Here is a 114,859-nt window from a genome sequence, read left to right as displayed (position 1 = left end):
GGGCGTGGCGGTGGTGCACGGCGCGGCGTTCGAAGGATCGCCCGCGTTCCGCATCTCGTATGCGACTTCGACCGAGGCGCTGACCGAAGCCTGCACACGCATCCAGCGCTTCTGCGGGAATCTGAAGTAGTCATTCTCGCTCACTCTCTCCCCGTCGGTCTCGATGGGGAGAGAGATCAAAGCGCGAGGCGGCCGCCTGCGGCGAGAATACCGCCGAGCACGATGACGGCGGCGGCGATCAAGCAGACGAGCGCGCGTAAGATGGGGTGGGATACGATCTCGGCCTCGCGCGCGTCCGCGTAGGGTTCATCCGGTTTTTTGCCGGTGATCATGGCCCGGATCAGAGGCTCCTTCTTCGCGAGCGCGTAGCCGACGTTGACGGCGACGTGAAGCGCGATCAGCGGCAGCAGGACAAAGTCGAAAATGAGCGCGTGCAAACGTGCAGCCCGGGTGTTCTGGCTTTCCTCGACCAACCGATAGAGCGGGCCGCCGACGAGGTCGTTGTCGTCGGTCGCAAATAGGCCGAAGCCGGCGATGACGGCGATCGCTGCGAGCAACGCGACGACCATCAGAGCGCCGAGAGGGTTGTGGCCGAGGTAGCGCGCGCCGCGGCCTTTCAGCAGCGACGCGGCATAGGCTGCGATCGTGCGGGGCGCGCGCAGAAACCGGCTGAAACGTGCGGTGGACGAGCCGACAAAACCCCACAGCAGTCGCCAGACGATCAAGGTCAGGATGGCGAGGCCGTTGGCGCGATGCCAAACCAGCGTTTCGTCGCCTATCTGCTCAGCAAACTCGTAGCTGATCCAGGCGGACGCGATCAGAGCGAGCAGCGTCCAGTGGAACAGGCGCGTCGGCAGGTCCCAGGCGCGGACGTAGGGCATCGGCGTCGCTCGTGCAGTGTCAGGATTTCGGCTTACGGAATTCCTTGTGGCATCCGCTGCAGTTGCCCATCAGGGTTTTCCAGGCGTCGGGGAAGGTGTCCTCATCCTTGATCGCGGCTTCTGCGGCGAGTGCGGCTTCGCCGAGCTTTTTGAAGCGCGCTTCGAAGTCAGCCTTCTTGTCCCAGATCACGGGCAGCGCCTCGGTATCGTCGCCGGTCTTGGCGTCGTCGGGGAACAAGGTCGGAAGAATGGGCGCTTTCTCTTTGATAACGCCGATTGCGGCTTGGACCTTGGCGAGATCGAAGTCCTCTTCGCCCTTGTACATGGCGCTGACGGGCTTCACCGCTTTGCCCATCGCCTTGAAGTGCTCCTTGCGGTCCTTGATCACGGTGGTGTTCTGGGCGGCTACGGCGGTGGCGCCGAGGGCGAACGCAGCGAAGACGACAAGGGCCCGGTGCATCGGCAAGATCTCCTCGCGGTTGATTAGGACGCAAACCAAACGGTTTGCTCGCATCCATTCCGTCGAAAAAAGCTTGCATCGCGCTCGAGGGGTGTCAACCGAGCCAGGCAGTCGGCATTTCCATGGGCCGAATGCGAAAGTGCCTCCACGGGGGAACGTGGAGGCACCTGTTTGCAGGGTGGTGTTTGTTTCGCTGCGAACTCAGCGCCGGCTGTGTCGCTTAGCGGCTTGGTAGCAGGGCACGGGGGGCGTGTGCCCGAATCTCAGAGAATGACAGCATGTGCGTGACCCAATGCTCGAAACGAGCGAACGGCAACGACATCCTCTTGGCTGCGCTCGCGGCGGACGCGTGACCGTTGCGGAGCGCGACTTCCGGCTGAAGCAGCGTCCAGTCGGTCAAGTCTTCCTCTCGCGAGGCCATTGCATATCCGGCAGCATCGGCCGCCTTCACCAGTGATCTATTCAGTGTTTCTCTACTCATTTGAGGCACATCCTTCCTTGAAGGGTAAGCGTCGCACGAGGCCGTTTGGTTCCAACAACCTTGGTCCCGTTTCCTCTTCGCCTAGCCTTTGCCTCTCCCGGGCATTTTTTATGGGCCTGCTTCAACGTATCGAACCGTTCACCTACAGCACTTACGCGCCTTAGCTGACACTTTCATGATGCGGCCAGCCCTCCCTTTATTCAAGTAATTTTTGGAAACATTCTTCACGGAATCGCATAACGCATCTGCGAATACTTATTGCGACGCAATAACTTGCTACTCCGGCGTGTTTCCAAGCCTCACGACTCATCGCCTTGAGTTTGACGACCAATGATTAGAGCAAGATTAAGCAGGAACCCTCTTGCGTCTTTCTCTACGCAGCGCGACCATCAGCTTGTCGCGCTCCTTCGAGAGGCGCGGGGCTGCGCGACAAGCGTATCCCTCTGCGCCTCGTAGCGCTCAACCCGGAAGCAATCCGGGAAGCGGGAAGGAGGACACCATGGGGCATTCCGACAGCCCAAGAGGCACCACAGGCACGGGTGCAGGCTCAGGACAATCATCCGGCCGCAGCACCCGCTGCATCGCACTGATCGGCCCTTTTCTCTCCGGTAAAACCACCCTGCTCGAAGCCATTCTCGCCCGCACGGGTGGTGTTCTGCGTGCGGGGTCGGTTGCGGAAAAGACATCAGTGGGCGATGCCTCCCCCGAGGCGCGGGCTCACGAAATGAGTGTTGCTCTCAATATTGCGGACGTGAACTTTCTTGAAGACACCTTCACTTTCATCGATTGCCCGGGGTCCATCGAATTCCAGTACGAGAGCGCGGCGGCGTTGACTGCCTGTGATGCGGCCGTGGTTGTCTCGGAGCCGGATCCGAAGCGGGTGCCCTCGCTGCAAGTGATCCTGAAACAGCTCGAAGACCGCGGCATCCCCCACCTCCTGTTCCTGAACAAGATCGACACCTGCACGACTCCGATCCGCGACATCATCCCGGCGTTGCAGCCGGCTTCCTCCAAACCGCTGGTGCTGCGGCAGATCCCGATCTGGGAGAACGGCGCGGCGACCGGCTTCATCGATCTCGCGCTCGAGCGCGCGTTCCTGTTTCGCAAGAACGCGCCATCCGAGATGGTCGAGATCAAGGCGTCCGACATCGAGCAGGAGAAGGAAGCGCGCTTCCACATGCTCGAACAGCTGGCCGACTATGACGATGCGTTGATGGAGAAGCTGCTTTCCGATCTGCCGCCCGAAAAGGATCTCGTGTTCGGCGATCTCTCGCGCGAATTCGAGGATGGGCTGATCTGCCCGGTTCTGCTCGGAAGCGCGGAGAACGGCAACGGCATTCTGCGTCTCCTGAAGGCGATCCGTCACGAGGTGCCGTTCGTCTCGACGACGGCCAAGCGGCTCAAGATCGAGAACGCCAAGAGTGCGGCCTATGTCATGAAGTCGCTTTACACCGGGCATGGCGGCAAGCTTTCGATCGCGCGCGTGCTGACCGGAGAGTTGCCGGATGGTGCGACGGTGTCCGGTGGGCAGGCCGTCGAGGAGCGCATCGCGGGGCTGTTCTCGCTCAAGGGCGAGGATACCCAGAAGCGCACGCTCGCCCGTGCCGGCGATACGGTCGCGCTCGGCCGGCTCGATCACGTGCGGACGGGCGATACGCTTACGGCGGAAAAGTCTGGCATCGTCCAGATCGCGGGTGCCGAGATTCCGGAGCCGGTGCTGGCTTCCGGCATCGGCCTCAAGGATCGCAAGGACGAGGTGAAGCTGTCGTCGGCGCTGGCGAAGCTGATCGAGGAAGATCCTTCGCTGGTGCTGGAGCATAACGCAGAGACGCATCAGGTTCTGCTCAAAGGGCAGGGCGAGATGCATCTCAGGGTGTCGTTCGAGCGGCTGCAGCGCAAGTACGGCGTCGTGGTCGAGCGGCAGAAGCGGCAGGTGCCCTACAAGGAGACGATCCGCCAATCGACGGAGATCCGCGGGCGGCACAAAAAGCAGTCCGGTGGGCATGGGCAGTTCGGCGATGTGGTGCTGTCGATCTCGCCGCAACCGCGCGGGACGGGCTTCACCTTCAACGAGACCATCACCGGCGGCGTGGTTCCGCGGCAGTTCATTCCGTCGGTCGAAATCGGCGTGGCGGACTACATGAAAACGGGGCCGCTCGGTTTTCCGGTCGTGGATGTGTCGGTGACGCTGACGGACGGCTCGTTTCATACCGTCGACAGCTCGGACATGGCGTTCCGGCAGGCGGGTCGTCTCGCGATGAGTGAAGGGATGCCCAAGTGCCAGCCGGTTCTGCTGGAGCCGATCATGGCCGTCGATATCGCGGTTCCCTCGGAGGCGACCGCGCGCGTCAACGGCATGATCTCACAACGACGCGGGCAAATCCTGGGGTTCGATACCCGCGCCGGCTGGCCGGGATGGGATGTCGTCTCGGCCCACATTCCGGAAGCCGATATCGGGGATCTGATCGTTGAGCTTCGCTCGGCGACCTCCGGGGTCGGAACCTACAAGGCGAAGTTCCATCACCTCGCCGAGTTGACCGGGCGGCTGGCCGACCAGGTGCTCGTAAGTCATCGGGATGCGGCTGAATAGCGAGCGCGACCGAGGAAAAAGGAAAAGGCGCAAGGCGTGTCACTACACCTTGCGCCTTTATCCTGAAAGCGGCCCAGTTAGAGCGGGATTGCTTTTGTTCGAAACGCAATCCCGCTCTTGGTTTTTTGATCAGACCGATGATTCACGCTTCAGGCTGATAGGGCCTGAAGCGATCATGGTCTAGCGCTGGCCGCGATCGTTGAAGCGATCGGGCGGTCCGCGGCGGTCATCGCGTCGATCGTCTCGTCTGTCTCGACGGTCGTCGCGCCTGTCGTCCCGGCGATCATCGCGCCTGAATTGTGCGCGATCCCACCGCTCGGACGGCGGCTTCATGCCGGCGTAGGGCTGATAACCCTGGCGCCACCAGCCGGCCTTGCGCGGTCCCGGGGGCGGGGCGTGCCAGTGTGGGCGCTGCCGCGGCTTGTAGGCGTACCAGCGATTGCGATCGTTGTACCAAGGCCGCCCGACATAAAAGCGTCCCCAGTAGTCGTTGGCGACGAAGCGGATGGCGGGGACACGGATGGCGGCAATGCCAATATCGGGAAGCGGCCTGTACTCGCCGCGATAGTCGAACGCGAGATACTCGCTGATGACCCAACCGCGGCTGCCGCCCCAGATCACGTCGCACCAGGACTCATCGTTGAGGCAGCCCTTGATCTCGATCAGTGATCCTTCGGGTATCAAATCAACTCTAGGAAAATCGATGTCGGGGCCAGCACGCATGTTCACGTTGGCCGTGGAGTAACCAGGGGCAGCGTGAGCTGCAGCAGCTCCAAAAATGGTGGCGCCGAGAATGCCGCCGATCAGTTTAAGTTTTTTCATCAGACCCTCAGTGCAGTTGGCGTGCCTTTGGGGGGTACAGCACCTTGCCCAACAGATGCACAACGCACCAATGCGCGAAAACCGTCGCTGGTTCGAATTACAAATGCTGCAATGTTTGTGGCTCAAACCGGACCCTTTTGCCACAAAGGCGGCCACAATCGCGGCCGCTTTTGCGGAGCTGGGTCAATGCTCCTTGTGGTGGTGCTTCTTCCAATGCTCGAGCGGGATTTCGAGTCCAATCTCGGGCGCGCGATAACCGTCGCGCCACCAGCCAGCGACGCGGACGCCTGGAGCCGGCGCGCGCCATCCCGCACGCGGACGCGGCGCGAACGCGATCCATTTTTCGCGGTCGGCATACCAGGGGCGCCCGACGTAATAGTGGGCCCAGTAGTCTCGCGCGGCGAAGGTCACGGCCGGGATTTTGTAAGTCTCGATGCCGACATCCGGTAGCGCGACGTAGTCGCCGTTTCGCTCGAAGGCGATGTACTCCGAATACATCCAGCCCCGGTTGGGGCCGACAATCACGTCGCACCAGGATTCGTCCTTGAGACAGCCGGCAACCTCGATCGGGGTTCCGTCGGCGACGACTTCGACGCTCGGAAAGTCGAGATCGGGGCCGGTTCTGAGATTGACGTTTGCGGTCGAATAGCCGGGCGCGGCGTTGGCCGCGGCTATGCCAAGCCACGTCATGCCGATCGCGGCGGCGATTACTTTCAGCTTGCTCATTGGTTCACCTCATTGCGCCGCTCCAAAGGGCGCAATGAGGGAGATGAGGCGTTGCCCTTTCGCGTGCCAGGGCCGACGCAGCTTAAATAACCGTATGGTCAGGGCGTGGGCGCGGGCAGGAATTTCAACGCGACGCCGTTGATGCAGTAGCGTTTGCCGGTGGGGGCGGGGCCGTCGTCGAAGACGTGGCCCAGATGCCCGCCGCAACGGCGGCAGTGGACCTCGGTGCGCACGGAGATGAGCTTGCGGTCGCTCGATGTGCCGAGGGCATTTTCAAGCGGCGCGTAGAAGCTCGGCCAGCCGGTTCCGGAATTAAATTTCGTCGCCGAAGAGAAAAGCGCCTGACTGCAACCGGCGCAGCGGTACTCGCCGGCGAGATAGGTTTTGTCGAGCGGGCTCGAGCCGGGACGCTCGGTGCCGTGATTGCGCAACACGTCGTATTGCTCGGGCGTGAGTTCGCCCCGCCATTCGGCGTCGCTCTTCTGGATCTCGAAGCCCTTCGCGGCGGTATCGGCGAGGCCGCGGCGCGCGGCGATGGACGAGAGCGCGAGCCCGATTGTCGAGAACGCGAGGTTTCTTCTATTCAACATGACGCCCTTGCGCCCGATATCGAGCGCTGCCCTTGATTCTGCGTTTCCATCCGGCGGCGGTTTGCTCCGTCCGCTTCTCGTTGCTCTCTTTTTTTTTGGGTTCCGCTGCTTCGGGAGAGCACCGAGGCCGCGTGCGAGACCCCCACTATGCCTGGGTTCAGGCCTCGAAGGGAACAGGGTTCGTGATGACGATTTCCTCGGGCGTCAACCGGCAGGCGTAGGCGATGGCCTCGACGCCCGCTTCGCGTGCGCGGGCGAAGGCTTCGGCGTAGCGCGGGTCGATATCGCCTGCGAGCGTGAAGTGCTCGGCGTCGGCGCGCTGGATCAGATACAGCATGACGGCACGATGTCCGGCGGCGACCATCGCGCTCAATTCGGCGAGGTGCTTGGCGCCGCGCTCGGTGACGGAATCGGGGAATTCCGCGAGGCCTGTCCGCCGCGACAGGTGGACGTTCTTGATCTCGACATAGGCCAGCCCCTTGGCCGGATCCTCGAGCAGGATGTCGATGCGGCTCGAAAGTCCGTACTTCACCTCGCGGCGGAGGCTCGCATAGCCGGCAACCTCGGTGATGTGGCCCGCGGCGATGGCTTCCGAGACGAGGCGGTTGGGATGATTGGTGTTAATGCCGACGAGCACCGGACCCTGGCCGAGGTCGGCCTCGACCATCTCCCAGGTGTGCGGATACTTGCGGGTGGGGCTCGCGCTTTCCGACAGCCAGACCACGGCGCCGGGCGTCGCGAGGCCCATCATGGAGCCGGTGTTCGGGCACGTCGCGGTGACCTCTTCGCCGCTGTCGAGGATGACATCGGCGAGGAAGCGCTTGTAGCGTTTGACGAGGCGGCCGCGCAGGAGAGGGGTCGGGAATTTCATGGCCGGGCAGCTTTAGGGAGGTTGGTCGCCGCCCGCAAGTCAAACTGGCGCGGGGCGGCCGGCTGGCTGCTATGATGGGGAGGCAAACGACAATCAAGATGAACAGGGAGCGGGCCTTGAGCGGCAGCGACATCATTACCGCCGCGGTGCTTGTGATCGGCGACGAGATCCTTTCGGGCCGGACCAAGGACCAGAATATCGGCACGATTGCAGAGCACCTGACGGACATCGGCATCGCGCTCCGGGAAGTGCGCGTGGTCGGCGACGTGGAGGCCGACATCGTGGCGGCGGTCAACGCGCTGCGGGCCCGCTACACCTATTTGTTCACGACGGGCGGCATCGGCCCGACCCACGACGACATCACGGCCGACAGCATTGGCGCGGCGTTCGGCGTGCCGGTGGAGGTGGACGACCGCGCGGTGGCGCTGATGAAGCCGGCCTACGAAGCGCGCGGCATCGCGCTGACGCCGGCGCGACTTCGCATGGCGCGCGTTCCGGCGGGCGCGGAGCTGATCGTGAATAGTGTCTCAGCGGCTCCGGGGTTCAAAATCGACAACGTGATGGTGCTGGCGGGGGTGCCGGACATTATGAAAGCGATGCTTTTTGCTGCGACACAGCAACTCAGGACCGGGCCGCGCGTGAACTCGGTTTCGATCGTCGTCCGCAGCGCGGAAGGCGAAATCGCCGACCTGTTCGCGGCCCATCAGAAGCGCTTCCCGGACGTGGCGATGGGGAGCTATCCTACTTTTTCGGAAGGTAATTATCGGACCGAGCTGGTGCTGCGCTGCTCCGATTCAGAGCGCCTCGAGGAGGCGCGTGCAGGTCTCTCGCGCCTACTCGCCGAGCGCGAGCTGCTCTAGCGATCTGGTTAACCAATCAGCGTCCAAAATTAACTATGCGGCGACTTTGCCGCTCGCTTGCCATTGTTGCAGCTGCTCTGTTCGCGCCGCGGGAGAGTTAACGGCGGGGGGATGCCCGTCTTTCGCCTCTCCCGAATAGCAACAGCAACGGAGCGAATGAATGCGAACCCTTCTGAGCAAATCTTCGACGTGGGGTGCTCAAAGGGCCAAGCGAGTGGGTTTCAGATCTCTGACACCGGCGATTAGCGCCGGACTTCTCACCGCCGGCCTCTTCACCCTTGGCTTTCCCGGAAACCAGGCCGAAGCCAAGACACCCGGCAAGTCCTACTGTTTCTATGGCAAATGCCATCGCGTGAAGACGATCGCCGAGACCGAAGCGTTGATCGGCAAGGACGAGGCGCTTTCCGCCTCTCACTACGACTCCTGCAAGCGCGACCGCTACAACCCGTGTGGCCTGACCTCCTCGGGGGAAGTGTTCGATTCCGAATCTCCCAACAATGCCGCCAGCCCGATCTATCCGGACGGCACGACACTTCTGGTCTGGGCGCCGGCGACGCGTGCGTCGCTCGTGATCCGCGTCAACAACGCGGGCCCCTACTGGGGTGACAGGAAGCTCGACGTTTCGCGCAAGGCTGCCGAGGTCCTCGGATTTGCCGGCCAGGGCGTCGCCAAGCTGATGGTGCGCGTAATCGATGCGCCGACCTCCGCAGAGGCGACCTACAAGCGGAACCGCAAGTACGATCCGGTGCCCGGCTATATCGGTCAGTTCGCGAGCCTCGACGAGGCGCAGAGCGGGGCGGCAACCGCCTATATGATGGCCGGTCTCACGTCGCCGTTCCCGGCGGATGCGGTGCTCGGCGCCGGAAATCCGACCCAGGTGGCGGGTTCCACCGGCACGCAGAGCGGCGCTGCGCCTGAGGCGCCTGTGGTGCTCGCTGCCGCTACGGCTCGTCCGGCCGAGTTGACGGCCACGGTCGCGTCTCCGGTCGCGGCCAAGCCGGTTCAGGTCGCGGCCGTAGTGCTTGCGAAGGACGAGACTTCGGATGCGCCGAAGCCTCAGCACGCCGCTCCGGTCAAGGTGGCGGCTGCGGAGACGGTTCGCGCGCGTAGCCGTGCCGAACGGTCGGCGCCTGCCAACTCGCGCTCGTATCGGCAGGCCGCCCGCAAGACGCGGGAAAAGGCTCATAGCGCTCCGGTCGCCGTTGCGGCGGTCGCTGATCGCGAGCCCAAGGGCAAGCGTATCGTGACCCAGGACGGCACCAACGACATGTCGGTTTTCGCGCGCCAGACGCATGCGGGAATCGATCGGATCGCATCCGCGGAGCCGATGCGCCGGCGGGCCTATTCGAGCCTTGCGCGTCCTGTGCGTGACGGCAACGACGGCTGATCGCCGCTCGTGAGCCACTAGATGAGAACGATGATCCACGTTTCGGACTGATAAGGTCCGAAACGATCACGGTCTAGAATAGAAAAGGGCCGCTCCTTGATATGGGAGCGGCCCTTTTCTTTCGTGCTTTTCGTGACGTCTCGATCAGACGACCGCGCCGGTGGTGACAGCGTGGGGTGCTGCCGGCTTGCTCCGTTGCGGATGATCGTAGAGCTCGTAGTGGGTTTCGAGCGTGTCGAGGAACATGGCGACGAGATCGAGCAATGCGCCGAGGTTCATGCGGCCCGCGACGAGAAACTGCTCGGTTACGGTCAGGCTCGCGGCTTCGAGCGGGGCGGCTGCGTCCTCGGCGAGAAGCCCGCGCGAGCGCAGGTAAGCCGTGATGCCGTCGCCGGTGTCGAAGGCAACCGCGGTTTCGTCGGTCAGCTCGTTGGCCGCTTCGGCGACAGGCGCGGTGCCGCTCGTGTAGAGGCGCGAGACGAGCTTGAACTCGCTCTCGGTCTTGACCAGTTCCTGCGCGGTTTCGCGCGATTTCAGGATGCGGGCGAGCAGCACCATTTCGAGCGAGCGCGCGGTGTCGACGGCTTCGCGCTCGTCGCGGCGCTGCTGCGTCAGCCCGTCGGCCGAGCGCGCGTCTCCCGCGTTCCAGCTCAGCGTAGATTTCAGAAGATCCTCACCTGCGGCGAGTGCGGAATCGAGGTGATCGGCGAGCAGATAGACGAGGGCGGGGGCCGCGAGGCCGGCGGACGACATGCAGAAACTCCGTATCGCTTACGGCGGCCTTCGCTTTGTTGAAGCTCGGGTGTGCCGGTATCGTGTTGTGATGCCCAGGAAGAGCGGCTGCTACAGCCGATCCAGAAACATCCGGTCAGGTTGGCCTCTGGGGCCCGTGTTCAACGCGATACTTGCGATACGCAACGCAGTCGTAAGCTGTGGTTCGGTACAGGGACCACGGGTTGGCGCTTAGCGCCTTTCCGTAGTTGAATTCACAGACTTGCTAGACCGCCTCCGATAATGCCGTGATTCGGGGGTGGTTACTCAAAGTGTTAACATTTCCTTTAGATCAATCGTTGTGACGCTGATCTCGATCAGGGTTTCGGCAGCAGCGAAAGGAGCCTCACCAAGGTGCGGTGCATGTCCGGCTCGCTGCTCGCGAGATACTGGCCAAGGGTGGAAGTTTCCGCCGCGTGCCACCGGGCCTCGTGTGAGGAATGGCGTGCGATGGCTAGGAGGCTTGCCAGCAGCGCGTCGTCCGAGAACTGGCGCTTGATGGCGAGACGTTGGCGGATGCGGGGAGCGAGACGGGTGAGCGTGTGGATGAGGATGGTCTCGTCCGACTGCTCGTGAGGGATTGTGGCGCGCTTCTTTCCTGCGTCTCTGCCGGACGTGATCCGTGCGAGCTTCGGAATGTAGCTGCTCACGCTCTCCCTCGTTCGTTTCTCGCCTTTTGTGCTTCTGCGGCTTCTCCTTCGAAGTCTACACCAGGAACAATCGCGTGCGTTGCGTTTCAGCAAACCGGTTACCGGAGACGGTGCGACGGTGTGCTGCAAAGCATTGGCGGTCGCGCGGCCTCGAGAGGGGCTTGAACAGGCCGTCTCCCTTGGCGTCTCGCGCACGCCGTTGGCCATATTGCGCTTTTCCGAACCGATGTCTGTTGCACGCTTGCCCGATCCACACCTCCGGCGTGCGGCGGGTTGTGAATTGTGTGGGGAAGCAGGTGGGCTTTGTGCTGCCAAATTTGAACCGGGCGCATCGCGATGGGGCGATTAAGCGGATGTTTATCTGTCAACCGCAACGTTCTGAGTTCTTATTGGTATGAGACATTCTATGCCGGTTTTGCTCGCTGCCCTCGCCTTTCCATTGGCATTCGTTATTTTGTGCATGGGGCAGGGGGCGAACCCGTCTTTAGCCCTTGGGTTGGCAGTGCCGTACTCGTTCACCTTTGGGCTTGGAGTTATTGCGTTACTGCTCGTGGCTCATCGTCTTGCTGTGCCAGACAGGCCGCTCACGCCTCGTAAACTTGCTCGGTTTGGCCTGTGGTTCATGGGCCTTTCTGCGCTTGCCGTGGCTTCGCTCTTCGTTGTTTCGTTTGTGATGTCGGATGATCTGGCACGCGCTTCGGAAGCACTCGGTGGGGCGTTTCTGCTAGTTGGGCTGCCCGCGCTAGCGACGTGGTGCGCTTACGCAGCCGGTTTGTACCTGCTGGGACGTCAGCGCTAGCCGGCCTTAGCCTTGCCGTAGCCATTGGGCGAAGGGGGCGAGGGGTGTGCGCGGCGAGGGAGATGCCCGCATGATCGCGATCTCGGCTTCGTCGCGGCTCGCATAGAAGCCCACGGGATCGTATCCGATCTTGTCGCCGCTCACCGTCGCGAGGCGGGCGACACACCAGGTGCCGTTGGGCAGTTCAAGAAGCTCGAAGGGGTCTGCGTGCATCAAAAGCGTGCCTCTCAGCTTGCTGTTGTGATCTCCGTTTCGCTCCCGGTGACGCGACGCCGTTTCTTGTTGTCGAACTCTCAGACGAAAAAGGGTGGGCAAACGAAAAAGGGCGGGACCTTTCGGACCCGCCCTCGAACTTCTTAGCTGCATCCGCTCGTCGAGCCGCAGGTGTCGCACTTCAGGCAGGTTCCGTTTCGAACCATCGTGAAGTTCTGGCACTCGGAGCACGAGACGCCCTCGTATCCGCGGAGGCGGGCTTCGGCGACGCGATCTTTCGATCGGCTCTTGGTCGCCACGACCTGCGTTTCCGAAACCGTCGTGCGGCGGAACATGACTTCCGTGTCGGTCTTGAGCGCGGTTGCGCCCTCGCTGGCGTAGAGTGCGGTCGCACCCTCGGCGACCGGATAAGCGGCCGTGAGGTCGCGCCGCAGCGACGACAGGCTGTGCGAGGGATCGCTGTCGGGGTGATGGCCGCGCCCACCTGAAGCAAGCCGCAGGTTGCCGCGCATGAAGCCCTTCGACACCACCTTCGTCACGCTCTCCGGCAGATCGAGATCGAGCTGCTCGTCGGTCTCCTCGTCGGACGAGCCGAGGCCGGTTTCGCCGACGATTTCGCGCGGATCGACGTGAGCGAGGTCGTTGCGGCCGAGGTAGGAGACCGCAAGCTCGCGGAAGATGTAGTCGAGGATCGAGGTCGCGTTCTTGATGGTCTCGTTGCCCTGCACGAGGCCCGCCGGCTCGAAGCGCGTGAAGGTGAAGGCCTCCACGTACTCTTCCAGCGGCACGCCGTACTGAAGGCCGAGCGAGATGGCGATGGCGAAGTTGTTCATCAACGAGCGGAAGGCGGCGCCTTCCTTGTGCATGTCGATGAAGATCTCGCCCAGTGCGCCGTCGTCGTACTCGCCGGTGCGCAGGTACACCTTATGGCCGCCGACGGAGGCCTTCTGGGTGTAGCCCTTGCGCCGGCCCGGCATCTTGGCGCGCTCACGGATGTCGCTGCGCTCGGAGGCGATCTTTAGCTCGCGCTCGAGCTCGGCAACGCGGGTCGCGAGCTTTTCAGCCGCAGCCAGGACGCGCTGCACCTGCGGCCTGTCGGCCGTCAGCTGCTCGACTGCTTCGTCCTGGTCGTCGACGTCGTCACCCAAAACCTGCGCGTTGAGCGGCTGCGAGAGCTTGGAGCCGTCGCGGTAGAGCGCGTTGGCCTTGAGGGCCAGGCGCCACGACAGCTTGTAGCTTTCCTTGCAGTCGTCGACCGTCGCCTCGTTCGGCATGTTAATGGTCTTGGAGATCGCACCCGAGATGAAGGGCTGCGCCGCCGCCATCATGTAGATGTGGCTGTCGACCGAGAGGTAACGCTTGCCCTTGCGGCCGCACGGGGAGGCGCAATCGAACACCGAAAGGTGCTCGGCCTTCATGTGGGGCGCGCCTTCGAGCGTCATGGCTCCGCAGACGTGCTCGTTGGCCGCTTCGATATCCTTCTTCGAGAAGCCGAGGTGGGCGAGCAGATCGAAGCCCGCTTCGTCGAGCTTCTCGGCCGGAACCTTGAGAGTGCCGGTCAGGAAGTCGTCGCCGAGCGTCCAGCGGTTGAAGACGAACTTGATATCGAACGCGGTGCCGAGGCCCGCTTCGATCTTCTGGATCGCTTCAGGCGTGAAGCCGCGTGCGGCGAGCGAGCCGTGGTTGACGGCCGGTGCCTGGGCGAGCGTGCCGTGACCGACGGCATAGGCCGTGATCTCGGCGATCTCGCTTTCGCGATAGCCGAGGGTGCGGAGCGCTTCCGGAACCGCGCGGTTGATGATCTTGAAGTAGCCGCCACCGGCCAGCTTCTTGAACTTCACGAGCGCGAAGTCCGGCTCGATGCCCGTCGTGTCGCAGTCCATGACGAGGCCGATCGTGCCGGTCGGCGCGATGACGGTCGACTGGGCGTTACGATAGCCGTGGCGCTGACCGAGCTGGAGCGCCTGGTCCCAAGCGTTCTGGGCCGCGGTGATCAGGCGCTCGTCCGGGCAGTTCGCGGCATCGAGCGGTACGGGGTCGATCGAGAGCTTCTCGTAGCCTTCGCTGTGGCCGTAGGCAGCGCGACGATGGTTGCGCATGACGCGCAACATATCGGCGCGGTTCGGCTCATAGCCCGGGAACGGGCCAAGCTCGCCCGCCATCTCCGCCGAGGTGGCGTAGGAGATGCCGGTCATCAGCGCGGAGATGGCGCCGCAAAGCGCGCGGCCCTTCGCCGAGTCGTAGGAGATGCCGGAGGCCATCAGCAGGCCGCCGATGTTGGCGAAGCCGAGGCCGAGCGTGCGGTAGCGATAGGAGAGCTCTGCAATCTGGCGCGACGGGAACTGAGCCATCAGCACCGAGATTTCAAGCACGATGGTCCAGAGACGGCAGGCGTGCTCGTAGGAATCGGTGTCGAAGCTCTTGTCGGCCCGGCGGAACGTCAGCAGGTTCAGCGAGGCGAGGTTGCAGGCCGTGTCGTCGAGGAACATGTACTCCGAGCACGGGTTCGACGCGCGGATCGGTCCCGACTGCGGGCAGGTGTGCCAGTCGTTGATGGTGGTGTGGAACTGGATGCCCGGATCGGCGGAGGCCCAAGCGGCATGGCCGATCTGCTCCCAGAGATCGCGGGCGCCGACGGTCTTGACCGTCTTGCCGTTGAGGCGCGAGGTCAGGTTCCAGGTGCCGTCGTTCTCGACAGCGCGCAGGAAGTCGTCGGTGACGCGCACCGAGTTGTTCGAGTTCTGGCCCGAGACGGTGAGGTAAGCCTCGCTGTCCCAGTCGGTGTTGTAAGTGTCGAACTCGATGTCCTTATAGCCCTGGCGCGCGAACTGGATGATGCGCATCACGTAGTTCATCGGCACGTCGTCGCGACGCGCTTCCTTGATGGCGCGCTTCAAGGCCGGGTTCTTGGCGGCATCGAAGCAGGCGTCGCCGTCGGCGTCGCAGTTGACGCAAGCCTTCATCACGGCCTTCAGCCGCTTCTGGCAGATGCGCGAGCCGGTGACGAGCGCCGCGACCTTCTGCTCTTCGCGCACCTTCCAGCCGATGTACTCCTCGATATCCGGATGATCGACATCGACGACGACCATCTTGGCGGCGCGGCGGGTGGTGCCGCCCGACTTGATGGCGCCGGCTGCGCGATCGCCGATCTTGAGGAAGCTCATGAGGCCGGACGAGCGTCCGCCGCCGGAAAGCTTCTCGTTGACGCCGCGCAGGCTCGAGAAGTTGGAGCCGGTGCCGGAGCCATACTTGAATAGGCGCGCTTCACGAACCCAGAGGTCCATGATGCCGTTCTCGTTGACGAGATCGTCGTTGACCGACTGGATGAAGCAGGCGTGCGGCTGGGGATGCTCGTAGGAGGAGGCCGAGACCGTGAGCTCGCCGGTCTGGTAGTCGACATAGAAGTGGCCCTGGCCGGGGCCGTCGATGCCGTAGGCCCAGTGCAGGCCGGTGTTGAACCACTGCGGGGAATTCGGAGCGCCCATCTGCTTTGCGAGCATGTAGCGGTGCTCGTCGTAGAATGCGCGGGCGTCGTCCTCGGTCGTGAAGTAGCCGCCCTTCCAGCCCCAATAGGTCCAGGTGCCGGCGAGGCGATCGAAAACCTGGCGGGCGTCGCTTTCACCGCCGAAGCGCTCCTTCTCGGGAAGCGCGGAAAGGGCCCGATCGTCGGCGACGGAGCGCCACAGCCACGAGGGAACCTGCGTTTCCTCGGCCTTTTTCAGGCGGCGCGGCACGCCGGCCTTGCGGAAATACTTCTGGGCGAGAATGTCGGCTGCGACCTGGCTCCAGTCCTCCGGAACCTCGAAGCCTTCGAGCCGGAACACGACGGAGCCGTCGGGGTTCTTGATCTCGGAAGTTGCGCGGCGGAATTCGATCGTCTCGTACGGAGACTTGCCAGCAGTCGTGAAGCGCCGCGTAATCTTCATCTTTCCCTCGTGCAGTTTCGATGTTCGGACGTGCGGCGCAACGAGGTACAGGATGGCGACGCGATTGTTGTAGTCTGGACACACCTCATCTGTGGACCGCCAAGGTTTTTGACGTTCCCGGACAGCTCTCGGCGCTGTCGTAGACGCAGGCGCTACTATGTTTGGTGAGCACTTCTGAAGCTCGCCACCAGCTTCCTCAGCATTCCCCCTCAGGCAGGGCGGCGATGGGTCAAAGCTAGCGTGATTCGAGTCAGGGCGAAATAGTGGCGCCCTAGATTTCGTGGGTCGCAGAGGCAACTGACGCTAGATCTAGTGGTGTTGGTAAGTTGGGGGTATTGCCGAGTGAAACGCCCGTGAAACCGGGCCTGGACGCGAGTGCCGCAAAATGAGGCGTGTGCATAAGCCCGAAAAACGGGCACTCGCCGAGACTGGTCAAACGATAATCCGATTCCGTTTCGGTCGGTACGGCGCTGGCTGTTGCAATTTCGTCTCACAATAAATGAACGGGCGATACTTGCGCGGAGGCAAGCGACAAGCTTCGGGCGAATGCACACTGGCGCTCGGACTGGCGACGCGTTAATCCGAAGATGAAGCGGTGCGGAGGCGATTTGGTATGGGGATTTTCAGCGAGATCTTCAGCTGGTGGGGCGGAAATACCTGGGGCACGCGACTGACGATAGCCCGGCAGGGCCGGTTCGTCGGCAGCGACTCGTTCGGCAACCGCTACTATGAGCAGCTCAAGGGCGTAGGCCCCGAAGGGCCGCTCGGTCGTCTGCGGCGCTGGGTGACCTACACCAAGCTCGCCGATCCCTCGAAGGTGCCGCCCGAGTGGCACGGCTGGTTGCACTATACCGTCGATACGCCGCCGACCGAGGAGCGGTATGTTGCGAAGCCGTGGCAAAAGCCGCACGTGCCCAACATGACCGGGACGCCGCAGGCCTACCGGCCGGCCGGCTCGATTCTCGCTGCCGGGCAGCGGCCCAAGGCGACCGGTGACTACAAGCCCTGGCGCCCGGACTGACGCAGGCGCGTGGTTGGAGCGGCGATCGGCGGCCTTTTCGGCGCCATCGTTGCCGCGCAGAAGGGAGCCCGATGGGCCGGTCGTGCTTTCCGACACGCTCGCCGGTGTGCGCCCGCTCTAGAGCGAGGCGAGTTCAAGAGCAACGTTGCAGGATTTTCGCGTGTCCATGAGCGGGTTTCGGCCAGACCAGAGCGTGAGCAAGACCCGGGTTGTCCGTGCGTCGCTGACGGCGATCGCGTTGACCGGGGCTGTGCTGGCGGGCGGCCTGATGCTCGGGCCGGCGAACGGTCTTGCCGACACCAAGCTCGACAACCGAGTCGCGGTGTTTTCCGCGCTCGACAAGGTGACGGCGACGATCAAGACACTCGAAGTGCCGATCGGTGAAACGGTGGAGTTCGGCGCGCTCAAGGTGACGCCACGCGTCTGTTTCTCGCGTCCGCCGACCGAGCAGCCGAAAACGACCTCGTTCGTCGAGGTCGACGAAGTGCAGCTCGACGGCAATCAGAAGCGGATCTTCACCGGGTGGATGTTCGCGCAAAGCCCGGGGCTCAATGCCGTCGAACATCCGGTGTTCGACGTTTGGCTGACGGATTGCCAGAAGCCGCGCAACGCCGTCGCGCAGCAGGCGCCTCCTACGGCGGGTGATCCGGATGCTGCCGCGGCCGCGGAAGGCGGATGGTCCACAGAGCCGTCGTACGATGGCGAAGAGCCCGCCGAGCAGCAGCGCCGCCGCGTAAGGCGCTGACGACATCCCAAGCATGATCCTGCCGCGCCTTGGGAGGTCGTGAGCTGAAGAGGTTCACGGACCTTGGTCGCTTTCCAGAGGCCCACGATTTCACGCTTTAGCTGATAAGATCTGCAGCGACAGCCGTGTGAACTGCGCGTTTGATAATCATCGTGTGTCGATGATGACTCACACGTCGTGTGAAGTGCGCCCGCCGCGCGCCCCGGCGTTGGTTTGGGCTATCGCGAATCTCTGTCCTTCGTCATCATTTGTGCAACTGAATTCGCATCGAGCGTGAGGCGATCGGCCTGTTGTTCCTGATGGAACGGCGGTTCGTCGCGTGAGGCGTTAGCCTTTCTCGACACGGCTCGCTCGTATTGGCACTTGGTATTGTCGTGCTTCAGAACGGATGTGGTTCGTTCCGGATGCGCGCTGGTCATTGGAGCACCCCCATGACGGATACTCGCTCGATCGCTTTCGACGCGACGTTCATGATCCTCTACATCGGCTTTGCAGCGGCGATGGCCGTGCTTTCGCTGGTGCTGCTCGTGCTGTTTGCTCTCGATATCGAGTTCGCGCCCCACCAAGCCTGGGCCGCGCTGTTCAATCTCGCCGGTTGGGCGGCGCTGCCGTTCGCGCCGCGCCTCTACCGCCGCCTGCTGGGGCAGCCGTTCTCCTGGCGCGCCAATCGCGCCCTGGGCGGCGACTTCTGAGGGGCTTATCCCGCGGCGAGACACGTTGCTAAGCAGTTCTTTACTCTGACGTTTAACTCTGAAAGCTGGGCGTGCGCCGGAAAAGGCCTCGTTCAGCAATTCATGGAAAGGGTTGTCCTTCCGAGGGAGGGGCCGCCCGTGACCACTGCATCTCAGCAGCAAAAGCCGATCGATGCCTTGGCGCGCGCCGAGGCGGAGCTGGATCGGTTTTGGTCCAAGCTTCGGTTCGATCCGGCTCTCGAGCAGCGCTACGAGGCCTATTCATCGGAGCGCAGAAATCGGACGCTTCGGTTCTGGCTCGTGTTCGGGCTGTTGCTCCGTCTGCTCGGTCTTTCGACCGAGTTCGCCATCGGCGGAGACATGACGGCCTACGGTCTCGCGTTTCGGGTTGGCGTGCTGGTGCCCGTCGTTCTCGTCTCGCTCTGGTTTCTCTCGCCGCGGTATTCTCTTGCGACCCAAGGCGTCGCGGCGACCGCAGCGCCGTTCCTGTGCGTGGTCGGGCTTTGTTTTCTCGGCTCGGTCGCTCCCGCTCCGGACGAGGTTCGCTATTTCTTTCTCGCCGGCGTGAATCTGATCGCGATCAATCTCGTGATGCCGCTCCGGTTCCAGCATGCTGCCGCTTACACGGTCGTATCGGTCGCTGCCTATCTGTTCATGGCTTTCTCGGGCTATGCGGGTGTCGATCCTTTGCAGGTCATCGACATCGTGTTCCTGTATTCGGCCGCGTCCGTCGCCAGCTTGATCGTTTCCTATCGAAGCGGCATCGTCGATCGCCGCGCGTTTCTCGCTAGCGAAAAGATCAACGCGCAAGCGGCCGCCCTTGCTCATGCCAACGAGGAGCTGCAACGATTGCTCGAACTCGATGCTCTGACCGGGGTCTACAATCGCCGCTATCTCGATCAATCCTTGAAGACGCACGGTGAGGCCGTGGCCTCGGATCGCGTGCGTCTCGGCGTGATCATGGTCGATGTCGACCATTTCAAAATCTACAACGATAGGCTCGGGCACCGGGCGGGCGACAACTGCTTGCGCGATGTCGCTCGCGCTATCGTCGCGAACGTGCGTGCGGGAGTCGATGTCGTGACGCGATATGGCGGCGAGGAATTCGCAGTGCTCGTTCCGGGGCTTTCGCTCGACGACACCCAAGCGCTCGGCGAGAGAATCCGGGCGGCAATCGAGACGATGGAAATCCCCCATCCGCACGCGGGGCATGCCATTGTCACGGTCAGCGTCGGTGTTGCGGCGGGTATGCCCGAGACCGCTGAGATGATGGACGGGCTTCTCAACGAGGCCGACGTTGCGCTTTACCGCTCGAAACGTCTGGGCCGCAACCGCGTCACGCGCGCCAACGCGCCCGAGAGCGTGGGCGCGGAAGGGGATGAGCTGCCGCATGCCGCCAAAACCGCGGCCTGAGCCAAACTTGCGAAGGCGGCGGCAACCGCTCCCGGTCAGCCGAGCAGCTTGGCGACGCGCGGGGCGAAGTAGGTGAAGACGCCGGATGCGCCGGCGCGCTTGAAGGCCATTAAGCTTTCAAGGATGGCCTTTTCCTCATCGAGGTAGCCTTTCTCGGCGGCGGCCATGATCATCGCGTATTCGCCCGAGACCTGGTAGGCGAAGGTCGGCACCTTGAAGGTTTCCGAAACGCACCGGACGATGTCGAGATAGGGCATCCCCGGCTTCACCATCACGAGGTCGGCTCCTTCGGCGAGATCGAGCGCAACCTCTCGGATCGCCTCTTCGCTGTTCGCTGCATCCATCTGATAGGTGCGCTTGTCACCTTTGAGGAGCCCGCCGGAGCCCACGGCGTCGCGGAAGGGGCCGTAAAACGCGCTCGCGTATTTGGCGGCATACGACATGATCAGCGTGTTGGTGCGGCCGTTGTGTTCGAGCGCATGGCGGATGGCGCCGATGCGTCCGTCCATCATGTCGGAGGGCGCAAGCACGTCGGCGCCGGCTTCCGCCTGCACCAGGGATTGGCGCACCAGCATGGCGACGGTTTCGTCGTTGACGATTTCGCCCTCGACCAGGAGGCCGTCGTGGCCGTGGCTGGTGTAGGGGTCGAGCGCGACGTCGAGGATGATGCCGATATCGACCCCGGCCTTCTTCACGGCGCGGGTGGCGCGGCAGACGAGATTGTCGGGGTTCACCGCTTCGCGCGCGTCGTCGGTGCGCAGTTTCTTGTCGGTGTTCGGGAAGAGCGCGATGGCGGGAATGCCGAGCTTCTCGGCTTCGCGCGCGGCTTCGACGATGAGGTCGACTGAAAGGCGTTCGACGCCCGGCATCGAGGCGACGGCCTCGCGGGTGTTGGTGCCTTCGATGACGAACAGGGGCCAGACGAGATCGGCCGGCGTCAGCGTGTTTTCGGCAACGAGGCGGCGCGACCAGGAGGTGGCGCGCGTGCGGCGCATGCGGACATTCGGGAAGCTTCCGGCTGCCGAAGGCGCGGTGTCTCCGGAGAGGCGGGTGTCGGCGAGCTTGGGCGAGATCTTCGGCGCGGTCACGGGGGAGCCTCGGGTATTCGTTCAGCCGGCGGAGGCCGGTTTTTCAAGCGATTGGCGGGACAATCCCGCCTCCAGCGCTCGCGCGCAAGTGCTATGAGGGCAGCGGGCAGCCGGCAACGGGCAGGTGGTAAACGAAGCCGCACACATGCGATCGGCGCAGGCGGTTGCGGCGGGCTGGTCCGAGCGAGCTCAATCGCAGATTTTGCGAACCTTCCGTTCGGCCATATCAACGTGGAAGTGGTTGCGGTGGGCCTCGTTGGCCTCGGGGCCGAGGGTGGTTCCGAAGATCTGACAGGCGGCCGCGTGAGCCTCGTGCAGGAACCGGCTGGTCGGCGTTTTGGGCGCTGGTGCAACGGCGGGCTGATCCGCGGTCGGCGGCGGCAGCGCCGCGACGGTTTCGGGGTCCGTCTTGCCCTTCTTGGAGGTGTCTTTCTTGGCGGCTTGCTTCTTACTGCTGTCCTTCTTGCCGTCGTCGCTCTTTAGCTCGACCTTGCTCGCGGGGGCGTCCTTGTCTTTCGGGCCGCCGAGGCGGGTTGGCGCCAAGCCAAAGCCGTCCTTCTGCATGTAGGCCGGCAACGCGAGATCGTTCTGCTCTTTCGGTAGGCCTTCGGCGAGCGTTCTTCTCGGCAGCTTGTCGACGGTGGCCGGCGGATTGGCGGCGGCAGCGGCCGCCTGGGCGCGTTCGGCATTGGCTTTTTCGGCGGCAACCTTCACGGCTTCCGCCTTCGCCGCTGCGGCCTTGGCGGCGGCGATCTGCTTTACGACATCGCGCTTGGTCTCGCCCCAGCCGCTCAGCACGACGGCTTGTGCGCCTTTGCGCGTGGTGAAACCGCGGATGTCGAGGGCGTTGGCCTTGCCATGCTCGGAGAGCTTGTTGCCGACGCGGCCGTAGGCCATGCGGCAGGAATAGTCGCTCATCGATTCCATCTGGATGACTTCCGAGCCTAGATGGCGGCGGGCGAGGGGCTGAACGTCCTGCTTCACCCACTTGGTGAGCGCGACGACGAGGTCGCAGGTCACGACCGCCGGCGGCGACAGCGAGACTTCCGGATTTTTGCCGATGGAGATCAAACGAACCGGCGCCAGAGTTCCGCAATCTCCCTTGCGAAACGGAGCTTCCGGGACGGTGACGGCTTCCACGCCCTTCAGGAGCTGGGTGCAACGGGCGCGAGCCAGCTCGACATCGACTGCCGGCCACTCGTCGGCGATTGCGGGCTTTTTGGGATCGGCCAGCTTGCCGTCGGCGGCCTTAGCGGCCGGATCATCCTTGCCGTCCGGCTGTTTCGCTTCGGCTTTGTCCTTGGCTGCATCCTTTCCTGTGGTCGCCGTGCTCGGAGGCGCAGCGGGCTGGGCAGACTGCTTGGACTTAGTGTCCTTGGAGGGCTTTTCGGGAGCGGCTGCGTTTTTCTCGCCTGCGCCGGTCGCGCCGGCCTGGGTGGCGCTTTTCGCGTCTGCGTCCGGCTTCGATTTTTTGGTGCTTTTGGTTTTGCCGTCTGAGGCGAGGGCCTTCTTGGCGGCGGCGGTTGCTTTGTCGGTCGCCGTTTTCGCGTCGATGACGACGGTCTCGAAGGCGTTCGTCACGGTTTCGGAAATCGAGCGATCTGCGGCGCGGACGTCAGCTGCCTCCAGGAGCGACACCGATGCGAGGGTCGCGACGCCGAGGCCGGCCATTCCGAAAATCGCAACGGCGGATTGAAACCGCTTCATGGGCGCGTCCTTACGGCTCTCGGATTGCCTGCCGGGCAGCAAACACCCGCGGGCCATTCAGGAAACTTGTGAGGAAACTTGCCAGACTTCGCGTCGTACAGCGGCGTCCCGCTGCGAATCAGACGTTCAGTTTCCTCTCAACAGGATGGCCTGTATAGCCAAGAATTGTGGCCCCACAAGGCGCCTATCCCCGCTTATCACATTGGCAGAGCAGGGGCGATTTGCTAGAGCGCGGTGGCTTTTTTGAAATCGTGATCGCGCTCTAGGCTTTGTATGAGACCGATGATTCACGCTTCAGGCATTTCCTGCGCTGCCGATTCACGCCGCGCCCGATAGGGGCTGCAAAGATCGGAGCGCTTGGGCCAGAAGCTCTCATGGTCTAGAGCGTGATCGCATTTGTGCGTGCGATGCGATACGGGCTCTGGAATGACCGAGACTTCTGACGAAACGTTGAAGGCCGAGATCCGTGGATCGCTGGGGCAGCTGACGCTTGCGCGGCCGAAAGCGCTCAACGCGTTGACCGAGCACATGCGGTCGAGAATTTCCGAGCGGCTGTGGGCTTTTGCTCGTGATCCGCAGGTCTATGCGGTGGTCCTTCAATCGGAGAGCCCGCGCGCGTTTTCGGTCGGGTCCGATGTGCGTGAGGTGATCGGGCTCGCACGCGCCGACCTCGCGGCCGGCCGCAAGACGTTCGCCGACGAATACGCGCTCAACTGGCAGTGCGAATGCTTCTCCAAGCCAACGGTGCCGCTGATCAACGGCATGGTGATGGGGGGCGGCGTCGGCATTACGCAGTTCGGCACGCACCGGGTCGCGGGCGAACTTTATTCGTTCTCGATGCCGGAAACGCTGATCGGGCTGTTTCCGGACGTGGGTGTGTGCCACGTGCTTGCGCGGCTTCCGGACCAAGTCGGGATGTATCTCGGGCTTACCGGGCGAAGCATCGGTCGGGCCGAAGCCTATGCGCTGGGGCTCGTCACCCATTGCATCGACTCCCAGCATTTCGAAGCCATCAAGGCGGATCTCGCGGACACGTGGCCGGTCGATACCATTCTGGACGACCGCAACCAGGATTGCGGCGCGGGCGAGCTTCATCCCTATCGCGCGCTGATCGCGCGCTGCTTTTCGGCCGAGCGGGTGGAGGAGATCATTGCGCGGCTCGATGGGGAAGCCGGTGCGCAGAAGGAATGGGCAAGCGCGGTTGCGGCCGATCTCCGGCGCCGGTCGCCGCTCGCGCTCAAGATCACGCACCGGCATATTCGCGAGGCGCGGACACGCGATCTCCGGGAGACGCTCGTGGTCGATTACCGGATTGCCGCGCGCATTCTCGAAGCGAACGGCGATTTCTACGAGGGCGTACGGGCGGCGCTCGTCGACAAGGATGGCGCGCCCCGCTGGGCGCCTTCGCGTCTCGAAGACGTGACGGAGCAGATGGTGGATGCCTATTTCGCGCCGCTGGGCGAGGGGGGCGATCTGGTTTTGCCGTCGCGTGAGGAGATGCAGAAGGCGCGGGCCTGAGATGGGCTATTGCGTGCGCGAACGGAACGCAATTTTACCCGGAATTTACCGCGATAATTGAGCTAATTTTTATCGGTCTCGCTTAGCCTGTGATCAGAACCGGAAAACGGTCGCGTCAAACAGGTTAGTCAGCGAGGCAGGGTATGAGTACCGCTATGAATGCGGCGCGCAGGAGCGCGCCCGAAACGCAGGATCCCAATCTACGTTCCGAGTATGTCCAAAGCCTTCACATGATCGAGCGCCTGCATCGGCTGCTGCTCGATGTGATCAAGGACGAGTTCGATCGCACCGGTAGTTCGGACCTCAACGCCGTCCAGGCATTGCTCCTCTACAACATGGGCGACAACGAGCTGACCGCCGGCGAACTCAAGAGCCGCGGCTACTACATGGGCTCGAACGTGTCGTACAATCTCAAGAAGCTCGTCGAGATGGGCTACATCGACTACGAGCGCAGCGAGAGCGACAAGCGCAGCGTGCGCGTTTCGCTTTCCGCCAAGGGCCGTCAGGCTTCCGAGGTCGTGCATCGCCTCTATCAGCGCCAGCTCGGCTCGGTCGAGACCGTCGCGCAGGTTTCCGGCGACGAGCTCAAGGGACTCAACAAGGCACTTGGCCGTCTCGAGCGGTTCTGGACCGACCAGATCCGGTTCCGCCTCTAGGGAAAGACACGGACGTCTCCGGGTGGGGTAGCGGAGGCGACATCGAAGAAACTGTGCAAAGGGGCGTGCCGGGGGCGCGTCCCTTTGCTGTTTTGGGCCCAATTCGTGGCCAGCCGGCACCACCAAGGCGGTGGCTTGCGGAGCGGGCCTTTTGGGCGAATGCGGATTATGCGATTGTCCGCGCAAATCCGCGTTCTCCTCGTTTCGAGAATTGGGGGCGGCTGTTTGCGGTTTCCCTTTCGTCGGTGCGAGGGCGCGCGAGACAAGCGTGCTTGCGTGCGGCGCAATCAAAAAGCTGGCGGGCAAAAGCTCGCGGGGGGACTTCATGACGACACCGTTCAAACTCGGCACGTGCCACCTGGCGATCGGGGCTCTGGCGCTTTTGATGGTCGGCGCAGTTGTTTCCCCTCGTGACGCGCGCGCAAACGACAACTGGCTCACGTTCGGCCCGGTTGGTGGATCCGGCGGCGGAGCGAGCGACCCTGCGTCGGAGCGCGAGCAGCTCAAGGAACTCGAGCGCAACCCACCGCCCGGCTTCCCGACGCTGGCCGCCGCCAACATCGAGGCCACGCAGACTGCGATCACGCGCTACACGGAGATCGTCGCAGCCGGGGGCTGGAAAAGCGTTCCCGACGCTGTCGTGAAGCCCGGCGAGCAGCATTTCGCGATCGTCGAATTGCGCGATCGGCTGATCGCATCGGGTGAACTCGACGCGGGCTCGGCAGGCGGGGATACGCTCGACGACAGGCTGGTCGAAGCCCTCAAGGCCTATCAGTCGACCAACGGCCTGACGCCGAACGGACGTCTCGACAAGCCGACGATCGCGGCCCTCAACGTGACCGCCGAGGATCGGCTGAAGCAGCTCAAGACCAATCTCAAGCGGCTCGGCGAGCTGGCGCCGATCGTGAAGGCGCAGCGCAAGTATGTGATGGTGAACATTCCGGCTGCCCAGGTCGAGGCGGTCGCGCTCAACAAGGTGATCTCGCGCCATACGGGTGTGGTCGGCAAAGTGGACCGGCCCACGCCGCTCCTGCGTTCGACGATTACGGAGCTGAATTTCAACCCGACCTGGCGCCTGCCGCCGACGGTGATCCAGAAAGACCTCATTCCCCAGGGTCGCGAGATGCAGGCCAAGGGCGAGAACGTCCTGATCAAGACCGGCATCGAGGCCTACAGCAACGGCAAGAAAGTCGACCCGGCGACGATCGATTGGAGTTCCTCGGCGCCCAAGTCCTATTCGTACCGGCAGCCGCCGGGGAAGGACAATCCGCTCGGCTTCGTCAAGATCAACTTCGCCTCGGGTGAGTCCGTTTACATGCACGACAGTCCCTCGGAAGGGCTTTTTGGCCGGAACTTCCGGGCCGCGAGCTCGGGCTGCATCCGCGTCTTCAACATCGAGCGTCTGGCGTATTGGCTCGTTGCCCAGAATGACGGCTGGGAGCAGGACCGGGTCGCCGATATGAAAAAGACCGGCGAACGCAAGGACGTCCGGCTCGCAACCCCGGTGGCGCTGCATTTTGTTTACATCACCGCCTGGGCCACTCAGGACGGCACCATCCAGTTCCGCCGCGATCTTTATAATCGGGACGGCGTAGCGGAAATCGCGACCTCCTATTGAGGTGCGCGCCTCTCGCTGGATAGTCACAACTTTGACTGTGTCCGCCCCTAAGCGTTGACCTAGGTCAATGCGCTTCTTCTTGCTGTGCTGCACCATAACGGAACGTCGACGGGCGACTTGCTTCGCTTGGGAGAGACGGGGGCGGACTTGTTAGTTCGTTGTTTCCGAATCTGCCCAATAAGCTCGTCCGGGCGCGACATTTACGCTGTTGCACTGTTACATTCTGCAAGGGATGCTAGCCTCAAAACCAGACTGCCGCTTTTGATCTTGCTTCCTGTCTGAAAAACTGTTTCACAGTTTCTAGAAGCGTTCTAAAAGAGCGGCGGACTGAAGAACAAAGGGTTCGGGGAAACGTCGATGGTTGACTACGCGAAGCACTTCAAGGCTTCCCTTGATGCGATCCGGCGGGAAGGTCGTTATCGCGTGTTCGCCGACGTGAAGCGCCGCCGCGGTGCTTTCCCAGATGCCGAGCACATGACCGAGCACGGCGCTAAGCCGATCGTCGTCTGGTGCTCGAACGACTATCTCGGCATGGGCCAGCATCCCAAAGTGGTCGCCGCCATGCACGAGGCGATCGATACCGTCGGCGCCGGCTCTGGCGGCACGCGCAATATCTCCGGCACTACCCACTATCATGTCGAGCTTGAGCAGGAGCTTGCGGATCTGCACGGCAAGGAGCAGGCGCTCCTTTTCACGTCGGCCTATGTCGCCAACGATGCGACGCTCTCGACGCTCGCCAAGCTGCTGCCGGGCTGCATCATCTTTTCCGACGAGAAGAACCACGCCTCGATGATCGAGGGTATCCGCCATGGCAATTGCGAGAAGCGGATTTTCCGTCACAACGACGTTTCCGATCTTGAAGCGAAGCTGAAGCAGGCGCCCGAAGGCGCGCCGAAAATCATCGCGTTCGAGAGCGTCTACTCGATGGACGGGCATATCGCGCCGATCTCGGCGATCTGCGATCTCGCCGAGAAGTATGGCGCGCTGACCTATCTCGACGAAGTGCACGCGGTCGGCATGTACGGTCCGCGCGGCGGCGGCATTGCCGAGCGTGACGGCGTGATGCATCGCGTCGATATCATCAACGGGACGCTGGCCAAGGGCTTCGGCGTGATGGGTGGCTACATCGCCGGCACGCGCGACCTCTGCGACGCGATCCGCTCGTTTGCTCCCGGCTTCATCTTCACGACTTCGCTCGCCCCGGCCATCGCGGCCGGTGCGGTTGCCAGTATCCGTCACCTCAAGATCAGCTCGCTCGAGCGTGCGCGCCACCAGGAGCGTGCGCGCGCCCTCAAGACGCGGCTGATGGCGGCTGGCCTGCCGGTGTTCCAGAACCAGAGCCACATCGTGCCGGTTCTGATCGGCGATCCGGTTCACTGCAAAGAGGTCACCGATCGTCTCCTCGACAAGCACGGCATCTACGTGCAGCCGATCAACTATCCGACCGTGCCGCGCGGTACCGAGCGCATCCGGCTGACGCCGGGTCCGCACCACACGGACGCCCAGATGGACGAGCTGACCGAAGCGCTGCGTGCGCTGTGGGCGGCTTGCCCGGCAGCCATCGGACGGACCGGCAAGCTCGCCGCCGAATAGTCTTCCTTTCTCAGCCGCGTGGGCTCCGGGCAGGTTTTGCCCGGGGCGAACGCTCACGCGTTTATGTTGCGCCGCACAGAAGACTGGGTGCGACGGCGACTGACTTGTTGCTTTCGCTAGGCGCGTGGTAAGGGGCTTTCGCGCGCGTTGGCTGTGGCACGATTAGACTTTCGTCGATATAAGGAACACGCCTTAGGGCGGATCCGATTTCGCCAATAATTTCAGTGTTATTGCCCCCGCCCCATTCAGAATCTCAGCCGACACACGAGGAAACGTCATGTCGAATACAGCCCGCTTCTTCAAATCTCCGCTTGCCGAGACCGATCCGGAGGTCGCGTCGGCGATCGACAAGGAGCTCGGGCGCCAGCAGTACGAGATCGAGCTCATCGCGTCGGAAAACATCGTCTCGCGGGCGGTTCTCGATGCGGCCGGCAGTGTGCTGACCAACAAGTACGCCGAGGGCTATCCGGGCAAGCGCTATTACGGCGGCTGCCAGTATGTCGACATCGTCGAAGACCTCGCGATCGAGCGCGCCAAGAAGATTTTCGGCTGCGGCTTCGCCAACGTGCAGCCCAACTCGGGCTCGCAGGCCAACCAGGGCGTGTTCAATGCGCTCGCCAAGCCCGGCGACACGATCCTCGGTCTCAACCTCGCCCACGGCGGCCATCTCACGCACGGTGCGACGGTCAACCAGTCGGGCAAGTGGTTCAAGGCTGTTCACTATCAGGTCGAGCCCGATACGCACCGGATCGACATGAACAAGGTGCGCGAGATCGCCAAGGCCGAGAAGCCGCGCATCATCATCGCCGGTGGTTCCGCCTATCCGCGTCAGTTCGATTTCGCTGCGTTCCGCGCGATCGCGGACGAGGTCGGCGCGCATCTGATGGTCGACATGGCGCACTTCGCTGGTCTCGTGGCCGCTGGTGAGCATCCCTCGCCGTTCCCGCATGCGCATGTCGTGACCACCACGACGCACAAAACGCTGCGCGGTCCGCGTGGCGGCATGATCCTCACCAACGACGAGGACATCGCGAAGAAGATCAACTCGGCGATCTTCCCGGGCATCCAGGGCGGTCCGCTGATGCATGTCATCGCCGGCAAGGCCGTGGCGTTCGGCGAGATCCTGACGCCGGAATTCAAGACCTACGCCAAGCAGGTCATCGTCAACGCGAAGGCCATGGGCGAAGTGCTGGTCAACGCCGGCTTCGCGCTGGTTTCGGGCGGCACCGACACGCACCTCATCCTCGTCGACCTGCGTCCGAAGAAGCTCACCGGCAACATCTCCGAGAAGTCGATGGGTCGTGCGCACATCACCTGCAACAAGAACGGCGTTCCGTTCGATCCGGAGAAGCCGATGGTGACCTCGGGCATCCGTCTCGGCGCACCGGCCGGCACGACGCGCGGTTTCGGCGAAGCCGAGTTCCGCGACATCGGCCGCATGATCGCCGAAGTGCTGGAAGGCCTCGCCAAGAACGGCGAAGCGGGCAACGCGGCGGTTGAAGCCAAGATCAAGGAAGAGGCGACTGCGCTTTGCAAGCGCTTCCCGATCTACTCGTGATCTGAGGCGAATGGCCCTGCCGGCAGCCGCCGAACAGAGCCGTTCGACCCCAATTTTTTGGGGGGACACCTTCTTCTTGGGGACGGGGTGCCGCGTGGCGGACGATCCGTTCTGACATGAGACGGGTCCTGGTTTAAGAAAAGGGCGCCGGAGCGTATCGCTCCGGCGCCTTTCATTTCGGGAGACCGCATCGATGCGTTGTCCGTATTGCTCCTGCGAGGAGACGCAGGTGAAGGACAGCCGGCCGACAGAAGAGAACGCCGCGATCCGGCGGCGGCGCGTATGCCCCGATTGCGGCGGACGTTTCACGACGTTCGAGCGCGTGCAGCTGCGCGAGTTGATCGTCGTCAAGCGCTCGGGCCGCAAGGTGCCTTTCGATCGCGACAAGCTGCAGAAGTCGGTCGAGGTGGCGCTCCGGAAGCGTCCGATCGAGATGGAGCGGGTCGACCGCATGGTATCGGGCATCGTGCGCCAGCTCGAAAGCGCGGGCGAGACGGAGATCGCATCGTCCACGATCGGTGCCTATGTGATGGAAGGGCTGCGCGCTCTCGATCCCGTTGCCTATGTGCGATTTGCGTCCGTCTATCGCGATTTTCGCGAAGCCGCCGATTTCCAGGAAGTGCTCGGCGAGATTGCGCGCGACGACGGCGGCGACGAGGTTCAGCGGATTTCGAAGAAGCTTTGAGGGACAGCTGCCGGGCAGCAGGCTGCCGGCAAGAGTAGGTGGTCGTGAGTTTTTCTCCGTTCGATCAGCACATGATGGGCATTGCGCTGATGCTGGCGCGGCGAGGGCTTGGCACGACCGCCCCCAACCCGTCGGTGGGTGCGGTGATCGCCGACGAAGCGACCGGCGAATTGATCGCACGCGGCGTGACGCAGCCTGGCGGCCGGCCACATGCCGAAACGGAAGCGCTGAAGCGAGCAGGTGCACTGGCGCGCGGTGCGACCCTCTATGTCACGCTCGAGCCGTGCGCGCATCACGGCAAGACACCTCCCTGTGCGGATGCCGTCGTTGCGGCCGGGATCGGGCGCGTCGTGATCGGCGTTGACGATCCGGATCCGCGCGTGAAGGGAGACGGGATCGCGCGCCTTCGGGCGGCTGGCCTCACGGTCGAGACCGGCCTTCTCGGCGAAGAGGCGCGCTGGGCGACACTCGGACATATCCTGCGCGTGACCGAACGCCGGCCGTTCGTGCAGCTCAAGATGGCGCTGGACGCCGCCGGAGCGGTGCCGCGCGGAAAGGCTGGCACGCCTCTGTTCGTGACCGGGTCCGAGGCGCGGGCGCAGGGACATCTGCTGCGGGCCAAGTGCGACGCCATCGTGGTCGGCAGCGGTACGGTGCGGGACGACGATCCCGATCTGACCTGCCGGTTGCCGGGACTGGCGGCGCGCTCGCCGGTGCGGGTCGTGATTTCGGGGTCACTCGCGCTTTCTCGCAAAAGCAAGCTCGTGCAGACGGCGCGGACGGTTCCGACCTGGGTGTTTACCGGGGAGGCGGCCGACGCCGCTCAAGTTGGAGAGCTTGAATCCCAGGGCGTGAAGGTTTTTCGCGTACTTCCGAGTGCGGACGGTGTCTTGCTCGGCGCCGTGCTGACGGTGCTCGCCGCCGAGGGCGTGACGCGGGTGCTGGTCGAAGGAGGGGCTTCCCTTTGGCGCGCCTTTGCGGCAGAGGGGCTCGTGGACGAGGTGGCTCTGTTCCAGGCCGGTCCTATGTCGGCAGGCGCGGCGGGCGAGGGCGCATCTGCTGCGGCCCTTGCCGCGGGTCTTGCTCCGGGGCTAGATCTCGCGCTCGCCTCGCGTCGGCGGGTCGGAGCCGATACCCTGTCGCTGCTCCGGGTCCGGGCGAGACATTCATAGGCGGGAGCGTTAGCGTGTTTACAGGCATCATCACGGACGTCGGCGAGCTGATCGGCCGCGAGGACGGGCGGTTCGCGATCCGGTCGCGCTATCCGGCGGACGGCATCGCGCACGGGGCCTCGATTGCTTGCGACGGCTGCTGCCTGTCGGTCGTGACGGTGCGCGCCGACGGGGCTGGCTCCGCGTTCACGGTGGATGTTTCGAACGAGACGCTTTCGAAGACCACGCTCGCGACTTGGCAAGTGGGTAAGCGGATCAATCTCGAGCGGGCGTTGAAGGCGGGCGACGAGCTTGGCGGCCACATCGTGTCTGGGCATGTTGACGGCGTCGGGCGGATTGTCGATCTCAAGCCCGATGGTGAGAGCCTGCGGGTTCTGCTCGAGCTGCCGCATCATCTGGCGCCCTATGCCGCACCCAAGGGCTCGATTGCGCTCGACGGGACGTCTCTCACCGTTAACGAGGTGGCCGGTCACCGTTTCGGGGTCAATCTTATCCCCGTGACCTTGACCGAGACGACCTGGGGGCGCAAAAAGCCCGGCGACGAGGTCAACGTGGAAATCGACCTCTTTGCGCGCTATGTGGCGCGGATCATGGAGTTTCGGACGTGACCACCGGTCTCGGAAAAGTCGTACATTCGGATATCGCCGGCTTCCTGTCGTCGACAGCCGAGATCGTCGATGACATGCTCAATGGGCGCATGGTCATTCTCGTCGATGCGGAGCATCGCGAGAACGAGGGCGATCTCGTAATCCCGGCGCAGATGGCGACGCCGGATGCCGTCAACTTCATGGCCAAGCATGGCCGTGGACTGATCTGCCTCACGCTTCTGCAATCGCGCGCGCAGGAGCTGGGACTCGAGTTCATGGTGCGGACCAAGGCTGCTCGTGAGCGGACCGCGTTCACGCAATCGATCGAGGCGCGCGAAGGCGTCTCGACGGGAATTTCGGCGCATGACCGCGCCCGCACCATCGCGACCGCCATCGACCCCACCAAAGGGGCGAGCGATATCGTTTCTCCGGGCCATGTGTTCCCGCTCGTCGCGCGCGAGGGCGGCGTTCTTATCCGTGCCGGCCATACGGAAGCCTCCGTCGATCTCGCGCGTCTCGCCGGGCTTTATCCCGCCGCCGTCATCTGCGAGATCATGAACGAAGACGGCACCATGGCGCGGATGCCGGATCTCATTCCGTTTGCGCAACGCCATAACCTCAAGATCGGCACCATCGAGGATCTGATCGCCTATCGCCTCAAGCACGACCGGCTGGTGAAGCAGGTGGCGGAGACGAAGGTCGATAGCGCGATCGCAGGCTCGTTCGATCTGCGCGTGTTCACGACGACGGTTGAGCCGGTCGAGCATCTGGCGCTCATCAAGGGCGATATTTCGAACCGCAGCGGACCGGTGCTGGTGCGCGTGCATGCGGTCAACGTGCTCGGCGATCTGCTCGGCATCGGAGGCGAAGCGGGCGACAGCGCACTGGTCGCCAAGGCCATGCGCGCCATCGAGCGCGAAGGGCGTGGTGTCATCGTGCTGATCCGCGATCTCGGTCCGAAGAGTGTTTCCGAATGGGTCGGCCGACGTTCGAAAGCCGAGGCCGGCGAAAAAGCCGCGCGCGGCCGCAGGCAGGTGGAAATCGGCGTCGGATCGCAGATCCTGCGGGAGCTAGGGGTGAGCGACATGGTGCTGCTCACCAACGCGCCCGCCGACGTCTACGTCGGACTCGAAGCCTACGGGCTTCGCATCGTCGGCACACGGGCAATCGAGTAGTCGAGATGGTCAGCCAGGAAAATCGCGCCCGCGTCGATATGGAGCTCTACGCTGGTGGATCAGCGCGTGTGCTTCTCATCGAGTCCCCCTATTATCAGGAAATCACGAGCGAGCTCATCACTGGCGCGCGGGCCGTGCTCGATGCAGCGGGCGTCGGCTACGATCGCGTGGCGGTGCCGGGTGCGCTCGAAATTCCGCAAGCGCTGAAGCAGGCTGTCGCCGCTGGGCTTTTCACCGGCGGAAGCAAGGCTGTCTATGCCGGCGCCATCATTCTTGGCTGCGTTGTCCGGGGCGAGACGTCCCACTACGACATCGTGTGCAACAACACCAATCACTGGGTCATGGAAACAGCAATCCTTCACAACATTCCCGTCGGTAACGCTGTTCTCACCGTGGATACGGAAGCGCAGGCTTTGGCGCGCGCGCGCGGCGGGGCTGACGGCAAAGGCGGCGATGCCGCGCGCGCCTGTCTGAGGCTCATGCATCTCGCGCAGGCGTTCGGGCGGCACACGTCATGAGCGTGCCCAAGAAAAGGAAATCCGGTGGCGATGCTCCCAAGCCGCGCACCGTCTCGCGCATGGCAGCCGTGCAGGCGCTCTACCAGATGGATCTGGCTGGCACCGACGCGGGCGACGTGATCGAGCAGTTCATGGCGGCGCGGGTTCAACCCAGCGACGGGGCGGACGAAGCGGATGCGAAGCCGGACCCGCTGACGAGCCTCGAAGGAGCGGACACCACGTTCTTCGCCGATGTGGTGAAGGGCGTCGTGCGCCGGCAGCGCGAGATCGATCCTCTGGTCGATCAGCAGCTTCGTACCGGCTGGCGGCTGGTACGCGTCGATTCCATTCTGCGCGCGATCATGCGTGCGGGTGTGTTCGAGCTGATGGAGCGCAGCGACGTTCCTGCGCGCGTCACCATCAACGAGTACATCAACATCGCGAAGGCGTTCTTCGAGGCCGACGAGCCGAAGGTCGTCAATGGCGTGCTCGACAGGATCGCACACAAGATCCGCGCGAAAGAGTTCGAGGCGCCTCCCGGCGAGGGGGATTAGCGCGTGGCCGGCACCGGGACGGAGGGGGAGGACGAGCTGATCGAGACCACCTTCGCGCCGCTTGCAGCCGGATTTCAAGGCGCGCTGGGGCTCAAGGATGATTGCGCGCTGCTCGCGCCGCCTCCCGGCGAAGATCTCGTACTCACGACCGATGCGGTTGCCGCAGGCGTGCATTTCTTTCCGGACGATGCGGCGGCCGACATCGCGTGGAAAGCGCTCGCAGTCAATGTCTCGGATCTCGCGGCAAAGGGTGCGCGGCCGATCGCCTATCTCATGTCTCTCGCTTTTCCCGAGCGGCCGGAACGCGGTTGGCTCGACGCGTTTGCAGGAGGCTTGGCCGATGCGCAGGCGGCATTCGGAATCGGGTTGGCCGGTGGCGACACCGACCGGAGGCCGGGGCCGTTCTCGGCGACGATAACGGCCATCGGCAGCGTGCCGACCGGGCGAATGGTGCGCCGGGCGACGGCGCGCCCCGGAGATGTGCTTTTCGTTTCCGGCACGCTCGGCGATAGCGCGCTCGGCCTGTTGTTGCGGCAGGATCGAGAGCTTGGCGGCGTGTTGGGCCTCGACGAAGCGGAGACACGTCATCTGATCGGGCGTTATCTGCGGCCGGAGCCGCGATTGGCGCTTGCGCCCGCCCTCAGAGGCTTTGCGTCGGCGGCCATGGATATCTCGGACGGGCTGGTCAAGGATTGTGGGCGTCTGGCGCGCGCTTCAGGTGTCTCGGCAACACTCGATTCGGCGCGCGTGCCGCTTTCCGGAGCCGCGCAGCGTGCGCTTCTCCAGCGGCCGGCGTTACTCGAACGCGTGCTGACCGGGGGGGACGATTACGAGGTGCTGGCCGCCGTCCCACCGGATCGCGCGGAGGCGTTTCGTGCTGCTGCGGCGGCGGGCGGCGTTGCCGTCTCGGAGATCGGCCATGTTGCAACCGGAAGCGGTATTACCGTCACCGGGCCAGACGGTCGTGCGCTCGAAATCGGGGCGGCCGGGTGGGATCATTTCCCGCATTGACGGCGCCTGGGGTTGGCTTACCGGTGCTGCGTCGAGACCTGTTGAATTTTCAGGGATTTGTTGGTGTGCTGGTTGATTGTGGGTCTTTGTTTGGCCATATCGATTGCGTCTAAGACTTTTTGACGTGCGCGGCTTTCGCCAGAACCCCCGTTTTCGGACATTTTAGGGATTGGATTTCCGGTGACTCCTCTCATGCTGTTTCGCCAGCGCCGCGATGCTCGCAGCCTCGGCCTGGTGGTTTTTGCGCTCGCCGCGATCTGGTCCGGCTCGTCGGCTGCCGCGCAGGATGGCGCGTGGTGGGAGGGGATCACCTCGTTCGGATCGCCCGACTATTCCGGTAAGCGCTCGCAAGCCGAGCGCACGCCGCCGCGCCAGGATACGCTCAACGATCTCAGGCCGAACGAAGTGCCGTGGCGCAGCGACGAGATGCTCGTCGCCATGGAAAAGGCCATCGACCTCTATCAAGGCATCGTCAGCAAGGGCGGCTGGCCCGCGATTCCCGGCAACCGCATGATGCGTCCCGGTGACGACGACGAGCGCGTAAGTGCGCTTCGGCGCCGCTTGATGGCGACGGGCGAGCTGGCTCGCTCTTCGAGCTACAACGACTACTCGTTCGATTCCGATGTCGAGCAGGCGGTCGTGCGCTTCCAGGAGCGTAACGGCCTGCGTGCGAACGGCCGCGTCGATCAGCCGACGCTTGCCGCGCTCAACATCACCGCCGAGGAGCGGCTGTCGCAGCTCAAGCTCAATCATGGGCGCATTCTCGAACTCGTGCAGACGCCGCCGGAGGAGCGGTATGTGCTGGTCAACGTGCCGGCCTTCCAGCTCGAAGCGGTGGAACGATATCAGACGGTGCTCCGCCATCGCGTGATCGTCGGGCGCAACGGGCGCGAGACGCCGACGCTCAAGGCGACGATCCGCAACTTGAACTTCTTCCCGTACTGGCGCGTGCCGGACAGCGTGGCACAGCTCGACGTGTTCCCGCGGCTCGTCAAGGAGCCCGACTATCTGGCGAAGGAGCACATCCGCGTCATCTCCGGCGATTTCAACGGGCCAGAGCTCGATCCGACCTCGATCGACTGGTCGCAGGCGGATGCCAAGCGGATCAAGCTCAAGCAGGATCCAGGGCCGCAAAACGCGCTCGGGCTCGTGCGCATCGACATGGCGAACGAGCACGGCGTCTATATGCATGACACGCCGATGAAGCCGTTGTTCCAGCAGCGTGCGCGCGCCTTCAGCGCGGGATGCGTGCGCGTGCAGGACGTGTTCGAGCTGGTCGAGTGGCTGGCCCGCTTCGAGCCCGGTTGGGAGCAGCCGGGCCGCGCGCAGGCGGTGCTCGATCAGGGCATGGCGCTCGACGTGCCGCTGTCGCGTCCGATCCCGGTGTATTTCGCCTACATCACGGCTTGGGCAGAGCCCGACGGGCGCATCGAGTTCCGCCCGGACATCTATCGCCGCGATGGCGCGGTCGCGATGGCGGACGTGTTCGATCCGGACGCCCCGCCGCCTCCGTCGCAAGGGCTTGCGCCCTAGAGGTACGCTGCCCGGATCTGGAGCGATTTAGCATGACCGCGCGGAGAGGCTTGCCTTGGCTGCGCGGTGGTGGGATTTTCCCGCCCGTCATGATGGCTACTCTCACCCATACCCTGGCGCAGATGCGCGATACCGTCCGCCGCCGGTGGCCGGCCCTGTTGGCGCTTGCGCTGGCCACGGGATGGATCTCGTTTGCCATCATGCTGTCGGACGAGCAGGGGCGCTTTGCGCTACCGCGGGCCTATTCTGTGAAAATGACGTGCGAGGACGATCCCGAAGCGGCGCTGTGGCATGGCGGTTGCGAGCGGGTTGCCGCCGACATCGCCAAGACCGGGCGACCGGGCTTTTTCGATCTCTACACCGCATTCGTCGATGCGCATCACGTTGCGAGCCCGCGTGAGGCGGCCGCCGCCCGCGTCGCGGGCGAGCCTGCCGACCCTGCGTTCGACGTGCGCGCGCTGCTGGTCGGCCAGCGCTACGGCCTCGCGCTCGTTGCGCACGAATTTGAAGGCGCGCAGAGCCGCCCGCAAGCGGAAGCCGTCATGGACGAGATCGACAAGCGCGATCGGGCGCTGCTGACGATCGGGCGCGCGGGGCTCGGTTACGACGCGTTGATCGCGGGGACGCTTGCAAATCTCGCGCATCCCGGCGCGATGATCGAAGGCGCGTCTCAGTACGTCGCCATTCTGATGGGCACGGCCAAGCGCAGCGACCTCGCGACAGGTACACCGGCGAAGCGGTAACGCGGCCTTTTCAGGCGTCCTACATTTGTTGCGCTGGGTCCCGGCTCTGCGCTCCGGCTCAGGCCGGAGCTTGGCCGGGATGACGCGGGTTCCAAAATGGGCTTCTTATTGCAGCACGTGATCGTAAGCGGCGCTGGAGATTTGAGAGGGTCATGTCCGCCGGGTCTCCGTATTTTGTCTACATTCTTGCCAGCAAGCGAAACGGAACGCTCCATGTCGGCGTCACAAACGATCTTGTCCGCCGGGTTCAGGAGCACAGGGACGGCTTGGTTCCCGGGTTCACGAAGCGATACGCGGTCAAGCTGCTCGTCTATTTCGAGCCACACATGGATATCAACGTAGCCATCCTTCGCGAGAAACGCGTTAAGCGTTGGCTGCGGACTTGGAAGCTCCAACTCATCGAGCAGCAGAACCCGCAATGGCGCGATCTTTGGCAGGACATCACGACGTGAGATCAGCTTGCTGCGTGTCATCCCGGCCAAGTGAAGCGTCATGCGGAGTTTGACCTCCGCATGCGTGAAACGCTGAGCCGGGACCCAGAGGCGTGTCGGCGAAGCGGTAACGCGATCATGGTCATTTTAGTGAGACCGATGATTCACGCTTCAGGCATTTCCTGCGCTGCCGATTCACGTCGCGCCCGATAGGGGGCGCGACGATCGGAGCGCGTGGGCCCGAAGCGATCATGGGCTAGGCCTTGATGCGGTAGCCGGTTCTGAAGATCCACCAGATCACGACGAGGCAGAGCGTCAGGAATGACAGCGTCATCGCGAGGCTGATGCCGACGTTGACGTCGGAGATCTCGTAGAAGCTCCAGCGGAAGCCGCTGATCAGATAGACGATCGGGTTGAACAGCGTCACCGTGTGCCAGGGTTCGGGCAGCATGTTGATCGAGTAGAACGTGCCGCCGAGGAACGTCAGCGGCGTCAGGATCAGCATCGGCACGACCTGCAGTTTCTCGAAGCCGTCGGCCCAGATGCCGATGATGAAGCCGAACAGGCTGAAGGTGACGGCCGTCAGCAGCAAGAACGCAATCATCCAGACCGGATGGGCGATGCGGAGCGGCACGAACAGGCTCGCGGTCGCCAGGATGATGAGCCCCAGGATTACGGATTTGGTTGCGGCCGCGCCGACGTAGCCGAGCGCGATCTCGAACGGAGAGATAGGAGCCGAGAGCAATTCATAGATCGTGCCGGTGAAGCGGGGAAAATAGATACCGAAAGCGGCATTCGACGTGCTCTCGGTCAGCAGCATCAGCATCACGAGGCCCGGAACGATGAACGCGCCATAAGGTACGCCGTCGATTTGGGAGATGCGCGAGCCGATGGCGGCGCCGAACACGATAAAATAGAGCGATGTCGACAGCACGGGCGACACGATGCTCTGCAGCAACGTGCGTCCCCAACGGTGCATCTCGAACGCGTAGATCGCGCGAACCGCTGTCAGGTTCATTGGGATTGCCTCACAAGATCCACGAAGATGTCCTCGAGCGAGCTCTGGTGCGTCGCCAGGTCCTTGAAGCCGATACCGGCTTCGCGCATGTCGTTCAGCAGCGCGGTGATGCCGGTGCGGTCTGCCTGAGTGTCGTAGGTGAAGGTCAGCGCGCCGCCGCCGGGCGCAAGCTCGAGGGCATAGGACGCGAGCGCGGCGGGAATGGCCGAAATCGGCTTCTGGAGGTCGAGCACGAGCTGCTTCTTGCCGAGCTTCCGCATCAGCTCGACCTTGTCCTGCACCAGGATCAGCTCGCCGTTGGTGATGACGCCGACGCGGTCGGCCATCTCCTCGGCCTCCTCGATGTAGTGGGTCGTCAGGATGACGGTGACGCCGGAGTTTCTCAGCCCGCGCACGATCTCCCACATGTCCTTCCTCAGCTCGACGTCGACGCCGGCGGTCGGCTCGTCCAGAAACAGAATGCGCGGCTCGTGGGCAAGCGCCTTGGCGATGAGAACGCGCCGTTTCATGCCGCCCGACAGTGTCATAATGCGGCTGTCGCGCTTGTCCCACAGCGAAAGATCGCGCAGCACTTTCTCGACATAGGCAGGATTGGATGGCTTTCCAAACAGGCCGCGGCTGAAGCTCACGGTCGCCCATACGGTCTCGAACATGTCGGTCGAGAGTTCCTGTGGCACGAGGCCGATCATTGCGCGCACGGTGCGGTAGTCGCGGGCGATGTCGCGGCCGTCGACGGTGATGTTGCCGCTGGTCGGGTTGACGATGCCGCAGATGATGCTGATCAGCGTCGTCTTGCCGGCGCCGTTGGGGCCGAGGAGGGCGAAAATTTCGCGTTCCTCGATGTCGAGATTGACGGTCTTCAAGGCGACGTGGCCCGACGCGTAGGTCTTGCTCACGTCCTTGATCGATATGATCGCATTCATATGCACCGCCGGGCAGAGACAACGAGGACGACTATCGCGGAGGACCACATAGGCACATTGGAGGTTTGCCGCAAGCCAAGCTGGTCGAAGGGAGCCAACTCGCGGTTGGCGGCCCTGCTAGGCTGTGAACTCACTATGGCTGGTGCAGTGATGAGTCAAAGCGAGCCAAGGGCTAGGAAAAACGCGCAGGTCGATGCCGTCGCATCGGACAAGCGGTTTGACGACGCCATTGGCTCGCTTTGACTCACCCCGCAGGGGCGCGGTCCTTTTCCGCCGCCGGTTCGTCGCGAGACCTTGCAAACCATGGGGTTTGCGGCGGCATCGCTCCTGCCAGCGACGTAAAAGTCCTCGCGTCAATGCGCCAGCGATAGTGAGTTCACAGCCTAGTGCTGGGGCCGGCCCAGCGGCAACGGCCTGATCCAGCATCCGACCATGCCTGCGCTCCTGAGGCTGCTGCAGACTGCCTTCGCATCATCACGCGATTGAGGCGGAATGAGCGACAGGCGGTACCAGTTCTGGCGATCCTGCCCCTGGACGCGGTCGACGCGCGCTTTGGCGGTGCCCAGGATGTCGGGGTAGCTGCCTTTGAGCGACCGGAAATCCTGATGCAACTCCTCTGTGGTCTGGCGGGTCGCGAGCACGACCAGATAGGGCTGCTCCATGAGCGGGTCTGTCACGGGGCCAAGCGCCGCGGTGGCGGGGGCCGCTTCCGCGCTCATGCTGCCGCCGGAGGGAGCGAGGCTGCCGGTTTCGGGAGCGGCGTCATCGAGCCTGCCGTCGAGCTTTTGTCCGGGCTCGAGCGCTGCATGCTTGGCGTCGCCGCCTCCGATGAAGCTCAACACCGAGACGGCAAGCCCGGCGACCACGGTCATCACCGCGAATGCGGCGGTCACCTTGCGATCGGTCAGGAGGGCGCGAACCTCGGATAGCGTGGGCAGCTTGGGTGCGTTGCCTGCTCGCCGCTTCTTTGTCAGCGGGGGTTCGGGCCGACGTCCGAACCCATGAGCCGGGGGTGGCGGCTGCTGTGCAGGCGGGCGCTGCGCACCTTGGCGCTGAGGCGCGCCCGGTTGCGGCGGATAGGGCCCCGGCATGTTGGCCGGACCGGTAAGCGCCAGCGGGGCTCTCGCTCCTCCCGGAGACGGCAACGGGTAGCTCTGAGGATAGCTTTCGGGATAGCTCTGGGCGTAGCGCTGGGCATCGCGTTCGATCTCGCGCGATGTTGCCAGTAGAGCCGAATGCGCGCGTGCGGCGTCTGATCTGGTTTCGTCAGGGCCGACGGCCTGTGTCAGGCGCGCCTCCAGCACCTCCAGCATATCGAGCGCGCGGCGATGGCTGCCGAGAATATGGGTGAGAACGGCTATGTCGAGCGGTCCATGGGCGGGGAGCGAGGCCATCAATTGCTCGATCTCGCGCTGGACATCGGAGATGACCCGGGCGCCCGACCCGATATCGGCCGCGACGTGGGGCGGCGTATTGCGGCTGCGCTCCAGGAGCCTCAGCAGCCGACGGGCAACGTTGATCGAGATCTCATGGATCTGCTGGCGCTCAAGCGCGGAGTCGCGATCGAAGGCAGCCATGATTGAGACTTAGTCCCACCTCGGGTGAAGGGCTTCAAGTTCCGGACAGCAAACAGCTTTGCAGCCGGGCCGTCCATGTGACGCGACGCTATCTTTACGCTGTATCAGGCTTTTTTTCGGAAGTGCCCCGACGTTTTATCAGCCGGAATGGCATTCGGGAAACATGCCCCGCAAGACCTCCAGAGAGCAACCGGGCGATCCTTCGATGCACTGATAATTAATGTGGGGCACGGCGCGATCGCTGGCGATCGAGATCTGGCTTCTGATTTTCTTGGTGAAACAGCGGGCGATGGAGACGTCTTCGGCCAGTTCGATGGAGGCCAGTACGCTCGACTGAGGGCAGTTGGCGTTGGCGATCATGTAGGTGGACGAGGAGGATTGGCTAATTGTCAGGCAGTCCGGCTCGTCCGCACTTGGCTGTGGAGATTGGGCTTTTGCGACCGAGGACATGCCCAAAAACAGGGCGATGCCGCAGGCGAGCCGACCGATACCGGCCGGGCGGCCGCCAAAATGTGGGTGGAACGAGTGACTATACACTTTGAACTCCGGCGGCCAGGATTCGCCTGACCGAGATTGCACGTGGCGAGCCCGCATGTGGCCGGCGGCGCTCTCCGCCCGGCATCTCCCACATCGGCTCGGTTTCCGTCGTGTACGGTACGGAAATGGCTGATGTGAGGCTGGGTATTGGGCGCGGGCAGCAGGCAACTGGTAGGGGGAGAGGTCCCCCTACCCCGGCTAACGGGTTTCGCCTGCGGCGCGATTGTAGATGTCGTCGGTGCGGATGATGTCGTCCTCGCCGAGGTAAGTGCCGATCTGCACCTCGATCAGCTCCAGCGGCACCTTGCCGGGGTTTTCCAGGCGGTGCCACTGGGTGGCGACGATGTACACGCTCTCGTTCTCGCGGACGAGCTTCTCCTGGCCGTCGACGGTCACGCGGGCGGTACCCTGAACCACGATCCAGTGCTCGGATCGATGGTGGTGCATCTGCATGGAGAGGATGCCGCCCGGCTTGACGTGCAGCAGCTTGACCTGGAAGCGAGTGCCGATGTTGAGGGTTTCGAAGAAGCCCCACGGCCGGTAGTTCCGCAGGTTCTGCTCGTGCTCCGTGCGGTTGGCAGCTTTGAGCCGCTTGACGAAGCGGGAGACGTCCTGCGAGCGCGATCGGTCGGCGACCAGGACCGTGTCGGGCGTCTCGACGATGACGAGGTCCTTCACGCCGATGGTCGAGATGAGGGCGTTCTCACTGCGGATGTAGCAGTTGGCCGTGTCCTCGAGCAGGGCATCGCCCTGGACGAAGTTTCCGTCGGCATCGCGCGGGGCCGCATCCCAGAGCGAGGCCCACGAGCCGAGGTCGCTCCATCCGATCGAGATCGGCAGCACGGCGGCCTTGTCGGTTTTTTCCAGGATCGCGTAGTCGATCGAGAGGCTCGGCGATTTGGCAAAGGCCTCGGCGTCGAGGCGAAGGAAACCGAGATCCTCGGCAGCGAGTTCGAGCGCGCGGCGCGCGGCGACGAGCATGGCCTCATCGTGGCGGGTGAGCTCGTTGATCAGGGTGTCGGCGCGGAACACGAAAATTCCGCTGTTCCAGAGGTAGCGGCCGTCCTCGAGATACGCGGCTGCGGTTTCCGCGTCCGGCTTCTCGAAGAACTTGTCGACCTCGAAGGCCGCGCCCGCGCCGTCCGAGAGGCCGCCGCCCTTGCGGATGTAGCCATAGCCGGTGTGCGGCTCGGTGGGCGCAATTCCGAACAGCACGATGCGGCCCTGGCTCGCCACTTCGGCTGCGCGCCGGACCGCGTCCGAAAAGCCAGCCGGGTCGTCGATCACGTGATCGGACGGCATGACGGCCAGGATGGCCGCGGGATTGCGCTTGGCGGCGAGAAGGGCCGCGACCGCGATGGCGGGGCCGGTGTTACGGGCTTCTGGCTCGAGCACGATGGTCTCGGGCTCGACACCCGCTGTGCCGGCCTGATCGCGTACCAGGAAGCGGTGGGCGTTGTTGCTGACGACAATCGGCGCGGCGAAGCCGTCCTGGGGCTTCAAGCGCGTGAGGGTGGCCGCGAGCAGGCTTGCCGGCTGCCCGTTCAATCCGCTGATGAACTGTTTCGGGTACATGGCCCGCGAGAGGGGCCAGAGCCGAGTTCCCGAGCCGCCCGACAGGATGACCGGGACAATATCGTGCATAGGCGATCCCCCCTCTGGGTGTGCGAAAAACGCTGCCGTCCAAATTTGGACTTACAAGGGAATGGGTCGCTCAAACAATATAGATTTTGTCAGGGTTACTACAGGTTGAATGTCAGGCAATCTTGTTTTCTGCCCAGACATTCGCGGGTGGACCGATCCGTTCCGAGGTTAATCCTCGTCGTAGAGATCCGGCACATACAGCTCGTCCGGGACCGGGGTGCGGGAATAGTCCGGGTTATGGACGCGCTCGGGAAGGACGATGTCGGTGCGGTCGACCTCCTGGTAAGGGATCTGGGTCAGCAGGTGGCTGATGCAGTTGAGGCGCGCGCGCTTCTTGTCGTCGGCTTCCACAACCCACCAGCGGGCTTCCGGGATGTGGGTCCGCTCGAGCATCGCCTCCTTGGCTTTCGTATAGGCCTCCCAACGGCGGCGGGATTCGAGGTCCATCGGCGATAGTTTCCACTGCTTCAGCGGATCGTGGATGCGCATGCCGAAGCGGAAGTTCTGTTCGTCGTCGGTTATCGAGAACCAGTACTTCACCAGAATGATGCCGGAGCGGACCAGCATGCGCTCGAACTCGGGCACGGATCGGAAGAACTCTTCCACGTCGGCTTCACTGCAAAAGCCCATCACGCGCTCGACGCCGGCGCGATTGTACCAGCTGCGGTCGAACAGGACGATCTCGCCCGCCGCGGGAAGGTGGCTGACGTAGCGCTGGAAATACCATTGCGTGCGTTCGCGTTCGTTGGGCGCGGGAAGCGCGGCGACGCGACAGACGCGGGGATTGAGCCGCTGGGTGATGCGCTTGATCACACCGCCTTTTCCGGCCGCGTCGCGGCCTTCGAAGATGACGACGACCTTGAGCTTCTCCTTGACGACCCAGTCTTGCAGCTTGACCAGTTCGCGCTGCAGACGGAACAGCTCCTTGAAGTAGGTGCGCCGCTTGATGCTGTCGGCTTCGGTGCCGTTGTCCGCGATGGTTTGAGGGCCGGACAGGCGCTCATCGTCGAGTTCCAGCTCAAGCTCCTCGTCGATGCTGTCGAGCAGCTCGGCCTTCATTCTCTCGGAAAGTTCGTCTTGCTGGGTCATGGGGCGCCTGTGGAGCTTGCCGGCTCGCTTGTGAAAAGCGCGCTCGGATTGGAATTGGTTCCGCCTATTTCGGGGAGCCGTGTGACGGGTGAATGACAATCATGCCGGGCTTCAACGGCCGGCCGGCGCAGCGGAGCCTGAAAGAGGATCGAGTTCCTTCTTTTCCTTGCGAATGAAGAACAGGTTGCGCGCATAGATCAGCACGCCGAACTGGCCAAGAATGATGACCGGATCCAGGCGGTGAAGGCCGTAGGCGAACACCATCAGGCCGCCCAGCAGGCTCAGGTACCAGAAGGTTTCCGGCATCGTGGAGCGCCGGGATTTCTCTGTTACGAACCATTGAATGAGCCAGCGCGCCGAGAACATCACCTGGCCGATGAGGCCAATCGTCAGCCACATCAGCTCCGCCGGAGAGAGCGCGTTCCACCACGCAATCAGTTTTGCAACCACAGGCGTTCCTCATTCTGTGTGTGAGCGGTGAGACCTTCGGGGGCCGGACGGCGGACCGAGGTGCCGGTGTTCGGAAGCGCTGTACGCTTGATCAGCCATCGCACGCCGATCAGGTCGTAGATGCCGATCAGGGCGCGCCCGAAGTTGGTGTACTTCGAGGTCCCGGCGCGGCGCGGCCGGTCGTTGACGGGGTGGTAGACAGCGCCGTGCCCATACGCCTGGAACAGCGCGGGTAGATAGCGGTGCATCCCCGAGAAATACGGAAGATCGATGAAGACGTCGCGGCGGAACACCTTGATGCCGCAGCCGGTGTCGGGGCACTCATCGCGGAGGATCGCGTCGCGCAGCCAGTTCGCGAACTTCGAGGCGATGCGCTTCGAGGATTCGGCGCGACGCGTGGTGCGCACACCGCCGGCCAAGGCTACATCCGCGGGGGCGAGGCGGTGAAGAAGCGCGACGAGAGCGGGGATGTCGTGCGGGTCGTTCTGCCCGTCGCCGTCCATGGTGGCGATCAGCGGCGCCGACGCAGCGCGCACTCCCGTTCGAACGGCGGCGCTTTGTCCGGCGCGGCGGGCATGGCGGAGATAGCGAAGCTTCGGGACCGTTGCTAGCAGCGCCTGGATCTCGGCGGCTGTCGCGTCGTCGCTGCCGTCATCGACGACGACGATTTCGCGCAACGCATAAGCCGGTATGCAGGCGATGGTTTCGCGGATCAAACCGCCGATGTTTCCCGCTTCGTTCAAGGCCGGAATGACGACGGCGATTGCGTCGGCCGGGAGTGTGCCTTCGCTCGGGCGCGCGTGTTTGTCGTGGTCGTGGATGGGGTTTGCCGTCATCCGCGGCCTCGCGCGAGGTTGCCGGCCCGCATAAGCGGCAGGAATGTTGCGGCGATTGCGCTTCGGATGCGTTCGGGATCGCGCCAAAGACCGATGCAGGCGATGTGAAGCAGGCCGACCGTGATGGCCATGAAGACGCCCGCAAACAGCACGTCACTCAGAAAATGCGCGCCCTGTATGATGCGCACGATGCCCGCCAACGTTCCCGCCGCGACGCCGCTTATCAGCAATGCGATCCGGTATTGGGGGATCAGCAGCGCGAGCGCGAAGAAGGCTGCGTAGATCGATGAGGCCTCGCCGCTGATGAACGAGCAGTTGCGCGGACATTCGCGAGACGGGATGAGCGGAGGCGTAAAGGCCTTGCTGCCGCCGAACTCAACGATGTCGCGCGGCCGTGCGCGGCCCATGTTGTCCTTGAACACGAGATTGGCGACGACGCCGGGTCCCATGACGAGCACGGCGATCATGAACAGGCAGCGCGCCTGATCGAGCCCGAACCAACGGCGTTTCTCGATCAACACTCGGGCGGTGGCGATGAGCGTCGCGAATGCGACGACGGCGAAGAGCCCCATGAAAATCTCGCGCGCCGTGGTGATGGTCTCGGTCGCGCACCAGGGGCGTCCGGCGGATGACCCCGGGCACATTTCCCAAAATGCGGTCGAGAGCGCGAGGTCGATGTCGGGATTGAAGACGAGGATGACGCCGAGCGGGATCGTCAGGGCAGCCGCGCCGATCAGAAACTCGCGCCGGAATTTGGTTTCCTCGGGGGCATAGGGGTTTGAGGCCAACATGGCTCACCTTTCCTGGAAGCGATCGAGCATTACGAGGTAAAGCGTGCGGGTGCTGTGCCGTCCGGCGGAAACTTCGCGGGAGTGGGCGGGCGAAGCCGAGCCGAAGCGTTTCACCACGGGAGAGGCCGCGCGAAGCGAGACGAGCAGAACCGGCTGCGGCGCCGAAGCCGAGAACGGCTTTGCGATCTCGAAATGATTGCGGGGCGCTGGGCCTTCGCGCCAGGACAGCACCGGCACCGCAATGTCGCGACCGTAGTAGGCGAGGGCGGCCGCGATATCGCGATCGTCGGTCAGCACGGTTTTGATCGGGCGATCTTTGGTTGCAGATTTCGCCAGTTCTTCTTTCACAACGGCTGCGAGCTCGCGATTGCCGAGGGTGCGCGCGAACGGATCGCCGACGAGAGGCAGTGCGAGGTGCCCAGCCTGCCAGGTTGCGAGGGCGAGCAGCACCGCGACGGTGGCATGGATCGCGAAGGAGGCCCGCATCCAGACCCACGCGCGGTCGCGGATCATGACGGCTGTCACCAGGACGACGGCGGCGACATAAGCGGGGGCGGCCCAATTGGCGTGCGCGCGCGAGGCAAAGGCCTGCGCCGTGACGGCTGCGAGGATCGGCACGGAGAAGGCCAGCAGAAGCTTGTCGGCGGCGGAGGCTTTCTGCCGGCGTTTGGACAGGCGCCAGAGGATCGCGATCAACGCGCCGAACAGGATCGGGCCGAATACGCCGAACTGGGCGATGATGAACTCGGCGGCTTTGCCGGGGTGGAACGGAACGCCGCGCCAGTTTGCGTTCTCGGCCGTGTGCGAGACCGTCACGAAGCCGTTTTCAACATTCCAGAGAAGGTTTGGGACGATCAGGACGATCCCGCCCACGAGAGCGAGCCACAGGTGGGGCTGCAGCAGTCGTGTGCGACGTTCCGGGACAATGACGAAATAGATCGCCGCGCAGGCGAAAAAGTAGGCCATCGCATATTTGGCGTTGAGGCCGACGCCAAGTGCGAGTGCAAGCAAGAGTGCGCTGCTCCAGCTCGGCGCCTGCATGAGGCCGGCAAAGGCGAACAGCGCGAGTGCCCAAGCGGCCAGCAATGGCACATCGGTCGAGATGATGCCGCTCGATAGCGAGACCGCAGGTAGGAGTGCGTATCCGAGGCCTGCCCAAAAGCCGACCTCGGCGGAATAGAGCCGCCAGCCGATGAGATAAATCAAGATCGCGGTCGCGCCGTGCAATGCGACGGACGGCAACCGGATGCAGGCTTCGCTGTCGCCGCATACGCTTGTGGCGCCGTGGATGATCCAGGCAATGAACGGCGGCTTCGAGAAATAGCCGAGTGCGGGCTCCAGGGACCACGCCCAGTATTGGGCTTCGTCCATGTAGAGGTCGGTGCCGTTGACGGCGAGAGTTGCAAGGCGGAAGGCGGTGATGAACGCGAGCAGCGCGAGAAACGTCAGGAAGTTTCCTGAGCCGACAACGTGCTCGATCCGCTCGCGTGCGCTTTGCGTATCGGCAGGCCTCCGGTTTGCGTATTCCTGCTGCAGATCCATCCTCGCGCCCCCCGGCGCACGCCCGTCGCGGCCCCGAGACGCCGCACATCCGTATTTGGCTAGCAGCGGTTTGCGACGGGGCGGTCACGGTTTGGCGACGGCGCGGTGACAAGACGATTGGGGTTGGGCCTGCGTGCCTGGTCGGCAACGAGATTCGCGAACGGCGGCTGCGATATGCGCGTTCAGCATAGACGGACGAAGCTGTGGACACGGGGCGTGTTTGAAGGTGGGATGACAATGTGCGTAGCGTTCGTCGTGCTTTGACGCTCAATCTCGAAGCTCTCAATTTTAAAACCCTTCACTATCCAAACTCAGGCCGAGGTGCGATCCATGGTCCTTCAGGCGCTTTCTCTTTCGGTGTTTTTCATCGGCCATAGCCTCGTCAGTCCGGCCGTGCCGGAGATGCTTGCGATCTCAGTGAGGGCGGCCAAGATCGAAAGCCGCGTCGATTTCCAGATTATTAACGGGGCGCCGCTCAAGGTGAGCTGGACCGACTCTGCGAACGGGCAAGGAAAAGACGGGCGCGTTTCGCTCGCGTCCGGAGCCTATGGCGCCGTCGTCATTACCGAGGCGATCCCGCTCAAGGATCAGATCGAATACAATGACTCAAACGGCTATGCGCTGCGCTGGTACGAGCTTGCGGTATCGGCCAATCCGAAGGCGCAGGTGTATCTCTACGAGACGTGGCACAACCGCGATGGAGACGATGCGCTCTGGCGCAAACGTCTCGATGACGACCTGTCGCGCTGGGAGGGGATTGTCGACGCCGTCAACGGTGCGCGCAAACCCGGTACGCCGGACATGCTGATCGTTCCGGCGGGTCAGGCCCTGGCCAAGCTGCATGATGAAATCGCGGCGGGGCGCGTTCCCGATCTCGGCGCGATGGGCGATCTCTTCGCCGACGACATTCACCTCACCGATGTCGGCAAGTATTTCGTGACGATGGTCCATTTCGCCACGATCTACAAGCGGAGCCCCGAAGGGCTTCCGCGGCGGCTGGGCCCTTACAAGAATGCTCCGTCCGAAGCGCTTGCAGCGAAGATGCAGCAGGTGGCCTGGGAGGTCGTGCGGAGCTACCCCCGATCGGGCGTCGGGGGCCTATAAGGCGCCGTTAAAAAGGTAACGCCGCCTTTATGCCACCGGCATGCATGTCGGAGTGCTCTGAAAAGCGCCCATCGTATGTGAGCTTCACATCCACGCCTGCGGCGTTGAGCACGTCCACGCCGACAGCTAGGTCGAGGTAGTGCTTGTCGAACTCGCTCCCGATCGTGAAGGATGTTCCCGGAGCAGAGATGAAGCTTGCGGTCGTTTCATAGACGGCGTCCTGGAAGAACGTGGCGCCGACCCGCACGAACGGTCGAAGGACCAGGCCGCCGGCCCGCATCTCGGCGCCGATTTCGAGCGCGGGGCTCGCCGTCAGCACCCATGTCGAGTCACCCTGGACTGCGAGGTTCGCAGCGCCCGCGCCATGCTCACGGAAGTCCTCGGTCTGGAGCCGTGTCGCGTTGAGGTCGATCATCGGCTTGACGTACCAGCCGCCCGCCTGCTCGAAGAGCTGGCTGAGCCTTACCTGGGTGCCTGCGTACCACATCTGATTGTCGCTCTCAGCGGTGCCAAGTCCGCCGAAACCGATGTGACGCTGGGTGTCGGACCAGCCGTAACCCACGAACGCCGTGGCGGCGAAGCTCACCGTATCCCACCGGTTCTTGAGGATCACGGCGCCCTGCGCGCGATCGGTTTCCGTCGCGGCGCTGTTGTTGGTCGATACATTCGAGTGTTCGTAGGATCCCGCGAAGCCGAGGCGCCATTCGTCCCGCAAAGCGACCTGCACGCCGCCCGACATCGTCCAGGCCTCCTCGTCGCCGCCGACGTTGCGATCGGTTTTGTCCCAGCCTAATTGCCGTCCGCCGACCTTGGCCCAATAGCACTGGCCCTCTTGGATGAAGCCGGGGTTCTGCTCCAGCGTGGGGCAGCTCATCGCCGAATTCACGAACGCCAAGTAGGATTGCGAGGTATCCGTCATGCGCTGTGCGTAATGCTCAGGACTGAGCCTCTCGACCGCCTGTTGGGCCTGCCCGGACGTCATGCTGGCGACGTCGCTCACCATGTCGTCGAAGGTTTGCGTGCCACCGCCGCCCTCGGCAATGCGATCGAGATGCGCGGCCGTTGCCTGCTGGTTGGGGGCAGCACTGCCTGTCTCGTTGACGGTATCGACTACGCCGCCCGGTGCCAGCAGCCAATTGAGCGTGAGGTAATCCGTGGCGCCGTAGGTCGCCGATAGCGTGTAGGCGTATCCGCCGCTGCGACGGACTGCGCCGAGGTTGTTGGTGAGGTCGCCATCCGACGAGGCGATGACGATCGATCCGGAAGCCCCGAGATTTCCCGACGTCTGGACGACGACGGTTCCTGCCAGTGTCGCGTTGCCGGAGATATCTATCCTGTCGGCTGTCACCGATCCGCTGCTTTCGGCTAGTGAGACCAGATATCGGCCGGTGCTCGTCTGATTGAGGTCGCCGGAGAACTGTGTCGTCTGAACGCTGGCGCCGCCCGGCGAAAGGATGCCGCGGTTTACAAACGTCTCGACGGCGAGGCTCGAGGCGGATTCGACGGTTCCCGATTGGGAGTTATTGAAGACGTCGTCTCCATGAGACATGAAGACGTTGCCCCGGATCACGCCGTAGTTGTTGATGGTGTCGTCGTCGTCATCCATGGTGATCGCGTAGGCGCCGCCGGAGATCGTGCCGTAGTTGGTGATGGTTCCGGAGCTTCGCGTGCTGAAAGTGATGCCTGTGTCGCCGCCGTAGACCGATCCGCCGTTGATCGTCACGTGCGACGCCGTCGGCGTGTCGACCAGGATGCCGTACGTCGTGCCCGAGATGTCTCCGCCGTTTGAAATGACGGAGATGACGCCAGCGGTACCGGATGAATTGGACGTCTTTGCCCAGATTCCATAGAGGCCGCCGGAAAGGTCACCATTGGTCGTGATGTTGAGCGCACCACCGCCGCGCGTTTCGCCATAGATGGCTGCATGCGTCGATCCGGATGTCACTGAGCCGATATTGCCGATGGTGACGCTGCCCGGCCCGGTCGTGACCGTGGCGGTCAATCCATACTGGACGGACTCGATGCCGAAGGAACCTGAGTTCACGTCGATCGAGAGCGAGCCCACACCGCTGACGTGGTAGAGATCGATGGCGCACCCGGCGAGTGCGATGAAGGTTTGGGTGAGATCGTGAATGTGGATCGAGCTGACGACACTCGAGTCACCGAGCGTCAGCTGCGTGCCGTCCGCAGCGCCCGTGCACTCCTGATGGGTGCCGGTCATGGTGCAGCCTGCCGTAGCGGGTGACGCCGGCAGCAACACAGAGCCGCCTGCCGCAAAGAGAGCGAGCAAAAAAAAACCGGAAAACAAGGCGCGTCAACGTAATCCCCCAAAGCGGTGAATTCAACGCGCACGGATTATCAGCAATTCTACACAACAAGCGATTCGCTTGCTGAACACCAGACAGAAACGCGCCTTGGGCACGCGTGTCGACCCGACCTTCGCGCTCTTTGCAGGTGCCTCAGCGCCGATCCTGACCACGCCGCGCCGCATACCTAAGTAGCCCGCGCCTGACCGGCTCAATTGGCGTCGTGTATCCGCACATTGACCATGATGCCTGCTGAATCTCTTAACCGCTTAGCTTTCGTCAAGAGCCGCCCGGCCGTTTCGCGTCAGAGATTGCACTTCCAGACCCTCGGCGGGAGGCAACACGAAATGCGCGAAGTCATGTCGAAAGCCATGGCCCGAAATATTTTCTATGGCGGGTCGCTGTTCTTCATTCTGATTTTTGTCGGGCTGACAGCCCATAGCCACTACTACATCGTCACCAAATCGACCGCGGCCATGCCGCTCACCGACTCCGTCGCACGCGGCAAACGCGTGTGGGAGGCCAACGCCTGCATCAACTGCCACACGCTGCATGGCGAGGGCGCGTATTTCGCGCCTGAAGTCGGAAACGTCATGACGCGATGGGGCGTGCTCAATTCTCCTGACGACGCCTTCCAGGCACTCAAGGGCTGGATCGAGGCGCAGCCGACCGGGATTCAAGGTCGCCGGCAGATGCCCCGTTTCCACCTGTCGGACGAAGACATCCGAGCCCTCAGCGACTTCCTGATATGGGCCGACAAGACCGACAGACAGGGCTGGCCACCGAAAGATTCCGGCTGACGCGGACGCACGGGAGAAAAGAGCAAATGAAATATCAGACGCAGAAGATCGCCCTTGCCTATTTCGTCGTGGCGATAGGGCTGTTTATCGTGCAGGTCTCGGGTGGGCTGCTGGCCGGCTGGATCTACATCTTTCCGAACACTCTATCGGACGTGCTGCCGTTCAACATCGTGCGCATGTTGCACACCAACGCGTTGATCGTGTGGTTGCTGCTCGGCTTCTTTGGCGCCGCGTACTTCATCATACCTGAGGAGTCCGAGCGCGAAATCCACTCGCCGAAAATCGCCTACTGGCAGCTCGCGATCCTGGTCGTGGGCACGCTCGGGGCGGTGATCACCTATGTGTTCGACCTGTTCCACGGCAACATCCTGCTCGGTAAAGATGGCCGCGAATTCCTGGAGCAGCCGCTCTGGGTGAAGATCGGCATCGTCGTGGCGGCGCTGATGTTCCTCTACAACATCTCGATGACGGTGCTTGCCGGCAAGAAGACGGCCATCACGAGCGTGCTGCTGATCGGGCTTTGGGGCCTCGCGCTGCTGTTCCTCTTCGCCTTCTACAACCCGCACAACCTCAGCCTCGACAAGATGTACTGGTGGTACGTCGTCCATCTCTGGGTCGAAGGCGTGTGGGAGCTGATCATGGCGTCGATCCTCGCCTATCTCATGCTCAAGCTCACGGGCGTGGATCGCGAGATCGTCGAGAAGTGGCTCTACGTCATCGTAGGTACCGCGCTGTTCTCGGGCATTCTCGGCACCGGCCATCACTACTACTGGATCGGCGCGCCCGGTTACTGGCAGTGGATCGGCTCGATTTTCTCCTCGATCGAGGTCGTGCCCTTCTTCCTGATGATGTCGTTCAGCTTCGTCATGGTCTGGAAGGGACGGCGCGATCATCCGAACAAGGCTGCGCTGTTGTGGTCGCTCGGCTGCACGACGCTCGCATTTTTCGGCGCCGGTGTGTGGGGCTTCCTGCACACGCTGCACGGGGTGAACTTCTATACCCACGGCACGCAGATCACCGCTGCCCACGGACATCTGGCCTTCTTCGGTGCCTACGTGTCGCTCAATCTCGCGATCTTCACCTACGCGTTCCCGATGCTGAGGAACCGCGACCCCTACAACCAGGTGCTCAACATGGTGAGCTTCTGGCTGATGGCGGGCGGCATGTGCTTCATGACCTTCGTGCTGACCTTCGCGGGTACCATCCAAACGCATCTGCAGCGCGTCATGGGGCAGTACTACATGGAGGTTCAGGATCAGATCATGCTGTTCCACTACATGCGCTTCGGCGCAGGCGTCGCGGTGGTTCTCGGTGCGCTTCTGTTCGTGTTCGCCATCCTGGTTCCGCGCCGCGAGGTTATCAGGGCCGGCACCGCGACGAAGCAACTGTCGCCTGCGGAGTAAAGCGCCATGCAAGCCGTACAGCTCTCGGAGAAGGGGACACCGGTCCCCTTCTACCTCCCGCAAGGCGATGAATGCGACGTCTTCCGGGCCGCATACCGCAACCAGATGCCGCTGCTGCTCAAGGGACCGACCGGCTGCGGCAAGACCCGCTTCGTTGCGCATATGGCGGCGCTTCTCGGCCGGCCGCTCTATACCGTGGCCTGCCACGACGACCTCTCAGCCGCAGATTTGATAGGGCGGTTTCTTCTCAAAGGTGGCGAGACCGAATGGATCGATGGGCCGCTGACGCGAGCGATACGCGAAGGCGCGATCTGCTATCTCGACGAGGTGGTCGAAGCACGTAAGGACGTGGCGGTCGTACTGCATCCGCTGACCGACGATCGGCGCATGTTGCCGATCGAGCGTACGGGAGAGGTGCTGGAGGCCGGCCCGCAGTTCATGCTCGTCGCCTCCTACAACCCTGGCTACCAGAACATCCTGAAGACGCTGAAGCCCTCCACGCGGCAGCGGTTCCTTGCCATCGATTTCGATTTCCCGGCGCCGGAGCGCGAGATCGAGATCGTCGTGCGCGAAAGCGGGCTCGCCAAGGACCGCGTCTCTTCCCTCGTCAGGCTCGCGGGCAAGCTGCGTGCTCTCAAGGGACAAGACCTCGAGGAAGGGGTGTCGACGCGGCTCATCGTCTATTGCGCGAGCCTTATCCAGGGGGGCATGCCCATCGAGCGAGCCGTTCAGGCGGCGTTGATCGAGCCACTCACCGACGACGCAGACATCAAGCACGGCCTCAGCGATCTCGTCGCGACGGTCTACGGGTGAGCAGGGTCGCATGGCGGTGGTCGAGTTCGAACCTTGGGAGCCGGAAGAAAGCGTCGGGAAGCTGTGGCACGCGCTTGTTCACACGCTCGATGCGCCCGGCCAGTTCGAGGAGGCGGCAGCGACTCTCGATGAGACGCGTGGGCGCCTCGGCGTGCTGTTTCGCGGACTAGGCGGCGCGCGCGACGTCGAGATCAAGGTCGCAACACCCGAAACCTCGGCGCACCGGCTCTCGTGGCGGCGCGCGCTCGGCCAGAGCGCCGAGCGCATCGCGCTGCCGAGCTTCGACGGGGAGACACTGCGGCTGCCTGAGCGCATCTCGTTGTTTCCTGAGCGCGACGCCAATGTCGCGCTCTATGTATGGCTGGCGGCGTGCGCGGTGTTTGCGCGCGCGCCAGTCAGGGAAAGCGATCCGCTCAAAGCCGATATTCGCACGCTGCAGGCGGCGCTCAGGATGACGCGCGACACGCTCGCGGAATGCCCCGGGCTGCGCCGGATGTACGGCGCACTCGCCCTCGAGACGCGGGCGCGGCGACCGGATCGACAGCTGCCATTCGCCGAGGCTGCAATCGAGGCAACCGTTCTGCATCTGCTCGGGGCGCCAGCGCCGGAGCTGGATTTTGCGGTGGCCATCTCGGCTGCGGTTCGGAGCCAGGCGGACGACCTTTCGGCGTTCACGGCCCCCCGTGGATACCAGCCGCTTCTGCCGGTTCCGCTATGGCCGGATCTGCGGCCTTTCGCATTGCGAACCAAGTCGGTCCAGGAGGACGCGCCACACGGCGAAGCGGAGGCGCAGCCGAATGCGGAGCCGGGGACATTCAAGGCCTCACGCAAGCCGTCCGACCAGGCGGCGCGCAAGGACAGCCTCATCCTGCACAAGTTCGAGGCCATCCTGTCCTGGGCGGAGCTTTTGAACATCAACCGCCGCGTCGATGACGACGACGAGGATACGGCCCGCAAGGCCGCCGACGACCAGGACGAGATCAGCCTCGCGCAGGTGCCGCAACGCGCCAAAACGCGCCTGAAGCTCCACCTTGATTTGTCGCCCGAGGAGGCCGAATTCGAGCGTCTGGCGGGCGTGCACGTCTATCCCGAGTGGGACCATCGCACCAAGACCTATCTGCCGGACTATTGCCGGGTGCTGGCCGGCGCGGCGAAGGCGTCTCTCCTGCTGGATACCTCCGAAACGCCCGACAGCGCGCGTGCGCGCCGCCGTATCCGCAGCGTGCGGCGGCAGTTCGAGACATTGCGGCCGAAGCGCGTTCAGCTCACGCGGCAGGTCGAAGGGCACGACATCGACATCGCCGCTGCCATCGAAGCGCGTGTCGACCTCGCGACGACGGGCGAGCATTCCGATCGCGTCTATCTCGCGACACGCAGCCAGGAGCGCGATCTGGCGGTTTCGATCCTGCTCGACGCGTCCCGCTCCACGGAAACCTACGTCGCGGGGCGGCAGGTCATCGACATCGCCCGCGAGGCGCTGGTCGCTCTCGCCTGGGGGCTCGACGCGTGCGGTGACGATACCGCCATCGCGGCCTTCTCGTCGCGTCGCCGCGAACGCGTGTTCGTCGAGACCTGCAAGGCCTTCGGCGAACCCATGGGCGCAACGGTTGAGGCGCGTATCGCGGGGCTCAGGCCCGGACACTATACCCGGCTCGGCACGGCGATCCGCCATGCTTCGAACACGCTCGCCGAGCGGCCCCGCCAGCGGCGGCTTCTGCTGGTTTTGACGGACGGAAAGCCGAACGACATCGATCATTATGAAGGCCGCTACGGCATCGAGGATACGCACATGGCCGTGCGTGAGGCGCGCCGGCAGGGGCAGTCGGTTTTCGGCGTCACCATCGACACCAAATCGCAGGCGACATTCAGCCGGATTTTCGGCAAGGGCGGCTATGTCGTGATCCCCGATCCCGAGAAGCTCGTGGCCGCGTTGCCGCATCTCTATCGTCACCTCGTCAGCGGGTGAGGGGGATCATGAGCACGCGGCACGCGCAGAACGATCCCGATGTTCTCTCGGAGCTCCCGGGCGAGCTCATGATGTGGGTGCTTATCGCGAGCGAGCTCTTGGTGTTCGGCGCAGCCCTTCTCGCGTTTCTGAGCGTTCGCATCGCACACCCGGCGCAGTTCGCATCCGACCAAGCGCTTCTCGACACGACGGCGGGGGCCATCAACACGATCGCGCTGGTGACGAGCGGCTTCTGTGCCGCTGCCGCAATCCGCTCAAGGGAAGGCGGCGCGCGCAGCACGGCGCGTCGCTGGCTACTTGCGGCTGGAAGCCTCGGCATCGTTTTTCTGATCGTGAAGGGCTTCGAGTACGCAAGCAAGGCGTCCATGGGGATCGGCATCGAGACGAGTCCGTTCTTCACGTTCTACTATCTCATAACCGGCTTTCACGCCTTGCACGTCGTCGCCGGCATTGCCCTCATCGCCCTTGTTTGCTGGGCCGACAGCGTGCGCAACATGGAGGCGGCCGTTGCCTTCTGGCACATGGTGGATCTCGTGTGGGTGCTGTTGTTTCCCATCATCTACGTGTTGAGGTGAGGCCATGCCCGCGCGCGATCTCGTCCAAGCCTGGATGGCTCTCATCGCCCTGAGCATCGGAACGGTTCTGATTGTGCAGGCCTCGGGGCACAGCGGTACGTTCACGGCTGCCGGCGTGCTTGCGCTGGCGGGCCTCAAGGCGCGCGTGATCCTTTCCCGCTATCTTGGGCTTTCAGGTTCGCGCTTCTGGATGCGAACGTTCGATCTCGCGATCGGAGTGTTTCTGGCGCTCGCGTTCGCGCTGTATCTCTTCGGCAGCGGGCGCTGAGCATGGGCGAGCATAAGAGCACGAGAACCGATGGCCTGCAGAAGCAGCCTATCCCGCGAGGACTGCTCGCGTTCTGCTTCGCGCTGATGGGCCCCGCATTCGCGATCAATGCCGCCTTCATCGCGATTGCCGTCCCGGCCATGGCGCCTTATGGCGTCAAGGGCCTGGTGATCGTCGGATTGATTGGATCGGTGTTCGGGATCTTCCCGGCGCTCTGGCTCGCGCGTCGGATCCACGAGGGCATCCAGGACAACTGACGACAGGCTTTACATCGGGCGTACATGAATTCCGACGCGCCAAAGCTCTGCCAAGGACAGATCACGTCACCCAGGAGCGGTGGGTGTTAGTGTCCGCCAAGGACCAGGATCCTGACCGGAAGCATCAACGCCTGGGCACGCAGGATAATGGCGTGCACGACGCCGACGGCGTCGACCATGTGAAGATAGAGCCACGTCAAAGCGCCGACGTCCTCTTTCTCCAGCCGGTCGTGATTGCTCGTGTAGGCGTTGGCAATGCAGCTGCTGCCCGGCGTCACGCCGTCCAACCCATCCTGATAAAGGGGCTCCAAGAAAACCAGCAGCGTTCCAGGCTTCGTCACCTGCTGCACTTCGATCAACTGCTCCCCGGCCCGGACCTGTCCCGCTGCGATGTAATCCTGCACGCCAGTCACGACCATGGGGATGATGGTCAGCGGTTTGGAGATGCAGATCGCTTCCGCGGCCATGCCAACCTTCATCACTTGCGCTTCGATCTGTCCAAAGCCGGCCTGGAGCTGCTGCCGCCCGGCGTCCGAAGGAATGAGAATGCCGGCGGGTCGCATGAACGGATTGACGATGTCGCCGACTTTGAGAATGAACTGCTCCACCCGGCCGGACACTCCGGCGTAGACGGTCGTCTTGTCGAGATCGACCTGCGCTTGAACGAGGGCCGCTTCGGCACTGGCCCTTTGCGCGGGAAGTAGCGTGGATATGCGCGTCTCCGCTTCCTGCCTGGCCGCTTCCGCGGCTACAACCGCGCCTTTTCGCCCGTCGACGGCGTTCTGCAGCCGCTCGATCTCGCGTACCGTTACGACATCGGCATTGCGCTGCCTCAGCTCAGCCTTCGTATTCAGCTCTTCCAACGCCTGCTGGTAGGCGCCTTTCGCTTGCTGGATCTGGCCTTCCGCAGCGGCGATGTCGGCCTGCGTCATCACTTTTTGTGCGTCGATCTCCGAGATGCGCCGTTTTGCCAGTTCGAGATCCGCCTGTTGCTTGGTGCTGTCCAGCTTGAAGATCGGGGCGCCCTTTTCAATTTCATCGCGCCACTGGACGAAGATCTCGCTCACTCTGCCATTGGTTTCCGGCAGGATCGGAATGGTGCGAAAGAAAGGCGTGGCGCTCGATGTCGAGGGATGGTGGTAAAAGATGATCGTGATCAGGAGCATCGCGAGCATGAGACAGGTCGTAATTCCCCATCTCAACTCGAACCACACGGAGTACTGCGTGATCTCGTATCCGATCCGCTTGCCTTGCGCATAGCGCCGGTAAAGATAGTCGGGAAGGATCGTGAACAGCGAACAGAGCGCGATTTCCAGCATGACCTAGGCTCCCGGCTCGGGCTGCGGATCGGCGGGTTTGTGGGGTGGGGCCGCGGGTGCGGGAACCTCCTCCGCAGGAGGCTCGACGCCGGACAGTCGCTCGAGCGAAGCGGCCATGCGTTTCAACGGAGTTTGGAAATCGGGAATATCGATCAGGGCCAGCAGCAGGCCCGCGACCCAGAACGCGTGCACGTGGGTGAAGAGAGATAGCAAGCCGAGAACGGCCACGATCTCGAACTGGAATTTCTTATGACCTAAGCGCTCGGGTAGCGAGTGCAAGCGGAAGAATATCACGCCGAGTCCGAGCACAATGGCAACGACAACGATCGTCGTGATCGTGAATAGTACGTCGGTTTGACCGGGCGCCGTCAGGAACCACGGCAAATGGTGCGATGCGAGAGGGTGCTGCGTTGGTGTCATGACGCCCCTCAACTGCCGATAGTTGGTTTGCGGATGGTAGGGCGACTACGGCAATTTAGCAACGTTCTGACAAACCGCGATGCCTGCAGAGAGCGTCGGGTGCGAGCGGATACCGGCGCCGGGAGTCTGGTCCGCCAAGGATGGAAGACGACTTCGTGGCGGTCTCGGGCAGAAAACTGCATATGTGCGATGTTATTGAAAAAGACGACACTTCCATTGATTGAGTAACCAATCACTGCGAATTGGCGCGCTGCGGGATGCGCGGCTGGATTAGTTTGCGATTGTGTCCGACGCATTCTCTCGCATGCTGGACGCTCGGCTGAGGTCCGCGCAACTCAAGTCGATGCAGGACCTCAGCTCGACTTCCGTCGCCGCGTGTGCGGTCGCTAGCCAATCTTTGTTTGGTGCCTGTACGAGGCCAGCTTGCTGGCGCTCAGACGATTGAGAGCCTGCTGCGTGGGCGCAGTGCAAATGTTCGAATGCCTGAGCCAGCGGTTGTTCGTGAGCAGGACGACACAGGAGACGTAGCCTCATTCCAGCGGAGCGCGGGTGATGCAGACTCCAATTTGTCTTTCGACGCTCGGCAGTGAAACTCTGAGGTACATATCAGACGTCGATAGTCTGACCACGACCGACGAGGTACTCGACAATCTGAACCTGATCGCTAACGAAACGTGCCAGATCAACGTGCTCGGTGCCCTCATGCTGCCGTTGCACCATGGCGACTGGGAAAGCCTTGAAAAAGGAAAGACGGTCTTCCTGCACAAGAGCGTGCCCCGCGGATGGTGGGAAGAGCATATGGAACTAAGCCGCGCCCACCCAGGGTTCGGGATGTCGTTTGCGCTGCTGTCACTCGCGCCATTCACAATGTCGGAATTGATGCGCGCGCTTGAACCGTTGGCGGCTGATCGCTGGCCATTCGAGGTCGCATTGAAGCACGGCATGCGGGATCGATTGAACTGTCCCGTCGGTGGCCGATGGCTCATTTCCTATTGGTCCCGCAGTGTCATGTCGATGCGCCTGAACGAGGGAGCCAGAGCAATCCTGTTCATGGCCGCTACATTCGCAGCGATCCGCCTACAGAAGCTCCTCGGCCCTCAAGTCGTTCGAATTGGAAAGGGCGCGATGCTTACACCGCGCGAGCTTGCGGTGCTGCGGTTGCTCTCGCTTGGAAATCAGGTCAGTGAGATCGCTAGGCTTCTCGATCTCGGTGAAGAGACGATCCGCAGCCACGTCAAGAAGGCTCAAGCCAAGCTCGGCGTTCGAACGCAAGCACACGCCGTCGCACAAGCCCTGCGGCGGCGCCTGATACCCTAAGTCTCCCCCAAACCGGGGATGGCATTTTATCAGTTCACCATCATGTTCAGGGTCAACCAATGCGCATCCCGATCTCGCGCGCTGTGCATTGAGCTTATGCACGGCCTTACTTTCGGGGGAGCCTTCCGGGAAACGCGAGTTCCCCGGCTCAGCGAGCCGAGCGCCGTGCCCGTGGCACGATTTGTTTCGTTGTCACGGTGTGGTGCTCGGCTCGAGCGTTCATTTCGCGAGCTCGTCCTGAGCTTGCAACTGCGCTGCAGGCGAGAAGCCCGGAGAGAAGCGTGTACAAGAACCTAAAAAGCATGACCACTTTGGGCATGCCCGGCGTATTCAGCACTGATCCCAGCGGCGAGCCGTTCGATATCACGGTCGCAGATTCATTCTGCATCGTTTCGGCTTCCACACCGCTCCAGCTCGCGTATGCCGTCAACAAGCTCGCAACGGACCAACACTGGCAGCTGCATGGGTCGCCGGCGCACGACGGAGATCGCTATCATCAGTGGATGACGCGAGCTCGATCGAACGGGCAGTAGAGTTGCCATCCTGCTGCCGCAGAGCCAATGTCCGCAAGGAAGCTACGCGATCTCGGCGACTGCGATCTCGCCGTCGGCGATATAGTGATTGACGCGTTCGAGGCGGTCTCCGGGCTTGAACAACACAGCATGCCGGATGGCGCCACACCGAGTGAGCTCGCCGATTATGAAGTCGCGTTCGGCGTTGGTGTCCGCGTCGGTTGCGTGCGTGATCTGAAACGTTAGTCGCGTCAGCGAAAAGCCTGTGTCCCGCGTGCCAGCACCCACCCAAAGCGCAAGTTCCGAATGATGCGGACGGTCTGTGTTGAGCCAGAAGTCGAGCGTGTTTGCATTTGCCTGCGCGTTTGCGACGTCCTGGGCCCAGAAGCGGATATGATGGCGCTTGCGGGGGCTGTTGCCGATGGCCTTTTGGAAGCCGATGTCCTGCCCGCGTCCAAATAGGTAGAGGGTGCTGAACGGCGCCGTTGGATAGGGCTTGTTCAGCACGAAGGCCTTAGCCATCAGCCACGACGTTTTGATATTCAGCGGGTCCGCTTCGACCCAGCCGGCGCCAGCGAAGGCCGTGCGGAGTTGATCTAACGTGCCCACGAGCGCGAGATTGACGGGATCGCCGACAAGTCCATCACCCGTGACCGTGAAGCGCGGCACATGCTTGCGCTGGAGCAGCTTGAGGCCCATGCGAACCGCGCGCGGCAGGATGACATAAGCTCCGATGCCGTAAGTGATGCCGAGCGCGAAAAGAGTTGGGACCTTCTTGTCGGTGAACTCGAAGACATACACGATCAGCCAGATGCTGATGATGCCAAGGCTCAGCACGGCCAAGCGCTGCAGAATTCTCACGATGGCTCTCATGCGTTTGTCCCGCGTACGCGATTTGCGTCGGGCATGAGGTTAGCGTGCGCTGTTGCAGCCCAGCAACTGGACGCTGCGACGAAGACATTCGGTTGGTTTGTAATTTGTGGGGCTGTCTGAGGTGAGCCGCCCTGGCGCGTGTAAGGGGAGGGGCCTGTAAAGGTGCCCGAGTGGCATGTTCGCCTGCTCAGGGCCGCATCTCTTGGAGAATCCCTCGAAAGTCGGCCCCGCGTGCGGAGTCGATTATCGCTAGGCCATTTATATCAAAGGGAAAAATTGGCTCCGTGGGTAGGATTCGAACCTACGACCGTCCGATTAACAGTCGGATGCTCTACCACTGAGCTACCACGGAATGCCGGTAAACGTCTTTGAGAGCCGGGCTCATAGCAGATGCTTGCTGCCAGGGCCAGAGGCAAAGCGAAAAATCTCACCAAATCCAGACCGTTTTCGTCCGGCTTTCGGCAGGCGATGTTCGCAAGACGCTGTTCCCTAGCCGCCGGAGCGCCGGCTGGCAAGAGGATCATTGGCCGCGTCGCAGAGACACCAGGAAAATGGGCTTCCGCGAGATGCATCGGCCTACGATCCTGACGCCGGGCGCGCGGTAGACATTCTAGTGCGATACCGCGGCGCCTACGCCTATCCCGGTCTCCGAGCGCACGAACTGTGCGTCGAAGGCGCGCCGCTCCGCCTCGGCCGACGCGCTCCGGTCGAGTTTCGAAACGACATAGATTCCGAGGAACGCGAGCGTCATCGAAAAGAGCGCTGGGCTGTCGTAGGGGAACAGGGGTTGCGCGAAGCCGAAGGTCTTCACCCATACGGCCGGGCTCAGTACCACCATGCCGATGGCGGAGGCCAATCCGAGAAAGCCGCCGACGACCGCGCCGCGCGTTGTCGTGCCGCGCCAGAAGATGCTCATCAGCAGCACCGGGAAATTGCAGCTCGCGGCGACGGCAAAGGCGAGGCCGACCATGAACGCGACGTTCTGCTTCTCGAAGATGTAACCCAGCAGGATCGCGATGATGCCGATCACGACGGCGCTGATTTTCGACAGGCGCACTTCCGTTGCCTCCGACGTGCGTCCTTTTGCGAAGACGTTGGCGTAGAGATCGTGGCTCACGGCCGAGGCGCCGGCCAGCGTCAGCCCCGCGACGACGGCAAGGATCGTCGCGAAGGCGACGGCCGAGATGAAGCCCAGAAAAAGCGAGCCGCCGACGGCGTTAGCGAGGTGCACGGCGGCCATGTTGGTGCCGCCGATCAAGCCGTTGATCTTGTCGTAGGTGCCGCCTTCGCCCGGCTTGAAATAGGACGGGTCATTCATCAACAGCGTTATGGCGCCGAAGCCGATGATGAAGGTCAGGATGTAGAAGTAGCCGATGAAGCCGGTGGCGTAGAACACCGATTTGCGGGCAGCCTTGGCGTCGCGCACGGTGAAGAAGCGCATCAGGATGTGCGGCAAGCCGGCGGTGCCGAACATTAGCGCGAGGCCGAGCGAGACGGCGGATACGGGGTCGGTTACGAGCTTGCCCGGCGCGAGGATTGAGAGGCCGCCGGGGTGGGTTTCGGTTGCGCTTTTGAACATCGCTTCGGGCGAGAAGCTGAAGTGCACGAGCACCATTACTGCCATGAAGGTCGCGCCGCCGAGCAGGAGGCAGGCCTTGATGATCTGCACCCACGTCGTGGCGACCATGCCGCCCGTTGCGACGTAAGTCACCATCAACACGCCGACGACGATCTCGGCGTAGAAATAGGGCAGGCCGAACAGCAGCTCGATAAGTTTTCCGGCCCCCACCATCTGCGCGATCAGATAAAGCGCGACGACGGCGAGCGTGCCAACCGCCGACAGCGTCCGGATCGGCGTCGACTGCAGGCGGAAGGCGGCGACGTCGGCGAAGGTGAAGCGGCCGAGGTTCCGTAACCGCTCGGCAATCAGAAACAGCACGATCGGCCAGCCGACCAGCCAACCGACGGAATAGATCAGCCCGTCGAAACCCGACGAGAAGACGAGCGCGGAAATCCCGAGAAAGGACGCCGCGGACATGAAGTCGCCGGCGATGGCGAGGCCGTTCTGAAAGCCGGTAATGCCACCGCCTGCCGCGTAGAAGTCTGCGGCGGTGCGCGTGCGGCTTGCGGCCCACTTCGTGATGAGAAGCGTGCTCGCCACGAAGATCAGAAACATCACGATGGCTTCGACGTTCACGAGGCCCTCTCGATGATTTTTTGGGTTTCGACGTCGAAGTCGGCGTTGGCGCGGCGCACGTAGATGCCGGTGAGCACGAAGGCGGTCAGAATGACGCCGATGCCGATGGGAATGCCGATCGTCAGCGTTCCATTCGCGAGAGGCGCTGCGAGCAGGCTCGGCGCGAAGGCGACCGTCAGAATGAAACTGAAGTAGATCACGACCATGGCGGCCGAGAGGCCCCAGGCGAATCGCGAGCGTCTTTGCACGAGGGCGTGAAATTCGGGATCGCGCGCGATGCGCTCGATCCGCGCGGCGTCGTCGGATGACATCCTGATGTTTCCCCCGGTCGGTGACTTCGTCCGGCTCTCGATTTTGTCTGGTTCTGGCGCCGGCGCTCGCTTCCGGAGGACCATAAACGATCCCGGGACGAGCGGAAGATGTTCCTTCGGCCAGAGGATCGGCCGCTTCTGCGCGCGCCGTTTTTCAGGCCATCGTGTGGTAGCCGTTGTCGGCGTAGACAACGGAGCCCGAAAGAGGGGCGGCTGCGCCGCTGACGAGAAACGCGGCGACGCGGCCGATTTCCTCTATTCCGACCAGGCGCCCCGCGGGCGTGCGCTGGCGCACCTCGTCCAGCAGCTCGTCGAAGCGGTCGATGCCGGAGGCGGCACGGGTTTTGACCGGACCTGTCGAAATGGCGTGGGCGCGAATGCGCTGGCCGGCGAGATCGGCGGCAACGTAGCGGACGCTGGCTTCTAGAGCGGCTTTCACCGGTCCCATCAGGTTGTAGTTTTCGACAACCCTGTCGGCCCCGTAGAAGCTGACGGTCAAAAGGCAGCCGCCGTCCTTCATCAGCGGAGCCGCGAGTTTGGCCATGCGGATGAACGAGTGGCACGACACGTCCATCGCCAGCGCGAAGCCTTCAGCCGAGCAATTGACGAGGCTCGTATGCAGATCCTCACGCGGGGCAAAGGCGATCGAATGCAGGAGGAAGTCGAGCTTGCCCCAGTCCTTGTCGATCCGTTCGAATACGGCTTCCAACTGGCCGGGGATGCGCACGTCGCAGGGAACGACGATCGAGGCGGCCACGTTTTCGGCGACCGGCGCGACGAAGGGCGCGGCCTTCTCGTTGAGATAGGTGACGGCGAGATCGGCGCCGGCTTCGGCGAATGCCGCCGCACATCCGGCTGCAATGCTGTGCTCGTTGGCGATGCCGACAACGAGGCCGCGCTTTCCGGCAAGATCGACGATAGCTGACAAGGCCTGGTCCTCATGCGTCCTGGGAGACCGAGACCGGCTGCGCGCCGGGCATCGATCAAGATCGACGCAGGTTGTCAGGTTATTGGTTCGGAAGCATGAAGGCGGTGCGCGACATCGCGTCCGCTCTCGGGGCGTGCGCGCTCACACGTAGCCTTTGTCGCTGAGCTTCCTGCGCAGCGCTTTGCTCAGCATGTAGGCAATGACTGCCTTCAATATCCCGGATCGTCTCCACATGGGACGTGTCCTGACAGATAAAAAAGGCGGTTGTCGGACAGATTGATGAGGGCAGGCGTTTGCTGCAGCGCATGGTGGTTGCGCGCTGGGATTTTCCGTCCCGCAGATCGGCGGGAGGGGCGGGTGCTGGTGTCTCGAAAGGGAAAAACTGGAGGCCACGCCCGGAATTGAACCGGGGTACGCGGATTTGCAGTCCGCTGCGTCACCACTCCGCCACGTGGCCTCTGGATTTTTCGCCCTGCCCGGGGATCAACCCAGTTGCGGGGCTCGGGCCGGATATCGAACGGCCGAGCGGCGCCTTTACGGCGCGCCGCACGCATCTATCATAGAGACGAAGCTTAGCACAAGCACATGGATATGGATTGGGTGGTCGGCGAGGGTCAAGGAGCTGGGACGTGAGCGGTCGGGTCCGGGAAACGGCGGCCAGGTTGCTGGGGCGCCTCGAAGAATTGGCCCGGCGCGCCAAGCGTGACGGCCTCGCGCTCTATCTTGCCGCCCGCCATCCTCGGGTCTCCTGGACGGTGAAGGCGTTTGCCGTGCTGGTGGCTGCCTACGTGCTGTCGCCGATCGATCTCATTCCGGATTTCATTCCCGTCATCGGGTTTCTGGACGAACTCATTCTGCTGCCGCTGGTTGTCGGCGTGCTCGTGCGGACGGTCGATCCGGAGATCATGGCGGAGCTGCGCGCGGAGGCGGCGGTGCTGGCGGAGCGGCCGCGCAGCCGGCTCGGTGCTCTGTTGATCGTTACGATCTGGGTTGCGGTGGCGAGCCTCGTCGTCTGGGCATTCTGGCCGACTGCGCCGCCGGTGAATTCCTGACTTCTGCGCTCGGTCTCGGCGCGCTAAGCGAATTGTTCTTATTTGCGACGTCCTGCGGTCGCGCGGGCTGTGGCCGCGCCGCGCGAGTTTGAGTATGGTCGTTCGCATCGCGCCGATCGTCCGAGCTGGACGTTCGGCAGGAAGTGCTCGGGAGGACGCAGTGGATACCGCCATTCAGCGCAAAAACATGGTCGAATCGCAGGTTCGGCCCAGCGACGTGACTGACCGGCGCATCATCCGGGCGATGCTCGAGCTGCCGCGGGAGACGTTTGTTTCCGAGCGTGCGCGGGATCTGGCTTACATGGATGGTCCCGTGCCGGTCGGCACAACGGGAGGCGGGCGCTCGCTGCTTTCGGCTCGGGTGTTCGCCAAGCTGGTGCAGGCGGCCCAGATCGATCCGGATGCCGCGGTCCTCGATGTGGGGGCAGCGACCGGGTATTCGTCAGCCGTGCTTGCGCAGCTCGCGGGCAGCGTGATTGCGCTCGAGGCCGACAGTGCGCTCGCCGCCATTGCCCGAGCCAAGCTCGCATCGGAAGGCCAGAAGGTTCAGGTGGTCGAGGGCAATCTCGCGGATGGATGGTCGGCCGAAGGCCCGTACGACGCGATCGTCGTCGAGGGTGCCGTACAAGACGTGCCATCCCAGCTGCTCGATCAGCTCAAGGATGGTGGTCGGCTGGTGGCGATCGTCGGAGACGGCAAGATCGGTCGCGCGACCGTCTGGCGGCGTGATGCAGGGACCTTCGGGCATCTCGCAATATTCGATGCCACCGCCGATTTGCTACCGGGGTTTCAAAAAGCGCACGAATTCGCCTTTTGAAAATAGTCGGCGACAACCCTTGCATCTGGCTGACCGTTGCTTATCCACCGGACCCGCGGCGGGCCGAAGATCCGTTGACGGACTGACCATGTTGTTCCGTTAAATCAATGAATTAGCTGATATTCGCTCATGTTACTTACCGGTAACTCCGGTGGGCGATGATTTCTGGTGTGTGGGAATGCGGCCACGCTTTTCCGAGCTTGTAGGGTGAGACCCCTCCGCCGCCCTTCTTCGAATCAAATCACTGCTCTAAGACGTTAAGAGTTGGCACTGGGGGTGAATTCGCGACCTTCATCTGGATGCCTCTGTTTTCAGAGGCTTGGAAGGAAGCGAGCAGGGCTTGGAGTTTACTTTGGTCGCGCTCAAACGGAATTTGCAGCTTTCCGTTCTTGCTGCCCTCGCGGTAGCGGGTGGAGCTGTCATGGGCTTGCCGACCGAGGTTCGCTCCGAGACGCTCAATCAGGCACTCGCCTCGGCCTATCAATACAATCCGCAGCTCGATGCAGAGCGCGCGCGCTTGCGCGCAGTCGATGAAGAAGTGACGCGCGCTCGGTCCGGCTTCCGGCCGGTGATCACGGGAAACGCCGACGTCAACTATCAGAACACCAAAACGCGCGCGATAACCGGTACGACGGAGAACGAACTCAAGCCGAAGGGTTATTCGGTCGAGGCCGTCCAGCCGATCTTCAACGGCTTCCGCACCATCAACTCGGTCAACGAGCAAGAGGCGAACGTCCGCGCCGGCCGTGAGACGCTGCGTTCGGTCGAGCAAGCCGTTCTGCTCGATGCCGTCACGGCGTTCATGGATGTCGTGCGCGATCAGGCGATCTTGAAGCTGCGCGAAAACAACGTGAACGTGCTCTCGCGCGAACTCAAAGCAACGCAGGATCGCTTCGCTGTCGGCGAAGTGACGCGCACGGACGTAGCGCAGGCGCAGGCGCGCCGCGCTGGTTCCGTGTCGGCGCTCGATCTTGCCAAGGCGAATCTCAAGACAAGCCGCGCCACCTATGAGCGCGTCGTTGGTCATGCGCCGGACAATCTGGTCGAGCCGAGCGGATACGAGCGGCTGGTTCCGAGATCTCTGGAAGAGGCGACCCGGATCGGCACCTCGGAGAGCCCGGCCGTCGTCAATTCGCTCTATCTCGAGCAGGCCGCCCGTTTTGGCGTGGATCGGATTCGCGGTGAACTGCTGCCGTCGGTTCAGCTCGAGGCTTCGTATACCGATCGTTTCGACACCTCGGTCGGGATCAACGAGACGGAAGATGCCGTCGTTACCGGCCGTTTGACTGTGCCGATCTACGAGGGCGGCGAAGTCTATGCGCGCGTTCGTCAGCAGAAGCACATTCATGTCAGCCGCCTGCAGGAGATCGAGCAGGCCCGGAGCGAGACCGAGGCGAACGTCGTCGGAGCCTGGTCGCAGCTGCTCGCGTTCCGCGCGCAGGTCCAGTCCGATCAGTCGCAGGTCAGCGCCAATACGACGGCTCTCACCGGCGTGCGCGAAGAAGAGCGAGTTGGGCAGCGCACGCTTCTCGACGTGCTCAACGCGGAGCTGGAGCTTCTGACCTCGCAGGTCACGCTCGAGACGACGCGTCGTAACGTTGTCGTTGCCAACTACGCGGTGCTGGCAGCGATCGGACGGCTCGATGCTGTGAATATCGGCTTCACGTCGATCGCCTACGATGCTGAAGCACATTATCAGGAAGTGCGCCGTAAACCTTGGGGCACTTCGATAACCCATTCCGACGGCCGCACCGAAGAGCTGCCGGCGTCTGATCCCGTAAAATAAAATCCTTGAGCAGGGCACAGTCGGCGGGTTAGCTGAGGCTAATCGCTGTCGATTTGTGTTGTGCTGTGGCTTTGCCACATCGTTGCCCATTATCGCGCTTAGCTTCGAGCGCGGTGGGAGTCCCACACACAACTTTTGTATTAGCGGAAATGCTGCGTCTGCCAGGGCGCGGGTGATCCTTGGCGCACGTCAGCTCTACGAACGCCTCGTCGTGTGCGCACGCGGGGTCAGGCACTGCAATCGGGGAATTGCGGTGGCCTCAGTCGGGGACGGCATCCATGCGGGTCGGGTGTCGCAGTGCTTGTCGTGGTGTGCGTAGGGAGTGGCGTAATGAACATGACAGAGAAAAACGGCCAGCCGAGCATGGAGGAGATCCTGGCATCGATCCGCAGGATCATTGCCGAGGAACCCGCCGGGCATGGCTCCCATGGGGAGCTTCGCGGTACGCCGATCATGCTTAGGGGCGATAGTGCGCTCGACGATGCTGGCGATTTCGATCTGCCCGCAATTTTCAGATCTTCGCCTCCGGCCGCAAGCGAGAAGCAGACGCCGCTGCTTGGCCGTCTCACGGATGCGATTCGGGGCGCGACGTCGGCACAGCCCGAAACTCGCCCGCTGTTCAACGGTGACGACGATTTCTCCCGGGGCGCGCCGGTAGAGGGTGGTGCGCTTTCGTCCGAATCCCCCGCTCCCAATGCAGGCTTGAGCTCTCTCAAGAGCGTGCGGCCGAGCGAATCCGCTCCGAGCGACCCACACGCTGCGAGCGCGCCTGCCGCGCCGGTTTCGCAGTCGTCCGGGGGGGCTCCGGCCTCCGCCTCGAGCGCACCGGAAGGCGGTGATGCTCCCAAGCGGGTGATGAGCGCGTTCAAGGATACGCATTTTCTCCGCATGGCCGCGCCCACCGGCGCGCTTCCGTCGCCTGCTCCTGCCGCCACGCCCGAGCCTGCGCCGGTCGTCCAGCGCACACCCGAGCCGCCGGCCGGCTCTCCTGTCGATTTCCGCGCTATTGTTCCGGGCCAGTTCGAGCGGGTCTCGCCGACTCCGATTAACCCATCTCAGTTCGTCGTGACGGAAGTGCCTGAGGAACCCTTCGTAGTGGTGGTTCCGCCGGTCGCCGCCGCGCCTCCGGTCGCGGCGATGCCGCCGCCGCCGCTTCCCTCATCGAGCGCGCCGGCGCCGGATGCGGTTGTGCCTGCGGCTGCTCAGCCCGAGGGCACGATCGAAGATGCAACCGCGGATCTTTTGCGGCCGATGCTACGCCAGTGGCTCGCGGACAATATGCCCCGCATGGTCGAAAAGGCCCTCCACATCGAAATCGCGGAGAGCGTCAAGGCGCCGAAGAAGCCCTGAGACACGACTTAATGCCGTCTTAACATCGTTTTTGCCTCGAAAACGTCGTATGCGCGGTTGAGCATATACGGTGAGAAGAGTGCGGATAGGGTGGTCGAGACGCATTGAAGCCATGTCGATGCCGGGGTACGTCTTCCCAAGAGGCGATTTTTGTTGCGCTATTCCGTTTGCGGCCGGTCCATGGCAACCGAGCCGCGCGGTGCGCATCGGGCGGTAGGTAGGGCATGAACAGACCGGACAAAGCCGGCGAGCAGAGCATGGAAGAGATTCTGGCTTCGATCCGCCAGATCATCGCGGATGAGCCGTCGTCCGATCGTTCTGACGCCGTTATCGACGCCAATCCTCTCGTGCCCAAGTCGTCCGGTGCCGGTGGCGCGACGCCTTTGGATACGCGGACGCCGCCGTTGCTCGATCGGCTGAATGGCGTGCTCCGGAACGGGTCGCTTCCGCCCACGAATCCGCTCGGCTCCAAGCGCCCGTTGTCGTTCGACCAGGACCTCGCCGACATGTTCGACGAAGGCGACGCGCAAGGCGCTGCTCTCGCGGCGCCGAAGCCTGAGCTGTCGTTTTCGACGGCATCGAAGTCGTCCGCTTCGGCGGAAGCGAGCGACAAGCCTGCATTGAACGGGGCCGCGTTGCTGCCGCCTCAGCTTTCGGCTTCGCAGCCAACCTCCGCGTCATCGTCCTCGTTCGTTCCGCCGCTGCCGTTCGGGGGCTCCGATAGCGAGGCGGTCAAGGATGTCGCGCCGCCTGCGCCGCGCAATTTCGGTTTTCCGCCGCTCCGGAAGCAGGGGTTTTATCCGCCGCAGAACGCGATGCCGGTGCTGCCGCCGCTTCCGCCTGTGGAATCTTCGCGGGCAGCCGCGGCTTCGCCGCCCGAGAGCGCAGAGGAAAAGCTGAAGCGGCTTTCCGGCCTTGGCGCCGTGGTGCCGGGCGAGATCTCGTCGGGATCCGCTCAGACGGGCGCATCGACATCGACGCTGTTTGGCTCGCCGGTTTTTTCGACACCCGAGGCGAAGCCCGCGACCGAGGTTCGTCCGGCCTCGTCTTCGCTCGATCGCGATACCTCCTTGCGTAACGACGCCGACGTTTCGACGGGGCTGCCTGCTCTCGAAACGCCCGCACCGTTCCGGAGTGCCGTGGCCGAGCCCGCCTTCGAGGCGTTCGGGCGTGCACCCGATAGCGGAAACGGACGCGATACACCTCGGGCGGATGCGGAGATCATCGACGCTTCAACCGACGTCGAGGCTGAGCTCGTCGAGCCGGTATCTTTCGCGCCTGCTCCCGTCGTTGATGTTGCGCCGATCGATATTGCCCCCGTCGCGCCGATCAATCCGGCGCCGGCATCGAAACCTGCCGCGGCCACGAGGCCGTTTTCCGATCGTTTTTCCGCGCTCGGCAACATCGCGCCTCCTCCGGCTTCGCCGGTGGTCGAGCCGGCACCGCGTTTCGCGACTGCGGCTCCAGCTGCAGAAACTGCCGCGGCGCAGGCTCTCGATGCTCTCGCACAGGGGCTTGCGGCCTCGGCTGCCGCGTCGGCTTTTGCAGGGGTGACCCAGTCGTCTGCACAGGCAGCCATTCCGTTGACGCCGATCGTGGAGCCCGCCGGTGCCGCCGGGTTGCCCCCAGTCAACGCGCTGACGCCAGCGCCGGGGGCTGCGGGCGGCGCAGTGCCGGCTGCTGCTCGTACGCTCGAGGATGCCGTTGCCGACATGTTGCGCCCGATGCTGCAGCAGTGGGTCGCCGACAATATGCCGCGCATCATCGAGAAAGCGCTGCGCAACGAGGTGAGCAATCCGGTCCGTCCTGGCTCCAAGCCGTCCGGGTCTTGATTTTGCACGCGTTTCCCTGAACGATCCAGAGCGCTTCGCGCATTCGCCCTCGCGGGCGCGTGCGGCTCGCTCGCTGCCGATTGACAGGCGGCAAGCGGGTTCGTAGGACGCCACAACTCCGTTTCTCGTGCCGGTGCCGGGAAAGCGTCCGGCTTTTCCGTCCGCACACCAATTTCATCCGCAAAGGCTCGCGCGACCCATGCTCGACAAGACCTATCAGCCCGCCGAGATCGAGCCGCGGATCAACGAAGAGTGGAACAAGGCCGACGCTTTCAAGTGTGGCCGCCCGGAGCGCGCCGGCGCCGAGCCCTATTCGATCGTGATCCCGCCGCCGAACGTGACCGGCTCGCTCCATATGGGGCATGCGCTCAACAACACGCTGCAGGACGTGCTGGTGCGCTTCGAGCGCATGCGCGGGCGCGACGTGCTGTGGCAGCCGGGCACGGACCACGCGGGCATCGCGACGCAGATGGTGGTCGAGCGTCAGCTGATGGAGCGGCAGCAGCCGAACCGCCGCGAGCTCGGGCGCGAGGAATTCGTGCGCCGGGTGTGGGCGTGGAAGGAAGAGAGCGGATCGACCATCGTCAACCAGCTCCGCCGGCTCGGTGCTTCGTGCGACTGGTCGCGCGAGCGCTTCACGATGGACGAAGGGCTTTCGCGCGCGGTCGTGAAAGTGTTCGTCGAGCTGCACCGGAAGGGGCTCATCTACAAGGACAAGCGGCTCGTCAACTGGGACCCCAAGTTCCAGACCGCGATCTCGGATCTCGAGGTCGTGCAGGTCGAGAAGAAGGGCTCGTTCACATGGGTGGACGGCGATCCCGAGACGCCGTTCGATGCGGAGGCGCTGGCGAAGGTTCTGAAGAAGGATCCTTCAGGGCACATGTACCATTTCCGCTATCCGCTGGCGGACGGCAAAACCTACGAGCATCCGATTGCATTCGACGACGAGGGCAAGCCCACGGCGTTCGAGACGCGCTCCTACATCATCGTCGCGACGACGCGTCCCGAGACGATGCTGGGCGATACGGGCGTTGCTGTGCATCCCGAGGACGAGCGCTACGCAGCGCTCGTGAAGGCTCGCGCGAAGGTGCTGCTGCCGCTGGTTGGCCGCGAGATTCCGATTGTCGCCGACGAGTACTCCGATCCCGAGAAGGGAACGGGCGCGGTGAAGATCACGCCGGCGCACGACTTCAACGACTTCGAGGTTGGGAAGCGGCACGATCTCGCGAAGCTCAACGTGCTCGATGCGTTTGGCAAGATCTTCCAAGACGCGGATGTGCCGGAGGCCTATCGCGGGCTCGACCGGTTCGAAGCGCGCAAGCGCATCGTTGCGGATATCGCGGCGCTGGGTCTGCTCGCCAAGATCGAGCCGACGACGCACACCGTTCCGCACGGCGATCGGTCGAATGACGTCATCGAGCCGTGGCTGACAGACCAGTGGTACGTCAATGCGGAGGAGCTTGCGAAGCCCGCGATAGCTGCGATCGAGAGCGGCAAGACGCAGTTTGTGCCGAAGAACTGGGAAAAGACCTACTTCGAGTGGATGCGCAACATCCAGCCGTGGTGCATTTCGCGCCAACTGTGGTGGGGCCATCAAATTCCGGCGTGGTACGGGCCCAAAAAGGCAGAAGGTGTACTGTCGCTCGTTGAACGTGAGTTTTTCGTTGCTTCCTCCGAGGAAGAAGCGCTCGAGAAAGCCCGAGCCTACTACGGGTTGTCAGTAGAGATTGTTTCAAACGAATTGGAATTCTCAACGCGCTTCAGTGGCAATCCGAAGGACAAGCTGCTTCCTATTCCGATTTATCGCGACGAAGACGTGCTCGACACGTGGTTCTCCTCGGCGCTGTGGCCGTTCTCGACGCTCGGCTGGCCCGACGATACGACCGAGCTGAAACGCTACTATCCGACCAGCGTGCTCGTCACCGGCTTCGACATCATCTTCTTCTGGGTCGCCCGCATGATGATGATGGGCGAGCACTTCATGCAGGAGGTGCCGTTCCGTGACATCTACATCCATGCCCTCGTTCGCGACGAGAAGGGGCAGAAGATGTCGAAATCGAAGGGCAACGTCATCGATCCCTTGCAGATCATCGACAAGTACGGCGCGGATGCGCTGCGCTTCACGCTCGCCGCGATGGCCGCGCAGGGCCGCGATATCAAGCTGGCGCCACAGCGCGTGGAGGGCTATCGCAACTTCGCGACCAAGCTCTGGAACGCCGCGCGCTTCGGCGAGATGAACGAATGCGTGCGCCAGTTCGACTTCGATCCGCATTCCGTCAAGCACACGCTGAACCGGTGGATCGTCGGCGAGACGGAGCGCGCGGCAAACGCCGTGACGGCCGGGCTCGAAGGCTACAAGTTCAACGAGGCGGCCGGCGCCATCTACGAGTTCGTGTGGGGTGTCTACTGCGACTGGTACCTGGAGCTGATCAAGCCGATCCTGGCGGGTGACGACGAGGACGCGATCCTCGAAACGCGCGCCTGCACGGCGTGGGTGCTCGATCAGTGCCTCAAGCTGCTGCATCCGTTCATGCCGTTCATCACCGAAGAGCTGTGGGCGCACATGGTCGAGCACGGGCATGCGCGCAAGTCGCTCCTGTGTCTGTCCGAGTGGCCGCGCCTTTCGGGACTTTCGAGCACGGAAGCCGACGAGGAAATCGGCTGGGTGGTGAAGCTGGTTTCCGAGGTTCGCTCGGTGCGTACGGAGATGAACATCCCGGCTGGTGCGAAAATCCCGCTGGTCATCACGGGGGCGAGCGAGGCCACGGCTGCGCGCGCGCGCCGGCACGATGAAACGATCCGGCGGTTGGCGCGCCTCGAGAGCATCACGTTCGCGCAGGCGGCGCCCAAGGGCGCGGCGCTGATCGTGATCGGGGAAGCGACCGTCGCGCTGCCGCTCGAAGGCGTCATCGACATGGGGGCCGAACGCAAGCGCCTTCAGAAAGAGATTGAAAAGGCTGAGGGCGATCGCGGCAAAGCGACGGCGTGGCTCGCGAACGAGGCCAATGTCGCGAAGTCGCCAGAGCATGTGGTGGAGCTCAACCGCGAGCGCGTCGTCGAAACCAGCGACCGCATCACGCGACTTTCGGCGGCTTTGAAGCGCATCGAGGGGTAGTGCACCCTCTCCCCGTGTGGGCAGGGAGAGGGATTGGATGCATTACTTCCGCGCTTCCGGTTCGGGGAGGCGGAACGAGGCGCGCAGCCACTTCATCATAGCGGGCTCTCTCGCGTCAGGGCTCGTGGCCGACCGCGCGCGGTAGTACTCGAGGTCGCTGCCGCGCAAGGCTGCCGCCTCGCCGCGCAACTCCGACGAGGATGTTGCGGCCGAGTACGACGCCTTGTGGATGTACGAATTCAGCTCCGCCCTACGCGACTTGCCCAACTCGAGCACCGAGCCTGCGCCTGCGTAGACGTAGCGATCGCCGAAGGCTTCGCGTAGCCCGGCGAACGTCGGCTCGCCCGTGCAATGGCCAGGGGCGACGTTCTCGATCTTCCACTTGTCGCGCAGCGAAGCCGACACCGACGCGATGGTTTCGTCGGGCGCGTTCACGAGATGGAAGCCGCCGAACACGTAATGGATCTTCGGATTGATGGCGCTGGCTGCCTCGACGATTTTCTCGATACCGGGATGCGAGCAGCCGACGAGCAGCACGATGCCTTCGGGCGTGTTGATGGCGAGCGAAACTTCCTTGAGCTCCAGCGTGCCCTTCTGATCGGAGACGAGCGCGATCAGCCAGATGCCGGGCGCGATCTCGGTCGTCTTGTCGATGACCTCGATGTTGGCGCCGTTCCAGGCCGTTCCGAACTGCAGAGTTTCCGGCGGCTTGCCGTCGTAGTAGCGCTGCTCGGGCGGGAGCTGCTCGTTCTTGCGGTAGAAGCTCGACGGCAGCGACGAGCCATAGACGCCGAAGCCTTCCTTGGGTCCATAGATCTTGACCTTGGGATTGACCTTCAGGACCTCGGCGAGGCCTGCGAGATGATCGGCATGACGGTGCGACTGGACAACGAAATCCAGCGTCGTGAAGTCGACGCCCTTGGCTTTGGCGTTTGCGAGGAACACGTCCGCGTTGTTGCCGGTGTCGAACAGGATGCGCTTACCGCCTACTTCGACGAGCGCGGAGAAGCCCCAATCCTTGCGAACGCTCGCTTCCTTGCCGAACGCGTCATAGAGAATGGTGACGCGGGCGGGCGAGGTTTCGGCTTGCGATGCGGTTGGTGCCAGAGGCACGGCAAGAAGCGCGGTCAGAGAAGCGGTGCGCACGAATTTCGAGATGGACATTCGGAAGGGCTCCACGAAGCGGTCACCAATCTCGTGGACCGAAGTCTCGGCGGACGCGATCTTCCACGGCCTGGTTTCCACGGACTGGCCCGTTCCGGGTAGCATCGCGGAGAAAGAGCGCTAACGAAGGATTCCTGGATTGTTTTGCAGCGGAGCCATCGGTGACCGGATAGACGGCTCAGGCGGGATCGGCAGCGAGGGGAAGGGCTGCCTCGTCGAGCGTGCGCAGGCGCAGCTCCGTCAGCTTCCATTCGACGCAGCGAAGCTTCAGAAGGCCGATGTAGTGGCGCGTCGGATCGTTGCGGTCGGCCATCTCGATCTCGAACTCCGTGGGAGAGTGGAATTCCGCCCGCTTGATGCGGGACCAGAAGCTTGCGACGCGCTCATGCCAGGGGCGGGCCGCGTCCGCTGCCGCGGCTCCCGAAACGTTTTCGCGATAGTACTGGCGCATGCCGAACAACTGCGGCAGGCCTTCGGGCGTGACGTAGCTTTCGACGATGTTGTCGACGGCGCGGCGGCTGAAGCCATTCTTGATCCGCTGCCAGATGCCGGGCTTGGCGGCACCAGAGCCGGCAGTTGCGACGGGCGTCTGGCCGATCGCGTATTCGGTCAGGGAGGCGCGCAGCGTGGCGCGTACTGTCGGCCATTCGAGTTTGGCCGCTAGATACTCCGAATTTCCGGTGCGGATGGCTTCCCGGATGCTCCAGGCCGCGAGGAAGGGCGAGGCGATGTAGGCTGCAGCCAGAAGAACGAGCGCCAGGGCGGCGAGTAGGAGCTTCTTCATCCGATGTCCTCGCGCGGGCTTCCCGATCCGGCGGGTGCCTGCGGCGTTCACCATATAGTCCTAGAATTTAGGCAGCGTTCGGGCCGATCTCTGTCGTTCTCACGGATTAAGGGGGGTAGGCCGTGGCAAGGCGCTTGGCGCTCAATGTGATGATAACATGCGATCTTTTATCAATTTCCAGGATGCTCAGTGAGCTTCTCACGAGGCGGATGAATGGCCGCTGAACGGCCGCAGTCGGGTCAATCATCGGCCGGTTTCGCCGACTATATGTTGGTCCCAGTGGAGGGTGGTCAGCGTTAACTGTGGTCGCTTTGCAACGTTGTTCGGATCGTCCCGAAACAGGAGGTCTCAGACGGGGGTTGTTGCACGAGGGCCACGAAATCCGGGCCTACGTGCCTCGTTTGGGCCACAAATAAGAGCGACGAATTCTTGGAGAGAACGGAAGCAGCGGGGGCTTCAGGTTCGGAACCAGCGGGAACGTCCAATTGCCGGACGGTTCTCCGCGCATTTTTTCCGAAGCGGCCTACTGGCAGACCATTGTTTCCGGCTCGTGACTGGCGGTGTCGTACGCACAAAGTACGACAGTCCGTTGGTGATGTAAGCGCGATTGGAAGTGAGTGGATGGACGCGAGGACGTTCGATAAGTCGAAGTTGCCGAGCCGGCATGTCACGGAAGGTGCGTCGCGTGCGCCTCACCGGTCCTACTACTATGCCATGGGACTTACCGAAGAAGAGATCCATCGTCCGTTCGTCGGCGTCGTGTCCTGCTGGAACGAAGCCGCTCCTTGCAACATCGCGCTGCAGCGCCAGGCCCAGTCCGCCAAGGCGGGCGTGAAGGAGAGCGGCGGCACGCCGCGTGAATTCTGCACCATTTCCGTGACCGACGGCATCGCCATGGGACACCAGGGCATGAAGTCGTCGCTGGTCTCGCGCGAGGTGATCGCCGACAGCATCGAGTTGACGATGCGCGGCCACAGCTATGACGCGATCGTCGGCATCGCAGGCTGCGACAAGAGCCTGCCCGGCACCATGATGGCCATGCTGCGCCTCAACGTGCCCTCCGTTTTCATGTACGGCGGTTCCATTCTGCCCGGCAAATTCAAAGGCCAGGACGTCACGATCCAGGACGTGTTCGAGGGCGTCGGCATGCACTCGGCCGGCCGCATGAGCGATGACGACCTGCATCAATTGGAATGCGTCGCCTGCCCGAGCGCGGGCGCATGCGGCGGCCAGTTCACCGCCAACACGATGGCGTGCGTTTCCGAGGCGATAGGCCTTGCGCTGCCGGGATCGGCGGGAGCTCCCGCGCCGTTCGAGAGCCGCGACGAATATGCGGTCGAGAGCGGTAAAGCGGTGATGAAGCTGATCGCGCTCGGCATCCGTCCGCGCGACATCTGCACGCGCAAGGCGTTCGAGAACGCCGCGACGGTGGTCGCCGCGACCGGCGGATCGACCAACGGCGCACTGCATCTGCCGGCGATGGCCAACGAATGCGGCATCGATTTCGATCTGTTCGACGTCGCCGAGATCTTCAAGCGCACGCCTTACATCGCCGACCTCAAGCCCGGCGGCAAGTACGTGGCCAAGGACGTGTTCGATATCGGCGGCGTGCCTCAGATCCTGAAGTCGCTCCACGAGGGCGGCTTCCTGCATGGCGATTGCCTGACGGTAACCGGCAAGACGATGGCCGAGAACCTCTCGACCGTGACGTTCAATACCGAGCAGAAAATCATCTATCCGGTCTCCAATCCGATCAGCCCGACGGGCGGTGTCGTGGGCCTCAAGGGCACGCTTGCACCCGATGGCGCGATCGTGAAGGTTGCCGGTCTCAAGATGCTGCAGTTCCGCGGTCCGGCGCGCTGCTTCGATTGCGAAGAGGATGCGTTCCGCGCGGTCGAAGCACGCGATTACAAGGACGGCGAGGTTCTCGTGATCCGTTACGAGGGTCCCAAGGGCGGCCCCGGTATGCGCGAGATGCTGTCGACGACGGCAGCGCTTTACGGTCAAGGCTCCGGGGACAAGGTCGCGCTCATCACCGATGGGCGCTTCTCGGGTGCGACGCGCGGCCTTTGCATCGGCCATGTCGGACCGGAGGCGGTGCTCGGCGGACCGATCGGTCTCATCAAGGACGGCGACATCATCGTTATCGACACGGAAACCGGCCAACTCGACGTCGAGGTCGAGCCGGCCGAGTTCGAGCGTCGGCGTAAAGCGTGGACGGCCCCCGCCAATCCCTATCAGAGCGGGGCACTTAGAAAATTTGCGAACCAGGTCGGGTCGGCTCGTTACGGGGCCGTCACCCACGAAGGCGGGAAAGCGGAAATTGTTTGCTATGCGGACATCTAGGCTCGTTCTCGGTTTTGTAATGATGATGCTGGCGCCGGCAATCGCGCTCGCACAAACGGCGACGTTCAGCTCGTCGCGCGAAGCGCTTCGACAAGGCGTCAGTGCCTATCAGGGCGGTTACTACGAACTTGCCATGCCGGCGCTCGATTACGCGGCGAAGAATGGTGAATTCATCGCGAGCTACTATCTCGCGAAGATCTACCAGGACAGCACCGGGGCTTACACCGACCACGCCAAAGCGTACGCGCTGTTCGAAAAGATCGCGGACGAGCATCTCGATGCGGACCCGGATGATCCTCGGGCGCAGTATGTCGGCAAGGCCTTGACGGCTCTCGCTGGCTACGTGCTGCGCGGCTTGCCGGAGATCGGCCTCGCACCGGATGCGGAGCGCGCGGTGTTCTATCTCAAGAACGCCTCCACCACCTTCAACGACGAAGACGCCCAGTTCGAACTCGCCAAGCTGCAGCTCAAGGGCGAAGGCGTCGAGACCAACGTGGCGCTCGGCCGGCATTGGCTGTCGGTTCTGAGCCAGAACGGACATGCGGGCGCGCAGGCTTTCTTCGCCGATCTGCTCTGGCGCGGCAAGCACGTGGAGCCGGATCCGGCGCGTGCGCTGGCGCTGATCGCGGTTGCGGTCGACAACGCTCCTCCGCAGGATGCGATGTGGATCGAGGACATCTACCAGAACATCTTCTGCGGGGCTGCCGAGGGAACTCGGCGTCAGGCCACCGGCATCGTTGCCCAGTGGGGCAACAGGTACGGCCGCAAGCCGACCGAGCAGCGGGATCGCAGCGGGCTTGCGCAGCTCACGGTCGGCCCGGTGCGCACCTGCAAGAACGGCGAGGTCGTCGATGTGATCGCGCCGAAGGCCGAACTCGCCTCTCCGCAGGTTCCGGCGGTGCGGAGCTTCAACTATGGCACCGCTTCGGGAGACCTTCCCAAGATGCGTGACGTCAACGCTCCGGCGGCCGCGCCGAAGGAACAGCCACTCGGCTATACGCGCTAAAGCATTCGCGCTTCGGACCTATAAAGTTCGAAGCGCGTCCATGCCGACGGGATCTCGAATCTCAGGCGAAGGTTGCCCACACCGGCGCGTGATCGGAGGGCTTCTCCCATCCGCGCGTGAAACGGTCTACGCCGGCGGCCGACAACCGATCGGTCGCCTGTGGTGACAAGAGCTGGAAGTCGATGCGGATGCCATCGTCCTTCTGCCAGGCGCCGGCTTGATAGTCCCAGAACGTATAGACGCCCGGTTCCGGATGGCAGGCGCGCACGGCATCCTGGTAGCCGAGGTTCTCGATCTTGCGAAACGCGGAGCGGGTTTCGGGCTGGAACAACGCGTCGTTGACCCAGGCGGCAGGACGCTTGGCGTCGGCGGGTTCGGGGATGACGTTGAAATCGCCGGCCAGCACGACCGGCATCTCGCTTTCGAGCAGTGCACGGGCATGGGCTTCGAGGCGCGCCATCCAGGCGAGCTTGTAGGGAAACTTCTCGGTGCCAAGCGGATTGCCGTTCGGCAGATAGATCGACGCGACGCGCACCGAGAGATCGCCTTCGGTTACCGTCGCCTCGATGAAGCGTGATTGGATGTCCGCGTCGTCGCCCGGCAGGCCGCGCGAAATGTCTTCGAGCGGAAACAGCGACAAGAGTGCGACGCCGTTGAAGCCCTTCTGCCCGTGGGTCGCAACCTGATAGCCGAGATCGGTGAAAGCTTCGACCGGGAAGCCCTCGTCGACGGACTTGATCTCCTGCAGACACAACACGTCGGGCTTGGCTTCGCGAACGTAGGCGAGCGCGCCTTCGATACGGGCCTTGATGCCGTTGATGTTCCAGGTGGTGATTTTCATGGGCTCAAGCAGGAGGCAGAGGGCAGCAGGCGGGCGAAACTCAGAGTGCGAAGCTGGTGCCGCAGCCGCAGGAGGCGGTCGCGTTCGGATTCTGGATTTTGAACGAGGCGCCCATTAGATCGTCGACGAAGTCGATCTCGGAGCCGGACAGGTATTCGATCGAGACCGGATCGATCAGCACCTTGGCGGCGCTCTTCTCGATGATCACGTCATCGCTGGCGACGGAATCGACGAGATCGAACTTGTACTGGAAGCCGGAGCAGCCGCCGCCCTCGACGGAAATGCGCAGCATGGTGCCTGCGGGCTCGTCGGCCACGATTTCCTCGATGCGGTGCGCGGCGCGGTCGGTCAGCGTCACGCGGGTCTCTAGTGCTAGGTTCTCTGTCATGCTCTCGCCGTCGTTGGAGGCGGAATAAGGGGCCTTCGAGCCGGTCTCCGGCGTATAAAGCTTGGAGAAAGATAGTAGCCGGCTGATGTAAGTCAAATGGCTTGCCTCGGCCTGTTACTGCTGTAAACGGAGCCGCAGGGGTTCTGGATCGCCATGGGGACGTCGAAAACAGCCGCTTTGGGGCGCGAAACCGCTTACGGGGCCGAACTGGCCCCCGGGGCGCGAGCGCCGGCGCCGTATGCGGCGAGCGCCGTGCCGTCGCGCGGGCGGCGATTCGCGGAGGCCGACTGTCCGACCCGAAGCCCCTTCCAGCGCGACCGCGACCGCATCCTGCATTCGACGGCCTTCCGTCGGCTGATCCACAAGACGCAGGTGTTCGTCTACCACGAGGGCGATCACTACAGGACCCGGCTGACGCACAGCCTGGAGGTGGCGCAGATCGCGCGCACGATGTCGCGTCAGCTGCGGCTCGACGAGGATCTCGCGGAAGCCCTGGCGCTGGCGCACGACCTCGGGCATCCCCCGTTCGGGCATGCGGGTGAACGAGCGCTCGACCGGCTGATGGCCGACTTCGGCGGGTTCGATCACAATGCGCAGAGCCTGCGGGTTGTGATGGCGTTGGAGCGGAAATATCTCGCATTCGACGGACTCAATCTGACGTGGGAGGCGCTCGAAGGGCTCGCCAAACACAACGGTCCGATCGTGGGCGAAGAGCATGAGCCTGTTCGCAAGGTGATCGCAAAGCTTGAACCCTGGCAGAGCCTCGATCCTGCGCGCTGGGCGTCGGGCGAAGCCCAGGCGGCGGCGCTCGCCGACGACATTGCCTATGTCAGCCACGACATCGACGATGGCTTGCGCGCGGGGCTGCTTACGCTCGACGACCTTTCCGGGGCGCCGCTCGCCGGCGAGATCGTCGCGGGCTTGCCTTCGGTGGCGCGTCCGGGCGAGCGCGGGCGGCTCACTTACGAGGTGACGCGGCGGATGATCACGCGGCTCATTCAGGACGTGGTGCAGGAAAGCCGGGCGAGGCTCGAGGTGCTCGCTCCGCTCTCGCCGGACGACGTGCGCGGCGCCGGACAGGCGACGGTGTCGTTCTCGGCCCGGATGACCGCCGACATCCGCGATCTCAAGGCGTTTCTCATGCAACGGGTCTATCGCAGCCAGCGGGTCATGCATGTCATGGACGAGGCGCAGGCGATCGTGGCGGCGCTGTTCGGGCGCTATTTATCCGATCCGAGCGCGCTTCCGGAGGCCTGGCGGGCGGCCCAGGAGGGGCTGTCCGAACGGGCTCGGGCGCGGGTGATTGCCGATTTCGTGGCCGGTATGACCGACCGCTACGCCATCGACCAGCACCGCCGTCTGTTTGACGCGACGCCGGAATTACGATAGCCGGGCCAGTAATTTCCGCGCATGAGGCGAAGCAGAGGCGCACACCCTTGAGGTGGTAGCGGGGCAAGATCGCCGTTTCCGAGGACGCAGGTTCATGAACGTGTTCGCAGAAGTCGAGTCCAAGGTTCTCGACGCACTGGCCGGGCTGCAGAAGCAAGACGTGCTTCCCGAGGGGCTCGATTTCGGCAACGTCGCCGTCGAGCACCCGCGCGATCCATCGCACGGCGATCTCGCCTGCAACGCGGCGATGGTGCTGGCGAAGGCGGCCAAGCTCAAGCCCCGCGACATCGCGGACGCGCTCGCGGCCGCGCTCAAGGCCGATCCCGATATTCTTTCGGTCGAGGTCGCCGGTCCCGGGTTTCTCAATCTCAGGATGAAGCCTGCGTTCTGGCATGCAGTGATCGGTACGATCCTCGGCGCGGGCGCGCGCTACGGCGCGTCCAGCATCGGCGCCGGAGAGCGTACCAACGTCGAGTACGTGTCGGCCAATCCGACCGGACCGATGCATGTCGGCCATTGCCGTGGCGCGGTGTTCGGAGATGCGGTTGCGAACCTGCTGCAGTTTGCCGGCTACGACGTCACGCGCGAGTACTACATCAACGATGCGGGCGGGCAGGTGGACGTGCTCGCGCGCTCGGTTTTCTTGCGCTACCGCGAGGCGCTGGGCGAGGACATCGGCGAGATTCCGGCAGGCCTTTACCCGGGCGAATATCTGAAGCCGGTCGGCGAAGCGCTCGCGAAAGCAAAGGGCAACTCACTCGTCGGCCAGCCCGAGAGTGCATGGCTCGCTGACGTGCGCACGTTCGCGATCGATCAGATCATGCCGATGATCAAGGACGATCTCGCCGCACTCAACATCAAGCACGACGTGTTCTTTTCGGAGGCTTCCCTTACCAAGGGCGGAACCGACAAGGTTCAAGCTGCGGTCGCGGACTTGCGCGCGCGCGGCCTCATCTACGAGGGCCGGCTCGAGAAGCCTAAGGGCCACGACGACGAGGAATGGGAAGATCGCGAGCAGACGCTCTTCAAATCGTCCGAGTTCGGCGACGAAGCCGATCGCGCGTTGATGAAGTCGGACGGCAGCTACACCTATTTTGCCGGCGACGTCGCCTATCACTACGACAAGCTCGGCCGCGGCTATCGCCATCTCATCAACGTGTTCGGTGCCGATCACATCGGCTACATCCCGCGCATGCTGGCGACGGTGGCGGCTTTCACTGGCGGCGCGGTGGAGCGCGACGCCAAGGGCAAGCTCAAGCACTGGCACACAACGGGCGGCAGCGCCGATCTCGACATCAAGGTCGTCAACCTCGTCAAGCTGTTCAAAAACGGCGAACCTTTCAAGATGAGCAAGCGGGCGGGCACGTTCGTGACGCTGCGCGACGTTGTGGATGAGGTGGGGCGCGATCCGGTGCGCTTCATGATGCTCTACCGGAAAGAGCTCGAGCAGCTCGATTTCGACTTCGCCAAGGTGACGGAGCAGTCGAAGGACAACCCGGTGTTCTACGTGCAGTACGCACATGCGCGCGCGGCCTCGGTGCTGCGCAACGCCCGCGAGACATTTCCCGGACTCGCGTTTGCCGAGGGCGGCAAGGTGGTTGCTGACCTTTCCCTGCTGACGGACGCGGGTGAACTCGATTTGGTTAAGAAGGCCTCGTTCTATCCGAGCCTGATCGAAGGCGCGGCGCGGGCCCACGAGCCGCACCGGGTCGCCTTCTATCTCTATGATTTGGCTTCCGCTTTTCACGGCCATTGGACGCGAGGCAATGATTTGCCACAATTGCGAGTTATCCAGGCCGACAATCGCGCGTTAACAGCGGCTCGGTGCGCGCTCATTGCAGCACTGCAGCACGTGTTATCCTCAGGTCTGACGGTGCTCGGTGTCGGAGCGCCGGAGGCGATGCGCTAGAGTCCTGATTCGGACGCTCTATCCGGCAAAGGGGCTTAGAGGTGTGGGCTAACTGGTTTGCCTCGAACCGATGATCGGTTCGGGGTGCCAAGCAAGGTTCACGAGGGCCGGTTTGCTGCGGGGTAGAGATCGGAATTGCGTTGGCGGGAAAATTCCGCCGGCGCTACAGTTCCGCCGAAAGGACGTTAACCCAAGACGAGCGCGGGGCGCCGCTTGGGATGTGCGACGAGGGGTCCCGACAGATGACACGGTATAGCAATCCTCTGCCGCATCAGGTGCCGCCAAACCAGGTGCCGCATTCGCAGGGTCGTCCGGCGGGTGCCGGGCAGCAGCAGGGTTACGCCTATCCGCCCCAATCCGAGCCCGAGGGCTGGCCTCAGCCAGGTGCGCCGCGCACCGGTGGTCGTCCAGCCGGTTCCGGTTATGCCGACCAGGGCTACGGCGCCGAGCCCACCGCTCACCACGATCCCTATGCAGCGCTGCGGCCCGACGGCTACGGCTATCAGCAGCCCGTGCAGCAGCCTGTCGCCGATCCTTATGGGCTTGCCGGGTACACCGCGCCGCAGCCAGCGGGCGGCCAGCCTTCGTTTGGCCAGCGGCAAACGCCGCCGCAACCGCAGCCGGCTTTCGAGCAGTTTGGTAACGCCGGCGATCCGTACGGCGCGAACGGCGCCTATGGGTACGGTGCTCAACCTGCCGCTCCGGCTCCTGCGGCTTACGGCGCCAAATCCGCTGCGCCCGCTCCGCAAGCGCCGTCGTTCGGTTCTTATGGCGCGCAGCCCTCGCTGCAGCCGCAGAATTCGCAGTATGCGGGCGGCTACGCATCTCCTGCGTCAGGCAACGGCTATGCGCCGCAAAGCCCGCTCGCCGATCAGTGGAACGGGCAGGGGCTAGGCGGCGCGCAAGGCTTGACGCTCGATCCGCGCGATTACGACGGCCACGGCTATGCGAATCCCGGTTTGGCCAATGGCAGCCACGGCAATGGCGCGATGGGCGCGCAGGCCCAGTGGGGCGGCGACATGTACGGCGATCCGCAGATGGATCCCGCGCTCGCGCATCAGGGCTACGCGAACGGGCAGCAACAGCACGCCTCGTTCGATCAGAGCTATGCCGAAGACGATCAATACGAAGAGGAGCCGCCGCGCTCCAGCTGGAAGAAGGTTGCGGTGCTCGTTGCGTCGACGGTGATCGTCGGCGGCGCGCTGACGTTCGCCTACAGCAGCATCATGGGGTCGGGCAGCAGCGGTCCGACGCCGCTGGTAAAAGGTGCGGCTGGCCCCTCGAAGGTGAAGCCATCGGAGCCCGGCGGCAAACAGTTCGCCCATGCCGACAGCAAGATCATGGGCCGCCTCGGCGAGGGAGAAACCTCCGCCGATGCCGACACGGGCAATGGTGTGCGCAAGGTGCCGGTCGTCGTCGTCGGACGTGACGGCTCGATCCAGCCGCCGGCTGCCGCGGCACCCGAAGAGCAGACACGCGCCGTTGTTGCGGTTCCCGGTTTGACGGTGATCGACGGACTGGGTGGTGGCGGGCCTTCGCCCAACCGGCCGGCCGGGCCGAGCGTCCAGCAGCAGCAACAAGCTTCGGCGCCGCCTGTCCAAATGGCGGCTGCCTCCAACGCCGAGCGGCCGATCGTCGTCGCGCCGCCTGAGAAGCAACAGCCGAAGAAGCCCACCAATCTGATCGCGAGTGCGGACTCTTCGACGCCGGCCGCCGTGCAGACGAAAGCGACTGTGACGCCGCCGAAAAAAGAGCGCGTGGCCGCCGCCGATCCGGTGGTGACGGGACCGCGTCCGACGGGCGCAGGCTACGTGGCAGTGCTCGCTTCGGTACCGGCCTCCGGCAGCAGCCGCATCGATGCGCTGAAGCAGTTTGCCGACATGCAGCAGAAGTACGGAACCATCCTGCAGAACAAGACGCCGGATGTTCAGGAAGCGAACCTCGGCGAGAAGGGGACGTATCATCGCCTGCTCGTTGGGCCGCCCGGCTCGCGCGATGCCGCAAGCTCGGTTTGCACGCAGCTCAAGGCCGAGGGCTACAGCGGGTGCTGGGTCACGGCTTACTGACGCGAGCTTAAGCACGGCACAATGACAAACGCGTTCATCATCGGCGTTCTGGGCGAGACGCTTGCGCCTGACGAGGCCCGCTTTCTCAGATCTGCGCGTCCGGCCGGGCTCATTCTTTTCGCGCGCAATTGCATCAGTCATGACCAGATCCGCCGCCTCGTCGGGGACGTGCGGAGTGCTGTCGGCAGCGACGAGTTCCTGGTGCTGATCGATCAGGAGGGCGGACGCGTGCAGCGGCTTCGCCCGCCTCTCGGCCGCGCGTTGCCTGCAGCCGATCAATACGCGCAGCTCTATGCCGGTGATCCGGCCGGTGCGCGGGAAGCGGCCTTTCTCGCGGCCAGGCTGCTTTCCGACGATCTCAAGAGCCTCGGCATCAACACGGATTGCGCGCCGGTGCTCGACGTTCCGGTGGCGGGGGCTCATGACGTCATCGGCGATCGTGCCTACGGCCGCGAGCCGGTGCAGGTGGCGGCTCTGGCGCGCGCCGTCGCCGAAGGGTTCATGGCGGGCGGCGTGCTGCCGGTCATCAAGCATATTCCCGGTCATGGCCGCGCGACCAAGGACAGCCATCACGAACTGCCGGTGGTGACGGAGACGCATGCGCTGCTGACGGACACCGATTTCGCGCCGTTCAAAGCCTTATCAGACATGCCGGCGGCGATGACGGCGCATGTGGTGTTCACCGCGATCGATGCCGCCAATCCGGCGAGCACGTCGCGGCGCGTGACCCAGGACATCATTCGCGGCGAGATCGGTTTCGATGGCCTGTTGATGAGCGACGATCTCAGCATGAAGGCGCTTTCGGGCAGCTTTGCCGAGCGCACGAAGGGCGTTCTTGCGGCGGGATCGGATCTCGCGCTCCATTGCAACGGCGTGCTGGCCGAGATGGAGCAGATCGCCGCCGAGGTCCCGGCGCTTTCGGGAGATGCCCTGAGGCGATTCCGCGCAGCCGCCGCCGTCTGCGGCCGGAACGAGCCCTATGATTCGGCTCGGGCAGAGGCACAATTGGCCTTCGTGCTTGGAACCGGCAGACGGCACCCTGAATCAGTGTAATCTGGCGTTAAGATTCCAGATAAGCACCGGTAGGCCTGTGCGAAGCTGGCGTGTTTGATGGCCAGTGCGCTTTTCAAAGCTTCCGGGCGGGAACGATGACCGACGACGCAGCGCAGATGGGTGGAGGCGAGCCGGGCTGGGAAGCCCCGGACGGCGATCTTGCGCCCTCGGCTTCGGAAGCGCTCATCGTGGACGTGGCGGGCTTCGAGGGGCCGCTCGATTTGCTGTTGGCGCTGGCGCGCACGCACAAGGTCGACATTTCGAAGATTTCGATCCTGGCGCTGGTCGATCAGTACCTCACCTACATATCGGAAGCGCAGCGGCTCAAGATCGAGATCGCGGCCGACTATCTGGTGATGGCGGCGTGGCTGACGTTCCTCAAGTCTCGGCTCATTCTGCCGCGCGAAGAAAAGCACGCCGACGAGCTCTCCGCCGAGGAGATGGCGCAAAAGCTCTCGTTCCGCCTCATGCGCCTCGAGGCCATGCGCCGCGCGATGGGCGAGCTGATGACGCGCAAGCGCCTCGATCAGGATGTTTTCCAGCGCGGCATGCCGGAGCAGGCGGTGACGACCACCGAAGTGCGCTGGACGGCCGAAATATACGATCTTCTCAAAGCGTACGGCGAACTGCGCCGGCGCACGATCAAGGTCACGCATGTCGTCAAGGCGCGGCGCGTGTGGTCGATCAAGCAGGCGCGTACCAAGCTCGAAGTTCTCGTCGGCCATGCCGTCGGCGACTGGGTGGAGCTTGAGACCTGCCTCAAGACCTATCTCGCGACCGCCGAAGAAGACAAAACGGTTGTCGCAAGCTCGTTTGGTGCGACGCTCGAAATGGCGCGCGAAGGCGTGATCGAGCTGCGTCAGGACGAGCCGTTCGCTCCGATCTACATGCGCAAATGCGAGGCCGGTGCCGAATGGCAGCGGCTGGAAGTCATACAGGGCGGGTCGCAGGCGTCGGGCGCGTGAGGCTTGGTGCGTAACGGCGAGATGACCGGGACACCCCGGGCGTTCGATTGAAACAGGGATGGCGATATGGTTCCGCCGAAGCTGAGACTGGTGAGCCGGGACGGGGTCGAAAGCGACCTCGAACGGGACGACGAGCCCGAGGCCCAGGAGGCTGTCGAGCTGGCGCGCGCCTTGTCCGAGGCCGAGGCGGTCGAAGCCGGCACGGCCCTTTCGCCCGAGCAGCGGCTCGAGGATTTGCGCATCGTCGAGGCGTTGCTGTTCGCCTCCTCGACGCCGCTCGATGAAGAGTGGCTTCGGAAGCATTTGCGTCACGGCAGCGACATCGCGAGCGTGCTGTCGGATCTCAAGGCCGCCTACGCAGTACGCGGCGTGAACCTCGTTCGCGTGGCGGGCAAGTGGGTGTTCCGCACGGCGGAAGATCTCGGCTATCTGCTCGAACGCCAGTCGGTCGAGGAGCGACGCCTGTCGCGGGCTGCGCTCGAGACACTGGCGATTATCGCTTACCATCAGCCGGTGACGCGTGCCGAGATCGAGGAGATCCGCGGCGTGACGACGTCGGCGGGTACGCTCGACATCCTGATGGAAGCAGGCTGGATTCGTCCACGCGGACGGCGCCGCGCGCCGGGCAAGCCGCTGACCTACGGCACGACCGATAGCTTCCTTGCCCATTTCGGGCTCGATGGCGTCAAGGATCTGCCCGGGCTTGCCGATCTCAAGGCTCAGGGCTTGCTCGATGGGCACCTGCCGCCAGGCTTTACCGTACCCGATCCGGCTATGGTCGCGGCGCTCATGCCGGACGAATTGCCGCTGGAAGACGGAGCGGAAGAGGAGCCGTCCGCCGAGGATACCGACGCGGAAGAGGGTCTCGACGAGGCCGGCGAGGATCGGGGCATCGACACCGCCTCCGATCGTGACTTGCCCCAGGACGACGGCGAAGGTAAGCCGAACTGAGAAAGTCAACTTACGCACGCCCCTTAGAGCGCGAAGCGATCATGGTCTAGCCGCGTTCGGGCCATGAGGCCCGACACGCCCTGGGCAAGGGACGCTGCACGTTCAAGGTCGTAGGTCGCGTGGTCAATTGGCCTTTCAGCAATCCCTTCAGCTCCGCCGTCGCCGATGACAGGCCAGGGGGCGGACCGGCGATGCGTGTGCCGGACGTCGCCGCGCGCGTGGTGTTCGACGCCATCGAAAAAAGCTACGGCGAGCAGAAGGCGGTCGACGGCCTTTCGCTCGACATCGCTCCGGGCGAGGTGGTCTGCCTGCTCGGGCCCTCGGGATGCGGAAAGACGACGTTGCTTCGGCTTGCGGCCGGCATCGAACGGCCGACCGGCGGGCGCATTCTGATCAACGACGTCGAGGTGGCGGGGCCGGGGCGGTTCGTGCAGCCGGAAGATCGCGGCGTGGGCCTGATGTTCCAGGACTTCGCGCTGTTTCCGCATCTCACCATTCTCGAAAATGTCGCGTTCGGCCTCAAGGCGCTTTCGCGCGAGGAGGCGCGGCGGGCGGCGCTTCGCATCCTCGCTCGCGTTGGGCTCGAACGGTACGGGGAGCAATATCCGCACATTCTTTCGGGTGGACAGCAGCAGCGCGTTGCGCTGGCGCGGGCGATCGTTCCGCGTCCGGCGGTGATGCTGATGGACGAGCCGTTTTCCGGTCTCGACGTGCAGTTGCGCGACGCCATGCAGGAAGAAACGCTGGCGCTGCTACGCGAAGCTAGGGCGACGACGATGATCGTCACGCATCATCCGGAAGAGGCGATGCGCCTCGGCGATCGGATCGCGGTGATGCGGGCGGGCAAACTCGTGCAGACCGGCCGTGCGCAGGAGCTCTATCTGCGACCGGCGGCGCTGTTCGTCGCGCGTCTCTTCTCGGAAATCAACGAGGTTGCCTACCGGGTGTCCGGGGGGCGCATCGCGACGCCGATCGGATCGCTGGCGGCGCCAGGCGCCGCGGAGGGTGAGACAGTCACGCTTTGCCTGCGCGAGCGGGGGATGGATTTGGCGGCTGCCGGAGCGAACGGGCGCGCGAACGGTGGCGGTCTCGTGGGGCGGGTGAAGACGGCGAAGTTCCTAGGCGACGCCGTGCGCTGCGAAGTTTTGGTCGAGGGTTTCGAAGCCCCGCTCAACATTCGCACCAGCGCGGGCGCAGGGATCGAGGAGGGGAGTGAGGTCAAGGTCTTGATCGACCCAGCCCAAGCTCTGGTTTTTCCTTCGAGCGACGATAAAGTCTATTGAAACTCAATATATTAATTCATATTTCGGAAATGCGGCCTGCTTGCGGGGGGGTGGTGTTTCTGCAATAGTGCGCCACCTTTTAGCGAGTGGCTTAGAATGCCGCTCGGGCGTAGCGTGCCGGAAAATCGAACGTTCTTCGGTGGCTACGTTTCGAAACCGTTGCATGACTTGAGGTGCTGCGCGCCGATCTAGCCGATCTCGCGCGACCTTGGTCGAGAGGAGGCGTTTCATGGGGTTGAGTGCGACCCATCTGCTGTTGCTTCTGGTCGTGGTGGTCCTGCTGTTTGGCCGGAACAAGATCTCCGATCTGATGGGCGACGTGGCGAAGGGCATCAAGAGCTTCAAGAAGGGGCTCTCCGAGGACGAGCCGACTGCCCCCGTCGATCCCAAGGTCATCGACAATTCCGCAGCAGCCCAAGCCGCCGAGCGCGACCGGTCGAAAGCGGGCTGATGCCCGGCGCCGTGCGCTGGCTCTCCGTTCTGCGTGGCGCGCTTCGTGAGCCCACGCGCGTTTTGCCTTTCTTGGGCTGATCAGTCCTGGCGGCCGGGTGGGCCGTAGCCGGGGCCTTTCGAGTTAATCTGGACTTTCAGATGTTCGATGTCAGTTGGAGCGAGCTTCTGATCCTTGGCCTGGTCACGTTGATCTTCGTGGGGCCAAAGGAACTGCCGCGCTTTCTCGGCACGCTCGGCCGTTACGCCGGCATCGTCCGCCGCCAGGCCAACGAGTTTCGCGCCGTATTCGATCAGGCGATGCGCGAAGCGGAAATGGATCAGCTCAAGAAGGAAGTCCAGGCGGTCAGCGATGGCGTGAAGGCGTCGCTCAACGATGCGACGCGCTCCGTGAACGAGATCAAGGCGGCGACGAAAGTCGAGGCCGACGCCCTGCCGCAACCCACCCCTCCAAAGACCGAGAACGAAGCGGCGGCGCCCCCGGCCGTGGCCAGCGTGGCAGCGAGTGCGGGAGAAAGCGCGAGCCCGGCGTCTCCCTCTTCGGGCGAGGCCGCGAGTACTGGTGAAACCGAGGCGAGCCGGCCGGCGGATGCGCCGCTCGATACCACATCGAGGCCGGTCTGATGCAAGAGAGCTTGCCGCGTCCGGGGCAGGACGACATCGACTCATCGAAGGCTCCGCTGCTCGATCATCTGATCGAGCTACGCCAGCGGCTGATTTATGCGGCCGTCGCGTTCTTCGCGATGTTCATCCTCTGCTTCACGATTGCGCGCCACATCTACGAGGTGCTGGTGTGGCCTTACGTGTGGGCCTCGGGCAGCGATCACGTGCGCCTCATCGCGACGCACTTCCTCGAGCAGATTTTCACGCATTTGAAACTCGCGATGTTTGGCGCGGCGTTCCTGTCGTTTCCGGTGATCGCGACCCAGATCTACAAGTTCGTCGCGCCCGGTCTCTACAAGAACGAGCGGCACGCGTTCCTGCCGTACCTTATCGCGACGCCGTTCTTCTTCGTGCTCGGCGCGGCGGTCGTCTACTTCCTGGCGATGCCGATCCTGATCAAGTTCTCGATGGGGCTTGCGCATTCGGCGAGCGAAGCCGGTCCCGCCACCATCGAGCTGATGCCCAAGGTCTCCGAATATCTCTCGCTGATCATGACGCTGATCTTCGGGTTCGGGCTGATGTTCCAGCTTCCGGTGGTGCTGACGCTGCTCGCGCGGGCCGGCATCGTGACCTCGGCGACGCTTCGCAGCGGGCGGCGCTTCGCCATCGTCGGGATTTTCGCTGTGGCTGCGATTTTGACGCCGCCGGACGCGCTCAGCATGGTCATCATGGCGCTGCCGACGGTGCTGCTCTACGAGCTTTCGATCCTGGCGGTCGCCTGGGTCGAGAGGCAGCAGGCGGCGAAGGATGCCGCGGGGAATGCCGCCGAGACTTAACGCCGGTTGTCTGGACCTCCGGTGCTGGGCGTCCTATACCGTCGCTTTGAAACCGCTGCTTTCCGTTCTAATCGACGTCCTGGCCGCGCAGGCGGCCATCCACGCCAGCAACCACATCAAAGTGGTGACGTGTCTGGATTCCGGCCTCCGCCGGGATGACGTTGTTGGATTGGTGAACGCTACCACAATCACGCCGAGGCCCCGCCCGTGTTCGACATCAAATGGATCCGAGACAACGCTGCCGCATTCGATGCCGGTTTGAAGAGCCGGGGGCTCGAGCCGCTGGCCGACAAGGTGATCGCGCTCGACGAGGCGCGGCGCCAGCATCTCACCAAGCTCCAGGATGCGCAGAGCCGGCGTAATTCCGCGTCGAAAGAGATCGGCAAGGCGAAGGGCGCGAAAGACGACGCCTTGGCTGCCAAGCTGATGGCGGAAGTTGCGGAGCTCAAGGAGGTCATCCAGCAGGGTGAAGAGGAAGAGCGCACGCTGACCCGCGCGCTCGACGACGCGCTCGCCGTCATTCCGAACCTGCCGCGCGAAGACGTGCCGGTCGGCTCGGACGAGAAAGGCAACGTGGAAGTGCGCCGCGTCGGCGAGCCACGCGTTCTCGATTTCAAGCCGAAGCAGCATTTCGAAATCGGCGAGGCGCTGGGCCTCATGGATTTCGAGACCGCGGGCAAGGTTTCGGGTGCGCGGTTCGTGTTCCTGAAAGGCGCGCTGGCGCGTCTCGACCGCGCGATCGGATCGTTCATGCTGGATCTGCACACCGGCACGTTCGGCTACACCGAAACGAACCCGCCGCTGCTGGTGCGTGACGATGCGGCATTCGGCACCGGCAACCTGCCGAAGTTCGCCGAAGACCTGTTTCAGACGACCAATGGCTACTGGCTCATTCCAACCGCAGAAGTTTCGCTGACCAACGTCGTGCGCGATCGCATCCTCGATGAAGCCGAGCTGCCGATGCGTATGACGGCATGGACGCCGTGCTTCCGCTCGGAAGCGGGCGCGGCCGGGCGCGATACGCGCGGCATGATCCGCCAGCACCAGTTCTCGAAGGTGGAGCTGGTCTCGATCACGACGCCGGAGGAAAGTCTCGCCGAGCACGAGCGCATGACCAACTGCGCCGAAGAGGTGCTGAAGAGGCTGGAGCTGCCGTATCGCACGATGCTGCTCTGCACCGGCGACATGGGCTTCGCTTCGCGCAGAACCTACGACATCGAGGTGTGGCTGCCGGGACAGGACGCCTACCGCGAGATCTCGTCGTGCTCGGTTTGCGGCGACTTCCAAGCGCGGCGGATGGGCGCGCGCTACCGGGCTGCGGGCGGAAAAGACGTGCGGTTCGTGCATACTCTCAACGGCTCGGGGCTCGCGGTCGGGCGCACGCTGGTCGCGGTTCTGGAAAACTATCAACAGGCCGACGGGTCCGTCATAATCCCGGAGGCCTTGCGGCCGTACATGGGCGGCTTGGCGAAGCTCGAGAAGTAATCTCTTATCCTCGCAAGGGCGGGGAAGGAGACTGGAGAAGTGATGCGGATTCTGATCACCAACGACGACGGAGCGGGCGCGCACGGTCTTTCGGTGCTGCATCAGATCGCGAAGGCGATCTCCGACGACGTCTGGATCGTGGCGCCGGAGACCAACCAGAGCGGGGCTTCGCACGCGCTGACGCTGCAGGTGCCGCTGCGCTATCGCGAGATCGGCGAGCGCGCCTTTGCCGTGCGCGGAACGCCGGCCGACTGCGTGATCATGGGCGTCAAGCACGTGCTCAAGGACAAGGCGCCGGATCTCGTGCTGTCGGGCGTCAATCACGGCGCGAACCTCGCCGAGGACGTCACCTACTCCGGCACCATCGCGGGCGCCATGGAGGGCACGCTGCTCGGGATCCGGTCGATCGCGATGAGCCTCACGATCGGGTTCGATCCCGAAGGCAAGCAGCATTGGAAGTCGCCGGTCGAGCACGGGCCGCGTCTCGTCAAGCAGCTGCTTGATGCGGAATGGCCGGCGATGACGCTGATGAACATCAACTATCCGGATCTCGCCCCCGGCGACGTGCGCGGCGTCGTCGCCACGCGGCAAGGCCGACGCGACCAGGGTGGGCTCCACATCCAGGAGCGCAGCGACACCTGGGGCGATCCTTATTTCTGGGTCGGGTTCGAGCGCCGCCGGTCCGATCCGCCTCAAGGAACAGATCTGCGCGCGATCGCCGACGGCTTCATCTCGGTGACGCCGCTGCACCTCAACTTGACGCATGAAGGCGCGCGCGAGGCCCTGGGCGAAGTGCTCTCGCTCGATCGCGCGAGCCCGCTCAAGGATGTGGGCTAAATCGCTCGAATTTGACGTCGTTTGTTAAGTACAACTCGGTCAAACGTCGCCAAGTCGCCGAGATTTCTCCGTCATCGCAGCACATTCCCAGCGTAAGTGAAGACTGTGCGGGGCCCGATTTTAGGGCATGTTGCCGGGCTGCCAATTTTCGAACCCTGCCGGGCGCGCGACCATTTTTCATGGGTTTTAAGCGCGCGCTTTGTCGTCGACCGAACCGGTGATTCACACTTCAGATCGATAGGATCTGGCGTGATCATGGTCCGGCTCGAGCGCAATCGTACCCCGCCGTTAAGGTTCTCTTAACTGGTTAAGGGTTACCTGGAGAGTGGGTATTCAGGGTGTGTGGCATGTTAAGTTCATTGCGTAAATGTCAGCAATCCTCCGGCGTGCAGGGATTGAAGGTCGGATTGATCTTCTCGGCCGCTGCCGTATTGGCAGGATGCAGCGCGGATATCGCCCGCTTTGACCTCGGCAATCCCGAAGGCGCCAGCGCACAATCCAACTATGGTTCGACGCCCGGACGTCAGGCGTCCAACGAGTTCGGCTCGGCGGGTTATGATCGGCCGGCTTATCAGGGCAGCAGCGTGCAGCGCTCTGAGCTGCCGCGGCCGCAGGAACCGCTGACGACCAGCGCGATCCGGTCGCAAGACAATCCGTCGTCTTATGGCAACGGCCAGCAGGGTCAGTCCGGCTACGGTCAGCAACCGCAGGGCGGTTATGGTCAGGGCGGCGCGGCTTCGGGCTCCGGCTATTCGGGATCGGCCGGCTATGACGCGCCTGGCGCATATCGCCCGAGCAACGTGCCGTCCCACAACGTCGCGCCGATCGCCTCGCGCGATGCGGGTGCGAGCGCGGGTGGCGAAAGCATCGAGGTTCGTCCCGGCGACACGCTCTATTCGCTTTCGCGCCGGCACAACGTTTCGGTCAACGAGATGATGGCGGCCAACGGGCTGTCGTCGCCGAACCTCAAGCCGGGCCAGCAGCTGCATCTTCCGTCCGGCGTGCGCGCGTCGCGTGCATCCGAGACCGCGCGTCCGCCGCGTGAAGCTTACGACACGGCCGCAGCGCCTGCTCCGGCTCAGACCGCCGCGGCAGATGCGCCGTCGGATTGGACCGGCAGCTACACCGTCCGCTCCGGCGACTCGCTCTATGCGATCGCGCGACAGAACAACGTGAAGCTTGCTGAGCTCGAACGTTACAACGGCATTTCGGATTCACGGAAGGTGAAGCCGGGCACCGTGCTGAAGCTGCCCGCCAACGGTTCTGCGCCGGAAGCGGTGGCCGAGGTTGCGCCTGCCGTGTCTCAGCCGTCCTACGATCCGGCGCCGAGCCGCGACAGCGCCCCCCGCGATACGGGTAGTCGCGATGTCGCAAGTGAAACGCCGGCACCTGCCCCGGGCGCCGTCCGCCTCGGCGAAGTGACGAACGGGCCTGCGCCGTCGTCGGCACAGCAGCCGACGCTGCTCAATGGTTCGAATTCTGGTGCTTCCCAGCCGCCGGTGCACGTGGAGCGTGTTGCGCGGGCGGAAACGCCGGGCGCGGCAAGCGATGCGGTTTCGCCGTCGAGCAGCCAGAACTCCGGATCGGTCGCGGGTTCGCGACTGCGTTGGCCGGTTGCGGGCAAGATCATCGCCGGCTTCGGTCCGCGTCCCGACGGCACGCACAACGACGGCGTCAACTTCGCTGCGCCGATGGGCACCGACATTCATGCCGCTGAAAACGGCGTGGTGGCCTATTCGGGCGACGAGCTCAAGGGTTACGGCAACCTCGTGCTGATCCGCCACGACAACGGCTGGGTGACGGCTTACGCGCATGCCGACGAAATTCTCGTCAAGCGTGGCGACCGCATCAAGCGCGGGCAGGTGATCGCGAAGGCCGGCCGCACCGGTCAGGTCGACCAGCCGCAGGTTCACTTCGAGCTGCGGCAGGGCCAGAAGCCGGTCGATCCGACGCCGTTCATGGAGCGGCTGTAAGAGCAAAGGTGGCAAGCGGCACTAGGCAACCGGCAATCGAAGTTCGAGAATGCCGAATGCCGAATGCCGAATGCCGAATGCCGAATGCCCAATGCCGAATGCCGAATGCCGAATGCCGAATGCCGAACTAGAGCGGTAGCGTCTTACCCAAACGGCCCGCCAGATCCTGGGTGAACTGCCAGGCAACGCGACCCGATCGGCCGCCGCGCGTGGCGCTCCACTCCAATGCTTCGCGAACCAGCTCGTCGCGCTTGATCGGCAGGCCGAAATGTTCGGCGTAGCCCGACACCATCGCGAGGTAGTCGTCCTGGCTGCAGTTGTGAAAGCCCAGCCACAAGCCGAAGCGATCCGAAAGCGAAACCTTCTCTTCGACGGCTTCCGACGGATTGATCGCGGTCGAGCGCTCGTTGTCGACCATGTCGCGCGGCATGAGGTGGCGCCGGTTTGACGTGGCATAGAACAGCACGTTGGCGGGGCGGCCTTCGATGCCGCCTTCGAGCACGGCCTTCAGGGATTTGTAGCTCGAATCGTCGCGGTCGAACGACAGGTCGTCGCAGAACACGATGAAGCGATGAGACGACGTGCGCATGGCGGCAAGGCACGCGGGGAGCGTCGCGATGTCCTCGCGATGGATCTCGATAAGCTTGAGACCTGTCGCCGTCTCACCCTTTTTCTTGCTCTTGCGGCCGGCCACGGCCGCCTGCACGTCGGCATGGACCGCCTTCACGAGGCTCGATTTTCCCATGCCGCGCGCGCCCCATAGCAACGCGTTGTTGGCGGGCAGGCCGTCTGCGAAGCGGCGGGTGTTTTCCAGAAGCTGGCGGGCTGAGCCATCGATGCCCTTCAACAACGTGCTCGGAACCCTGTTCACCGCCGTGACCGGCAGAAACGAGAGGGTTGCCGCCTGCCAGACGAAAGCTTCGGCCTCGTCAAAGTGAGGGGGCGCAGGCGGGGGCGGCGTGAACCGTTCCAGGGCTGCCGCAATGCGATCGAGGCGGCTGGCCAGGTCGGAGTGATCGGTCATGTTCGGCTTTGCCTTGATTTTCTGGTGTTTTCCGTTGGTCCGGCTGCTGGAAATGCGGACCGGGCTGCTTCTCGCGCTTTCTATAGACCGAGGGAGCGGGCGGGGGCCAGACCAGCCTACTTAGGGGTGTCGGGGAGGGAGCTGCGAGGGTTGCAAAGCGGGCCCTGGGCACTATAGTCGCGCGCGATCTCAGGCGGACAGGCTTGCGGAGGCGATCCTCCACAAGGTTGGCCGTATTTCGCTTATAGGGTTAAGAGGCTGCGTTACGGTCTCGGTGCGGGCGCACTCCTCCATCTGCCTCAGGCAGGATCGCTCGCCCTCCGACGCTCAGGCTCTCGACACTACCAGATAGACGATCCGGCAAGGACCACTTCCACATGTTCATTTCACCGGCCTACGCGCAATCGGCAAGCCCGATGTCAGACCCCCTCAGCGGTCTCCTCATCCCTATGCTGCTGATGGTCCTCATCTTCTATTTTCTGGTGATCCGGCCGCAGAGCCAGCGCCAGAAGCAGCACCGCGAGATGATCGAGCGCGTACGCCGCGGCGATACGGTCGTCACGTCGGGCGGGTTCATCGGCAAGGTTTCGCGCGTGCCGGACAACTCCGATGAGATCGACGTCGATCTCAGCGATACGCTCAAGGTCCGTGTGCTCAAGAGCACGCTTCTCGACGTGCGCTCGAAGGGCGAGCCGGTCAAGGATCAGACGGTCACGAAATAACAATGGCGCGAGACTGCGAACGCCCGTCTCAGGCGGTGGCGTTCGCGCTCGACGCGATAAGGCTCAAGGGGAGAGGTTCGCTCCGTTATGCTGCACTTCGAGCGCTGGAAGATCTTTGCGATCGTGGCGACGTGCCTCGTCGGCCTGCTGTTTGCCTTGCCGAACTTCTTCTCCAAGGAGACGGTCGCATCGTGGCCTAATTTCATGCCGAAGTGGCAGATGCCGCTGGGCCTCGACCTGCAGGGCGGCGCGCATCTTCTGCTCGCCCTCGATCAGAACGAGATCCGCAAGGATTGGCTTTCGAACATTCGCGAAGACGCGCGCAAGACGTTGCGCGAAGCCAAGATCGGCTTCTCGGCGATCGGCGTGACCGGAGATGCCGTTCAGGTGCGTCTCGTCAAGCCAGAGGACACCGATGCGGCACTGAAGGAGCTCAAGAAGCTGTCGCAGCCGATCGGTAACGCCATCCTCGGCACCAGCAGCAACGACACCGAACTCGAGAAGGGCAGTGAGCCCGGCCTCATCCTGATCAAGCCGACGTCGATCGGGCTGCAGGAGCGCATTTCCAACGCGGCTTCGGCCTCGATCGAAACGGTCAATCGGCGCGTCAACGCGCTCGGCACGTCGGAATCGACGGTGGTGCGGCAGGGGCGTGATCGCATCCTGGTCCAGTACCCGGGCCTCACCGACACCAAGCAGCTCAAGGACCTGATCGGCAAGACGGCGAAGCTCTCTTTCCACGCCGTGCATCCGACGATCTCGGCCGAGGAGGCCAAGACCACGCGTCCGCCGGTCGGCTATCGCATCTATGAATCGACCGAGCGCGAGCCGGGATACGATCAAAACTACGTGCTGCAGGAAGCGCCGGTGGTGCAGGGCGACGACCTCGTCGACTCGCAGCCGGGTTTTGACCAGCAGACCAACGCGCCGATCATCAGCTTCCGCTTCAACCAGTCGGGTGCGCGCAAGTTCGGCAACTTCTCGAAGGATCACGTGGGTGAGCCGTTCGCCATCGTCCTCGACGACAAGGTGATCTCGGCGCCGGTGATCCGCGAAGCGATCCTCGGCGGCTCAGGCCAGATCTCAGGCAACTTCACCGTCGAGAGCGCGAACAACCTCGCCATCCAGTTGCGCTCGGGCGCGCTGCCGGCAAAGCTCACGATCGTGGAAGAGCGCACGGTAGGCCCGTCGCTCGGCGCCGACAGCATCGAAGCCGGTAAGCTTGCCGGTATCGTCGGTCTCGTCGCAACCGCGGTTCTCACGGTCCTCGCTTACGGCACGTTCGGTGTTTATGCGGTGATCGGCCTCCTGGTTCACGGCATCCTCATTCTCGCGCTGATGTCGATGATCGGCACGACGCTGACGCTGCCCGGCATCGCGGGCTTCGTGCTCACCATCGCCATGGCCGTCGACGCAAACGTGCTGATCTACGAGCGCATGCGCGAAGAGCTTCGGGCCGGGCGCACGCCGATCGCGGCCATCGAATCCGGCTTCCAGCGCGCGTTCGTGACCATTCTCGACAGCCAGCTCACCACGCTGGCAGCGGCCGTGATCATGTTCTGGCTCGGCTCCGGGCCGATCCGCGGCTTCGCCGTCACGCTGACGCTCGGCATCATCACGTCCGTGTTCGCCGCGGTGACCATCACGCGTCTCCTCGTCGCCATGTGGCTCAAAAACGCGAAGGCCAAGGGCCGCTCGCTCGTCGTTCCGATTTAAAGAGGGTCCGCCCCCATGTTCATCGTCCCTGATTTCAAGGGTAACGACTTCTTCCCCCACGGAACGCGCCTGCCGTTCATGGCCTACAAGGGAATCTGCGTTGGGCTTTCCATCGTGGCGATGGTGCTGTCGCTCGGCGTCATTCTGGTCAAGGGCTTCAACTACGGCGTCGACTTCAAGGGCGGCTCGCTCATCGAGGTTCGCGCGAAATCCGGCACGGCCGACCTCGGAGCGATGCGCGACAAGCTCAATACGCTGGGGCTTGGCGAAGTGCAGATCCAGAGCTTCGGCACGGAAGCGGATGCCCTGATCCGCATCGAGCAGCAGCCCGGCGAGGAAGAAGCCCAGCAGGTGGCGGCGAACAAGGTTCTCGAGACACTGGGTAGCGACTACGAGCAGCGGCGTATCGAGGTCGTGGGACCTGCGGTTTCGAGCGAGCTTCGGACGACCGGCCTCATCGCGGTGCTCGCGTCGATCGCGGCGATCGTCACCTACGTGTGGTTCCGCTTCGAGTGGCAATTCTCGGTCGGCGTCGTGCTTGGCCTATTCCACGACGTGCTGGTGACGGCGGGGATTTTCTCTCTTTTCCAGCTCGCGTTCGATCTCTCGATCGTGGCGGCTCTGCTCACCATTCTCGGCTACTCGGTGAACGACTCCGTCGTCGTCGCCGACCGCATCCGAGAGAACTTGCGCAAATACAAGAAAATGCAGCTGACGGAACTGCTCAATCTGTCGATCAACGAGACGCTGTCGCGCACGATCCTGACCGGCGTTACGACGATCGCGGTGCTGTTCGCGCTGTTCTTCCTCGGCGGCGAAGTGATGCAGAACTTCACGTTCGCGATGCTGTTCGGCGTGATCATCGGCACCTATTCGTCGATCTTCATCTCGGCGCCGGTGATCGACTATCTCGGCATCAAGCGCGACTGGAGCGACGACGTGAAGAAGCCCGCCGCTGGTGCAGCTGCAAGGTCGTAGGCAAGCCGGAGGCGCATTCTCGGATGGGCGCGCCGCAGCATCTGCCTCAGCAGGTTCCGATCGAGGCCTATGGAAACGGCGGGTTCCGCTTTGGCGGCATGAGCCATCGCGGCTCGCTGTTGTGCTTGCCGTCGGGCATCTGGGGATGGCCGGTCGATTCGATCGAGGCGGTGGACCGGGCTGCATTGAGCCCGGTGCTTGGCCTCGGCGGCGAGGTGACGTTCCTGCTTCTCGGCACCGGTCGATCGCTGGTGCGTCCGTCGCGCGATGTCGCCGATGCGCTCAAGGAGGCAGGTCTTTGGCTCGAGGTGATGGACACCGGAGCGGCCGCGCGGACCTATAACGTTCTGCTTGCCGAGGGCCGGGCGATTGCGGCAGCGTTGATCGCCGTCGAATAGGAACCCAGCCATGAGCGAGCAAGATCCGCTCGCATCGCATTTGCCGCAAGGATCGTCCGTCCGGGACACAGCGCGCACCTACGATCGGGATCGCTATCTTTCCGCCTTGCTGGCACCGACCGGTGCTCGAGACGATCTCGTCACGCTCGCGGCATTCTTCGGTGAGATCCGGCGCATTCCGCTGCTGACGCAGGATGCCGCGATCGGCGAGATCCGTCTGCAATGGTGGCGCGATGCGCTGGCGGCGGGCGCGTCGGACCAGACGACCGGCCATCCCATCGCCGATGCCTTGCTCGACGTCGCTCGCCGGCATGGGCTTCGCCGCGATCTGCTTCTCGCGCCGCTCGAGGGTTTTTCGCGCGAGCTTTATGAGGACGGCGTCCGCGATGAGCGGGAGCTCGACGAATATGCATATGAAACCGACGGTGCGGCAATTCGGCTCGCTCTCGCCATCCTTGGCGGCCCGGATCTGCGTGAGGCGGAGCGATCCGCGGACGACGGCGCCCGTGCCTTGGCTTTGACACGGCTTGCCCTCACTCTGCCACAGCATGTTGCGCAAGGTCGCTTGCCGCTTCCGCAAGACTGGGTGGCGCGGGTTCGCGATCCGCGTGGTTTGCCCCAGTCCGAGGCGCGTGACGCGGTTTTTGGGCTCACGCAGATCGTAGCGGGCGAAGCGCTCTTGGCGCTCGGGCGCTACCGGGGCGGGCAGGCTCGCGTGGTGAAGAAACTCGTCACGGCGTTCCTGCCGATGTGTCTGATCGAGCCGTATCTCAAGGCTGTTGGCAGGCCGGGGCGGGATGCTTTGCTGGAAGTCGCGGATATTTCGCCGCTTTCGCGTGTCACGAGACTGTGGTTCGCTCACTGGCGCGGAAAGATTTGATGCCGGGTTCTTAGATTGGAGCCGGCTGGCGGCGGGAGATCATCGGGAACGTTGACCGGCATGGTTCGAAAACTTGCTTCCCCCATCCTGACAAGCCTCGTGCTCGCGTATGCGCTCGCGGTGGGAGTGGCGGTTGCTCAACAGGTTGAAGACCTGCCGCCAGTAGTGGCGCCGCCTGCGGATCGCGAAGCGCCGCCGGACGGGTTTCGTCAATACGCGACCGAGCCTGCCGATCCGAACACGCCGGCTGCCGCGCCGGATGCACAGAGCACGCCGGGCAGTACCGTTCCGAGCGAGGCCACTCCGAGCGACCCGGCTCTTCCACCCATTCCGCCGGCGCGCGGGCCTTCGATCGGCGATGCGATCGATCCGCTGCTGGCTCCGCGGCCCGGCACCACTCCCGTACCGTTCGCGCCGAATGCACCGGGCATCGAGGATCTCAATGCGTTCGCTTCGGTCGAGATCGAGTGGCGCGTCGAGAACCCGTTCCGCTTCTTCGCCGATGCCAAGGATACCGACGTCCATCGTGCCACTTATCTTGCGCTTTCGCCGGAGCAGCGCGAGAGCGCGCCAGTGCTCGCGTCCGAACATGCGTTGAGCCGGCGCTACGAGGCGGGGTGGGCTGAATCTGTCGTCCGTAAGACGTGCTGGGCTGGGCCGCGCAATCGGCACGTCTGTCCGGACAAGGGCGATTACGTCAACCCGGATCGTCATCGCGTGGTCGTCTCGCTCAAAGGTGTTCCGGAACCTTCCGTCGAATGCCGGTGGTTCTCCAACGCGCTTGGCGGGGGCGACGGCGGCGAAAGCGTCAATACCGTGCCGTGCAGTGAGCCTGTGGTGCTGACGGCGCCTTATCCCACCGGGCTTTCGGTGCGCGTGGAAGTGGGCGGGATCACCGTCGCCTCCACCGAGGTCAAGGTGCGCGACATCTTCGTGGTCGGCATTGGAGACAGCTTCGGATCCGGCGAAGGCAATCCCGACGTGCCTGTGCGCTTCTCGCCGGAACGCACGATCGAATACGGCAAGGGCGACGGCACTGCGGATCTCTCGGGATATCCCGCGCGCGTCGGTTCCTGGAAGCAGGTCGGCGATGACGCCTTCGTCGAGGGCAATGCGCGCTGGCTCGACCAGGCCTGCCATCGCTCGCTCTACTCGTACCAGCTTCGCGCGGCGCTCGAGCTTGCGGTAGAGGATCCACACCGGGCGGTGACCTACACGGGCTTCGCCTGCTCGGGCGCGGAAGTCACGTGGGGCTTGTTTCTGCGCTACAAGGGCAACGAATGGGTGCCGCGCCCGCCCGATCTTTCGCAGATCTCTGCGGTGGCGGATGCGCAGTGCGGCAAGCGCGAGGCGCGGCTGCAGGATATGCCCGAGGCCTATCACATCAACGGTACGATCTCGGAACTGCAGGGCGGGCTCGTGCTCAGCAAGTGCCCCGCGGATGAATCCCGCAAGATCGATCTCCTGATGATGTCGGTCGGCGGCAACGACATCGGCTTCGCGCGTCTGGTCGCCAACGCGGTGTTGTCCGATACGTCGCTGGTACGCAGTCTCGGCGGCTGGTTCGGACAGGTGCACGGCAACCAGGAAAGCGAGGCGCTGCTCGAACGTCTCGATGCCCGCTACAAGGCCATGAACCGGGCGCTCCACGGGATCCTCCACATTCCCTGGGACGAAAGCGATCGCGTCATCCTCACGGCTTATCCGCCGTTCGCGCTGCTCGACGATCAAGGGGCGATGTGTCCGGACGGGTCGGCGGGCATGGAGGTGTTCAACGAGTTCTCGATCACGCAGAAAGCTGCGCTGTCGAGCTCATGGCTTGCCGACAAGCTCGACCAGATCATGGACAAGAGCGCAAAGCTGCACGGCTGGACGTTCGTCTCCGGGCATCGCAAAACGTTCGTCGGACGCGGCCTTTGCGCCGGGCATACCAGCGGGAGAGGCTCGATCGCGGACGATCTTCGTCTGCCGAGGCGGCACGGTGGTGTGTGGGTGCCCTACAACCCGGCGCACTACGAGCCCTATGCGGCGCGGCAACGCTGGTTCCGCACCCCGAACGACGCCTTCCTCACCGGCAATTTCCATGTCGCCGGCTCGGTGATGCAGAAGGTGCTCAAGCTGCAGAGTTTCTCGTGGTTCCAGGTGCTGCTGGCCTCGACTTATTCGGGCGCGTTCCATCCTACGGCGGAAGGGCACGCGGCGATCGCGGATTCCGTGGTGGAGCGGGCGCGAGCGGTGCTCAAGCGCCATGGCCAGCAGTCGGCGGCCGCGGAGAGGGTGGAGCCTTAGGCGGGCCGGCGGCAGCGCGGAGCGGTGTTCTTATTCGGCGGCTTCGCTGCCGAACTGAAGCTCGGAGAGGCGCGCATAAAGACCGCTGCGCTGGACCAGCTCGCGGTGCGTGCCGCTCTCGACGATATGGCCCTTGTCGAGGACCAGGATGCGGTCGGCGTTCTGCACCGTCGAAAGTCGATGGGCGACGACGATCGTCGTGCGGCCCTTGGTCAGCGTTTCGAGCGCGCGCTGCACAGCCAGTTCGTTCTCGGTGTCGAGGGCGCTGGTCGCTTCGTCGAGCAGCAGGATCGGAGCATTCTTCAGAATGGCGCGTGCGATGGCGATGCGCTGGCGCTGACCGCCGGAGAGCGAGACGCCGCGCTCGCCGATGCGGGTTTCGTAGCCTTGCGGAAGCGCGCGGATGAAGCCGTCGGCCTGGGCGGCAACGGCCGCACGCACGACGTCCATCTCGCTGGCGTTAGGGGTGCCGTAGCGAATGTTCTCGTTGATGGTATCGGCGAAAAGCGCGACTTCCTGCGGCACGAGCGCCGTGGTGCCGCGCAGCTCGTCGAGATCGACGGTGGCGATGTCGGTTCCGTCGATCAGGATCTGGCCGCTCACCGGATCGTAGAAGCGCAGGATCAGATTGAGCACGGTCGATTTGCCGGCGCCGGATGGGCCGACCAGTGCCACACGCTCGCCGGGTGCGACACGGAACGAGATGCCGTCGAGCGCGGACACACCGGGGCGGCCGGAATAGCCAAAGCGCACGTTGCGAAATTCGATGTCGCCCTTGACCGGCTTTGCCAGCGGTACCGGCCGCTCAGGAGACTTGATCTCGGGCTCGATGGTGAGAAACTCGGTGATGCGTTCGGCAGCTCCTGCCGCCTGCGTGGTCTCTCCCCAAACCTCGGACAGCTCTCCGAGCGCGCCAGCGGCGAGCAGCGCGTAGATCACGAACTGGCTCAAACGGCCGCCGGAGATCTCGCCGCTGATCACGGACGCTGCGCCGTACCAGAGCACGCCGACGATGCTCGAGACCACGAGCAGGATGACGAGCCCGGTCAGTCCTGCACGCGCCAGCATGCGCTCGCGGGCGGCGGTGAAGGATTTCTCGACGGCAGACGCGTAGCGGTTGGCGACGGCGCCTTCGTGTCCGAACGCCTGCATGGTGCGGACCGCTGCGAGGTTTTCGGCCGCGTAGGCTGAGGCTTCCGCAAGCGTATCCTGCGCGCGCCGCGACAGGCGGCGGACCATGCGGCCGTAGCCGATCAACGGCAGCACGATGACGGGAATGGCGACGAGAACGAGGAGCGAGAGGCTAGGGCTCGTGATCAGCATCAGAGCGAGCGCGCCGACCAGCATGATGAGGTTGCGCAAGGCCTGCGAGATGGCCGATCCGGCGACGGTTTTCACCTGCGTGGTGTCGGCGGTGAGGCGGCTCATGACCTCGCCGGAATGGGTCTGCTCGTAGAAATTGGGACCGAGCCGGGCAAGGTGGGCAAAGACATCCGCGCGCAAATCCGCGACGACACGCTCGCCGATCCAGTTGACGAAGTAGAAGCGGGATGCGCTCGCGACGGCGAGCACGATGCCGATCACGATCATCATCATGAAATACTGATTGATCATGCCGGTGTCGCCGGCGCCGAAGCCGTGGTCGATCATGCGGCGCACGGCCATGGGAACCGCAAGCATCGCGGCGGCAGAAAGCACGAGGGCGATGCCGGCGCCGACAAGGTAAGCGGGATGGCGGATCAGATAGGGCTTCAGCGCGAGGAGAGGACGCACCGACTTGCGGCCGGCGTTCGCGGACTCGTCGGAGGAGGGCTGCTCGGCCTTAGGCGCGGTCGGACGCTCGGAATGTTCGCTCGGGCTCAAATCTCGGTCTTTCGCATTGGACGTTTCCCCGGCTTCGCACCCTGGCTTTTTGCTTGATGGTGCTTGTTGCCGGACGCCGTTTTCGACTTTTCCGGACGCACGTTTGGGTGCCTTTTATCTAGGCATGGACCATGCGTGACATACCGCCCCGCCGTCAACGTCATCCGGCAGCCTGAAACGGAATGCCGCGTTCTGGTCCGGTTCGACAATGTTTAATCGGGCTGGAGCGGTGCCTCCTTGTTTTCGCTCAAGGTAAGTCCCTTAAGTAGCGGGATTTTTCGGTGCTTGTGCGGGTCGGGCATCTCGATTATAGAAGCGCATCCAGAAATTCGGGGTCGTGCCGTGTCGGCCATTCCGCCGCTTTCAGGGTGCTTCCGCGTCGCGAAACGCGGTTCGCTTGTCTCCGGCCCCATTTGCAACGAGCAACGGTTATGAAAAAAGACGCCGACCTGCATCCCGATTATCATCAAATCACGGTCAAGATGACCGATGGGACGCAATTCGTTACCTATTCGACCTACGGCAAGGAAGGTGACGAGCTCCATCTCGACATCGATCCGAGCTCGCATCCGGCCTGGACGGGCGGCGATCAGCGCCTGATGGACCGTGGCGGCCGTCTGTCGCGCTTCAAGAAGAAGTTCGAAGGCTTCATCAAGGAATAGTTCGCTTTCAAAGCGATCTGAAAAGGCCCGGTCAAGCGACCGGGCCTTTTTTGTTGGGTTCATTCTTGCCGGGCCCTACGCACAGACGAACGTTCGTAACCCCATGAAAAAAGCCCGACGTTGCGGCCGGGCTTTTTCAGATCTCGCTGTGTCAGACGATATGGCTAGCGCGCGGCGGCGCGGCGAGCCGAGAACGCGCTTTCGAGCGCGCTGATTTGAGTTGCGACGGGATTGATGGCAGCAACGTCGCCGGCCACTTCGGTTTGCGGAACCATGGCGCGATCAAGCTGCACGATGCGATCATGGAGCATGAAGCTCGCGTCGATCAGGTCGCGCAGGCCTTGCGGGAGCTCGCCGAAACCTTTGGTGTGTGCGGGACGTCCGAGCGTCTGCAGCTTGACGCGCGCGCGCTTGGTCTCCGCTTCCTGGGTGGTGATCTCACCTTCCTTCAAGGCCCGGCGGATCAGCAGCCATGACGCCAATTCGAGCAGCCGCGTCGTGAGACGCATGCTCTCGGTGGCATAGAGAACCGTGACCTGATTGGGGAGCCCCTTCGACTCGCGGCGACCTTCGCCGTCGAGATACGCGGCCGATCGCTCGACCAGAGCCATGCCTTCAGAGAAGACTTTGTCGAATTGTTCGGACGCCTGGAAACGCTCTCCGAAGGAGACCGTTTCGCCCGTGTTCACGAACAAGCTTTCTACGCTGGAACCGTTGTTCATCATACGCTTCGATACAAACGCCTACACTCTGGTCACCATACCATCGTTAGATCCTAAGAGACCAGGGTTAACAAAGTTGGCCAAGAAGGAGACAACACGATGGCATGACCCACGTTCGGATCCTTGCAATTGTCGCGCCGAAAAAAATGAGCCGCCTCGCGGCGGCTCAGAAGTCAACAGGGAGGCGTCAAACAGGGTGGCTAGGCACCACCCAGGATCCATGTAACTGGATGACGAAGAGAATAAGCCCGGATGTCCTAACGAACGCTTAACGATTGTCGATTTCGAGTCGATTTCCCGTTCACGTTTGCCGCGTGTCCCACAGTAAAGGCTTTGCCTCAGATTGAGACATGAGGGACGGCGCCCGGCGGGATCGGTGGAGATCCGGCGTCAAGGCGAGCGATCAGGCGGCGGTGGCAATGCGGGATGCCAGCACCTTGTCGATACGCCGCCCGTCGAGATCGACAACCTCGAAGCGCCAGCCGCTGGCGTCGATGATCTCGCCGGTTTTGGGAATGTGCTGGAGTTCGGCCAGCACCAAGCCTGCCACTGTGGCGTAGCTGCGCTTTTCCGGTAGCGGGAAGCCGAGTTCGGCTGCCATCTCATCGACAGGCATCGAGCCCGAAAGAAGCCAGGAGCCATCCTCGCGCTGGGTGGAGTTGGGTTCGTCCGAGTCCGACTTGAACACGCCGACGATGGCCTCGAGGACGTCGGCCGGCGTCACCAGGCCTTCAAAGTGGCCGTACTCGTCATGGATGAGCGCGATCGGCACATCCGCTTCGCGCAGTGCCGCGAGAGCGTCGAGCGCGTCCATCGTTTCGGGAATGATCGGCACCTTGCGGAGATGGCCGCGAATGTCGAGCGGCTTGCCTTGCAGAATGGTTGCGAGCAGCTCGCGCGTTCGCACGATGCCGAGCAGCTGGTCGACGGAGCCGTCGCCGACCGGGATCAGCGAATGAGGCGTTTCGATCAGCTGAGTGCGGATTTCGTCTGCGGGCACGGAAATGTCTATCCAATCGACATCCGTGCGCGGTGTCATCAGTCCGACGACCGTGCGATCGCTCAAACGCATGACGCCCGAGATCATCTCGCGCTCGTGCGTTTCGAGAACGCCGGCTGCTTCGGCTTCCGCGATCAGGATCGAGATCTCCTCGTCGGAGACCTGGTTCTCGCTCGCTCCCTGCTGTCCGAAGAGACGGAAAACGAGACGGGTCGACGTGTCGAGCAGCCACACGGCTGGGCGCGCCACGCTCGAGAACGTGGCCATCGCCGGAGCGACGATGCAGGCGATGCCTTCGGAATTGCGAAGCGCGATGTTCTTCGGAACCAGCTCGCCCATGATCACCGACAAATAGGTGATGACGGCAATGACGGTGCCGTAGCCAAGTGGTGTCGCGACGCTCTCGGGAACGCCAGCGTCGCGCAGCGCGGTGAAGGCGTATTCGCCGAAGGTTTCGCCCGAATACACGCCGTTGATGGTGCCGACCAGCGTGATGCCGATCTGGACAGCGGACAGGAAGCGGCCTGGATCGGCAGACAAAGCGAGTGCGCTTTCCGCTCCGGCATGTCCGGCGGCGGCCATGGCTTTCAACCGTGGTTGGCGGGATGAGACGACTGCGAGTTCGGAGAGCGCAAAAAGCCCGTTGATGAGGATCAGGGCCAAGACGATGAAAATTTCGGTCACTTTGTTTGCGGCCGACTGATTAGTCGAAGCCACTCCATGCTGCGAAGGGAGCGGATGCTATAGACCGGCCGCCCGTCGGTCAATGTCGGGAAAATCCGGTGTTCTGCGCCGATGTTCTGCAAATATTCGTCAGTCGCCCGGTTTTTTGAACAGGGCGGCGGCAGCGTTTTCGTGGGATCGTTTGCGTGCGAGCTCCGCTTTCACGCGCTCGATTTCGGCGGCGAAGGCTTCGATGCGTTGCTCGAGCTCGGCAACCGACAAGGTTTCGAGATTGTCGCCGAGGCTTGCGGATTTCGCAGCTTTTGGCCGTTCGTCATCCCAATTCATCGCGGGCTCCTCACCGTTGTTCTGTTGTTCGAGGTGTTTTGTCACTGGTCTAGCGTGTCATTTTCGCAGATCTCACTCAAGCGCGTGTGCTTGTAACCTCGTGCGCGGTTTGGCAGGTATGTCGCCTGCTACTCACCACCTCAAGATCGCTTTCAGGAGCCCCGCATGAGCACCTATCCCGAGACCATGACTGCCGTTGCCATTCAAGGCAAAGGCGGGCCGGAGGTGCTCATCGCGGAGCAGCGGCCAGTCCCGGCGCCGGGTGCGGGGCAGGTGCTGATCAAGGTCGAGGCGGCGGGCGTCAATCGCCCCGACGTGTTGCAGCGAAAGGGGCTTTATCCGGCACCGAAGGGGCATTCGGAGCTGCCGGGCCTCGAGGTGTCGGGCACGATTGCAGCGGTCGGAAGCGGCGCTTCGCGGTTCAAGGTCGGCGAGCGCGTGATGGCGCTGCTCAACGGCGGCGGCTACGCCGAATTCGCGCTCGCCGAAGAGCCTGCGACGCTGCCGGTTCCCGAAGGCGTTTCGATGATCGAAGCGGCGGCCCTCCCGGAGACGTTCTTCACCGTGTGGTACAACGTGTTCGAGCGCGGCGCGTTGAAGCCCGACGAATGGCTGCTCGTGCACGGCGGCTCCAGCGGCATCGGCGTGACGGCGATCCAGCTCGGCGCGGCGTTCGGCGCGAAAGTCATCACGACGGCGGGGTCGGCGCAGAAATGCGCGGCGTGCGTGGCACTCGGCGCGACACGTGCGGTCGACTACACGACGGAAGATTTCGTCGAGGTCGTGAAAGCCGAGACGCAAGGGCGCGGCGTGGACGTCATTCTCGACATGGTGGGCGGCGACTACGTGGACCGCAACATCCGCTCGCTCGGCGATGACGGCCGGCTCGTCAATATCGGCTATCAGTCGGGCTCGAAGGTGACAGTCGACATGATGCGCGTGATGCTGAAGCGGCTGACGCTGACGGGATCGACGCTGCGCATCCGGCCGACGGAGATCAAGGGAGCCATCTCGCACGGGGTCGAAACGCAGGTCCTGCCTCTGGTCTCGTCGGGCAAGGTCAAGATCGTCGTCGACAGCACGTTCCCGCTGCTCAAGGCTGGAGAAGCCCACGCGCGCATGGAGACGAGCCAGCACATCGGCAAGATCGTGCTGACGGTCGCGTAGAGACTACCAAACGAGCGACGGCATCGCGGCGATCGGGCGAATGGCCGGGTCGGGGAAGAGCTCGGTGAGGATTTCGCTGGTGAGCCCGCTGGGCGCGTGAACGCCGCTCGCAACGAAAACGCTATCGATCCCGGCGGTGGCGGCGCCTTCGATGTCGGTGCGGATGCCGTCACCGATCGCGAGAATTTTTTCGCGTGGAACCGCCTTGCCCTTGACCTTCTCGATCAGTGCGAGGGCCATGTCGTAGACAGGGAGATACGGCTTGCCCGCGTAGGCTACGCGGCCGCCGAGCTTCTCGTAAGCCGACGCGAGCGCGCCCGCGCAGTAGATGATCTTGGAGCCGCGCTCCACCGTCAGATCCGGATTGGCGCAGACCATCGGCAGGTTGCGCGCCGCGAATCCCGCTAGCAGCTCGGCATAGTCGTCGGGCGTTTCGATTTCGTCATCGAACAATCCGGTGCAGGAGATGGCTTCGGCGTCGCCTGCGTCCGACAGCGTGATGCCGAGGCCGTCGTAGAGCGACAGGTCGCGCTCGGGGCCGAGTGCGAAGACGGGTTTGCCGGCATAGGCGCCGACAAGGGCGCGGGCGGCATCGCCCGAGGTCAGGATGGCGTCCCAGGCGAAGCGAGGCACGCCGATGCGATCGAGCTGTGCAGCAACGCTCTCGGCCGGGCGCGGGGCGTTCGACAGCAGCAACACCGTGCCGCCGGACAGGCGAAAGCGCGTGCAGGCGTCGCTGGCGGCCGCGAACGGTTCGACGCCGTTGTGCATGACGCCCCAGATGTCGGTCAGCCAAGCCTCGCGGCCGGTTGCGAGGCCGGTGATGGACGACAGGATCGGGATTGGGCGGGTGCCGGGGGATGCGGATGTTTCCATTCCGCATGGGTAGCCTCTGGCCCGGTAATGGGCAAGCGGCGTGCGAACCGAGGCTCGCACGCCGCTATTTCATGACAGGATGACAGACGCCAGGAGGCTGGCTTGGAACAAAGCAGGCGGTGTCAGGCTGCGACGGTGTTGGTGCGACGGCCGACGACATCTGATCGGACCGGACGCGCGCCGCCGAACAATTGGCCCTGGCCGAGCAGAACGCCGAAACCGAACACGCGGGCGAGCTTCTCGTCGTCGTCGATGCGCTCCACCACCAGCGTCAGGCCGTGCATGGCTAGGTGACGGCAGACGTCGCTCGACGGGATGCGTCCGCTCGGAGCGGGCAGGCCGTCCAGGAACACCGCGGCGTCCAGCTTCACGAAGGCGAAGCCCTGCTCGGCGAGCGCCTCGAAATCCATGTCGAGGTCGGTGATGGCGGACAGCGCGAAGCGGAAGCCCAGCGAGCGCATGTCGGCGAGGGAATCCCATTCCGGCGTCGAGAAGCCGCGCACGTCGCTCTGGCTGAACGACAGAACGAGCTGGCTCGCGAGGGTCGCGCGCTGATGCAGCGTTTCGGCGAGTTCGCCGAGGAAGTGCTCGTCGGCAACGGACTCGCCGCTGAAGGCCGAGAACACCGAGCCGCCCTTGCCGCGCTCTTCGAGGCGGCGGGCAACGGCTGCGGTGCGCGTGATGCGCACGCCGTCGAACAGCGGCAGGAGGCCGGTGCCGCGGAGGTCGGGGCCATTGGGTGTGATGTCGAGCGGATTGCCATCGGCATCGCGCAGGCGAACGCTGACCTCGTAATGACGCGTCTGCTGGTCTTCGAGACCGAGGATCGGTTCGAGCGCGACGTCGATGCGTCCGGCCGAGATGGCGTCGGCCATCAAACGTGCGCGGGCATCGGATGCGGAGCTGGCCCGCTGCGGAGCGGCGCCCCGCACGAACGGCGGAAGCGGCGGCGGTTGAGGGGCTGCGTTACGCGGCGCGGCGGCAGGCACGGGCGGCGGTGTCGCGCGGTGGTCGCCGACTGCCGAGCGCATGGTGCCGGCGGTCATGCGCAGGGCTTCGATCGATTGCTCGATGGCGGCGTTCGACGTGTCCTGAGAAGCGTTGCGCTGCGGAAGCGACGGCGGGCCGGACTGACCGACTTGCTGCGCGGCTGCGCGGGCTTCGAGCTGCTCGGCCGCGTTGACCTCCTCGAGGAGGCGCTTGATCGCGTCCTGGATCACCTCGACGTCGGCCTGGCGGGGCGAGGTTGCCTGCGGCGGGCGTGCGGCGGGTTGCGGCTGCGGCGCGGCGTTAACCGTGCGCTGGCCGGGCAAAGCAGCGTCGGATGCCGGCGCGGCGACGCGGCCGGTCACGAAGGGCGGAAGGCCCGGTGCGTTCTGGGCGGCGACCGGCGGCATCGACGGCTGGCCCTTGGGCAGCGTCAGCGGCGGCGGCAGCTGTGCGCCAGGATGGGCGGCGTCCTGGGGCCGC

The 114,859-nt window shown here is 63.6% G+C and carries 102 protein-coding genes and 2 tRNA genes (1 of these 104 cut by a window edge); 62 read left to right on the top strand and 42 right to left on the bottom strand.

The features are described from left to right. Positions 1–130, top strand: partial view of a pyridoxal phosphate-dependent aminotransferase gene (locus RCO24_RS15340; RefSeq protein ID WP_308963342.1) — the 3' end only. The gene continues 1,079 nt to the left of window position 1, outside the view; the window shows 130 of its 1,209 coding nt (coding positions 1,080–1,209); its start codon lies beyond the left edge, outside the window; the stop codon is at positions 128–130. Positions 131–176: 46 nt separating this feature from the next. Here the strand turns inward: RCO24_RS15340 and RCO24_RS15335 are convergent, their stop codons facing one another. Together RCO24_RS15335 and RCO24_RS15330 are read right to left on the bottom strand one after the other, a co-directional pair. Then, positions 177–881, bottom strand: coding sequence for a cytochrome b/b6 domain-containing protein (locus RCO24_RS15335; protein WP_308963340.1), 705 nt, complete (start codon positions 879–881; stop codon positions 177–179). A 19-nt stretch (positions 882–900) separates the two neighbouring features. Then, complete coding sequence (locus RCO24_RS15330; RefSeq protein ID WP_308963339.1) at positions 901–1,341, bottom strand: cytochrome c; 441 nt, start codon at positions 1,339–1,341, stop codon at positions 901–903. Positions 1,342–2,321: 980 nt separating this feature from the next. Here RCO24_RS15330 and RCO24_RS15325 point away from each other — a divergent pair. Continuing rightward, a complete protein-coding gene (locus tag RCO24_RS15325; protein ID WP_308963337.1) occupies positions 2,322–4,412 on the top strand; it encodes an elongation factor G in 2,091 nt (696 codons plus the stop codon). A gap of 180 nt (positions 4,413–4,592) precedes the next feature. Here RCO24_RS15325 and RCO24_RS15320 read toward each other — a convergent pair whose 3' ends face one another. The 4 genes from RCO24_RS15320 to sfsA form a co-directional block, all read right to left on the bottom strand. Next, positions 4,593–5,234 carry an SH3 domain-containing protein gene (locus RCO24_RS15320; RefSeq protein WP_308963335.1) on the bottom strand — a complete coding sequence of 214 codons (642 nt, stop codon included), beginning with the start codon at positions 5,232–5,234 and terminating at the stop codon, positions 4,593–4,595. Between the two features lie 183 nt (positions 5,235–5,417). Then, entirely contained in the window at positions 5,418–5,960 is a 543-nt protein-coding gene (locus RCO24_RS15315; protein WP_308963333.1) for an SH3 domain-containing protein, read from the bottom strand. A gap of 98 nt (positions 5,961–6,058) precedes the next feature. Further along, positions 6,059–6,550 (bottom strand): peptide-methionine (R)-S-oxide reductase MsrB, encoded by a 492-nt coding sequence (gene msrB / locus RCO24_RS15310; protein WP_308963331.1) that lies wholly within the window; start codon positions 6,548–6,550, stop codon positions 6,059–6,061. 157 nt (positions 6,551–6,707) lie between these two features. Then, positions 6,708–7,421: a DNA/RNA nuclease SfsA gene (gene sfsA / locus RCO24_RS15305; RefSeq protein ID WP_308963329.1), complete on the bottom strand. Its 714-nt coding sequence runs from the start codon at positions 7,419–7,421 to the stop codon at positions 6,708–6,710. Positions 7,422–7,537: 116 nt separating this feature from the next. Between sfsA and RCO24_RS15300 the strand changes: the two genes are divergently transcribed. Then, entirely contained in the window at positions 7,538–8,281 is a 744-nt protein-coding gene (locus RCO24_RS15300; RefSeq protein ID WP_308963328.1) for a molybdopterin-binding protein, read from the top strand. Positions 8,282–8,495: 214 nt separating this feature from the next. Further along, positions 8,496–9,668: an RlpA-like double-psi beta-barrel domain-containing protein gene (locus tag RCO24_RS15295; RefSeq protein ID WP_308963327.1), complete on the top strand. Its 1,173-nt coding sequence runs from the start codon at positions 8,496–8,498 to the stop codon at positions 9,666–9,668. Between the two features lie 144 nt (positions 9,669–9,812). Here the strand turns inward: RCO24_RS15295 and RCO24_RS15290 are convergent, their stop codons facing one another. From RCO24_RS15290 to RCO24_RS15275, 4 genes are all read right to left on the bottom strand, one after another. Further along, on the bottom strand, positions 9,813–10,421 hold the full coding sequence (locus RCO24_RS15290) for a hypothetical protein (protein ID WP_308963325.1): 609 nt from the start codon (positions 10,419–10,421) through the stop codon (positions 9,813–9,815). 335 nt (positions 10,422–10,756) lie between these two features. Further along, positions 10,757–11,089 (bottom strand): hypothetical protein, encoded by a 333-nt coding sequence (locus RCO24_RS15285; protein WP_308963323.1) that lies wholly within the window; start codon positions 11,087–11,089, stop codon positions 10,757–10,759. Between the two features lie 805 nt (positions 11,090–11,894). Next, positions 11,895–12,101: a hypothetical protein gene (locus tag RCO24_RS15280; RefSeq protein WP_308963321.1), complete on the bottom strand. Its 207-nt coding sequence runs from the start codon at positions 12,099–12,101 to the stop codon at positions 11,895–11,897. A gap of 143 nt (positions 12,102–12,244) precedes the next feature. Continuing rightward, positions 12,245–16,027, bottom strand: coding sequence for a vitamin B12-dependent ribonucleotide reductase (locus tag RCO24_RS15275; RefSeq protein WP_308963319.1), 3,783 nt, complete (start codon positions 16,025–16,027; stop codon positions 12,245–12,247). 613 nt (positions 16,028–16,640) lie between these two features. On the opposite strand from RCO24_RS15275, the gene RCO24_RS15270 reads away from it, so the two are divergent. The 4 genes from RCO24_RS15270 (at position 16,641) to RCO24_RS15255 (ending at position 19,898) form a co-directional block, all read left to right on the top strand. Beyond that, entirely contained in the window at positions 16,641–17,048 is a 408-nt protein-coding gene (locus RCO24_RS15270; protein WP_308963316.1) for an NADH:ubiquinone oxidoreductase subunit NDUFA12, read from the top strand. Positions 17,049–17,214: 166 nt separating this feature from the next. Further along, positions 17,215–17,793 (top strand): DUF2155 domain-containing protein, encoded by a 579-nt coding sequence (locus RCO24_RS15265; protein ID WP_374990967.1) that lies wholly within the window; start codon positions 17,215–17,217, stop codon positions 17,791–17,793. Positions 17,794–18,224: 431 nt separating this feature from the next. After that, complete coding sequence (locus RCO24_RS15260; protein ID WP_308963315.1) at positions 18,225–18,485, top strand: hypothetical protein; 261 nt, start codon at positions 18,225–18,227, stop codon at positions 18,483–18,485. Between the two features lie 138 nt (positions 18,486–18,623). Next, on the top strand, positions 18,624–19,898 hold the full coding sequence (locus tag RCO24_RS15255) for a diguanylate cyclase (protein WP_308963314.1): 1,275 nt from the start codon (positions 18,624–18,626) through the stop codon (positions 19,896–19,898). 35 nt (positions 19,899–19,933) lie between these two features. On the opposite strand, the gene hemB is transcribed toward RCO24_RS15255, so the two are convergent. Together hemB and RCO24_RS15245 are read right to left on the bottom strand one after the other, a co-directional pair. Then, complete coding sequence (hemB, locus tag RCO24_RS15250) at positions 19,934–20,893, bottom strand: porphobilinogen synthase (RefSeq protein ID WP_374990971.1); 960 nt, start codon at positions 20,891–20,893, stop codon at positions 19,934–19,936. Positions 20,894–21,175: 282 nt separating this feature from the next. Next, positions 21,176–22,693 carry an extensin family protein gene (locus RCO24_RS15245; protein WP_308963312.1) on the bottom strand — a complete coding sequence of 506 codons (1,518 nt, stop codon included), beginning with the start codon at positions 22,691–22,693 and terminating at the stop codon, positions 21,176–21,178. 426 nt (positions 22,694–23,119) lie between these two features. Between RCO24_RS15245 and RCO24_RS15240 the strand changes: the two genes are divergently transcribed. The 15 genes from RCO24_RS15240 to RCO24_RS15170 all read left to right on the top strand — a co-directional run bounded on the left by RCO24_RS15240 (position 23,120) and on the right by RCO24_RS15170 (position 38,045). Then, positions 23,120–24,211 (top strand): enoyl-CoA hydratase/isomerase family protein, encoded by a 1,092-nt coding sequence (locus RCO24_RS15240; RefSeq protein ID WP_308963311.1) that lies wholly within the window; start codon positions 23,120–23,122, stop codon positions 24,209–24,211. Between the two features lie 143 nt (positions 24,212–24,354). Further along, positions 24,355–24,867 carry a transcriptional regulator LdtR gene (gene ldtR, locus RCO24_RS15235; RefSeq protein WP_308963310.1) on the top strand — a complete coding sequence of 171 codons (513 nt, stop codon included), beginning with the start codon at positions 24,355–24,357 and terminating at the stop codon, positions 24,865–24,867. 325 nt (positions 24,868–25,192) lie between these two features. Then, positions 25,193–26,485, top strand: a complete 1,293-nt coding sequence (locus RCO24_RS15230; protein WP_308963308.1) for a L,D-transpeptidase family protein — start codon at positions 25,193–25,195, stop codon at positions 26,483–26,485. A 357-nt stretch (positions 26,486–26,842) separates the two neighbouring features. Continuing rightward, positions 26,843–28,078, top strand: a complete 1,236-nt coding sequence (gene hemA / locus RCO24_RS15225; protein ID WP_308963307.1) for a 5-aminolevulinate synthase — start codon at positions 26,843–26,845, stop codon at positions 28,076–28,078. A gap of 250 nt (positions 28,079–28,328) precedes the next feature. Next, positions 28,329–29,636: a serine hydroxymethyltransferase gene (gene glyA, locus RCO24_RS15220; RefSeq protein ID WP_374990970.1), complete on the top strand. Its 1,308-nt coding sequence runs from the start codon at positions 28,329–28,331 to the stop codon at positions 29,634–29,636. Positions 29,637–29,829: 193 nt separating this feature from the next. Beyond that, positions 29,830–30,321 carry a transcriptional regulator NrdR gene (gene nrdR / locus RCO24_RS15215; protein ID WP_308963305.1) on the top strand — a complete coding sequence of 164 codons (492 nt, stop codon included), beginning with the start codon at positions 29,830–29,832 and terminating at the stop codon, positions 30,319–30,321. A gap of 71 nt (positions 30,322–30,392) precedes the next feature. After that, positions 30,393–31,493, top strand: a complete 1,101-nt coding sequence (ribD, locus tag RCO24_RS15210) for a bifunctional diaminohydroxyphosphoribosylaminopyrimidine deaminase/5-amino-6-(5-phosphoribosylamino)uracil reductase RibD (protein ID WP_374990969.1) — start codon at positions 30,393–30,395, stop codon at positions 31,491–31,493. A 14-nt stretch (positions 31,494–31,507) separates the two neighbouring features. Further along, on the top strand, positions 31,508–32,101 hold the full coding sequence (locus tag RCO24_RS15205) for a riboflavin synthase (RefSeq protein WP_308963301.1): 594 nt from the start codon (positions 31,508–31,510) through the stop codon (positions 32,099–32,101). Next, positions 32,098–33,255, top strand: a complete 1,158-nt coding sequence (gene ribB / locus RCO24_RS15200) for a 3,4-dihydroxy-2-butanone-4-phosphate synthase (protein WP_308963299.1) — start codon at positions 32,098–32,100, stop codon at positions 33,253–33,255. Before RCO24_RS15205 ends, ribB begins: the two co-directional genes overlap by 4 nt. A 5-nt stretch (positions 33,256–33,260) precedes the next feature. Continuing rightward, the gene (locus tag RCO24_RS15195) at positions 33,261–33,773 is read left to right on the top strand and encodes a 6,7-dimethyl-8-ribityllumazine synthase (RefSeq protein ID WP_308963298.1); all 513 of its coding nucleotides are present in this window, start codon (positions 33,261–33,263) and stop codon (positions 33,771–33,773) included. Beyond that, positions 33,770–34,306, top strand: coding sequence for a transcription antitermination factor NusB (gene nusB, locus RCO24_RS15190; RefSeq protein ID WP_308963297.1), 537 nt, complete (start codon positions 33,770–33,772; stop codon positions 34,304–34,306). The genes RCO24_RS15195 and nusB overlap by 4 nt, the downstream gene beginning before the upstream one ends. 3 nt (positions 34,307–34,309) lie before the next feature. Then, complete coding sequence (thiL, locus tag RCO24_RS15185) at positions 34,310–35,317, top strand: thiamine-phosphate kinase (RefSeq protein ID WP_308963296.1); 1,008 nt, start codon at positions 34,310–34,312, stop codon at positions 35,315–35,317. Positions 35,318–35,497: 180 nt separating this feature from the next. Then, a complete protein-coding gene (locus RCO24_RS15180) occupies positions 35,498–36,850 on the top strand; it encodes a L,D-transpeptidase family protein (protein WP_308963294.1) in 1,353 nt (450 codons plus the stop codon). A gap of 32 nt (positions 36,851–36,882) precedes the next feature. Further along, entirely contained in the window at positions 36,883–37,593 is a 711-nt protein-coding gene (locus RCO24_RS15175) for a hypothetical protein (protein ID WP_308963292.1), read from the top strand. 152 nt (positions 37,594–37,745) lie between these two features. Then, positions 37,746–38,045 carry a GIY-YIG nuclease family protein gene (locus RCO24_RS15170; RefSeq protein WP_308963291.1) on the top strand — a complete coding sequence of 100 codons (300 nt, stop codon included), beginning with the start codon at positions 37,746–37,748 and terminating at the stop codon, positions 38,043–38,045. 235 nt (positions 38,046–38,280) lie between these two features. Here RCO24_RS15170 and RCO24_RS15165 read toward each other — a convergent pair whose 3' ends face one another. From RCO24_RS15165 to RCO24_RS15120, 10 genes are all read right to left on the bottom strand, one after another. Continuing rightward, complete coding sequence (locus tag RCO24_RS15165) at positions 38,281–39,042, bottom strand: ABC transporter permease (RefSeq protein ID WP_308963290.1); 762 nt, start codon at positions 39,040–39,042, stop codon at positions 38,281–38,283. Then, positions 39,039–39,965, bottom strand: a complete 927-nt coding sequence (locus tag RCO24_RS15160) for an ABC transporter ATP-binding protein (protein WP_308963289.1) — start codon at positions 39,963–39,965, stop codon at positions 39,039–39,041. Before RCO24_RS15160 ends, RCO24_RS15165 begins: the two co-directional genes overlap by 4 nt. A 383-nt stretch (positions 39,966–40,348) precedes the next feature. Then, positions 40,349–41,542, bottom strand: coding sequence for an SPOR domain-containing protein (locus RCO24_RS15155; protein ID WP_308963288.1), 1,194 nt, complete (start codon positions 41,540–41,542; stop codon positions 40,349–40,351). Between the two features lie 138 nt (positions 41,543–41,680). Further along, the gene (locus tag RCO24_RS15150; protein ID WP_308963287.1) at positions 41,681–42,079 is read right to left on the bottom strand and encodes a hypothetical protein; all 399 of its coding nucleotides are present in this window, start codon (positions 42,077–42,079) and stop codon (positions 41,681–41,683) included. 198 nt (positions 42,080–42,277) lie between these two features. Next, complete coding sequence (locus tag RCO24_RS15145; protein WP_308963286.1) at positions 42,278–43,723, bottom strand: mannose-1-phosphate guanylyltransferase/mannose-6-phosphate isomerase; 1,446 nt, start codon at positions 43,721–43,723, stop codon at positions 42,278–42,280. A gap of 168 nt (positions 43,724–43,891) precedes the next feature. Then, positions 43,892–44,812: a polyphosphate kinase 2 gene (gene ppk2, locus RCO24_RS15140; RefSeq protein WP_308963285.1), complete on the bottom strand. Its 921-nt coding sequence runs from the start codon at positions 44,810–44,812 to the stop codon at positions 43,892–43,894. Between the two features lie 111 nt (positions 44,813–44,923). After that, positions 44,924–45,262: a lipid-A-disaccharide synthase N-terminal domain-containing protein gene (locus RCO24_RS15135; RefSeq protein ID WP_308963283.1), complete on the bottom strand. Its 339-nt coding sequence runs from the start codon at positions 45,260–45,262 to the stop codon at positions 44,924–44,926. Beyond that, on the bottom strand, positions 45,247–46,098 hold the full coding sequence (locus tag RCO24_RS15130) for a glycosyltransferase family 2 protein (protein WP_308963282.1): 852 nt from the start codon (positions 46,096–46,098) through the stop codon (positions 45,247–45,249). The genes RCO24_RS15135 and RCO24_RS15130 overlap by 16 nt, the downstream gene beginning before the upstream one ends. Then, on the bottom strand, positions 46,095–46,889 hold the full coding sequence (locus RCO24_RS15125) for a phosphatase PAP2 family protein (RefSeq protein WP_308963281.1): 795 nt from the start codon (positions 46,887–46,889) through the stop codon (positions 46,095–46,097). The genes RCO24_RS15130 and RCO24_RS15125 overlap by 4 nt, the downstream gene beginning before the upstream one ends. 3 nt (positions 46,890–46,892) lie before the next feature. Further along, positions 46,893–48,431, bottom strand: a complete 1,539-nt coding sequence (locus RCO24_RS15120; RefSeq protein ID WP_308963280.1) for a glycosyltransferase family 39 protein — start codon at positions 48,429–48,431, stop codon at positions 46,893–46,895. Positions 48,432–48,761: 330 nt separating this feature from the next. Between RCO24_RS15120 and RCO24_RS15115 the strand changes: the two genes are divergently transcribed. Continuing rightward, complete coding sequence (locus RCO24_RS15115; protein WP_308963279.1) at positions 48,762–49,535, top strand: hypothetical protein; 774 nt, start codon at positions 48,762–48,764, stop codon at positions 49,533–49,535. A gap of 7 nt (positions 49,536–49,542) precedes the next feature. On the opposite strand, the gene RCO24_RS15110 is transcribed toward RCO24_RS15115, so the two are convergent. Beyond that, positions 49,543–51,756, bottom strand: a complete 2,214-nt coding sequence (locus RCO24_RS15110) for an autotransporter domain-containing protein (RefSeq protein WP_308963278.1) — start codon at positions 51,754–51,756, stop codon at positions 49,543–49,545. Between the two features lie 432 nt (positions 51,757–52,188). Here RCO24_RS15110 and RCO24_RS15105 point away from each other — a divergent pair, with 432 nt between their 5' ends. The 7 genes from RCO24_RS15105 to RCO24_RS15075 are packed head-to-tail and all read left to right on the top strand — an operon-like array spanning position 52,189 to position 57,923. After that, positions 52,189–52,641, top strand: coding sequence for a cytochrome c (locus RCO24_RS15105; protein WP_308963277.1), 453 nt, complete (start codon positions 52,189–52,191; stop codon positions 52,639–52,641). 26 nt (positions 52,642–52,667) lie between these two features. After that, positions 52,668–54,044 (top strand): cbb3-type cytochrome c oxidase subunit I, encoded by a 1,377-nt coding sequence (locus RCO24_RS15100; protein WP_308963276.1) that lies wholly within the window; start codon positions 52,668–52,670, stop codon positions 54,042–54,044. A 6-nt stretch (positions 54,045–54,050) separates the two neighbouring features. Beyond that, positions 54,051–54,857 (top strand): CbbQ/NirQ/NorQ/GpvN family protein, encoded by an 807-nt coding sequence (locus RCO24_RS15095; RefSeq protein WP_308963275.1) that lies wholly within the window; start codon positions 54,051–54,053, stop codon positions 54,855–54,857. Between the two features lie 10 nt (positions 54,858–54,867). Then, positions 54,868–56,823: a VWA domain-containing protein gene (locus tag RCO24_RS15090; RefSeq protein WP_308963274.1), complete on the top strand. Its 1,956-nt coding sequence runs from the start codon at positions 54,868–54,870 to the stop codon at positions 56,821–56,823. A gap of 8 nt (positions 56,824–56,831) precedes the next feature. Further along, the gene (locus tag RCO24_RS15085) at positions 56,832–57,398 is read left to right on the top strand and encodes a cytochrome c oxidase subunit 3 family protein (RefSeq protein ID WP_308963273.1); all 567 of its coding nucleotides are present in this window, start codon (positions 56,832–56,834) and stop codon (positions 57,396–57,398) included. Positions 57,399–57,402: 4 nt separating this feature from the next. After that, entirely contained in the window at positions 57,403–57,666 is a 264-nt protein-coding gene (locus tag RCO24_RS15080) for a cytochrome C oxidase subunit IV family protein (RefSeq protein ID WP_308963272.1), read from the top strand. 2 nt (positions 57,667–57,668) lie between these two features. Further along, complete coding sequence (locus tag RCO24_RS15075) at positions 57,669–57,923, top strand: hypothetical protein (protein ID WP_308963271.1); 255 nt, start codon at positions 57,669–57,671, stop codon at positions 57,921–57,923. A gap of 86 nt (positions 57,924–58,009) precedes the next feature. On the opposite strand, the gene RCO24_RS15070 is transcribed toward RCO24_RS15075, so the two are convergent. After that, positions 58,010–59,242, bottom strand: a complete 1,233-nt coding sequence (locus RCO24_RS15070; RefSeq protein ID WP_308963270.1) for an HlyD family secretion protein — start codon at positions 59,240–59,242, stop codon at positions 58,010–58,012. 3 nt (positions 59,243–59,245) lie between these two features. Beyond that, entirely contained in the window at positions 59,246–59,662 is a 417-nt protein-coding gene (locus tag RCO24_RS15065; protein WP_308963269.1) for a hypothetical protein, read from the bottom strand. 552 nt (positions 59,663–60,214) lie between these two features. Here RCO24_RS15065 and RCO24_RS15060 point away from each other — a divergent pair. Further along, positions 60,215–60,979 (top strand): LuxR C-terminal-related transcriptional regulator, encoded by a 765-nt coding sequence (locus RCO24_RS15060; protein WP_308963268.1) that lies wholly within the window; start codon positions 60,215–60,217, stop codon positions 60,977–60,979. Between the two features lie 302 nt (positions 60,980–61,281). Continuing rightward, complete coding sequence (locus RCO24_RS15055; protein ID WP_308963267.1) at positions 61,282–61,512, top strand: hypothetical protein; 231 nt, start codon at positions 61,282–61,284, stop codon at positions 61,510–61,512. Between the two features lie 42 nt (positions 61,513–61,554). Here RCO24_RS15055 and RCO24_RS15050 read toward each other — a convergent pair whose 3' ends face one another. The 6 genes from RCO24_RS15050 to RCO24_RS15025 all read right to left on the bottom strand — a co-directional run bounded on the left by RCO24_RS15050 (position 61,555) and on the right by RCO24_RS15025 (position 66,257). Continuing rightward, positions 61,555–62,364: an LssY C-terminal domain-containing protein gene (locus RCO24_RS15050; protein WP_308963266.1), complete on the bottom strand. Its 810-nt coding sequence runs from the start codon at positions 62,362–62,364 to the stop codon at positions 61,555–61,557. Positions 62,365–62,641: 277 nt separating this feature from the next. Then, positions 62,642–62,716: transfer RNA gene (locus tag RCO24_RS15045), tRNA-Asn, on the bottom strand. A 258-nt stretch (positions 62,717–62,974) separates the two neighbouring features. Continuing rightward, positions 62,975–64,540, bottom strand: coding sequence for a cation acetate symporter (locus tag RCO24_RS15040; RefSeq protein WP_308963558.1), 1,566 nt, complete (start codon positions 64,538–64,540; stop codon positions 62,975–62,977). A gap of 17 nt (positions 64,541–64,557) precedes the next feature. Then, positions 64,558–64,872 (bottom strand): DUF485 domain-containing protein, encoded by a 315-nt coding sequence (locus RCO24_RS15035; RefSeq protein ID WP_308963265.1) that lies wholly within the window; start codon positions 64,870–64,872, stop codon positions 64,558–64,560. Positions 64,873–65,026: 154 nt separating this feature from the next. Continuing rightward, positions 65,027–65,800: an enoyl-ACP reductase FabI gene (fabI, locus tag RCO24_RS15030; protein ID WP_308963264.1), complete on the bottom strand. Its 774-nt coding sequence runs from the start codon at positions 65,798–65,800 to the stop codon at positions 65,027–65,029. Positions 65,801–66,183: 383 nt separating this feature from the next. After that, positions 66,184–66,257: transfer RNA gene (locus tag RCO24_RS15025), tRNA-Cys, on the bottom strand. A 172-nt stretch (positions 66,258–66,429) separates the two neighbouring features. On the opposite strand from RCO24_RS15025, the gene RCO24_RS15020 reads away from it, so the two are divergent. The 6 genes from RCO24_RS15020 to RCO24_RS14995 all read left to right on the top strand — a co-directional run bounded on the left by RCO24_RS15020 (position 66,430) and on the right by RCO24_RS14995 (position 75,752). Further along, positions 66,430–66,852, top strand: a complete 423-nt coding sequence (locus RCO24_RS15020; protein WP_308963263.1) for a DUF1232 domain-containing protein — start codon at positions 66,430–66,432, stop codon at positions 66,850–66,852. 160 nt (positions 66,853–67,012) lie between these two features. Continuing rightward, positions 67,013–67,669, top strand: coding sequence for a protein-L-isoaspartate O-methyltransferase (locus RCO24_RS15015; protein ID WP_308963262.1), 657 nt, complete (start codon positions 67,013–67,015; stop codon positions 67,667–67,669). Positions 67,670–68,021: 352 nt separating this feature from the next. Then, the gene (locus tag RCO24_RS15010) at positions 68,022–69,455 is read left to right on the top strand and encodes a TolC family outer membrane protein (protein WP_308963261.1); all 1,434 of its coding nucleotides are present in this window, start codon (positions 68,022–68,024) and stop codon (positions 69,453–69,455) included. A gap of 336 nt (positions 69,456–69,791) precedes the next feature. Further along, positions 69,792–70,805, top strand: a complete 1,014-nt coding sequence (locus RCO24_RS15005) for a DUF2497 domain-containing protein (RefSeq protein ID WP_308963260.1) — start codon at positions 69,792–69,794, stop codon at positions 70,803–70,805. Between the two features lie 224 nt (positions 70,806–71,029). Next, positions 71,030–72,637 (top strand): DUF2497 domain-containing protein, encoded by a 1,608-nt coding sequence (locus RCO24_RS15000; protein ID WP_308963259.1) that lies wholly within the window; start codon positions 71,030–71,032, stop codon positions 72,635–72,637. 199 nt (positions 72,638–72,836) lie between these two features. Further along, complete coding sequence (locus RCO24_RS14995) at positions 72,837–75,752, top strand: valine--tRNA ligase (RefSeq protein ID WP_308963258.1); 2,916 nt, start codon at positions 72,837–72,839, stop codon at positions 75,750–75,752. Positions 75,753–75,794: 42 nt separating this feature from the next. Here the strand turns inward: RCO24_RS14995 and RCO24_RS14990 are convergent, their stop codons facing one another. Together RCO24_RS14990 and RCO24_RS14985 are read right to left on the bottom strand one after the other, a co-directional pair. Continuing rightward, positions 75,795–76,916, bottom strand: a complete 1,122-nt coding sequence (locus RCO24_RS14990; protein ID WP_308963257.1) for an MBL fold metallo-hydrolase — start codon at positions 76,914–76,916, stop codon at positions 75,795–75,797. Positions 76,917–77,094: 178 nt separating this feature from the next. Then, positions 77,095–77,700, bottom strand: coding sequence for a DUF2939 domain-containing protein (locus RCO24_RS14985; RefSeq protein ID WP_308963255.1), 606 nt, complete (start codon positions 77,698–77,700; stop codon positions 77,095–77,097). A 621-nt stretch (positions 77,701–78,321) separates the two neighbouring features. Between RCO24_RS14985 and ilvD the strand changes: the two genes are divergently transcribed. Next, the gene (gene ilvD / locus RCO24_RS14980) at positions 78,322–80,046 is read left to right on the top strand and encodes a dihydroxy-acid dehydratase (RefSeq protein WP_308963253.1); all 1,725 of its coding nucleotides are present in this window, start codon (positions 78,322–78,324) and stop codon (positions 80,044–80,046) included. After that, positions 80,033–81,052: a tetratricopeptide repeat protein gene (locus RCO24_RS14975; RefSeq protein WP_308963251.1), complete on the top strand. Its 1,020-nt coding sequence runs from the start codon at positions 80,033–80,035 to the stop codon at positions 81,050–81,052. Before ilvD ends, RCO24_RS14975 begins: the two co-directional genes overlap by 14 nt. A gap of 61 nt (positions 81,053–81,113) precedes the next feature. Here RCO24_RS14975 and xth read toward each other — a convergent pair whose 3' ends face one another. Together xth and erpA are read right to left on the bottom strand one after the other, a co-directional pair. Next, on the bottom strand, positions 81,114–81,893 hold the full coding sequence (xth, locus tag RCO24_RS14970; RefSeq protein WP_308963249.1) for an exodeoxyribonuclease III: 780 nt from the start codon (positions 81,891–81,893) through the stop codon (positions 81,114–81,116). A 40-nt stretch (positions 81,894–81,933) separates the two neighbouring features. Further along, the gene (gene erpA, locus RCO24_RS14965) at positions 81,934–82,281 is read right to left on the bottom strand and encodes an iron-sulfur cluster insertion protein ErpA (RefSeq protein WP_308963247.1); all 348 of its coding nucleotides are present in this window, start codon (positions 82,279–82,281) and stop codon (positions 81,934–81,936) included. A 153-nt stretch (positions 82,282–82,434) separates the two neighbouring features. Here erpA and RCO24_RS14960 point away from each other — a divergent pair, with 153 nt between their 5' ends. From RCO24_RS14960 to RCO24_RS14900, 13 genes are all read left to right on the top strand, one after another. Continuing rightward, the gene (locus tag RCO24_RS14960; RefSeq protein ID WP_308963245.1) at positions 82,435–83,670 is read left to right on the top strand and encodes a deoxyguanosinetriphosphate triphosphohydrolase; all 1,236 of its coding nucleotides are present in this window, start codon (positions 82,435–82,437) and stop codon (positions 83,668–83,670) included. A 94-nt stretch (positions 83,671–83,764) separates the two neighbouring features. After that, positions 83,765–85,579: an arginine--tRNA ligase gene (gene argS, locus RCO24_RS14955; protein ID WP_308963244.1), complete on the top strand. Its 1,815-nt coding sequence runs from the start codon at positions 83,765–83,767 to the stop codon at positions 85,577–85,579. Positions 85,580–85,821: 242 nt separating this feature from the next. Next, positions 85,822–87,645: an SPOR domain-containing protein gene (locus tag RCO24_RS14950; protein ID WP_308963242.1), complete on the top strand. Its 1,824-nt coding sequence runs from the start codon at positions 85,822–85,824 to the stop codon at positions 87,643–87,645. Positions 87,646–87,666: 21 nt separating this feature from the next. After that, positions 87,667–88,698, top strand: a complete 1,032-nt coding sequence (gene nagZ / locus RCO24_RS14945) for a beta-N-acetylhexosaminidase (protein WP_308963241.1) — start codon at positions 87,667–87,669, stop codon at positions 88,696–88,698. A 95-nt stretch (positions 88,699–88,793) separates the two neighbouring features. Further along, positions 88,794–89,663: a ScpA family protein gene (locus RCO24_RS14940; RefSeq protein WP_308963239.1), complete on the top strand. Its 870-nt coding sequence runs from the start codon at positions 88,794–88,796 to the stop codon at positions 89,661–89,663. Between the two features lie 66 nt (positions 89,664–89,729). Further along, on the top strand, positions 89,730–90,614 hold the full coding sequence (gene scpB / locus RCO24_RS14935) for an SMC-Scp complex subunit ScpB (protein WP_308963237.1): 885 nt from the start codon (positions 89,730–89,732) through the stop codon (positions 90,612–90,614). 191 nt (positions 90,615–90,805) lie between these two features. Continuing rightward, a complete protein-coding gene (locus RCO24_RS14930; RefSeq protein ID WP_308963236.1) occupies positions 90,806–91,897 on the top strand; it encodes an ABC transporter ATP-binding protein in 1,092 nt (363 codons plus the stop codon). A 229-nt stretch (positions 91,898–92,126) separates the two neighbouring features. Further along, the gene (gene tatA, locus RCO24_RS14925; RefSeq protein WP_308963234.1) at positions 92,127–92,348 is read left to right on the top strand and encodes a twin-arginine translocase TatA/TatE family subunit; all 222 of its coding nucleotides are present in this window, start codon (positions 92,127–92,129) and stop codon (positions 92,346–92,348) included. A 140-nt stretch (positions 92,349–92,488) separates the two neighbouring features. After that, a complete protein-coding gene (gene tatB / locus RCO24_RS14920) occupies positions 92,489–92,971 on the top strand; it encodes a Sec-independent protein translocase protein TatB (RefSeq protein ID WP_308963232.1) in 483 nt (160 codons plus the stop codon). Next, positions 92,971–93,786, top strand: a complete 816-nt coding sequence (gene tatC / locus RCO24_RS14915) for a twin-arginine translocase subunit TatC (protein ID WP_308963230.1) — start codon at positions 92,971–92,973, stop codon at positions 93,784–93,786. Before tatB ends, tatC begins: the two co-directional genes overlap by 1 nt. A 207-nt stretch (positions 93,787–93,993) precedes the next feature. After that, positions 93,994–95,271 carry a serine--tRNA ligase gene (gene serS / locus RCO24_RS14910; RefSeq protein ID WP_308963229.1) on the top strand — a complete coding sequence of 426 codons (1,278 nt, stop codon included), beginning with the start codon at positions 93,994–93,996 and terminating at the stop codon, positions 95,269–95,271. Between the two features lie 42 nt (positions 95,272–95,313). After that, entirely contained in the window at positions 95,314–96,108 is a 795-nt protein-coding gene (surE, locus tag RCO24_RS14905) for a 5'/3'-nucleotidase SurE (RefSeq protein WP_308963556.1), read from the top strand. Between the two features lie 347 nt (positions 96,109–96,455). After that, positions 96,456–98,081, top strand: a complete 1,626-nt coding sequence (locus RCO24_RS14900; protein WP_308963227.1) for a peptidoglycan DD-metalloendopeptidase family protein — start codon at positions 96,456–96,458, stop codon at positions 98,079–98,081. A 127-nt stretch (positions 98,082–98,208) separates the two neighbouring features. Here the strand turns inward: RCO24_RS14900 and RCO24_RS14895 are convergent, their stop codons facing one another. Beyond that, complete coding sequence (locus tag RCO24_RS14895) at positions 98,209–99,105, bottom strand: ATP-binding protein (protein WP_308963225.1); 897 nt, start codon at positions 99,103–99,105, stop codon at positions 98,209–98,211. A 377-nt stretch (positions 99,106–99,482) separates the two neighbouring features. Here RCO24_RS14895 and yajC point away from each other — a divergent pair, with 377 nt between their 5' ends. The 6 genes from yajC to RCO24_RS14865 all read left to right on the top strand — a co-directional run bounded on the left by yajC (position 99,483) and on the right by RCO24_RS14865 (position 106,088). Further along, positions 99,483–99,827, top strand: a complete 345-nt coding sequence (gene yajC / locus RCO24_RS14890; RefSeq protein ID WP_308963223.1) for a preprotein translocase subunit YajC — start codon at positions 99,483–99,485, stop codon at positions 99,825–99,827. 87 nt (positions 99,828–99,914) lie between these two features. Further along, complete coding sequence (gene secD / locus RCO24_RS14885) at positions 99,915–101,543, top strand: protein translocase subunit SecD (protein ID WP_308963222.1); 1,629 nt, start codon at positions 99,915–99,917, stop codon at positions 101,541–101,543. A 15-nt stretch (positions 101,544–101,558) separates the two neighbouring features. Continuing rightward, the gene (gene secF, locus RCO24_RS14880; RefSeq protein ID WP_308963221.1) at positions 101,559–102,521 is read left to right on the top strand and encodes a protein translocase subunit SecF; all 963 of its coding nucleotides are present in this window, start codon (positions 101,559–101,561) and stop codon (positions 102,519–102,521) included. A 23-nt stretch (positions 102,522–102,544) separates the two neighbouring features. Next, the gene (locus tag RCO24_RS14875) at positions 102,545–102,919 is read left to right on the top strand and encodes an MTH938/NDUFAF3 family protein (protein WP_308963220.1); all 375 of its coding nucleotides are present in this window, start codon (positions 102,545–102,547) and stop codon (positions 102,917–102,919) included. 10 nt (positions 102,920–102,929) lie between these two features. Then, positions 102,930–103,799, top strand: coding sequence for a squalene/phytoene synthase family protein (locus RCO24_RS14870; protein ID WP_308963219.1), 870 nt, complete (start codon positions 102,930–102,932; stop codon positions 103,797–103,799). A 60-nt stretch (positions 103,800–103,859) separates the two neighbouring features. Then, the gene (locus tag RCO24_RS14865; RefSeq protein WP_308963218.1) at positions 103,860–106,088 is read left to right on the top strand and encodes a hypothetical protein; all 2,229 of its coding nucleotides are present in this window, start codon (positions 103,860–103,862) and stop codon (positions 106,086–106,088) included. 30 nt (positions 106,089–106,118) lie between these two features. Here RCO24_RS14865 and RCO24_RS14860 read toward each other — a convergent pair whose 3' ends face one another. Next, complete coding sequence (locus tag RCO24_RS14860) at positions 106,119–107,951, bottom strand: ABC transporter transmembrane domain-containing protein (protein ID WP_308963217.1); 1,833 nt, start codon at positions 107,949–107,951, stop codon at positions 106,119–106,121. Positions 107,952–108,382: 431 nt separating this feature from the next. Between RCO24_RS14860 and rpmE the strand changes: the two genes are divergently transcribed. Continuing rightward, entirely contained in the window at positions 108,383–108,613 is a 231-nt protein-coding gene (gene rpmE / locus RCO24_RS14855; RefSeq protein WP_308963216.1) for a 50S ribosomal protein L31, read from the top strand. Between the two features lie 164 nt (positions 108,614–108,777). Here the strand turns inward: rpmE and RCO24_RS14850 are convergent, their stop codons facing one another. The 3 genes from RCO24_RS14850 to RCO24_RS14840 all read right to left on the bottom strand — a co-directional run bounded on the left by RCO24_RS14850 (position 108,778) and on the right by RCO24_RS14840 (position 111,346). Continuing rightward, complete coding sequence (locus RCO24_RS14850; protein ID WP_308963215.1) at positions 108,778–109,335, bottom strand: DUF1465 family protein; 558 nt, start codon at positions 109,333–109,335, stop codon at positions 108,778–108,780. Positions 109,336–109,738: 403 nt separating this feature from the next. Next, a complete protein-coding gene (locus RCO24_RS14845; RefSeq protein ID WP_308963554.1) occupies positions 109,739–111,019 on the bottom strand; it encodes a hemolysin family protein in 1,281 nt (426 codons plus the stop codon). 129 nt (positions 111,020–111,148) lie between these two features. Beyond that, positions 111,149–111,346, bottom strand: a complete 198-nt coding sequence (locus tag RCO24_RS14840) for a DUF1192 domain-containing protein (protein WP_308963214.1) — start codon at positions 111,344–111,346, stop codon at positions 111,149–111,151. Positions 111,347–111,511: 165 nt separating this feature from the next. Here RCO24_RS14840 and RCO24_RS14835 point away from each other — a divergent pair, with 165 nt between their 5' ends. Then, complete coding sequence (locus tag RCO24_RS14835; RefSeq protein WP_308963213.1) at positions 111,512–112,513, top strand: NAD(P)H-quinone oxidoreductase; 1,002 nt, start codon at positions 111,512–111,514, stop codon at positions 112,511–112,513. Between the two features lie 3 nt (positions 112,514–112,516). Here the strand turns inward: RCO24_RS14835 and RCO24_RS14830 are convergent, their stop codons facing one another. Together RCO24_RS14830 and RCO24_RS14825 are read right to left on the bottom strand one after the other, a co-directional pair. Next, positions 112,517–113,389, bottom strand: a complete 873-nt coding sequence (locus tag RCO24_RS14830; protein WP_308963212.1) for a TIGR01459 family HAD-type hydrolase — start codon at positions 113,387–113,389, stop codon at positions 112,517–112,519. A gap of 122 nt (positions 113,390–113,511) precedes the next feature. Beyond that, the coding region (locus RCO24_RS14825; protein WP_308963211.1) for an EAL domain-containing protein at positions 113,512–114,859 on the bottom strand (1,348 nt) is incomplete at its 5' end.

The sequence above is a fragment of the Hyphomicrobium sp. LHD-15 genome, assembly GCF_031157355.1.
Lineage (GTDB): Bacteria > Pseudomonadota > Alphaproteobacteria > Rhizobiales > Hyphomicrobiaceae > Hyphomicrobium_C.
This window is presented reverse-complemented; position numbering and strand designations above follow the sequence as displayed.

Bases quoted from the DNA above. Each gene is read 5' to 3' on its own strand.
- RCO24_RS15335 (WP_308963340.1), bottom strand. From the start codon at position 881: ATGCCCTACGTCCGCGCCTGGGACCTGCCGACGCGCCTGTTCCACTGG.
- RCO24_RS15330 (WP_308963339.1), bottom strand. From the start codon at position 1,341: ATGCACCGGGCCCTTGTCGTCTTCGCTGCGTTCGCCCTCGGCGCCACC.
- RCO24_RS15325 (WP_308963337.1), top strand. From the start codon at position 2,322: ATGGGGCATTCCGACAGCCCAAGAGGCACCACAGGCACGGGTGCAGGC.
- RCO24_RS15320 (WP_308963335.1), bottom strand. From the start codon at position 5,234: ATGAAAAAACTTAAACTGATCGGCGGCATTCTCGGCGCCACCATTTTT.
- RCO24_RS15315 (WP_308963333.1), bottom strand. From the start codon at position 5,960: ATGAGCAAGCTGAAAGTAATCGCCGCCGCGATCGGCATGACGTGGCTT.
- msrB (WP_308963331.1), bottom strand. From the start codon at position 6,550: ATGTTGAATAGAAGAAACCTCGCGTTCTCGACAATCGGGCTCGCGCTC.
- sfsA (WP_308963329.1), bottom strand. From the start codon at position 7,421: ATGAAATTCCCGACCCCTCTCCTGCGCGGCCGCCTCGTCAAACGCTAC.
- RCO24_RS15290 (WP_308963325.1), bottom strand. From the start codon at position 10,421: ATGTCGTCCGCCGGCCTCGCGGCCCCCGCCCTCGTCTATCTGCTCGCC.
- RCO24_RS15280 (WP_308963321.1), bottom strand. From the start codon at position 12,101: ATGCACGCAGACCCCTTCGAGCTTCTTGAACTGCCCAACGGCACCTGG.
- RCO24_RS15275 (WP_308963319.1), bottom strand. From the start codon at position 16,027: ATGAAGATTACGCGGCGCTTCACGACTGCTGGCAAGTCTCCGTACGAG.
- RCO24_RS15270 (WP_308963316.1), top strand. From the start codon at position 16,641: ATGGGGATTTTCAGCGAGATCTTCAGCTGGTGGGGCGGAAATACCTGG.
- RCO24_RS15265 (WP_374990967.1), top strand. From the start codon at position 17,215: ATGAGCGGGTTTCGGCCAGACCAGAGCGTGAGCAAGACCCGGGTTGTC.
- RCO24_RS15260 (WP_308963315.1), top strand. From the start codon at position 18,225: ATGACGGATACTCGCTCGATCGCTTTCGACGCGACGTTCATGATCCTC.
- hemB (WP_374990971.1), bottom strand. From the start codon at position 20,893: ATGCGCCGCACGCGCGCCACCTCCTGGTCGCGCCGCCTCGTTGCCGAA.
- RCO24_RS15245 (WP_308963312.1), bottom strand. From the start codon at position 22,693: ATGAAGCGGTTTCAATCCGCCGTTGCGATTTTCGGAATGGCCGGCCTC.
- RCO24_RS15240 (WP_308963311.1), top strand. From the start codon at position 23,120: ATGACCGAGACTTCTGACGAAACGTTGAAGGCCGAGATCCGTGGATCG.
- ldtR (WP_308963310.1), top strand. From the start codon at position 24,355: ATGAGTACCGCTATGAATGCGGCGCGCAGGAGCGCGCCCGAAACGCAG.
- RCO24_RS15230 (WP_308963308.1), top strand. From the start codon at position 25,193: ATGACGACACCGTTCAAACTCGGCACGTGCCACCTGGCGATCGGGGCT.
- hemA (WP_308963307.1), top strand. From the start codon at position 26,843: ATGGTTGACTACGCGAAGCACTTCAAGGCTTCCCTTGATGCGATCCGG.
- nrdR (WP_308963305.1), top strand. From the start codon at position 29,830: ATGCGTTGTCCGTATTGCTCCTGCGAGGAGACGCAGGTGAAGGACAGC.
- ribD (WP_374990969.1), top strand. From the start codon at position 30,393: ATGATGGGCATTGCGCTGATGCTGGCGCGGCGAGGGCTTGGCACGACC.
- RCO24_RS15195 (WP_308963298.1), top strand. From the start codon at position 33,261: ATGGTCAGCCAGGAAAATCGCGCCCGCGTCGATATGGAGCTCTACGCT.
- nusB (WP_308963297.1), top strand. From the start codon at position 33,770: ATGAGCGTGCCCAAGAAAAGGAAATCCGGTGGCGATGCTCCCAAGCCG.
- RCO24_RS15175 (WP_308963292.1), top strand. From the start codon at position 36,883: ATGACCGCGCGGAGAGGCTTGCCTTGGCTGCGCGGTGGTGGGATTTTC.
- RCO24_RS15170 (WP_308963291.1), top strand. From the start codon at position 37,746: ATGTCCGCCGGGTCTCCGTATTTTGTCTACATTCTTGCCAGCAAGCGA.
- RCO24_RS15165 (WP_308963290.1), bottom strand. From the start codon at position 39,042: ATGAACCTGACAGCGGTTCGCGCGATCTACGCGTTCGAGATGCACCGT.
- RCO24_RS15160 (WP_308963289.1), bottom strand. From the start codon at position 39,965: ATGAATGCGATCATATCGATCAAGGACGTGAGCAAGACCTACGCGTCG.
- RCO24_RS15155 (WP_308963288.1), bottom strand. From the start codon at position 41,542: ATGGCTGCCTTCGATCGCGACTCCGCGCTTGAGCGCCAGCAGATCCAT.
- RCO24_RS15145 (WP_308963286.1), bottom strand. From the start codon at position 43,723: ATGCACGATATTGTCCCGGTCATCCTGTCGGGCGGCTCGGGAACTCGG.
- ppk2 (WP_308963285.1), bottom strand. From the start codon at position 44,812: ATGACCCAGCAAGACGAACTTTCCGAGAGAATGAAGGCCGAGCTGCTC.
- RCO24_RS15130 (WP_308963282.1), bottom strand. From the start codon at position 46,098: ATGACGGCAAACCCCATCCACGACCACGACAAACACGCGCGCCCGAGC.
- RCO24_RS15125 (WP_308963281.1), bottom strand. From the start codon at position 46,889: ATGTTGGCCTCAAACCCCTATGCCCCCGAGGAAACCAAATTCCGGCGC.
- RCO24_RS15120 (WP_308963280.1), bottom strand. From the start codon at position 48,431: ATGGATCTGCAGCAGGAATACGCAAACCGGAGGCCTGCCGATACGCAA.
- RCO24_RS15115 (WP_308963279.1), top strand. From the start codon at position 48,762: ATGGTCCTTCAGGCGCTTTCTCTTTCGGTGTTTTTCATCGGCCATAGC.
- RCO24_RS15110 (WP_308963278.1), bottom strand. From the start codon at position 51,756: ATGACCGGCACCCATCAGGAGTGCACGGGCGCTGCGGACGGCACGCAG.
- RCO24_RS15105 (WP_308963277.1), top strand. From the start codon at position 52,189: ATGCGCGAAGTCATGTCGAAAGCCATGGCCCGAAATATTTTCTATGGC.
- RCO24_RS15100 (WP_308963276.1), top strand. From the start codon at position 52,668: ATGAAATATCAGACGCAGAAGATCGCCCTTGCCTATTTCGTCGTGGCG.
- RCO24_RS15095 (WP_308963275.1), top strand. From the start codon at position 54,051: ATGCAAGCCGTACAGCTCTCGGAGAAGGGGACACCGGTCCCCTTCTAC.
- RCO24_RS15090 (WP_308963274.1), top strand. From the start codon at position 54,868: ATGGCGGTGGTCGAGTTCGAACCTTGGGAGCCGGAAGAAAGCGTCGGG.
- RCO24_RS15085 (WP_308963273.1), top strand. From the start codon at position 56,832: ATGAGCACGCGGCACGCGCAGAACGATCCCGATGTTCTCTCGGAGCTC.
- RCO24_RS15080 (WP_308963272.1), top strand. From the start codon at position 57,403: ATGCCCGCGCGCGATCTCGTCCAAGCCTGGATGGCTCTCATCGCCCTG.
- RCO24_RS15075 (WP_308963271.1), top strand. From the start codon at position 57,669: ATGGGCGAGCATAAGAGCACGAGAACCGATGGCCTGCAGAAGCAGCCT.
- RCO24_RS15070 (WP_308963270.1), bottom strand. From the start codon at position 59,242: ATGCTGGAAATCGCGCTCTGTTCGCTGTTCACGATCCTTCCCGACTAT.
- RCO24_RS15065 (WP_308963269.1), bottom strand. From the start codon at position 59,662: ATGACACCAACGCAGCACCCTCTCGCATCGCACCATTTGCCGTGGTTC.
- RCO24_RS15060 (WP_308963268.1), top strand. From the start codon at position 60,215: ATGCAGACTCCAATTTGTCTTTCGACGCTCGGCAGTGAAACTCTGAGG.
- RCO24_RS15055 (WP_308963267.1), top strand. From the start codon at position 61,282: ATGACCACTTTGGGCATGCCCGGCGTATTCAGCACTGATCCCAGCGGC.
- RCO24_RS15050 (WP_308963266.1), bottom strand. From the start codon at position 62,364: ATGAGAGCCATCGTGAGAATTCTGCAGCGCTTGGCCGTGCTGAGCCTT.
- RCO24_RS15040 (WP_308963558.1), bottom strand. From the start codon at position 64,540: ATGTTTCTGATCTTCGTGGCGAGCACGCTTCTCATCACGAAGTGGGCC.
- RCO24_RS15035 (WP_308963265.1), bottom strand. From the start codon at position 64,872: ATGTCATCCGACGACGCCGCGCGGATCGAGCGCATCGCGCGCGATCCC.
- RCO24_RS15005 (WP_308963260.1), top strand. From the start codon at position 69,792: ATGACAGAGAAAAACGGCCAGCCGAGCATGGAGGAGATCCTGGCATCG.
- RCO24_RS15000 (WP_308963259.1), top strand. From the start codon at position 71,030: ATGAACAGACCGGACAAAGCCGGCGAGCAGAGCATGGAAGAGATTCTG.
- RCO24_RS14995 (WP_308963258.1), top strand. From the start codon at position 72,837: ATGCTCGACAAGACCTATCAGCCCGCCGAGATCGAGCCGCGGATCAAC.
- RCO24_RS14990 (WP_308963257.1), bottom strand. From the start codon at position 76,916: ATGTCCATCTCGAAATTCGTGCGCACCGCTTCTCTGACCGCGCTTCTT.
- RCO24_RS14985 (WP_308963255.1), bottom strand. From the start codon at position 77,700: ATGAAGAAGCTCCTACTCGCCGCCCTGGCGCTCGTTCTTCTGGCTGCA.
- ilvD (WP_308963253.1), top strand. From the start codon at position 78,322: ATGGACGCGAGGACGTTCGATAAGTCGAAGTTGCCGAGCCGGCATGTC.
- RCO24_RS14975 (WP_308963251.1), top strand. From the start codon at position 80,033: ATGCGGACATCTAGGCTCGTTCTCGGTTTTGTAATGATGATGCTGGCG.
- xth (WP_308963249.1), bottom strand. From the start codon at position 81,893: ATGAAAATCACCACCTGGAACATCAACGGCATCAAGGCCCGTATCGAA.
- erpA (WP_308963247.1), bottom strand. From the start codon at position 82,281: ATGACAGAGAACCTAGCACTAGAGACCCGCGTGACGCTGACCGACCGC.
- RCO24_RS14960 (WP_308963245.1), top strand. From the start codon at position 82,435: ATGGGGACGTCGAAAACAGCCGCTTTGGGGCGCGAAACCGCTTACGGG.
- argS (WP_308963244.1), top strand. From the start codon at position 83,765: ATGAACGTGTTCGCAGAAGTCGAGTCCAAGGTTCTCGACGCACTGGCC.
- RCO24_RS14950 (WP_308963242.1), top strand. From the start codon at position 85,822: ATGACACGGTATAGCAATCCTCTGCCGCATCAGGTGCCGCCAAACCAG.
- nagZ (WP_308963241.1), top strand. From the start codon at position 87,667: ATGACAAACGCGTTCATCATCGGCGTTCTGGGCGAGACGCTTGCGCCT.
- RCO24_RS14940 (WP_308963239.1), top strand. From the start codon at position 88,794: ATGACCGACGACGCAGCGCAGATGGGTGGAGGCGAGCCGGGCTGGGAA.
- scpB (WP_308963237.1), top strand. From the start codon at position 89,730: ATGGTTCCGCCGAAGCTGAGACTGGTGAGCCGGGACGGGGTCGAAAGC.
- RCO24_RS14930 (WP_308963236.1), top strand. From the start codon at position 90,806: ATGCGTGTGCCGGACGTCGCCGCGCGCGTGGTGTTCGACGCCATCGAA.
- tatA (WP_308963234.1), top strand. From the start codon at position 92,127: ATGGGGTTGAGTGCGACCCATCTGCTGTTGCTTCTGGTCGTGGTGGTC.
- tatB (WP_308963232.1), top strand. From the start codon at position 92,489: ATGTTCGATGTCAGTTGGAGCGAGCTTCTGATCCTTGGCCTGGTCACG.
- tatC (WP_308963230.1), top strand. From the start codon at position 92,971: ATGCAAGAGAGCTTGCCGCGTCCGGGGCAGGACGACATCGACTCATCG.
- surE (WP_308963556.1), top strand. From the start codon at position 95,314: ATGCGGATTCTGATCACCAACGACGACGGAGCGGGCGCGCACGGTCTT.
- RCO24_RS14900 (WP_308963227.1), top strand. From the start codon at position 96,456: ATGTTAAGTTCATTGCGTAAATGTCAGCAATCCTCCGGCGTGCAGGGA.
- RCO24_RS14895 (WP_308963225.1), bottom strand. From the start codon at position 99,105: ATGACCGATCACTCCGACCTGGCCAGCCGCCTCGATCGCATTGCGGCA.
- yajC (WP_308963223.1), top strand. From the start codon at position 99,483: ATGTTCATTTCACCGGCCTACGCGCAATCGGCAAGCCCGATGTCAGAC.
- secD (WP_308963222.1), top strand. From the start codon at position 99,915: ATGCTGCACTTCGAGCGCTGGAAGATCTTTGCGATCGTGGCGACGTGC.
- secF (WP_308963221.1), top strand. From the start codon at position 101,559: ATGTTCATCGTCCCTGATTTCAAGGGTAACGACTTCTTCCCCCACGGA.
- RCO24_RS14875 (WP_308963220.1), top strand. From the start codon at position 102,545: ATGGGCGCGCCGCAGCATCTGCCTCAGCAGGTTCCGATCGAGGCCTAT.
- RCO24_RS14870 (WP_308963219.1), top strand. From the start codon at position 102,930: ATGAGCGAGCAAGATCCGCTCGCATCGCATTTGCCGCAAGGATCGTCC.
- RCO24_RS14865 (WP_308963218.1), top strand. From the start codon at position 103,860: ATGGTTCGAAAACTTGCTTCCCCCATCCTGACAAGCCTCGTGCTCGCG.
- rpmE (WP_308963216.1), top strand. From the start codon at position 108,383: ATGAAAAAAGACGCCGACCTGCATCCCGATTATCATCAAATCACGGTC.
- RCO24_RS14850 (WP_308963215.1), bottom strand. From the start codon at position 109,335: ATGAACAACGGTTCCAGCGTAGAAAGCTTGTTCGTGAACACGGGCGAA.
- RCO24_RS14840 (WP_308963214.1), bottom strand. From the start codon at position 111,346: ATGAATTGGGATGACGAACGGCCAAAAGCTGCGAAATCCGCAAGCCTC.
- RCO24_RS14835 (WP_308963213.1), top strand. From the start codon at position 111,512: ATGAGCACCTATCCCGAGACCATGACTGCCGTTGCCATTCAAGGCAAA.
- RCO24_RS14830 (WP_308963212.1), bottom strand. From the start codon at position 113,389: ATGGAAACATCCGCATCCCCCGGCACCCGCCCAATCCCGATCCTGTCG.